At 59.7% G+C, this 93,296-nt stretch carries 80 protein-coding genes and 22 pseudogenes (1 of these 102 cut by a window edge); 61 read left to right on the plus strand and 41 right to left on the minus strand.

The window, feature by feature from the left end; translation table 11 throughout:
• The 3 genes in view from BJ6T_RS41915 to BJ6T_RS41925 are tightly spaced (at most 58 nt apart) and all read left to right on the plus strand, a layout consistent with a single transcriptional unit that may run on beyond the window.
• Window positions 1–1,149, plus strand: the 3' portion of a protein-coding gene (locus BJ6T_RS41915; RefSeq protein ID WP_011090895.1) for a tyrosine-type recombinase/integrase. It extends 93 nt beyond the left edge of the window; 1,149 of the gene's 1,242 nt are visible here — the last part of the coding sequence; the start codon falls outside the window, past its left edge; the stop codon is at window positions 1,147–1,149.
• The gene (locus tag BJ6T_RS41920) at window positions 1,146–2,489 is read left to right on the plus strand and encodes a PDDEXK nuclease domain-containing protein (RefSeq protein ID WP_014498593.1); all 1,344 of its coding nucleotides are present in this window, start codon (window positions 1,146–1,148) and stop codon (window positions 2,487–2,489) included. Before BJ6T_RS41915 ends, BJ6T_RS41920 begins: the two co-directional genes overlap by 4 nt.
• Window positions 2,490–2,547: 58 nt before the next feature.
• Entirely contained in the window at window positions 2,548–3,744 is a 1,197-nt protein-coding gene (locus BJ6T_RS41925) for a hypothetical protein (RefSeq protein WP_225163673.1), read from the plus strand.
• A 90-nt stretch (window positions 3,745–3,834) separates the two neighbouring features.
• Here the strand turns inward: BJ6T_RS41925 and BJ6T_RS41930 are convergent, their stop codons facing one another.
• The 3 genes from BJ6T_RS41930 to BJ6T_RS41940 form a co-directional block, all read right to left on the minus strand.
• Window positions 3,835–6,324 (minus strand): AAA family ATPase, encoded by a 2,490-nt coding sequence (locus BJ6T_RS41930; protein ID WP_011090898.1) that lies wholly within the window; start codon window positions 6,322–6,324, stop codon window positions 3,835–3,837.
• Window positions 6,321–6,545 (minus strand): hypothetical protein, encoded by a 225-nt coding sequence (locus BJ6T_RS41935; RefSeq protein ID WP_014498594.1) that lies wholly within the window; start codon window positions 6,543–6,545, stop codon window positions 6,321–6,323. The genes BJ6T_RS41930 and BJ6T_RS41935 overlap by 4 nt, the downstream gene beginning before the upstream one ends.
• An 89-nt stretch (window positions 6,546–6,634) precedes the next feature.
• Window positions 6,635–7,411, minus strand: coding sequence for a helix-turn-helix domain-containing protein (locus tag BJ6T_RS41940; protein WP_014498595.1), 777 nt, complete (start codon window positions 7,409–7,411; stop codon window positions 6,635–6,637).
• A gap of 186 nt (window positions 7,412–7,597) precedes the next feature.
• Here BJ6T_RS41940 and BJ6T_RS47875 point away from each other — a divergent pair, with 186 nt between their 5' ends.
• From BJ6T_RS47875 to BJ6T_RS41955, 3 genes are all read left to right on the plus strand, one after another.
• Window positions 7,598–8,152: a hypothetical protein gene (locus BJ6T_RS47875; RefSeq protein WP_014498596.1), complete on the plus strand. Its 555-nt coding sequence runs from the start codon at window positions 7,598–7,600 to the stop codon at window positions 8,150–8,152.
• A 118-nt stretch (window positions 8,153–8,270) separates the two neighbouring features.
• Window positions 8,271–10,058, plus strand: coding sequence for an ATP-binding protein (locus BJ6T_RS41950; RefSeq protein WP_014498597.1), 1,788 nt, complete (start codon window positions 8,271–8,273; stop codon window positions 10,056–10,058).
• A gap of 40 nt (window positions 10,059–10,098) precedes the next feature.
• On the plus strand, window positions 10,099–11,208 hold the full coding sequence (locus BJ6T_RS41955) for an IS630-like element ISBj5 family transposase (RefSeq protein WP_011085265.1): 1,110 nt from the start codon (window positions 10,099–10,101) through the stop codon (window positions 11,206–11,208).
• 10 nt (window positions 11,209–11,218) lie between these two features.
• Here the strand turns inward: BJ6T_RS41955 and BJ6T_RS44945 are convergent, their stop codons facing one another.
• The 3 genes from BJ6T_RS44945 to BJ6T_RS41970 all read right to left on the minus strand — a co-directional run bounded on the left by BJ6T_RS44945 (window position 11,219) and on the right by BJ6T_RS41970 (window position 14,448).
• Window positions 11,219–11,983: an IS5 family transposase gene (locus BJ6T_RS44945; protein WP_014498598.1), complete on the minus strand. Its 765-nt coding sequence runs from the start codon at window positions 11,981–11,983 to the stop codon at window positions 11,219–11,221.
• A 558-nt stretch (window positions 11,984–12,541) separates the two neighbouring features.
• Window positions 12,542–13,606, minus strand: coding sequence for an IS110 family RNA-guided transposase (locus tag BJ6T_RS41965; protein ID WP_011088795.1), 1,065 nt, complete (start codon window positions 13,604–13,606; stop codon window positions 12,542–12,544).
• A 257-nt stretch (window positions 13,607–13,863) separates the two neighbouring features.
• Complete coding sequence (locus BJ6T_RS41970; protein WP_009734588.1) at window positions 13,864–14,448, minus strand: DUF308 domain-containing protein; 585 nt, start codon at window positions 14,446–14,448, stop codon at window positions 13,864–13,866.
• 339 nt (window positions 14,449–14,787) lie between these two features.
• On the opposite strand from BJ6T_RS41970, the gene BJ6T_RS49835 reads away from it, so the two are divergent.
• From BJ6T_RS49835 to BJ6T_RS47880, 7 genes are all read left to right on the plus strand, one after another.
• Entirely contained in the window at window positions 14,788–15,063 is a 276-nt protein-coding gene (locus BJ6T_RS49835; RefSeq protein ID WP_240538011.1) for a TetR/AcrR family transcriptional regulator, read from the plus strand.
• Complete coding sequence (locus tag BJ6T_RS49840) at window positions 15,039–15,320, plus strand: TetR family transcriptional regulator C-terminal domain-containing protein (RefSeq protein WP_014498600.1); 282 nt, start codon at window positions 15,039–15,041, stop codon at window positions 15,318–15,320. The genes BJ6T_RS49835 and BJ6T_RS49840 overlap by 25 nt, the downstream gene beginning before the upstream one ends.
• A 159-nt stretch (window positions 15,321–15,479) precedes the next feature.
• Entirely contained in the window at window positions 15,480–16,127 is a 648-nt protein-coding gene (locus tag BJ6T_RS41980) for a L,D-transpeptidase (RefSeq protein ID WP_014498601.1), read from the plus strand.
• Between the two features lie 104 nt (window positions 16,128–16,231).
• Window positions 16,232–17,110 (plus strand): oxidoreductase, encoded by an 879-nt coding sequence (locus BJ6T_RS41985; protein WP_011090906.1) that lies wholly within the window; start codon window positions 16,232–16,234, stop codon window positions 17,108–17,110.
• Window positions 17,107–17,955, plus strand: coding sequence for an alpha/beta fold hydrolase (locus BJ6T_RS41990; RefSeq protein WP_011090907.1), 849 nt, complete (start codon window positions 17,107–17,109; stop codon window positions 17,953–17,955). Before BJ6T_RS41985 ends, BJ6T_RS41990 begins: the two co-directional genes overlap by 4 nt.
• 105 nt (window positions 17,956–18,060) lie before the next feature.
• On the plus strand, window positions 18,061–18,591 hold the full coding sequence (locus BJ6T_RS41995) for a VOC family protein (RefSeq protein ID WP_026192141.1): 531 nt from the start codon (window positions 18,061–18,063) through the stop codon (window positions 18,589–18,591).
• A 146-nt stretch (window positions 18,592–18,737) separates the two neighbouring features.
• Entirely contained in the window at window positions 18,738–19,163 is a 426-nt protein-coding gene (locus tag BJ6T_RS47880; RefSeq protein ID WP_223153792.1) for a hypothetical protein, read from the plus strand.
• A 463-nt stretch (window positions 19,164–19,626) separates the two neighbouring features.
• Here BJ6T_RS47880 and BJ6T_RS42005 read toward each other — a convergent pair whose 3' ends face one another.
• The 5 genes and pseudogenes from BJ6T_RS42005 to BJ6T_RS42020 all read right to left on the minus strand — a co-directional run bounded on the left by BJ6T_RS42005 (window position 19,627) and on the right by BJ6T_RS42020 (window position 23,456).
• Window positions 19,627–19,980, minus strand: a complete 354-nt coding sequence (locus BJ6T_RS42005) for a hypothetical protein (RefSeq protein ID WP_014498603.1) — start codon at window positions 19,978–19,980, stop codon at window positions 19,627–19,629.
• A gap of 73 nt (window positions 19,981–20,053) precedes the next feature.
• Window positions 20,054–20,948: pseudogene (locus BJ6T_RS42010) on the minus strand (IS5 family transposase); the annotation flags it as partial.
• A 665-nt stretch (window positions 20,949–21,613) separates the two neighbouring features.
• Complete coding sequence (locus BJ6T_RS44955; protein ID WP_014498605.1) at window positions 21,614–21,898, minus strand: helix-turn-helix domain-containing protein; 285 nt, start codon at window positions 21,896–21,898, stop codon at window positions 21,614–21,616.
• Between the two features lie 261 nt (window positions 21,899–22,159).
• Window positions 22,160–22,417: a Mu transposase domain-containing protein gene (locus BJ6T_RS49915; protein ID WP_464115855.1), complete on the minus strand. Its 258-nt coding sequence runs from the start codon at window positions 22,415–22,417 to the stop codon at window positions 22,160–22,162.
• A gap of 154 nt (window positions 22,418–22,571) precedes the next feature.
• Complete coding sequence (locus BJ6T_RS42020; RefSeq protein WP_014498607.1) at window positions 22,572–23,456, minus strand: serine/threonine-protein kinase; 885 nt, start codon at window positions 23,454–23,456, stop codon at window positions 22,572–22,574.
• Between the two features lie 466 nt (window positions 23,457–23,922).
• Here BJ6T_RS42020 and BJ6T_RS42025 point away from each other — a divergent pair, with 466 nt between their 5' ends.
• The 7 genes and pseudogenes from BJ6T_RS42025 to tnpC form a co-directional block, all read left to right on the plus strand.
• Window positions 23,923–24,588, plus strand: coding sequence for a DUF6088 family protein (locus BJ6T_RS42025; protein WP_014498608.1), 666 nt, complete (start codon window positions 23,923–23,925; stop codon window positions 24,586–24,588).
• Window positions 24,585–24,902: a nucleotidyl transferase AbiEii/AbiGii toxin family protein gene (locus tag BJ6T_RS49855; RefSeq protein ID WP_014498609.1), complete on the plus strand. Its 318-nt coding sequence runs from the start codon at window positions 24,585–24,587 to the stop codon at window positions 24,900–24,902. The genes BJ6T_RS42025 and BJ6T_RS49855 overlap by 4 nt, the downstream gene beginning before the upstream one ends.
• A 16-nt stretch (window positions 24,903–24,918) precedes the next feature.
• A complete protein-coding gene (locus BJ6T_RS42030; protein ID WP_425332940.1) occupies window positions 24,919–25,632 on the plus strand; it encodes a nucleotidyl transferase AbiEii/AbiGii toxin family protein in 714 nt (237 codons plus the stop codon).
• 70 nt (window positions 25,633–25,702) lie between these two features.
• Window positions 25,703–26,772: pseudogene (locus BJ6T_RS42035) on the plus strand (hypothetical protein).
• Complete coding sequence (locus tag BJ6T_RS42040; protein ID WP_307724540.1) at window positions 26,762–27,778, plus strand: tyrosine-type recombinase/integrase; 1,017 nt, start codon at window positions 26,762–26,764, stop codon at window positions 27,776–27,778. Before BJ6T_RS42035 ends, BJ6T_RS42040 begins: the two are co-directional and overlap by 11 nt.
• Window positions 27,753–28,205 (plus strand): annotated as a pseudogene (locus BJ6T_RS44960) (tyrosine-type recombinase/integrase); the annotation flags it as partial. The gene BJ6T_RS42040 and the pseudogene BJ6T_RS44960, both read left to right, overlap by 26 nt.
• Window positions 28,206–28,308: 103 nt before the next feature.
• Window positions 28,309–29,080, plus strand: a pseudogene (gene tnpC / locus BJ6T_RS42045) (IS66 family transposase); the annotation flags it as partial.
• A 166-nt stretch (window positions 29,081–29,246) separates the two neighbouring features.
• Here the strand turns inward: tnpC and ltrA are convergent.
• Window positions 29,247–30,575 carry a group II intron reverse transcriptase/maturase gene (ltrA, locus tag BJ6T_RS42050; RefSeq protein WP_014498615.1) on the minus strand — a complete coding sequence of 443 codons (1,329 nt, stop codon included), beginning with the start codon at window positions 30,573–30,575 and terminating at the stop codon, window positions 29,247–29,249.
• A complete protein-coding gene (locus BJ6T_RS42055; RefSeq protein WP_011090915.1) occupies window positions 30,511–31,347 on the minus strand; it encodes an outer membrane protein in 837 nt (278 codons plus the stop codon). The genes ltrA and BJ6T_RS42055 overlap by 65 nt, the downstream gene beginning before the upstream one ends.
• Before the next feature lie 443 nt (window positions 31,348–31,790).
• Here BJ6T_RS42055 and BJ6T_RS42060 point away from each other — a divergent pair, with 443 nt between their 5' ends.
• Together BJ6T_RS42060 and BJ6T_RS42065 are read left to right on the plus strand one after the other, a co-directional pair.
• The gene (locus BJ6T_RS42060; protein WP_011090916.1) at window positions 31,791–32,459 is read left to right on the plus strand and encodes a nucleotide-binding protein; all 669 of its coding nucleotides are present in this window, start codon (window positions 31,791–31,793) and stop codon (window positions 32,457–32,459) included.
• Complete coding sequence (locus tag BJ6T_RS42065; protein ID WP_011090917.1) at window positions 32,422–33,459, plus strand: hypothetical protein; 1,038 nt, start codon at window positions 32,422–32,424, stop codon at window positions 33,457–33,459. The genes BJ6T_RS42060 and BJ6T_RS42065 overlap by 38 nt, the downstream gene beginning before the upstream one ends.
• A 4-nt stretch (window positions 33,460–33,463) precedes the next feature.
• On the opposite strand, the gene istB (BJ6T_RS42070) is transcribed toward BJ6T_RS42065, so the two are convergent.
• The 4 genes and pseudogenes from istB (BJ6T_RS42070) to BJ6T_RS42085 all read right to left on the minus strand — a co-directional run bounded on the left by istB (BJ6T_RS42070) (window position 33,464) and on the right by BJ6T_RS42085 (window position 38,926).
• Window positions 33,464–34,327, minus strand: coding sequence for an IS21-like element helper ATPase IstB (gene istB / locus BJ6T_RS42070; RefSeq protein WP_011090918.1), 864 nt, complete (start codon window positions 34,325–34,327; stop codon window positions 33,464–33,466).
• A pseudogene (locus BJ6T_RS42075) lies at window positions 34,224–34,926 on the minus strand (Mu transposase domain-containing protein); the annotation flags it as partial. The gene istB (BJ6T_RS42070) and the pseudogene BJ6T_RS42075, both read right to left, overlap by 104 nt.
• Window positions 34,927–35,096: 170 nt before the next feature.
• Window positions 35,097–36,608 (minus strand): ISNCY-like element ISBj12 family transposase, encoded by a 1,512-nt coding sequence (locus tag BJ6T_RS42080; protein ID WP_011084703.1) that lies wholly within the window; start codon window positions 36,606–36,608, stop codon window positions 35,097–35,099.
• A gap of 1,188 nt (window positions 36,609–37,796) precedes the next feature.
• A protein-coding gene (locus tag BJ6T_RS42085; RefSeq protein ID WP_085967575.1) for an IS3-like element ISRj2 family transposase occupies window positions 37,797–38,926 on the minus strand; the annotation gives its coding sequence in 2 pieces (ribosomal slippage) (window positions 37,797–38,674 and window positions 38,674–38,926; 1,131 coding nt in all).
• Between the two features lie 163 nt (window positions 38,927–39,089).
• Here BJ6T_RS42085 and BJ6T_RS42095 point away from each other — a divergent pair.
• The 8 genes and pseudogenes from BJ6T_RS42095 to BJ6T_RS44975 all read left to right on the plus strand — a co-directional run bounded on the left by BJ6T_RS42095 (window position 39,090) and on the right by BJ6T_RS44975 (window position 44,652).
• Window positions 39,090–39,470 carry a bifunctional DNA primase/polymerase gene (locus BJ6T_RS42095; protein ID WP_014498618.1) on the plus strand — a complete coding sequence of 127 codons (381 nt, stop codon included), beginning with the start codon at window positions 39,090–39,092 and terminating at the stop codon, window positions 39,468–39,470.
• Between the two features lie 13 nt (window positions 39,471–39,483).
• Entirely contained in the window at window positions 39,484–39,819 is a 336-nt protein-coding gene (locus BJ6T_RS44970) for a hypothetical protein (RefSeq protein ID WP_161536874.1), read from the plus strand.
• A gap of 14 nt (window positions 39,820–39,833) precedes the next feature.
• Window positions 39,834–41,261 carry a phage/plasmid primase, P4 family gene (locus BJ6T_RS42100; protein ID WP_011090968.1) on the plus strand — a complete coding sequence of 476 codons (1,428 nt, stop codon included), beginning with the start codon at window positions 39,834–39,836 and terminating at the stop codon, window positions 41,259–41,261.
• A gap of 400 nt (window positions 41,262–41,661) precedes the next feature.
• Complete coding sequence (locus BJ6T_RS42105) at window positions 41,662–42,213, plus strand: hypothetical protein (RefSeq protein WP_014498619.1); 552 nt, start codon at window positions 41,662–41,664, stop codon at window positions 42,211–42,213.
• A 197-nt stretch (window positions 42,214–42,410) separates the two neighbouring features.
• On the plus strand, window positions 42,411–42,944 hold the full coding sequence (locus BJ6T_RS42110) for a hypothetical protein (protein WP_011090966.1): 534 nt from the start codon (window positions 42,411–42,413) through the stop codon (window positions 42,942–42,944).
• Window positions 42,945–42,952: 8 nt separating this feature from the next.
• The gene (locus tag BJ6T_RS47885; RefSeq protein WP_240537942.1) at window positions 42,953–43,588 is read left to right on the plus strand and encodes a hypothetical protein; all 636 of its coding nucleotides are present in this window, start codon (window positions 42,953–42,955) and stop codon (window positions 43,586–43,588) included.
• A gap of 108 nt (window positions 43,589–43,696) precedes the next feature.
• Window positions 43,697–44,187, plus strand: a pseudogene (locus BJ6T_RS49070) (HK97 family phage prohead protease).
• 99 nt (window positions 44,188–44,286) lie between these two features.
• Window positions 44,287–44,652 (plus strand): hypothetical protein, encoded by a 366-nt coding sequence (locus tag BJ6T_RS44975; protein WP_014498622.1) that lies wholly within the window; start codon window positions 44,287–44,289, stop codon window positions 44,650–44,652.
• Window positions 44,653–44,655: 3 nt separating this feature from the next.
• On the opposite strand, the gene BJ6T_RS44980 is transcribed toward BJ6T_RS44975, so the two are convergent.
• Complete coding sequence (locus tag BJ6T_RS44980; protein ID WP_309248086.1) at window positions 44,656–44,901, minus strand: DUF3892 domain-containing protein; 246 nt, start codon at window positions 44,899–44,901, stop codon at window positions 44,656–44,658.
• On the opposite strand from BJ6T_RS44980, the gene BJ6T_RS42130 reads away from it, so the two are divergent.
• Window positions 44,813–46,219 carry a hypothetical protein gene (locus BJ6T_RS42130; protein ID WP_011090961.1) on the plus strand — a complete coding sequence of 469 codons (1,407 nt, stop codon included), beginning with the start codon at window positions 44,813–44,815 and terminating at the stop codon, window positions 46,217–46,219. The two genes, BJ6T_RS44980 and BJ6T_RS42130, sit on opposite strands and share 89 nt — an antisense overlap.
• Before the next feature lie 16 nt (window positions 46,220–46,235).
• Window positions 46,236–46,439, plus strand: coding sequence for a cold-shock protein (locus BJ6T_RS42135; protein ID WP_011090960.1), 204 nt, complete (start codon window positions 46,236–46,238; stop codon window positions 46,437–46,439).
• Between the two features lie 385 nt (window positions 46,440–46,824).
• Here BJ6T_RS42135 and BJ6T_RS42140 read toward each other — a convergent pair whose 3' ends face one another.
• The 3 genes from BJ6T_RS42140 to BJ6T_RS42150 all read right to left on the minus strand — a co-directional run bounded on the left by BJ6T_RS42140 (window position 46,825) and on the right by BJ6T_RS42150 (window position 48,986).
• Window positions 46,825–47,052, minus strand: a complete 228-nt coding sequence (locus BJ6T_RS42140; RefSeq protein WP_223153796.1) for a hypothetical protein — start codon at window positions 47,050–47,052, stop codon at window positions 46,825–46,827.
• Window positions 47,053–47,606: 554 nt separating this feature from the next.
• Entirely contained in the window at window positions 47,607–47,831 is a 225-nt protein-coding gene (locus tag BJ6T_RS47890) for a hypothetical protein (RefSeq protein WP_154694125.1), read from the minus strand.
• Between the two features lie 870 nt (window positions 47,832–48,701).
• The gene (locus BJ6T_RS42150) at window positions 48,702–48,986 is read right to left on the minus strand and encodes a DUF3892 domain-containing protein (RefSeq protein ID WP_011090958.1); all 285 of its coding nucleotides are present in this window, start codon (window positions 48,984–48,986) and stop codon (window positions 48,702–48,704) included.
• Window positions 48,987–49,293: 307 nt separating this feature from the next.
• Between BJ6T_RS42150 and BJ6T_RS42155 the strand changes: the two genes are divergently transcribed.
• Together BJ6T_RS42155 and BJ6T_RS42160 are read left to right on the plus strand one after the other, a co-directional pair.
• Entirely contained in the window at window positions 49,294–49,572 is a 279-nt protein-coding gene (locus BJ6T_RS42155; RefSeq protein WP_014498626.1) for a hypothetical protein, read from the plus strand.
• Window positions 49,573–49,890: 318 nt separating this feature from the next.
• A complete protein-coding gene (locus BJ6T_RS42160) occupies window positions 49,891–50,133 on the plus strand; it encodes a hypothetical protein (protein ID WP_014498627.1) in 243 nt (80 codons plus the stop codon).
• Window positions 50,134–50,136: 3 nt separating this feature from the next.
• Here BJ6T_RS42160 and BJ6T_RS42165 read toward each other — a convergent pair whose 3' ends face one another.
• From BJ6T_RS42165 to BJ6T_RS42175, 3 genes are all read right to left on the minus strand, one after another.
• Window positions 50,137–50,376 (minus strand): hypothetical protein, encoded by a 240-nt coding sequence (locus tag BJ6T_RS42165; RefSeq protein WP_016846398.1) that lies wholly within the window; start codon window positions 50,374–50,376, stop codon window positions 50,137–50,139.
• A complete protein-coding gene (locus BJ6T_RS42170; RefSeq protein WP_223153795.1) occupies window positions 50,373–50,606 on the minus strand; it encodes a helix-turn-helix transcriptional regulator in 234 nt (77 codons plus the stop codon). The genes BJ6T_RS42165 and BJ6T_RS42170 overlap by 4 nt, the downstream gene beginning before the upstream one ends.
• Before the next feature lie 114 nt (window positions 50,607–50,720).
• Window positions 50,721–50,963, minus strand: a complete 243-nt coding sequence (locus BJ6T_RS42175; RefSeq protein WP_011090956.1) for a helix-turn-helix domain-containing protein — start codon at window positions 50,961–50,963, stop codon at window positions 50,721–50,723.
• Window positions 50,964–51,030: 67 nt separating this feature from the next.
• On the opposite strand from BJ6T_RS42175, the gene BJ6T_RS42180 reads away from it, so the two are divergent.
• The 3 genes and pseudogenes from BJ6T_RS42180 to BJ6T_RS42190 all read left to right on the plus strand — a co-directional run.
• Entirely contained in the window at window positions 51,031–51,288 is a 258-nt protein-coding gene (locus BJ6T_RS42180; RefSeq protein WP_014498629.1) for a hypothetical protein, read from the plus strand.
• Between the two features lie 647 nt (window positions 51,289–51,935).
• On the plus strand, window positions 51,936–56,261 hold the full coding sequence (locus BJ6T_RS42185) for a Ulp1 family isopeptidase (protein ID WP_011090955.1): 4,326 nt from the start codon (window positions 51,936–51,938) through the stop codon (window positions 56,259–56,261).
• 362 nt (window positions 56,262–56,623) lie between these two features.
• A pseudogene (locus BJ6T_RS42190) lies at window positions 56,624–56,945 on the plus strand (DDE-type integrase/transposase/recombinase); the annotation flags it as partial.
• A gap of 50 nt (window positions 56,946–56,995) precedes the next feature.
• Here BJ6T_RS42190 and BJ6T_RS42195 read toward each other — a convergent pair.
• On the minus strand, window positions 56,996–57,253 hold the full coding sequence (locus BJ6T_RS42195; protein ID WP_011084508.1) for a WGR domain-containing protein: 258 nt from the start codon (window positions 57,251–57,253) through the stop codon (window positions 56,996–56,998).
• Between the two features lie 288 nt (window positions 57,254–57,541).
• Here BJ6T_RS42195 and BJ6T_RS44995 point away from each other — a divergent pair.
• Window positions 57,542–58,301 (plus strand): IS5 family transposase gene (locus BJ6T_RS44995; protein WP_110115808.1). Its coding sequence is split into 2 segments (ribosomal slippage): window positions 57,542–57,882 and window positions 57,881–58,301, totalling 762 coding nucleotides; the frame shifts between segments, so codons are not numbered across the junction.
• A 356-nt stretch (window positions 58,302–58,657) separates the two neighbouring features.
• Complete coding sequence (locus BJ6T_RS42205) at window positions 58,658–58,879, plus strand: hypothetical protein (RefSeq protein ID WP_014497999.1); 222 nt, start codon at window positions 58,658–58,660, stop codon at window positions 58,877–58,879.
• Between the two features lie 524 nt (window positions 58,880–59,403).
• Here BJ6T_RS42205 and BJ6T_RS42210 read toward each other — a convergent pair.
• On the minus strand, window positions 59,404–59,748 hold the full coding sequence (locus tag BJ6T_RS42210) for a hypothetical protein (protein ID WP_011084509.1): 345 nt from the start codon (window positions 59,746–59,748) through the stop codon (window positions 59,404–59,406).
• Window positions 59,749–59,942: 194 nt separating this feature from the next.
• Here BJ6T_RS42210 and BJ6T_RS42215 point away from each other — a divergent pair, with 194 nt between their 5' ends.
• Together BJ6T_RS42215 and tnpB are read left to right on the plus strand one after the other, a co-directional pair.
• A complete protein-coding gene (locus tag BJ6T_RS42215) occupies window positions 59,943–60,302 on the plus strand; it encodes a transposase (RefSeq protein WP_276326033.1) in 360 nt (119 codons plus the stop codon).
• On the plus strand, window positions 60,299–60,655 hold the full coding sequence (gene tnpB / locus BJ6T_RS42220; protein ID WP_011090953.1) for an IS66 family insertion sequence element accessory protein TnpB: 357 nt from the start codon (window positions 60,299–60,301) through the stop codon (window positions 60,653–60,655). Before BJ6T_RS42215 ends, tnpB begins: the two co-directional genes overlap by 4 nt.
• A gap of 404 nt (window positions 60,656–61,059) precedes the next feature.
• On the opposite strand, the gene BJ6T_RS42230 is transcribed toward tnpB, so the two are convergent.
• Window positions 61,060–62,189, minus strand: a protein-coding gene (locus BJ6T_RS42230; RefSeq protein ID WP_085967575.1) for an IS3-like element ISRj2 family transposase whose coding sequence is annotated in 2 segments (ribosomal slippage) — window positions 61,060–61,937 and window positions 61,937–62,189 — 1,131 coding nt in all. Because the reading frame shifts where the segments join, the coding sequence is not laid out codon by codon here.
• A gap of 88 nt (window positions 62,190–62,277) precedes the next feature.
• Here BJ6T_RS42230 and BJ6T_RS45000 point away from each other — a divergent pair.
• Window positions 62,278–62,517: pseudogene (locus BJ6T_RS45000) on the plus strand (transposase domain-containing protein); the annotation flags it as partial.
• Window positions 62,518–62,646: 129 nt separating this feature from the next.
• On the opposite strand, the pseudogene BJ6T_RS46805 reads toward BJ6T_RS45000, so the two are convergent.
• Both BJ6T_RS46805 and BJ6T_RS45010 read right to left on the minus strand, forming a co-directional pair.
• A pseudogene (locus BJ6T_RS46805) lies at window positions 62,647–63,484 on the minus strand (helix-turn-helix domain-containing protein); the annotation flags it as partial.
• 6 nt (window positions 63,485–63,490) lie between these two features.
• Window positions 63,491–64,553 (minus strand): annotated as a pseudogene (locus tag BJ6T_RS45010) (IS630-like element ISRj1 family transposase).
• A gap of 420 nt (window positions 64,554–64,973) precedes the next feature.
• Here BJ6T_RS45010 and BJ6T_RS46810 point away from each other — a divergent pair.
• The 5 genes and pseudogenes from BJ6T_RS46810 to BJ6T_RS42285 form a co-directional block, all read left to right on the plus strand.
• Window positions 64,974–66,026 (plus strand): KamA family radical SAM protein, encoded by a 1,053-nt coding sequence (locus BJ6T_RS46810; protein ID WP_016848546.1) that lies wholly within the window; start codon window positions 64,974–64,976, stop codon window positions 66,024–66,026.
• Between the two features lie 7 nt (window positions 66,027–66,033).
• Window positions 66,034–67,656 (plus strand): gamma-glutamyltransferase family protein, encoded by a 1,623-nt coding sequence (locus BJ6T_RS42265; RefSeq protein ID WP_014498635.1) that lies wholly within the window; start codon window positions 66,034–66,036, stop codon window positions 67,654–67,656.
• A complete protein-coding gene (locus tag BJ6T_RS42270) occupies window positions 67,653–68,516 on the plus strand; it encodes a 7TM domain-containing protein (protein WP_014498636.1) in 864 nt (287 codons plus the stop codon). The genes BJ6T_RS42265 and BJ6T_RS42270 overlap by 4 nt, the downstream gene beginning before the upstream one ends.
• A complete protein-coding gene (locus BJ6T_RS42275) occupies window positions 68,507–69,553 on the plus strand; it encodes a D-alanine--D-alanine ligase family protein (RefSeq protein WP_011090946.1) in 1,047 nt (348 codons plus the stop codon). The genes BJ6T_RS42270 and BJ6T_RS42275 overlap by 10 nt, the downstream gene beginning before the upstream one ends.
• Window positions 69,554–70,104: 551 nt before the next feature.
• Window positions 70,105–70,356, plus strand: a pseudogene (locus BJ6T_RS42285) (transposase); the annotation flags it as partial.
• Here BJ6T_RS42285 and BJ6T_RS45015 read toward each other — a convergent pair.
• Both BJ6T_RS45015 and BJ6T_RS42295 read right to left on the minus strand, forming a co-directional pair.
• Window positions 70,344–70,893 (minus strand): annotated as a pseudogene (locus BJ6T_RS45015) (transposase); the annotation flags it as partial. The pseudogenes BJ6T_RS42285 and BJ6T_RS45015 overlap by 13 nt on opposite strands.
• 141 nt (window positions 70,894–71,034) lie before the next feature.
• Window positions 71,035–71,364, minus strand: a complete 330-nt coding sequence (locus BJ6T_RS42295) for a hypothetical protein (protein WP_014498640.1) — start codon at window positions 71,362–71,364, stop codon at window positions 71,035–71,037.
• A 332-nt stretch (window positions 71,365–71,696) separates the two neighbouring features.
• Here BJ6T_RS42295 and BJ6T_RS46815 point away from each other — a divergent pair, with 332 nt between their 5' ends.
• Entirely contained in the window at window positions 71,697–72,023 is a 327-nt protein-coding gene (locus tag BJ6T_RS46815; RefSeq protein ID WP_162130962.1) for a hypothetical protein, read from the plus strand.
• On the opposite strand, the pseudogene BJ6T_RS42300 reads toward BJ6T_RS46815, so the two are convergent.
• The 6 genes and pseudogenes from BJ6T_RS42300 to BJ6T_RS45025 form a co-directional block, all read right to left on the minus strand.
• A pseudogene (locus BJ6T_RS42300) lies at window positions 71,932–72,566 on the minus strand (transposase); the annotation flags it as partial. The gene BJ6T_RS46815 and the pseudogene BJ6T_RS42300 sit on opposite strands and share 92 nt — an antisense overlap.
• 147 nt (window positions 72,567–72,713) lie before the next feature.
• Window positions 72,714–72,959 (minus strand): annotated as a pseudogene (locus BJ6T_RS42305) (integrase core domain-containing protein); the annotation flags it as partial.
• Between the two features lie 104 nt (window positions 72,960–73,063).
• Window positions 73,064–73,825 (minus strand): IS21-like element ISFK1 family helper ATPase IstB, encoded by a 762-nt coding sequence (istB, locus tag BJ6T_RS42310; RefSeq protein WP_011090937.1) that lies wholly within the window; start codon window positions 73,823–73,825, stop codon window positions 73,064–73,066.
• Window positions 73,826–73,843: 18 nt separating this feature from the next.
• Complete coding sequence (istA, locus tag BJ6T_RS42315; protein ID WP_011090936.1) at window positions 73,844–75,385, minus strand: IS21-like element ISFK1 family transposase; 1,542 nt, start codon at window positions 75,383–75,385, stop codon at window positions 73,844–73,846.
• 156 nt (window positions 75,386–75,541) lie between these two features.
• A pseudogene (locus BJ6T_RS45020) lies at window positions 75,542–76,442 on the minus strand (IS3 family transposase); the annotation flags it as partial.
• Between the two features lie 84 nt (window positions 76,443–76,526).
• Window positions 76,527–77,272: pseudogene (locus BJ6T_RS45025) on the minus strand (helix-turn-helix domain-containing protein); the annotation flags it as partial.
• A 108-nt stretch (window positions 77,273–77,380) separates the two neighbouring features.
• Here BJ6T_RS45025 and BJ6T_RS45030 point away from each other — a divergent pair.
• From BJ6T_RS45030 to BJ6T_RS49520, 6 genes and pseudogenes are all read left to right on the plus strand, one after another.
• Window positions 77,381–77,593, plus strand: a complete 213-nt coding sequence (locus BJ6T_RS45030; protein ID WP_014498644.1) for an aldehyde dehydrogenase family protein — start codon at window positions 77,381–77,383, stop codon at window positions 77,591–77,593.
• 245 nt (window positions 77,594–77,838) lie between these two features.
• Window positions 77,839–78,972 carry an FAD-dependent oxidoreductase gene (locus BJ6T_RS42340; protein ID WP_011090930.1) on the plus strand — a complete coding sequence of 378 codons (1,134 nt, stop codon included), beginning with the start codon at window positions 77,839–77,841 and terminating at the stop codon, window positions 78,970–78,972.
• Between the two features lie 227 nt (window positions 78,973–79,199).
• A pseudogene (locus BJ6T_RS42345) lies at window positions 79,200–79,938 on the plus strand (IS6 family transposase).
• 57 nt (window positions 79,939–79,995) lie between these two features.
• Window positions 79,996–80,139 carry a hypothetical protein gene (locus BJ6T_RS49510; RefSeq protein ID WP_307724544.1) on the plus strand — a complete coding sequence of 48 codons (144 nt, stop codon included), beginning with the start codon at window positions 79,996–79,998 and terminating at the stop codon, window positions 80,137–80,139.
• 906 nt (window positions 80,140–81,045) lie between these two features.
• Complete coding sequence (locus BJ6T_RS49515; RefSeq protein ID WP_342714148.1) at window positions 81,046–81,204, plus strand: hypothetical protein; 159 nt, start codon at window positions 81,046–81,048, stop codon at window positions 81,202–81,204.
• Between the two features lie 32 nt (window positions 81,205–81,236).
• Entirely contained in the window at window positions 81,237–81,923 is a 687-nt protein-coding gene (locus BJ6T_RS49520) for a reverse transcriptase domain-containing protein (protein WP_026192139.1), read from the plus strand.
• 98 nt (window positions 81,924–82,021) lie between these two features.
• Here the strand turns inward: BJ6T_RS49520 and BJ6T_RS48030 are convergent.
• Both BJ6T_RS48030 and BJ6T_RS48035 read right to left on the minus strand, forming a co-directional pair.
• Window positions 82,022–82,270: pseudogene (locus tag BJ6T_RS48030) on the minus strand (IS701 family transposase); the annotation flags it as partial.
• A pseudogene (locus BJ6T_RS48035) lies at window positions 82,268–82,477 on the minus strand (transposase); the annotation flags it as partial. The pseudogenes BJ6T_RS48035 and BJ6T_RS48030, both read right to left, overlap by 3 nt.
• Window positions 82,478–82,649: 172 nt before the next feature.
• On the opposite strand from BJ6T_RS48035, the gene BJ6T_RS45055 reads away from it, so the two are divergent.
• From BJ6T_RS45055 to istA (BJ6T_RS42380), 5 genes and pseudogenes are all read left to right on the plus strand, one after another.
• On the plus strand, window positions 82,650–83,054 hold the full coding sequence (locus tag BJ6T_RS45055; protein WP_011090921.1) for a hypothetical protein: 405 nt from the start codon (window positions 82,650–82,652) through the stop codon (window positions 83,052–83,054).
• A 235-nt stretch (window positions 83,055–83,289) separates the two neighbouring features.
• Window positions 83,290–83,556: a hypothetical protein gene (locus BJ6T_RS47895; protein ID WP_014498652.1), complete on the plus strand. Its 267-nt coding sequence runs from the start codon at window positions 83,290–83,292 to the stop codon at window positions 83,554–83,556.
• Window positions 83,557–83,688: 132 nt separating this feature from the next.
• Window positions 83,689–83,928, plus strand: a complete 240-nt coding sequence (locus BJ6T_RS42365; protein ID WP_018269532.1) for a hypothetical protein — start codon at window positions 83,689–83,691, stop codon at window positions 83,926–83,928.
• 600 nt (window positions 83,929–84,528) lie between these two features.
• Window positions 84,529–85,068, plus strand: coding sequence for a GNAT family N-acetyltransferase (locus BJ6T_RS42375; RefSeq protein ID WP_014498653.1), 540 nt, complete (start codon window positions 84,529–84,531; stop codon window positions 85,066–85,068).
• Between the two features lie 297 nt (window positions 85,069–85,365).
• A pseudogene (gene istA / locus BJ6T_RS42380) lies at window positions 85,366–86,352 on the plus strand (IS21 family transposase); the annotation flags it as partial.
• A gap of 87 nt (window positions 86,353–86,439) precedes the next feature.
• Here the strand turns inward: istA (BJ6T_RS42380) and BJ6T_RS42385 are convergent.
• Window positions 86,440–87,951 (minus strand): ISNCY-like element ISBj12 family transposase, encoded by a 1,512-nt coding sequence (locus tag BJ6T_RS42385; protein WP_011084703.1) that lies wholly within the window; start codon window positions 87,949–87,951, stop codon window positions 86,440–86,442.
• Between the two features lie 140 nt (window positions 87,952–88,091).
• Here BJ6T_RS42385 and BJ6T_RS45060 point away from each other — a divergent pair.
• Window positions 88,092–88,500: pseudogene (locus BJ6T_RS45060) on the plus strand (IS21 family transposase); the annotation flags it as partial.
• Between the two features lie 1,754 nt (window positions 88,501–90,254).
• Here the strand turns inward: BJ6T_RS45060 and BJ6T_RS42395 are convergent.
• Window positions 90,255–90,536, minus strand: coding sequence for a DUF3892 domain-containing protein (locus BJ6T_RS42395; RefSeq protein WP_370057846.1), 282 nt, complete (start codon window positions 90,534–90,536; stop codon window positions 90,255–90,257).
• 767 nt (window positions 90,537–91,303) lie between these two features.
• On the opposite strand from BJ6T_RS42395, the pseudogene BJ6T_RS42405 reads away from it, so the two are divergent.
• Window positions 91,304–91,600: pseudogene (locus BJ6T_RS42405) on the plus strand (integrase core domain-containing protein); the annotation flags it as partial.
• Window positions 91,601–93,296 lie beyond the last annotated feature (1,696 nt).

Raw genomic sequence — 93,296 nt, forward strand, 5'->3', positions numbered from 1 at the left:
GGCACCGGCCGCCTCGTGCTTGTCCTCAAGCCCATGCCGAAGCGCGTCACCGCCGACTGGATGGCGCAGCAATGGCGCGATGGGAAGCGGACCAAGAAGAAGCTCGGGGCTTATCCCTCCATATCGCTCGCCCAGGCACGCGAAATATTCAAACGCGACTTCGCCGACGTCATCCAGAAGGGTCGCAGCATCAAGATCGCTACCGACACGCGCCCCGGCACCGTCGCTGATCTGTTCGAAGGCTATGTCGCCGCGCTCAAGGATGCGAGCAAGCCGTCCTGGAAGGAAACGGAAAAAGGCCTTAACAAGATCGCCGACACGCTCGGACGCAACCGCCTCGCTCGCGAGATCGAGGCCGAGGAAATCATCGAGCTGATCCGCCCGATCTACGAGCGCGGTGCCAAATCAATGGCCGACCATGTGCGCTCCTATCTCCATGCCGCCTTTAGCTGGGGCATGAAGTCTGACAACGACTATCGGCAGCAGTCTTCCAGACGCTTTCGACTCCCTTTCAATCCGGCAACCGGCATTCCTACCGAGCCTAAGATCCAGGGCACGCGCTGGCTTGACGAAGACGAGTTTGTGCAACTCTATCGCTGGCTGGAGAGCCCCGACACGCCGGTCCACCCCTCCTATCCCCGCGCGGTGCAACTCATCATGCTGACAGGGCAGCGCGTCGAGGAGATCGCGCGGTTTCATGTCAATCAATGGGACGCCAGTGAGCGAATCATCGACTGGTCGAAGACCAAGAACCTCCAGCCGCACGCTGTCCCAGTGCCATTGCTTGCCGCCGAGCTGATCGAAAAGATCAAGCCGAACGAGTATGGCTGGTTCTTCCCCTCCGCCAAGGACCCCTCGAAGCCTGTCAGCCACGGCACTCTTTATAGCTTTGTTTGGCGGCAGCGAGATCGCGGCGTGATTCCATATGCGACAAACCGCGATCTCCGGCGCACGTTCAAGACGCTCGCCGGCAAGGCAGGCGTGTCGAAGGAAATCCGCGATCGCCTCCAGAACCACGCGCTACAGGATGTCAGCTCCAAGCACTACGACCGCTGGCACTATATGATCGAGAAACGCGCTGGCATGGCGAAATGGGACAAATTCGTGCGCGCCATGCTGGCGAAGAAGCGACTGAAAGAGGCCGCATGAGCTCGCGGCCGCGAAAGCCCCCTCGCCGCAGCGATGCGCTCGGTTCCGCTGGCGAAGTGGACGCGCAAAGCTACACGGCGTTCGTCGGGGATCTGAAGCAGAAGATCGCGGCGGCACGCCACCGAGCCAGCTTGTCGATCAACCGCGAGCTAGTGACGCTCTACTGGACGATCGGGCGCGACATCCTGGAACGGCAGGAGCGCGAAGGTTGGGGTGCCCGGGTGGTCGACCGTCTGGCTGGCGATCTTCGCCTGGCTTTCCCGGAAATGACCGGTTTATCGCCCCGGAATCTGAAATACATGCGCTCGTTCGCCGAGGCCTGGCCCAACGGCGAATTTGTGCAACAGGTTGTTGCACTATTGCCATGGGGGCATAACGTCCGTTTGCTCGACGCCGTCAAAACGCAGGAAGAGCGCACCTGGTACGCGCGGCAGGCAATTGAACACGGCTGGAGTCGTAACGTTCTTGTCCATCAGATCGAAAGCAAGCTTTTTGCCCGGCAAGGAAGCGCCCTCACCAATTTCTCGCGAACCCTGCCCGCAGAGCAGTCCGAGCTTGCCCAACAAATCCTCAAAGACCCCTACACGTTCGACTTCCTCTCGCTTGGCCCAGACATGCTGGAGCGCGACCTCGAGCGTGGTTTGGTCGAGCATCTGCGTTCACTCATCCTCGAGCTCGGCAAGGGCTTCGCATTCGTCGGCAGCCAATATCACCTCGAAGTCGGCGGGCAGGATTACTACTTGGACCTTCTTTTCTATCATCTGCGTCTTCGCTGCTTCGTGGTGATCGAGCTGAAGATCGAAGACTTCAAACCCGAATTTGCGGGAAAGATGAACTTTTACCTCTCGGCCGTGGACGAGCAATTGCGCCATCCCGACGACAAACCGACCATCGGCATCATCTTGTGCAAAGGGCGCAACGAGGTGATCGTGGAATACGCGTTGCGAGACTCCAGCAAACCGATGGGGGTCGCCCAGTATCAGCTCTCGGCTGCGTTGCCGCCACAACTCGAGGATGCCCTCCCGACGGCCGCGGAGTTCGCGCGAGAATTTCCACTGATGTCCGTGGTCAAGCTACGCATCGAAATCGAGCGCGCGGTACGCGATCTCGCGGACAAGCGAGGCGTCGCTTTCGACCGGCCGACCGGCATCATGAAAATGCTCCGTGATCTGCATCGAAATGGATCGGTGCCAAGTAGCACAGAGCAGATGCTCGACGCCCTCCACACCATGAACGAAGCTACGCATGGCATGGATGTGGACCCGGAGACCGCTGAACGCGCCGTCGAAATCGGCACGATCTTCCTTGGGGAACTCCAGAAACTGAATACAGACGAGTAAGGTGCTTTTCGCGGCAAATCCGACACCGACAAAACCCCAGAAAGCACAGGACAATCTCGTGGAAGACAGCTGGCCGACGTGGCTCAAAATTATGGAGAACGGCGCCGTCGGAGAAGCGCGTACGCGTTCTTTTCTCATCGACCGGTTCTGGGTTCTCGAGCGGAGCGTAGATACCGACGGGGCCGATTTTCTCATACAGCGACGCACCACCACGCAGCGATTTACCGATAGAGTCCCGCCGCGCGTCGGAGTGATACAGGCAAAATATTTTCAGGATCGCCGCACAACGCACTACATTCCCAAAAGCTACGTGGTTGACGACAAAGGAATGCCGCTCGAAGGCTTCTTCGCGCTTCTTCACGTCGGCCGGGAGGACGACGGCGAGATGTACCTGCTGTCGGCCCGGCAAATCGTCAACACGCTATCCATCAGCAGCACCCATTCACCGGAAAGCTACGTCGTCGGCACGACTGCGCTCCAAGGCACTTTTAGAATTAATGCCCGTAAGCTCGCACTCGATCAGATCGAGCATAGCTTGAAGAGCCAGACCTACTACCAGTCGGCCGCCTTCCTGGACAAGCTCAACATTCCCTATCGGCGCTTCAGCGAAGACGACATCGACTTTCCTTGGACACTTCCGCTTCCGAACCCCGTCGGTGAAATCCCGAAGATGTTTGTTGAGCAAAAAGAGGAGCTCAGAAAGATCGTTTTCGACATGGAGGAGGTGTTGGGAGCCATCGACGCGGTCCTTACAGAAAAAGACCCGCGTCGAGCGCTCGAGCTGATGGACGCGCTGCGTTACCATGTCGATGGTTACGGCAAGATCACCTTCGGCGGCCGGGGAGACTTCAACTGGGGCGATTTTCCAGACGCCCTCGACACCCACGACCGCTGGCGCCAAGGCCTCCAGACAGACGGACTGCTAGAGCCTTACATCGCAATGGGCGATAAACTGCAAGTGGCTCTTGTATCCCATACAGCCGCTCATCCGCTAACCGATAAGGGCAGCTTCCTCCAGGCGATCATTGAATATGATCGGGATACGCTCAACGTCATTGAGCTGTCGGTCAAATCGGGCACGGCCGCCGAGAGGGAACCGGAAATCAAGACCCCCGGGCATGTCCGCATGGCAAGCTCGCTCGGCGAGTGGGTCCCACGCAAAATCAAACCGATGGACTACACGATCGAGAACGTCTGGTGGAATGTCATGCGCTACGTCATCGAAGAGCGCTATCCCGACCCACACTTCGACTAGCTTGCGGCAACTCCCTGCACGCGCAACGCCAGGGCCTTCGGCCCTGTTGTTGCTTGATCGCGAGATTGTCGCGTAGCCTCCGTGAGTCGCTTAACGGCGATCTAACCGGCGATAGTATCGCTTCTGTCCGTTACTCGGATCAACGTAGGTAAAGCAGTCCGCGAGACTATCAATGCTCTGCAACACCCCCAGCAAGGCGTAGGCGTTGAAAGGCGTCCCCGCGCCGGTCTCGTAGTGGCTGACGAAATTCCCAACGATCGATGGCACATGATGGTTTTGGAGATCGGCGATCTGCTGAGGCGTCAGCACACACCGATTGGCCGCATGATAAAGCTTCACGGCCTCGCCGATTGCGTCGATGTAGGTCGAAAGCGTCCGCTTGTCACCACGGGTGGCATAGTCCGGTGGAACAGGGATCTCCAACTTGGCGATAATCTGTCCCAGCTTGTATTCGAGATATTGCCGCAGGATCGGCGCACCAATATCGATCTGGCCAGCATTCAGGTGCTGCAACGCCTGCGCCTTGAGACGATCCGCCTCCTGGGCCGATACCATGAGCCGCCCCTTTGGAGGCATGCCTTGGAGCTTCTGGTGATGCCAATCCGCAGTGCCATTGAGCTTGTCGAAGTACTTCTCCAGGCTGGTGTCATGGCTCAGGAAAATGAACTGCAGCCCGTCCGGCACAGCGCCATAGCGTAGCAACGTCCGCACGGCGTCCATCAACGCGAACTGGTGACCAGCGTCAAAGCTCGATGTCACGTCGTCGAGCACCATGAAGCGCGGAACACCGCTGTGCTTGGTCGCGGCCGCGAAGAAAATCGCAGCCGCCACAGCGTTCCGATAGCTTTCCGAGAGTAGAGCCCGGGCACTGAGGTCCTGTAGGCCGAAGAAGTCCGCGAGCTTTAGATCAACGTTTTCGCTGTTCTGCGCGCGGCTCAGGGTCGGCTTCACATCGGGACCGCCTCGCACGAACCGGCCGAACAGATCCTGACAAGCGGTCTGAATCTCGCCAATCCGCTCGTTGGCCAGTTCGGCTTCGGCATCAGCAAAGCTTTGGCCGGCGCGCGTGATGAATGTCTTCCAGCGATTCAGAACCTTGAGCTTGTCCTGTTTCACCTTGAGCACCGGCTCGCCGCTCTCGTATTCCAGCACGGCATCGCGGAACTGCTTTGCGAAGCTGAGGATGCGGGTTACCTGCACCAATGAGGGAGGCAAGCGCGCCTGCAACGCGTCGGCCTCACCTCGCACCCGAGCAAGAGTTTCGCCACGCTGCGTTTCAAGAACCCCGAGGCGCGCCTTGATGATCTCCAGGTCGGAGGTCGCCAAATCCCCCTTCTTGGCGGCCAAATCGAACGCTACGTGCAAGCGATCACCCGTCGCGATCGCCATGGCCGGCGCCTCTTCAAGCTTGCGTAGCTTCGCGATCCCAGGCGCTGTGGCGACATCGTTGATGAGTTCGGCCCCGAGCTGAGCGGCTACATCGTATTTAGCGATCTTGCCTTCCAGCCGCGGCTTTAGAGCATCACTACCTTTCGCCTCGCAAACTGGGCATTGATTCGGGTCGTGCCAATCGGAGCCGGACACCACAGCCAGCGCATCGCGCAAAAGGGCGTGCAATGCTTCCGCGCCGACGCTGCGCACGGCCTCGTCTCTTCTTCCGGCCAACTCGAGCAGCCGATCAACGTCGGCCAATTCCTCTACCGTGACCTCAAGCCCCGCCAGCGACGTGGCGGAGGTCGTTAGCGTGTCCAGCGTCTTTCGCGCTTCGCCGCCTTCCTGTTTCTCGATCGCCAACTCTGCCGCTTCGAAATCGAGATCCATTACCGAGGCCTCGCCGATCAATGGCTTGAGCAAGGCGATGGCGGATAAGGCGGCGGTTACCGCCGCCTTCAGATCGGAGAGTTTATCGACGGCGGCGCTTCCCGCTCCGGCGACCTCGTCATGCGCCGCAATGACACGCCGCTCGATCGCACTCAACGCGCGCGCGCCTGTGGTCACCTCGGCATCAAGCGCGGAGAGGCCCAGATCACTGTTGACGTTCTGCGTTCGCTTGGCGCCGTCCAGAGCCTGACGTAGCCGGGAGTATCGGCTCAGTCCCACGAGCGATGCGAAAGAACGTCCCCGCTCCAAGGCGGAGATATCGATGAGCTTTGCGAACCGATTATAGTCGACGAGGACGAAATCCTCCTGCAGGCTCGCGAGGAACTGCTGCGGGTCGGCATGACCGCTCGGCGAAGTCACTAGGCGCGCACCGTTGGCAGCCCGCACCACCTTGATCGCCACATCTGGCGAGGCGTCATCGCTGGCGAATATCAGATCAACCGTCGCTTGCTGCCCGGGATGGAAGCGATTCACGATATAGCTGTCGCCCTGCTCGGCTTCCTGGAGCGCCTTCAGGCGCGGGACAATGCCGTGGATCGCGAAGCAAACGGCTTCGAATATGGAGCTTTTACCGACGCCGTTCGGCGCATGCACCGAGTTGACGGCGTCAGATTTGAACTTGAGGACGAGCGGGTCACCGTCATTATTGATCCCACGAAAACCCTCGATGGACAGGCTGCCCAGGAAATACCGCGTCATGCCTTGTCCTCGCCCAGAGGGATGGACATGCCATCAAGCGCATCCAGTACCGCCTTATGAAACTCGCCGATTGTTGCCCGGCTTGGCGCGGTGTCACCTCCCGAATCCAGCAGATGCAAATTGTCGAAGAGGATCTTCGCGCATTCGGGATCGATCTGTACAGCCTCGGCCCTAAACAAAGCGAGATTGTCCTCGAAAGTATTTTCCAGCTTAAACTTCATACGCTCCCCCGACTTCCGCCCAATGCACTTCTATTTGATTTCAGTGCGCGCGTGCAATTCTGCGACGATCAAGCGATTGCGTCTCATCATCAGGCTGTCTCTGTTTCGTTGTCGCTCTTGCGAAGCTTCCGCCATGCCGGAAGGATGAACGGCTGCCCATGATCGATCGGCACGCGCATGGTGGTCTCGCCATATTCACCCGGCGGCCCTAGTGCTACGACCTGACGGCTTTGATAGGAGAACGGCTCGTCCGGCGGTGCGACCGTGTAGCGCTCCGGCAATCGCCTCAGAACCGAGGTTCGATAAATCCAGATGTCGTTGCCCTTGAGAAGGACGATGAGCTGTCGCAGGCGCCGGCGAACCGCGATCTCCGTCGCGGGGGGAATGTCGACGAGAATATCTCGCTGCGACCAGGACAAGCCAACGAGGATATCGAAAAGCTCCTGCGCATAGGCTCCAGTTTCCTCATCGAGCGTTGTCTCGATAATGCAGGCCACGTCGTGCGAGCGGGCCGCCTCCGTATAGAGCGCGCCCTCGTCCGCTGTCGCACTGGCGATGTCATAGTCGTTGCGGGGGATGAGCCGGTCCTCATCTTCCATCAGCGCGGAAAGGACTTCCGGCGCACTTACGGTCGGCGTCATTTCCGAAAGCTCGGAGCCAAGGATAATGCGTTCACGATGAACTTGCAGCGCTTTTGCCAACCGTTCAGCCGTTGTCACTGCAATTGGCGCATTCTCATTCTCGATCATACGAAGCATGCGAATGCTGACACCGATTTCACTCGCCATTTCCTTTTGGGTCGACAGCCTTTCAAGCTGCTCCCTCAGGGCTTTCACCGCCTTCCCGTTCGGCACGACCTTCCTCATCTCAACCTCATCCCGTGTATTCGATGACTCAAAATTTACATGAGGGAGCCTGGCAGCGTGAGGCAGCCGACCGGAATCGGAGCGGCACACTGGCGGCAAACCAGCAAACTGGGCAATTCAACGTGCAGTACCCTTGACTAGGCATTTATGACCGGCCATTTATGACCGGTCAAGGAGACCTTTATCATGCTTCGTTACAATCCGGAGAAATTCGCCTCGCTCTCGGAGTCCGACATCGGTCAGCGGATTTGGTCGTTTCTTACGAAGCCCGCCACTATCGCTCGCTTGGAGACGGCCTCGGAGCTCGGAAAGCCTGCCGTCGAGGGCATCGAGGAGCAGCTTCTGGAGGAGTTTCGCGAAGATGTTCTGGTTGACCGCGTCAAGCAGATGGTCGGCCACATGGTCAGGCAGATATTGGAACAGCGCGATTGGGTTCTCGACCAAAGCGACGTGAAGGTTCAGTCGGTGCCCTTCAGCAAGGCGGCACGTTACAGGCGGCCCGATTGGATCACCTTCCATGCCTTCCGCAATACCAAAGACCCGCGCGACGTCGTCATCACCGACCGTCGGCAGAACGCGCCTCTGCCGAAAGACGCTCGCTGGACCTTCTACGCAACCTTTGCCAGCCCCTTGAAGGCGGCGGTTGCGTTCGGCGTCAATGACACCCCCAAACTTCGCCGACAAGTGCAGACCCACGGTTTTCACCGTGTCCACATCCCGCGAATGCTGCGACGCGCCTAATCCAGGAGAAATTGAAGGCATGATGCAGTTCAACGACAGGTGCGACAGAGCGGATACCCATCGCCGAACGCGAGCGGCCATCGCACGCTTTTATTGAGCCATAACGAGACCGCCAGATATGGAAACGTTCAACCTTGATCCCCGTCAACTTGCCCGGATCGAAGCCGTTCATCGCGGGTTCCTCTATCAGCACCTCTATGCCGCCGCGTGTCTGTTTGATGCTGCCCGGGCCGGTGTGACCCATGTCATCGTCGAGAATGATGAAGACGTCGAACTCGTCCAGCCTGACAGACGAATCTACCTACAAGTCAAAACTCGGGCATCTAACCTTATTCTAAGCGACATTGATGGCGCACTCTCAAGGTTCGCGGCTATTAGACAGGAGCACGAGGAAGGTCGACGGAGCGGTTCATGCCAGTTCGTCATAGTATCGAATAGTGCGCCTGGGCCGGAATTTGCCAAGCTTATCACAGGTAAAGAATGGCCGTCCGACACCAGGCTCCATTGGCCGCAATCACCGGCGGTAGACGAAGCCCTTCCCTTGCCGTGGAGGACCATCGCGGATGGTTTCGAGGCGTGCCGAGCGGCTGCCGAAACGCTTCCTTTTTCCGTATTGGCTCCAGAAACCCTCGTCTGGAAAATCGCTGGCCGGATGATGGCAGCAGCGGGTGGGATTGAGCCAAGCTCCAATCACACGTTCACGGTTGAGGAATTACCGGCACTCTTCGAGCAGCTTGTTGTCCAACTCCAAGATTTTCCTGCTCCGCCGCTTCGATATCGTCCGCAGGAACATGAACCAAATCTGGCAAATGGCCAACGCGTGCGGCTCGTCGTCGGCCTCTCCGGTGCAGGAAAGACGTCCTGGGTTTCTCAGACAGCTCTGCATACTTCTGACCGTCTGGCATATTACGATATTGCCGAGATATCCGGCCCTGCGCTGGCCAATGCCGTCGCACGCGAACTTGCAGCTCGCATCTTCGGATCGCGTGGCGGCAAGCTAGGCGAGATCTTGTTACCGGGCGCAAGCGGCACCGAAATCCTGTTTGCGATCGGTCGCCACCTAGCCGAGGACAAACTCACCGCGACTGTGGTGTTGGATAACGCGCATCGCATTGCAGCCGCGGATTTGGTTTCGCTGGTCGGGGCCTCCGATCAGCTGCAGTTTGTGCTTCTCGCCCAGCCCAGCGCAACGATCGCCCGAATCGAGGCAACGCTTGGCGTGAAGGCGGAGTTGCTTCTCGGCTGGTCCAATGAGACGGCCGCGGCCGAGGGAGCGTCGCTCGGATGCCGTGGGGATTTCTCAGACTATGAGCGCTTGTTGAAAATCACTGGCGGGCTGCCGCTCTACGTCCAGAATGCGCTGAAAATTGCGGCTGAAAGCTACGAGGGGGTGGTCACCCGAGTCTGCGCGGCGCTTGAGGACCGCACCCATATTGTCGAGACTGCGCAAGAACTTATTCTGTCAGATGTCTTCGACAGATTTAACGACCCTGAGCGCCGCGCTGTCGCGGCGCTCAGTCTCAGCGACGTCCCACTGACTCAATCCGAAGCCAGTGTCGTATTGAAGCGCGCCTTCGACCTCGAGCCGGAGATCGCGGCCACGGCATTCAGGCGATTGCGAACAAGCGGTACAATCCAGATTTTCGGTGTCGATCGTTTCAAGATTCACGATGCGATGAGACCGCTCGGCCGCACCTACCTGAGTGACGCCGGGGGTGAGCATCTGCAAAATGCACGCGAGGCCATTCGCGACCTCCTTATAAAGGCACTACCCAACGATCACGACCGTCAAAGAGTTTTTCTTCTCCTGAGGATGTTTGTCGCTCTTGGGAACGTGAAGCCTCTCGTTGAGATGGCCACCGACGAGATATTTCACGAACTAGTCATCTGGAACGGAAGTTCGTGACATTAGTTGATCGCTCGGATCTCTAGAGAGGAGAGCGCTCGTGGCGAATGCAGGTGTGAAAGGCCGGCCGATCGCGCCGTTGGTGCTGAGTTCGCAGGAGCGGGCGTACTTGGAGAGGCAAGTTCGTCGTCATCGTGTAGCCCGATCGCTATCTGAGCGATGCCGCGCGATCCTGCGGTGTGCAGATGGTCTGCCAAGCAAGTCTGTGGCTGCCGAACTTGGCATCCATGAACACACCGTCGGCAAGTGGCGCCGCCGATTCTTGAAGGATCGTTGTGATGGCCTGCTTGACGAAGCCCGCCCGGGCCGCCCTCGAACCATCGACGATGATCAGGTTGCCGAGGTAATCGAGCGGACATTGCGTACGACGCCGCCCGACGCAACGCACTGGTCGATCCGCTCGATGGCTGCGGATACTGGCTTTTCTCACACCACGATCCGCCGAATGTGGACGGCGTTCGGCTTGCAGCCGCACCGCAGCCAGACATTTAAACTATCGAGCGATCCGCTATTCGTCGATAAGGTGCGCGATATTGTCGGGCTTTATCTGTCGCCGCCTAACCGAGCCGTTGTCCTCAGTGTCGATGAGAAAAGCCAGATCCAGGCACTCGATCGCGAGCAGCCGGTCTTGCCGATGATGCCTGGGGTGCCGGAACGTCGCACGCATAGCTATGTGCGGCATGGTACGACCACGCTGTTTGCCGCGCTCGATGTCGCTTCCGGCTTCGTCATTGGCAAATGCTACAAGCGCCATCGGGCGCTCGAGTTCTTGAAGTTTCTCAAAGAGATCGACGCTCAAATCCCTGAGGGGCTCGCTGTCCATATCGTCATGGACAACTACGCTACCCACAAGACCCCCAAGATTAAAGCGTGGCTCGCTCGCCGGCCGCACTATCATGTCCACTTCACGCCGACTTCCGCGTCGTGGATCAATCAGATCGAGCGCTGGTTCGCTGAACTCACCAGAAAGCAGATCCGGCGAGGTGTTCACACCTCCGTCAGGCAGCTCGAAGCCGACATCCGTACCTTCATCGAATTGCACAACAACAACCCGAAGCCCTTCAAATGGACCAAGTCCGCAGACCAGATCTTGGCTTCCGTCAAACGCTTTTGCCACAAAGCCCAGCAGACTTTATGTGGCGAACTTTAGATTCATGTGACTAGGGCGCGGACTCATAACGAGCGGCGAGCCATAGCCGGATAGATGCAAGTTGGATGAAGGCAAGGTAGTTTCCAGCAAGCCTGTCGTAGCGCGTCGCCACCCGACGGCATTGTTTGATCCTGTTGAAGAACCGCTCGACGCGGTTGCGGGCGCGGTAGAGATACGGGCTGAAGCAGATCGGATCGGTCCGATTGCTTTTCGGCGGGATATTGGCCCATGCGCCCTTTTTCATGGCAAGCTCCCTGATCCAGTCAGCGTCGTAGCCGCGGTCGGCGAGCAGCATTGATCCGGATCTCAAACGAGAGAGCAGTTTACCGGCAAGTCGAACGTCGTGCGCCTCGCCAGGACTCAACGCAAGTTGTACCGGTAGACCATTGCTGTCGACCACCGCGTGGATTTTGCTCGTCAGACCGCCGCGTGACCTTCCCATCGATTGACGCCAGTTTCTTGTGATGCAGGCCCCATGTTGATGTACGCGAACAATGGAAGTGTCGATCATCTGCACGGCAGCATCATGGGCGCCGGCCAGTGCGCTCATGAGCTTGGCCCACACGCCGGCCCGTCGCCAGCGAACGAATCGATTGTAGCAAGTGGTGTACGGACCGAAGTTTTCTGGCAGGTCGCGCCATGGCGCTCCGGATCGCAAGACCCAGAAGATGCCGTTGAGGACACGACGGTCATTCACCCGCGGCACGCCGCGCGACTTATTCGGCAACATCGGCTTAATGACGGACCACTCATAGTCCGTGAGTTCGTAGCGCATGATTCGGCCCCTTCCGTTGTGTGGCTTGAATCATGGCTCGGCTGTCGGGCTCAACTGGTCGCTATGCACTCGAAAGCCGACCGATTATGCTCACCTTGAGTTTTGTCGTTCCTGACCCAATGTATGGTCCGGCCGTGCGTAGCAAGAGGTTCGTCGATCAGGTGGTGAGTGGTCTTGCATCAATGTATCCGGCCTTTGATTGGAGCATTCTCTCCGGGCCATCATGGATATCAGCGCGCGTGCGTTCTCATTAGCGGACAGGCCTCGATTGGGCCATTTGGGTCACCAGTGTTCGCATGCGCCGGGAAGACCGAACCTCCATCTCGTCTCATCCTCTCGCAGACCTTGGCTGGAACCTGTTGATGGGGTTACGTCATCGCTTGCTCCTCCTACCTCGCAGTTCCTGTGTTCGAGCCGGGGGCCGTTCCTTCGTCCCGGCCCGCAGGACGTGCGTCGCGTCGCGCGCACGGGCGGTCAAGGCCGGCCGTTGCGCTTTGCTTGCGGCTGGCTCCGGCGTTGCCAGGCCGCGCCTTGACCGCCCCGAGCACGGCGCGACGATCAAGCGGATTGGACGTCTGCATCGTTGGTCCTTGTCAGCTCGAAGGCGCGTCCTTTAGCCAGCACCGCCCAGGCGATGCGGGCAAGCTTGTTGGCGAGTGCGATCGCTAGCACGTTGTGGTGCAATCGCTTCTTGGCGGCTTCGATCCAGGATCTGAGTCCGTAACGTTCCCAGTTCTTGATCCTGACCAGCACCACCCATGCCGCCTGCACGAACAGAACGCGCAGGTAGCGATTGCCGCGCCTTGAGATTTTGCCGAGGATCGTGCGGTCTCCCGTCGAGATCTGCTTGGGCACCAGTCCGAGCCAGGCGCCGAAGTCACGGCCTTTGGAGAAGACGTCTCCAGTGCCGATCGCGGCTACCATGGCGCTCGAAATGATCGGCCCGATGCCAGGCACCGTCATCAGGCGCGAACATGCCTGATCTTGACGGGCCAGTGCTTCGATCTCGCCGGAGAGGCTATCGATGCGCTGATCCAGCCGGCGCCAGTCGCCTGCCAACTCCTCGATGACACGCAACATGCGTGGCGACAGGGCATCGGTGCGCGTGGCAAGGATGGTGGGCAGTTCTGTGCGCAGGAAGCCGATACCCTGGCGCACCGCGATCCCGCGTTCCAGCATGAAGGCGCGAATCTGGTTGATGATGCCGGTGCGTTGCGACACCAGCCGCTCGCGCACCCGATGCAGCGCCTGCAGATCCAGTTGCTCCGCGGTCTTGGTCGCCACGAACTTCATCGTCGGGCGTTGCACGGCTTCGGCAATCGCTTCGGCATCATTGAAGTCGTTCTTCGGTCCTTTGCTATAAGGGCGGACATATTTGGCCGGCATCAACCTGGCATCGTGACCTAGCGATGCGAGTTTGCGGCTCAAATGATGTGCGCCGACGCAGGCTTCCATGCCGATCAGGCAAGGCTGCATATTGGCGAGCCGCGCCTCCACCTGGCCACGCGACCACTTTTGCCGCAGCACGATGGCGCCGCGCGTATCGTGGCCCACGACGTGGAACGAGTTTTTGCCGATATCGATGCCGATCACGGCGATCGCAGTACTGGGTGTCTGGGACATGGCGTGCTCCTTGTCTTGGCGCCCCTGGCCAGCTTATCGCTGGCGGGGCAGGAGCACGGCCGGACCATCCCATTAGCAGATCTGAGGCGTTGCGCCGAGCCCCGCGAAGTAGCCAACGTGGTGATCTTTCTCGATAGGACGGCGCCAGCGCGATGGCTGGGCCGTCCTGACGGCTGATGCGGGGACCATCAATCGGCTAACCGGCGGTATCGAAGACAGCTGCCGGTCCTTCATGATGAAGGTCCGTCAAACGTGTGCTACGCAGTGGTTTGCACAGAAGAGCGACGCAAGCCGGTGCTCCATAGCCAAACGGCCGAAACCATAAAGTAGAAGGCACCGAACGCGGCGTAGCCGGCAACGTCACTAATCCCGACATTGGTAACAACCCCCGCCCGGTAGACGAAGAAGCACCCCGCCAGCGCCGACTGTGCGCCGCTGAGGATCATCGCCCATTGTGCGCCGGCCGATCCCCAGCGGCCCACGCCGGTCGCAAGCTGAAGAAGCCCCGCGACGACCGCCCATGCCCCGAAGATCAAAAGCACGGCATTCATGCTCCGCGTCAGCGCGATGGTGACCGCTATTGCAGTAATAATGCTAATGATGACATTGACCATCTGGCTCTTGCTCGAAGCAAGCCCACTGCTGCGTTGCGCGTCGAGATAGTTGGCGAGGGCATCCCACAAGGGATAGGCAACCAGCAGGATGGCCGCGAGATGGGAACGGTCTCTGGCGATCGTCAAGGCCGCAACCGCCCATAGAGCCGCGACGGCAGAGCGAATGAAATAGTAGCGCTTGAGCCAGGCATTGGCTTTCGGAGAAGGACGTGTAGTGCTGAGCGTCATGTGGTCTCTTCCTGGATGGCAGTTACCCGTCCGCCTGGTCATTATGTTTTCACGCCACGGCGTAGCAGAGGGGAAGCATCATGATTGTCGTTTCGCCTCCTTTGCGAGGCGGCGTCGGACAGGATGTAACCAACTACGAGGCGATGCCGGGAGCCGTTACTGAGGCCGAACGAAAATTTTGGACGGTCCTCACAGCCTGAGCAACGCAGGCCTGCATATAAATCGACTATTGCAATTAGGAACCGTTTGGTTTATATTGCCCGTATGATGACCATCAATACCAAACTTCCTGTGGGACGCCCCCGTGAATTCGATCTCGACGAGGCGGTGAGGCGAGCGATGCAAATCTTTTGGGATCGTGGGTTTCACGACGCATCGTTGCCTGATCTGCTTGCCGGAATGCAGCTTTCGAAGGGCAGCTTCTACAAGGCTTTCGGTGACAAGAAATCTGTCTTCCTGCGCGCCCTCGAGTTCTACACCGACGATGGCGTACGAAACGTCCAGGAGGTTCTGCGATCAGCCCCTCGCCGAAGGCGGCAATCCGCAACGCGTTGGTGCGGTATGCGGATTTGTCGTCTGGGAAAAAAGGGGTGCGCGGTTGTTTCGGTGTGTTGACGGCTGCCGAGATGTTGCCGGGAGATCCCGACATCGCAGAGGTGATCAAGCGTCTTTTCTCCAGGCTTCAAGCCCTGTTCGCTGCAACGATCGCGAAAGGACAGGCCGCCGGCGAAATCGCCAATAGGTCCGATCCTGAAGTCATCGCGCACTTTATCGTCTCACATGCACAAGGCATGCGGGTGCTTGGTAAAGTTGGATCACGCCGCGACGAGATGCTGAAAGATGCCGATCTCCTGATGGAGATGCTTTTTTAAAAGCAAAATTAGGAACCAATTGGTTCCTATTGCAGTTGTGCCGATGGCACGCTTGGCTTTCCTGGGAGCTTCAATGTTCGGATATCAGCAACAGAGTCACCGATTGGACTGCGGCGAAGGTTACGGTTCGATATGAGGAACTCAGATGCCAGGCGCTCTATGCGGTTCTCGGTATTCGGTGCAATGGCGATCGTTCTCTCGGGTTGTGCCAGTCGCAGCGGCCTCGTCGAGGCCGATATCATCAGCACGCCGAGTGAGTACGCGCAACTCGTCGACGGAGTTTACACCTTACCAGCCGTCGACATATCCGGCGTCGATCCGGCGATGTTGCGCCAGCGCGTGGACTATACGACGAATGAGCCTGTCGGGACGATTGTCATCGATACGGCTGCTCATCAGCTCTATCTTGTCGAGGGCGACGGAAAGGCCATGCGCTACGGCATTGGCGTTGGCAAGGATGGTCTCGCTTTCGCAGGCACCGCGACCATTAGGCGAAAGGCGGAATGGCCGCATTGGACTCCGACCAAGAACATGATGAATCGGGAGCCTGCGCGCTATGGCCATCTCGCCAGCGGAATGGCCGGCGGGCTTGGCAATCCCCTTGGACCACGCGCGCTGTACCTCTTTCAGGGCGAACGGGACACGATGTTCCGCATTCATGGGACGACCGAGCCGGAGACGATCGGTCGCGCCGTTTCGAGCGGATGCATTCGACTCATCAACCAAGACATCATCGATCTCTATAGCCGGGTCAAGATCGGCAGCCGCGTCGTCGTCATCCAGGGCGGCCGAGCGGTGAGTTCTTGAGCATGGCCTCTGATCGCAGAGAGTCGGTCGGCCTTGGCCGATATCACGGGTCGCAATAGCGGCGAACGATTTGCATCGTCTGATAACAACTCGGAGAAGAAAGCATGAAGACTTGGCTCATCACAGGCTGCTCAAGCGGCTTCGGCCAGCGGCTCGCGCTCGCGGCGGCGGAGCGCGGCGATCAGGTCGTCGCGACGGCCCGCAGTGTCAAGACGATCGAGGATATGGCCGAGCCTTTCGACGGCCGCATGATCACCGTGCCACTGGACGTGACCGATGCGGCGGCAGCCAAGGCCGCGGTCGCAAAAGCGGTCGAGACCTTCGGCGGGTTCGACGTGCTCGTCAACAATGCCGGATACGGACTGCATGGCGCGATTGAGGAGGGGACGTCTGACGAATACCGGCCGATGTTCGAGGTAAACCTCTTCGGTTTGATCGAAGCCACCAGAGCCGCCCTGCCCGTCATGCGGCGCTCGGGCGGAGCGATCGTCAATATGTCGTCCGTCGCCGGCATCTCGGGCGGCGGAGGCGGCGGTTACTACAACGCCGCCAAGTTCGCCGTGGAAGGGATTTCCGAAGCGCTCGCCAGCGAGTTGAAGCCGTTCGGCATCCGAGTGCTGATCGTGGAGCCTGGGCCGTTTCGCACCGATTTCCTCGGCCGTTCGATCACAGTCGCCGCCAACGAGATGCCGGAATATGCCGGGACCTCGCGCAGGCACTATCGCGAAACCAATAACGGCAATCAGGCGGGCGACCCCGACAAGGCGATCGCAGTGATCCTGCGCGCCGTCGACGACGACGACGCCCCGCTTCACCTGCCGCTCGGCCCGGTCGCGCATGCTGCCGCCGAGCGAAAGCTGGCTGCCTTCCGCAGCGATATCGACGCCTGGCACGACATCACGATCGCTACCGATTTCGACCCGCCCGGAACGCGGGTCGCGAGCTCCGATCGAACGTCAACATCGACGGGACAGCGACCATGATCGCGACTCTGAAGGGTTTTGCCCAACAGCTGGTGCCGGTGAACGGCATCAAGATCAACGCCGTCACGGGCGGCTCAGGCCCGTCGATTCTTCTGCTGCATGGCTGGCCGGAAACATGGTGGGAATGGCACCATGTGATGCCGCAACTGGCCGCGCATTTCAGCGTGGTCGCGATCGATCTGCGCGGCGCCGGCTTTTCCGACTGTCCGCTCGGCGGCTACGACAAGGCGACAATGGCGCGCGACGCGCACGAAGTGATGGCTGCCCTTGGCCATCAACGCTACGCAGTGTGCGGCCATGATATCGGCGGAATGGTGGCCTTGCCGCTGGCTGCTGTCTATCGAGAGGCCGTAACCCACCTGGCCGTTCTGGACGTTCCGCTTCCCGGCTGGAGCGGATGGGAGGCGACGATCGCAACGCTCTGGCACTTTGGTTTCCACATGAGCCGGGATCTCCCCGAGCGCCTGATCCATGGCCGTGAATACGACTATGTTTCGAGCTTCATGGCCGAGCGGTTCTACGATCACAGCAGCTTCGATCCGGCGGATGTCGAGATCTACGCCAAAGCAATGGCGCTCCCCGGCCGCACCCGCGGCGGCATGGAATGGTATCGCACCCTCGCCGCCGACCACGCAGCGGCGCTTGAGTACAAGAAGCAACCGCTCGAGATCCCGGTGCTGGCTCTCGGCGGGGATCATCGCTTTGGTCCGCATATGGTGCCGATGGTCGAGGAATTCGCCAGCAACGTAACGGGCGGCTCGATCGCCCGCTGTAGCCACTATGTCGCGGACGAGCGGCCGGATGCAGTCGCAGCCGCTCTGATCGAGTTCATCGGAGCCCATTGAAACTCGGCGCCCGTGTCGTTGTGGGCCGGAGAAATCGCGACACTGCGGCAACAGAGCCCCGCACTCATCACGATCGATCAATTCAATCAGAAAGGACAACCCGTCATGACCACACCTATCATCCGCGGCGTCAACCATATCGGCATCACGGTGCCCGACATAGAAGCCGCGAAATCGTTCCTGGTGCAAGCTTTCGGCGGCCAGGTGATCTATCAGTCCTTCGGGCCGCAGGATCCGCCGCGGCAAGGCCCCGAATTCGAGCGGGCCGTCGGAGCGTTCCCGGGAACGGTCGTGCGTGGACAGGCGATGGTCAAGATCGGCACCGGACCCGACATCGAGCTGTTCGAAATGCACGGCCCCCAACAAGCCCAGCCGATCCGAGCGAGCGACTTCGGCATCACGCATTTCGGTGTCTACACCGACGACATCGACGCCTCGGTCACGCGCTTCGAAAAGGCCGGAGGCACACGCCTCACCGCGCCGCGCGCGATTCCTTACGCAACCGAGAAAGGTCTTGGAAACAAGGTCTGTTACTGCCGAATGCCATGGGGCACCACGATGGAATTCATCACCACGCCAGATCGCATGCCTTACCACGACCAGACGGCCTTGCGGAGGTGGCAAGACGAGGATTGAGATGAGCGGGACGGCGCCGGCTCGCGCCGTCGACATGCAGGTTGCACGGCACCGGCTGGGCGCTCGGTCCTCCGCGCGTCTTTTCGAAACAGAGTCCAAGCCGCCGTCTCATCCTCGATATGTGCCCGAATCGGCGGGGCAGCGCGATGCCGGACGATTCACACGGTTCGCGTAAACCGGGCAAGGGCCGTCCGGCGGCCGACATACATATCGATCGCAATCATAAACAGCGGACGCGCGCTGAATGCGAAGGTTCTGTAGAAAGTCGTCTGATGGCAAATGCAACAATGGTCGTGACCTGCAGCGGCGGCACATACTTCGATCGCGACTATTATGTCGACGTGCATCTACCGTTGGCGCTCGCATGCTGGCAGAAGCATGGCCTCGAAAGCGCCGCCGCCTTCTTCCCTCGAGACGTCAATTCGGTAGATGTTTCCGTCGGGTTTTATCGGTTTCGCGATGAGGCTTCGCTTCACGCTGCGCTTGCATCCGCCGACACCGACGCAATTATGGACGATGTCCCCCGATTTACTGACGCCAACGTTACCCGAATGATCGGAGCCCCGCTCTGACGGGCGGATGTCGCGATGCATCCCGTTAACTCGTCAATTCCGACTGGCAGGATCATACGCCTTACCAGTGGACGAAATTCCTGACATTGACGCCGGTCGCGGCCAAGCGTCGACCCATCTCGGAAGTCCGACAATGTCCGCTTTCGCGCCGTTGTTGGGGGACAAGCGGACATAGGTGCGCCTACTCTCAGCGGCAGAGTTTATGAGTACGCACCCTAGTTTACAAATGATCGTTTTACGTTCTTGCGGCGCCCATGGTTGTCTTTGGGCACGAGAGGGCGATCGGCGGACAGTCGAAGCGGATCTCGTAGTGCGGTGGCCAGAAAGCGACATCGCAAATACATAGGAAGAATCCGGACATGAACAAAACCCAGATACATTCCTTCGTGCTTCCCGATGCAGCAAAAGCATTTTTGCAGAAGGAACTAGCTCCCATCAAATATCCTGCCACCGCCTACGGATCTTATCTTGCGCAGATCTCCGCAGTGCGGTCGAAGATCGCCGTTGCGTTGACCGATATCCTGCCGTTTCTCTCGGAGCAGGTTCCTCCGTCAGCTCGCCCCGCGGCTATCGAGATTACGAATCTGCCGGTCGATGCGAACATCGACCGCCCTCCGTCCAATGGCGCGAAGCTAAAGCATATCCCAAAGGCGTCGTACTTGTCTGAGAATCTACTCGTTCTCTTCGCCGGGCTGTTCGGCACTCCCTTCTCGATGTCGTTCGAAAGCGAGAGCCTAGTGAACAACGTCATTCCCTTGCCGTCCGCCAAGTCGGACTTTAGCGCCCTCAGCTCTTCGTCGGATCTGAGCTTCCACATCGAGAACGCGGCCTTGAGATTTCATGACAATGGCCGCGACTGTGCGCCAATGGCGCTGTTCTTCACTGGAGTTGTAAGGCGCGGCTGCCTTGCCCTTGCCGATGCACTCCACCTCCGGGGCGTGGAAAGAATAATGCTTCCAGCCACGCTGACGCTGCTGTTGCGAGCGGATCTGCGAAGCGCGGCTGAGCGGGAGGACGAAGGCGTTCTCGAGCACAGCTCGACCTTCGATCTTGCGGCCGATATCGCGGATGATCGTACGCCTCCGACGGGGATCTCGTCGTATGCGTACGGATGATCCGGCCCAGCCGGCTGTGCAGGATGCGCAACTGCCGCTGATGCCGCCTGAATTGCTTGGCATGGGCGTAGCGTCCCGCCATCATTGCCGCGGTCTTGGCGACGCGAAGATAGGACTGCCGCAGCTTGACCCCGTGCTTCCTCGCCATGCGGTTGAGCCCCTTGATGGCCGCGTGCAGCAGCTTAGCATCGGTCGGAAAGGTGATCGCCTTCGGCTGCACGGTGGTATCGACCGTGACACGCTTGAGGTCCTGGCTGCGTAACGCGCCGGCTTCGTGCGCCACCCGCAGGCTCTCGGCCAACAGCAGCTCCAGCTTGTCGCCGAGCCGCTTGCGCCAGTGGCTCAGGTCCGAGCGCTCGTGCGGAAATGAATGCTGGAAGAACTCTTCGCCGGTGAAGTACTGGAAATACGGGTCGTGGACCCAGCGCTCGCACACCCCTTCGTCGGACAGGCCGTAAATCTGCTTGAGCAGCAGCAGCCCAATCACGAAGCGGGTCGCGATGCCTGGCCGGCCGTTCTCGCTGTAGAGCGGGGCGATCTCCCCATCGATCCAGTCCCAGTCGACCCTGCCGGCGAGCTGAACCAGCTCGTGCTTCATATTGATGATCTGGTCCAGCCTGGCCCGGAACAGATCGCCCGATCCCGTCGCCTTCTGCTTCTTCGGCCGCATCACCCCCTCCGATGCGACCACGGAATCATGACTGGCGATTCGACGGAATCTTGAAAATGAAATTGGAAGGTTCCGATCCCTGAAGCATCAAAACCCTGCAATCGCAAAAAAGCCGGTCTGTCAGATTACGATTCCACATCAGTCGCTTGGTCGCTCTTAACGGACGACTGCCTACTTCATGTTCACGCCGATGATGCGGTTGCTTTCAGCGATTATCCTGCGGAAGGGCTGAACCGCCATTTTGCAAAGCATTCACGTTATCGTACCCCGTCGTCGTGACGGCCGCTAAGCACATCGCTGTCCTGGGCCTGGTCGCCGATCTCCGCAGAACCGCTTCCAGAATCCGGCGCGTCGCAGTAGGCTTGCGACCGGTCGTCTATCGATAGCGCGCTCCTCCAGAAAGTGATTGCGGATGCGTTCCCGTTGCTCATCCGTCAGCCAAATCATTCTTTTTAGCGTCCTCGTCGTCGAAGGTTTCGGTCGCGCGACTAAGCCGAGATTAGGAATATATCCGTAACGAAGATTAGCCAGTACGCTACTTACAAGCCACGAACTTCTATAAACGCTTGGTCCATTGCTAGCATGACTTTGTCGAAGGCCGAATGTCCCTTGAGGTCACTTCGCATGGAACGACGCCGCCCGACAGCCTCAGCTTGCCGCTTACACTATTTCTTCTTCCTGCGACGTGGACGCGCCGGCTTGCGACCTCCAGGCAGGGTCTTGGGAGTCGTCGCACTTTTAGACGGCCGAATAAACAACTCGGACAAATGAACGTCCAGCGTCTCGGCGATGCGTTCGAGAAGATCAATTGTCGGGTTCTTCGATTGCCGCTCAAGAGCCCCCATATACGAGCGGTCAACCCCCGCTTCGTAAGCCAATTTCTCTTGCGAAATACCTCGCTCTACGCGGATTCGACGCACATTCCAGGCCACAATCGCACGAGTTTTCATGCGTAAAACATGTCATGAAGCCGGGGCTTCAAACCACTGGCTATAGTCCCGCTATTAATTTCTTCGCGAAAGCCGCCTGCAGCGCACACTCGCCTAAGCTTCCTCCGACCACGGCTTCGTATTCGGCAAGAGTGCGTATATAGCGCGACAATCAGGATGAGAGTCTCACCCTGATCGCCGCCGCGCATGCGTAACAACGACGGCGGTGGGGACGCCGCCAGCTCCGCCGCGATCTCAGCCGGGCGGACCGCGCCATTGCGACTAACAACTCCATCGAGATGAGCGGAGTCGACGACCCGCAGCCGGCGCCCATCCGATTGCAGTGTGGACGGCAACCTGGTGCAATCCATGGCGGATCCGCACTTCCCCGGCCACGATCGTCACCGCCATGCGCTCGCCAATAAGGCGCCATGGCACGGAGTAGCTGTTCGCGTCGATCTCGACGGCGCAATCATTGCCGACGACGTGGGTCAGTTCACGCAAGGGTCCGAACGACGGCTGTCCGCCGAGCGGTTTCAACCGATGTATCTCATCACGCGCAAAGCGGATGATCGGGGCGCCTCGCCGGTCGCGCCCTGGATGCGAACGTTCGCAACATCACGCTCCCATCTGTCGAGATGCGCCTCGAATGCTTCCCAACTTGGGAAGGAATGACCGGCGATCGCGTTCTTCTTCACGTAGCCGACGCCATTCTCCGTCTCGCCCTTCGTGCGCGCCCGATACGTCTGCAAACAATCTCGGCGTCGACCGCCCGATGGCGCGCAGGCTCGATCAACCATCTGAGCGTGTCTCGCTCACCGGCCTCGAGGACGGCCAGCCGCTCACCTGCCGCATCAGATTCGTTCTCCACGGCTGAGAGCCCACGGCTGAGGCTCGAGGCATCGAGCTTCAGGAGACCGGCGAGCAACAGGCCGAGCGCACGCCAATCGTCGAGGAACGACATGATAATCGGTGCACCTGCGGATTTCGCAAAGACGACGAGCGGCGCTTTGTCCGCCTCCGACAATCGGACGCACCACTCAAAGCTGCCAAGCCGGAAGTCGGGCGCTGTGGCAGACGCCGTGAAGACCGAAGAACTGTCGAGACGGCCATAGACCAGTCCCTGGTTGTGGACGGCTTCAAGCGCCTTCGCCAGACGCTCGGCGTTGCGCCAGAGAACGATGCGCGAGCGCGGGACATCAAGATTGTTCAGCCAGTGATCGGGGCGCGCATGCTTGACCATGGTATCGAGTGGCGCGAGATCTCGCGGCATGGCCAGAAAGAAGGCATCCGACGCCTCGCCGTACCGCAGCAGTTCGACGATGACCTTGTCGGCGCCTGGATAGGCGAGCACACGCTGTGCCTGGCGCATTTCATGCTGCCAAATTTCACGAAGATCATCGTCGACCGCTGAGCCGGTCTTTTGCCAGTATTTGAGCACGACTGGCTGGTCGTCGCGCTTGTCGTGGGCCGAAATGATCGCCGATTTGAGCGGCTCACCACCGGGGGCCGAGAGGTATTGGTCCCCAAGGTCGAACTGATCCGTCAACGGCCGCAGTTTTTTCAATGTGCTCGGCATCAACTATGAGCTCAAATGGAGCATCTGCTTTGGCGCGGCGGGCGTTTGCACATGCAATGATTTTCAGTATTCGCAGCCAACTAACGATGGTATCGAAATTTGCGTCGGCAACGTCCCGAGCAGCGGGATAGCCTGATTCGGCGAGCTGAATTTAACAAGAATTGTCACCGGCATCCGCCGGTCGCAGCAGTATGTCTGAAATATCCCCTGCGAGCCCTTCCGCGTCCGCACCCGCTCTGGTAGCTACCCGCCTTGCCGGGGCCGCCGCAGGCAGCCACCCGGCACCGGTTCAGATTAAGCCAGAAATACCGCAAATTAACTTTTTATATCAACCACTTATAGCTATACTGCCTGATTCTTCGTCGCCTTGGATGAGCTTCTTTGGGGAACGGAACGTCCGAAAAATGCTGCATAGTTCGGACGGACAAATCTTGCCGACGACCGAAATTTGCATCATATTTCGGACATGCTTGATCAACCGACCACAGACCTCCGCCCGCGGCTCATTGCCCGCATCGACGCAACGCCGACAGAGGTATGGACACCCGGTGATTTCGCTGATCTCGGCAGTCGCGCGGCCGTCGACAAGACGTTGCAGCGTCTCGTTGCGGCTGGCGAGTTGCGCCGCATCGACCGCGGGCTCTACGACCGGCCGCGAAAGAGCAACCTCACAGGCAAGCCGATGGTCCCCGACTATCGCGCGGTCATCAGGGCTGTGGCGCGCCGCGACCAGGCCCGCGTCGTGGTCGACGGGATGACTGCCGCGAATGATCTCGGCCTCACCACGGCCGTGCCGGCGCGCATCGAGGTCCTGGTCGACGCTCGCCTGAAGCCGATCAAACTTGGAAAGCAGGTCATCAATTTCAAGTCGGCGGCACCTAGCCGTCTTTATTGGGCCGGACGTCCGGGCATGCGCGTCGTTCAGGCGCTCTATTGGATGCAGGATATGATGGCGGGGAAGGACGATCGACAAGCGGTAGAGAACGTCCTCAGCAAGCTGTTCGCAAACCCGCAGCATGGAAAGGAGATTCGCGACGATCTCCGTGCAGGTCTTTCAGCTATGCCGATCTGGATGCAGGACTTTCTCAGGCCCTTGCTCGAACCTGACGACGCGGCGGAGGATCACGCGTGAGTAGCGCAGCCTACAAGGAGGTCATCTCCGCCGCACCCGGCGAGAAGCTTGATCTTTTCCTGACGACGGCGAACCGGCTCGGTGCGCCGATCGGAAACGTCGAGAAGGATTTTTGGGTCTGCTGGACCCTCAATGCTCTCTATCACGAACGGCCCGCAGGAGGTCCGCGCCTTCTCTTCAAGGGCGGGACGTCGCTGTCGAAGGCATACGGGCTGATCGAAAGATTTTCCGAAGACATCGATATAACGGTGTTTCGCAACGATCTCGACGAGTCTGCTTCAGTCGAAGAACTCGAGATCGATCTTGTCGAATAAGAAACGCCGCGCTCGATTGGATGCGATCCGGGACGCTTGCCGCAGCTATATTAGCGGTCCGCTATACGCCTTCCTGACCGAACATCTCGCCGAAGCGACGAGTGGACGCGGACGCCTCGAGATCGACGCGTCGGATGCCGACGGGCAGACGCTTCTCGTCTGGTATCCCGAGGTTGAACCGCGCGACGAGGCCTATGTGCGGCCGGCAGTCCGGATCGAGTCCGGAGCGAAGTCGGCGCTTGACCCGAACCACCTGGCGAATATCCGTCCTTACATTGCCGACGACGTGGCAGGCCTCGAATTGACGGTGCCGAACGTCACGACGATCGACGCCGAGCGCACGTTCTGGGACAAAATCGTGATCGCTCACGGGCTGCGCCGCTGGTTCGAGCGCCGCGGTGAGCTGCGCCAGGAAGGCCAGCGCATTTCGCGGCACTTCTACGACCTGTATTGCCTCTTCGCCTCCGACATCGGCCGGTCGGCGGTCAAAGATGCCGAATTGGGGGCCGACTGCGTCCGTCATGCTCTCATGTTCTTCAACCGGCCTGATTACGATCTCGTCTCGGCCGTGACCGGATCGTTTGCGCTTGCGCCGACTGCGGCAATGATCGACGCGCTCGCGCGTGACTATACGAACATGACGCCAATGATCTTCGGCGAGGCTCCTCGGTTCGAGCAAATCCTCGCGTCGATGGAAAAGATCGAACGCGCGGTGAATAGGACGCGCTAGCAAACGAGCAGAATTCGACAACCGCCGATGATAGGATCATGGCATGGCTGACGCTCCAGAGAACATCCCAATGCGATTGCCCGATCCCGCCTCGATCGAGGCGGTTCTCGCACGTCTTCCGACCGGATCTGACGAAGCGGCGCTGGCGGCCGCGCTCACAGAGGCGTTTCCGGGATTTCCGTTTTCGACATCGGGCATTGACGAGCAGTATTGGCGCGACACGCGCTCGGTGGTCGCCGCCGACGGGACACGGATCGCAGAATACCGGCCGTGGATGGAAGCGGAGCTTGCCAAGGACAATGGCGACATTGGCGCGCTCTGGACGCGACTGCGCGAGAGCGACCTTCAGATCTCGGAATGGCACGGCAACAGTGTGTATGCCTTCGCGCCAACTGGACCGGGCGCGGCGGACTATGTGCAAATCCGTCTCGGTCTGGAAGTTGAATGGCGTGCCGGGCCGATCGTCAATCCGACATATCGCCCTTGGGGCAAGGGCGAATTACTCGATCCGTCATGGATCACGCACGAAGATATGTCCGACGACAAGGTAATCGCTGGTCCGCTCTATCGGATGCTTGGGCGCCCAGGCAGCAGCGTCGTCCATGTCCGGAGCTTCCTGACGCGGTGTGCCCGCCTCGAGCGCGAGAAGCGCGAGGCGCAGCGGCCAGAGATGGAACGCCGTGTGGTACGTGAAACGACACGCGAGGGCACGACCGAGACGCCGTTTCTTGAACTGGTGCCGGACTGGTTCGAGTTCGTGCCGCGGGAGACGCGCTTCTTCCAGGATTGGGAAGAATCAAGCGCTTCGGCCGAGCGGGTCTATGTGCACTGGGCGCTCGACATTTACGACTACGACGATAAAGGCACACGCGAGATCGGATTCGTGCCGCGCCCGCGGCATCTGCCGGAAGAGAGGCTGATCGCTGGCGACGCCTCGGTTCATATCCTGATGGATCGCGTCGAAGCCATCGACCGTGAGGTCGGCGTCCCATTTGGTTCTTCTTGATGACCCATGGTAATCGAGTTGCGCCAGAGGTTGGCCAAGCGATCGCCAAGGGCCTGCGTAGTCAGCGCGTGGTCTTACCCGATCGGGATGCGCGTGTGCTTCTCCGCTGGGCCGAACGGTCCTATGGATTCTAGGAAGACAGGGCCGCGGCGGAAGGCCTCAGTAAACCTAACGCCACACTATCGGAGCTCTGGAAAGAGCGTCGCGACCAATCTGCTTGAGGTAGTCAGGCCTCCTCTCACCTGTTGTCGCCGCTTCCAGAAGCCGGCACGCTGCGGGCTTTCGTTCGCTACGTCGAGCGATCTCAGCTGGGTGCGCCCGCCACCCGGACGATGGCGCTGGACTTCGTCCTGTCGTTCGGTGGCGCCGCCGACAGCCGCGCGGTCCGTCACGGCGTGCTCCGCCGATTCTACGAGTACCTGGTCGTCTACGACCCCCAGACCGAGGTCTTGGAGCGCAGAGCTTTCCCGTGGTCCAGGGCGATTCCGCCGCCGCGCATCCCTAAGTGAGGCTGAGCTGACGTCGCTTATCGACGCATGCAGCTTCATTTCGCCAGGGACCCCTCTCAGGGGCCGCACGATGGCGACGCTAATCGGATTGTTGGCCAGCACGGGGTTACGATCGGGCGAAGTGGTCAGGCTTGATCGCGGCGACGTCGATCTGACCAACGGGGGCATCCTCGTCCGTAAAACCAAGTTCCGTAAAGACCGCCTGATTCCTGTTCACCCAACGACCCAGGCAGCCAAACTTCGTCGATACGCCCGTGAGCGCGACACCGTGTTTCCCAGGCCCAAAGGCGAGGCGTTCTTCCTCAGCTCGCGAGGCTGCCGTCTGTCGGCAACCGGCTTGCAAAGCAACTTCGCTAAGGCCCGCAAGCTCGCGGGCCTTGACAATGGCAAGCCTCTGCGACCGCACGATCTCCGGCACCGGTTCGCGGTGACCAGGCTGAGGCTGTGGCACCACGAGCGCGCGGACGTCCAAGCGCTGCTGCCCTTACTCGCCACCTACCTCGGCCACGCCAACTATAGCGACACAGCCTACTACCTCACCGGCTCGTCGGATCCCCACCAAACGGGCCCACATCGAGGTGACGCATCATCTCACCAACGCCGAGGTGGAGGCTATCATCGCAGCCCCTGATCAGACGACGTCCCGCGGTCGGCGCGACCGGGCCTTTCTGCTCTTCTTGGCGAGAACCGGCGCTCGCGTGTCCGAAGCGACCGGCGTCAACGCGAACGACCTTCAGTTGGAGCGAGGACGCCCGCAGGTGCTGCTTCATGGCAAGGGACGCCGAGATCGCGTCGTTCCCATTCCTCAGGATTTGGTGCGATCGCTGACCAACCTATTGAGCGAACGCGGCCTCGCCCATCATGAACCGCGGCCAATCTTCGTCGGGGTCCACAACGAGCGCCTGACGCGTTTCGGCGCGACACACATCGTGCGGCGTGCCGCCTCCCAGGCCGGGTCCACGAGGCCAAGCTTGGAGGGCAAGCCGATATCGCCGCACATCTTCCGGCATTCCCTCGCCATGAAGCTTCTCCGGTCAGGCGTGGACCTCCTGACGATTCAGGCTTGGCTTGGCCATGCTCAGGTCGCCACGACCCACCGATACGCCGCTGCGGATGTCGAGATGATGCGCCGGGGACTTGAGAAGGCGGGCGTCTCAGGCGACGGAAGCGCTTCTGGCCCAGATCGCCGTCGCCAAATATGCCGATGGCCTGCCGCTCTACCGGCAGGAGGCTATCTACGCCCGCGACAAGGTCGAGCTCGACCGCCAGTTGATGGCGCAATGGATGGGCAAGCTCGGCTTCGAGCTCGAGATCATGGCCGACTACATCTTCAGCGAGGTCAAGAAGGCCGAACGGGTCTTTGCCGACGAAACCACTTTGCAGACGCTCGCTCCGGGCTCCGGATCGACAAAGACGGCCTATTTATGGGCCTATGCCAGGGATGATCGAACGTTTGGCCGCAACGGTCCCCCGATGGTGGCTTATCGCTTCGAAGACAGCCGCTCCGGTGAATGCGCGGTCCGCCATCTCAATGGTTATCGCGGAATCCTGCAGGTGGATGGCTACGCCGCCTATAACAAGCTCGCGCGATCCGATCGCGGCAATGATTGCATCACAGGCTGGCTGCTGGTCACACTGCAGACGCAAGTTCTACGAGCTGCATGTTGCAGGGAGCTCAGAAGTGGCAACGGCGACGGTCGAGCGGATGGCGAAGTTCTGGCAGGTCGAGAAAACGATGCGCGGTCAAAGCCCCGACACTCGCGTTGCCGCGCGCCAGCAAGCCTCCGCGGCGATCGTCGCAGATCTCTTCGATCTCTGGCAGCAGACCTTGCGTCGGATCTTCGGCAAATCAAAACTGGCTGAGGCGATCCGCTATGCCGTCTCGCGCCGTGCCATCTTCGAACGATTTCTGACCGATGGTCGCATCGAGCTCGGTAGAGTCGACGACTGACGCGGTGGCTACAGGTTCCGAGGAGTTGCCGTTGGCCGGCAGCTTTCGCTGAGTGCCGGTGGCTCATTTCGGACCATGGCTCCGTTTCCAGTCGCCGCTCGTCAAACCGGACGTGCGGATTTCCCGCATCCGGCTTTCTCTCAACCCATCAAGCCTTCGCTCTCGGCACGTCGGCACGCGCTCTTGGGAGGCGGTAGAGGCCAAGCGTTTCATGCAGGTATTCCTGCGAGTAACGGTTGAAGCCCCGGCCACGTGCCCCGGTGCGCTGGACCAACCAATGACGCAGACGACGGTCGACGTATTGCCGAATGAGGTTGTAAGTTTCCACCACTGGACCTTGGTCGAAGTAGCCGCACCAGCCGCGTAGGAAGCGGTTGATGACAGCGACTGTGTTCTCCGGTGAGTCCGGATACCACTGACGTGTCGTGCGGTCGTGGACCTGTCTGAGCAATCGTCGAACGGCTTTCTTGGAAGGTCTTGTGCCAAGAAAGGCTTGACCTCCCTTTCCATAGAAGCGTCCGATCGTATACCCGAGGAATGTTACGCTATCCTCTGGGACCCGAGCGAGTCGCGTCTTGGTATCGTTCACCTCCAACCCGAGCCTGTTCATTAGCGTCTGCATCCGCGCCATTGCCGTCTCGGACGAACCGGGGCGACAGCAGATCACGAAGTCATCCGCGTAATTCACGATATGCGCATCGAGTTGATCTTGGTGTCCGTGTTTGCGCCAAGCCAGCAGAAACCGACGAAAGTAGAGATTCGCCAACAACGGGCTCAAAGGTGAGCCTTGTGGAGTTCCTCTTTTCTTCGTCCGAGCCTCCGCCGTCCTTGTGATCCGCCGGCCGTCCTTCTCGATAACCGCGACTGTCAGCCAGCCTTTGATCATCGAAAGAAGCCGACCATCGGCGATCCTGCGTGTGAGGCATTTCATCAGTGGTGCATGCGGAATCGAGGTGAAGTAATCCCTCAGGTCCGCATCGACGATCTCTGATCGCCGATGATCTCTGATGTGCCAGAACACGCGGCGCACTGCCATCTTGGCGTCCACCTTCGGGCGGAAGCCATACTGGTTCTCCAGCAGGTCCGCTTCGAAGATGGCGCCGATCACCAGCATCGCCGCCGTCATGACCGTTCGGTCTTTTACGGTTGGAATGCTGAGCGGTCGGCGTCCGCCATTGCTCTTCGGTATCCATACCCTCAGAAGGGGCTGCGGTCGGTAGTCACCCGCCGTCAGCTCCTGTCTGACATTTTCCAGCCATCGTTCGCGTCCCTCGGTTTCGATCTGAGCAAATGTGATGCCATCCGCCCCCGGCGACCCCCGGTTTGCTCGGCAGCGCCTGTAGGCTTCCTCCAGCACATCCAGTCTGCAGATTTTGTCCCAAAGAGAGTAGAATCGATAATCTGGTTCAGCCTTAGCTTTCGCCTGCAGCGAGGTCTGAAGTTTCTGAACGGATATTCTCGGTGTTACTAGGTTCATCACCAATCGCCGTGTTCTCGACTACCGAAACCGGCAGCTTTACGTCTTGCCTGCCGAAATCGAAGTAGTCATACTCAACTTTGGCTGACCAGCCGGGCAGGAAGGCATACTCGATGCCCGCACCCAATGTGCCGCCAAATATGTTCTTGGTCGCTCGGCCATCGGCAGCACCGTTAGCAGCAAAGCCAGCCCCCAAGTTCGATGTAACGGCAAAGGACTGGTTGATGCCGATGCTGGAATCGGCCCAAGCTGCGCCGCCCTTGATGTAGACTAGGCCGCGGTCGCCCACCGTGACGCCGACCCGTCCGGTGATATCGGCAATCCATTTGGTGTCGTTCGTGCAGTTCAAGACCACAAAGCAGCCAGTGCGCCCCTTGATACCACTCCATAAAAAATCGCTTTCCACGCCGTAGACCATCACACCGGACTGGAAATTGTAACCGGCTTGTACGCCGCCGAGGAAGCCGTTCAGCTGCACCTGCGGCAATGGCACATTCAAATCGGCAGTGCCGCCGATGAGCTGGTTTACGGTCTGGTTGACGGGGGCGCCAATGAATGTATTGCCCACAGCGAGGTCGGTCTGGCTGGTACCCCAACCCGAGCCTACACTGCCGCCGATGTAACCTCCAGTCCAGCTGAAGAGAGGATAAACGGGAGCCGGCGCTTTGACGACAGGTGCCGCAGGCAAATCAGCAGCTAAACTTCCGCTCCCAAAAGCGATCGTCCCGAACGCAATGATGCTCGCGAGCGACAATTGCTTGTTGCACTTCATCCGAGAGTCCTCCTGCTGAGCACGGAAAAATATTGCGTAGCTTGTCCCCAAGTTGTGGTTAGCTCGATAGTTCGAGCTGGCAGGCAGATCACCTCTCCAATCTGGTAGGAGGCAGCATCTTGCTGCAACTGCGACAGCCGCTTCTTGCCGTGTCCATTCCAGAGAGGCGAGCAGGCTCTGCTTTCATGCTTGTACGACGGTGCTCAGCAATCCTTTCGCGAAGATCCGTGACACGGCCGAATAATGGGCTATTTTACAAAGCCACGTCGTGGTGATTCTCGCGGCCCTTGGCCGACGTATTGCGCGGTATATCGTTAATGGCTGGGCCTCGATTTGGCTGCGATTTCCACGTTCGCTCTTGATGCGACCCACCATCGGGAAGGGTAGGCTCGATGTCGACGACTCGTGCGTTTCATGTCGTTGTCGTCCGGGACGCGTAGAAGATGTATGTCCTTGCTCTGGTCACCCAAAAAGGCGGAAGCGGCAAGAGCACGCTGGCGGTCGGAATTGCAGTCGCAGCGTTGGGGAACGGGGAGCGCGTCGCAATTGTCGAGGCGGATCCACAAGGCACGATTTCAAAATGGAAAGAGCGGCGCCGCCATCCCGATCCCCGGGTCGTTCGGGTCGCTGATTCGGCCGAAATAGAACGGGCGCTCGTCAGCCTTGAAGCCGAGGGGATCTGGCTTACGGTTATCGATACCGCCGCCACGAACAATGCACTGGCCATGCGCGCCATCGCGAGGGCCGATCTTTGCCTGATCCCGGTGCGTCCGAGTCCCGCCGACATCGAAGCTGCGATACCGACGCTGATTGCTATTCGTAGGCTCAACCGCCGATTTGCTTTCGTCCTCGCTCAGACGCCACCGCGGGGCTGCCGCGTGAGTGAAGCCGCGACGTCGCTCAATTCGCTCGGGGTGCTCGCGCTTCCCTATGTCGGACAGCGCAATGACCATCAGGACGCGCTTGGGGCAGGATTAGGCGTGACGGAGTTTGCACAAGAGGGAAGAGCCTCGGAGGAAGTTCGTGAGCTGTGGCGCTGGATCTTGAAGAAGCTTGTCGAGGGGTCGTCAGATCATGAACCACACGCAAGAAACGAAAAAGCCGCGTACTAGGCAGACGCGCTGCGCGCGACGCTCGCTCGTGGAGCTTACCGCGGCGGCGAGCCGAGCCGTTGACGATGGCCTGTTTGTGCTGCCCCGCGGGATTGCTGCTTCCAATCTGCGATCGGAGCACTCAGGCCCGAATACGTCTGATCAAACAATTCTTGCAAGGCAAGCGACGGCTCCGAGTCCCGTTGCGGTGCTTGAATCTCGGAATGCGGCGGCGCCGCGCAAGGACGAACTCCTAGATTCCGACACTACCACCGAGATGATGGTGAAGGTTGCCGAAGACTCTCAAGACAGAGCTTCTGAAAACATCAAAGCCAGCCTGAATGCTGCCTTGGACCATGCAAACGGCCTCGTAGAGACGCGGGTGGGAGGCGAAGCGGCGTCGAAAACCGTCGTCGCTTCCGGACTTGAAAGCAATTTTTTGACCGTTCTCAAAGAAGCCGCAACGGGGTTTCGCGCGGATGCGGCCGAATTAATCATGCAGAAGGAACCAGCCGACAGCGCGGGACAGTCGCAACCGCGATATATGCGGCGGCTCACCGACGAGGCGGTCAGATTGCTCGACGATCTTCGGAGCGGCAAGCTGGAGAACCAGGCGAACTTCATCCTGAGCGAGTGCTTCAGGGAAGCCGCCAGCGCGTTCTCTATCATCAATCAGCAGCTCAAGCGCGACGGCTATCCCGCGAGCATTGATCCATCAATCTTCATTTGGCTTGCCAATATCACCGAACCGGAGACGCGTGACACCGGGACCAAGCGACTTGAGATCGTACCCAACCACCGAGGTCGTCCGAGCACGTACACGCGCCAGGTCGCTCAGTTCATCTGGCACCTTGTCGAGGGACAGGGCTGCGGGCGCCAGGCCGCATATCGGGCGGCGCTCACGAAGTTCTCCGTAACCGCGAGTTTCGTCGAGAACGCCTATGCGTTTTGGGAGCCGGTCTTCAAACGGGCGGGACCGCACGTGAGGATGCTGACCCGCATTTCAGATCCAGAAGTGTAAAGTGTCAATCGGCTTGCAAATTTGACCCTTCATCGGCGTCCAATTTTGACCCCTTTCCGCGGCGGGGTTTGCTGGTAGCGCTCGTCTCGTCGGAGCTGGCCGGGATAGCGGAGGCGAGACGAGCGCGGGTGGCGTGATCGTCGTCTCGGCTTTTGAACCGCCAGCTATCGTTGCCGGTCTCGACGATGTCGCAGTGATGGGTCAATCGGTCGAGCAACGCTGTGGTCATTTTGGCGTCGCCGAACACGCTGGGCCATTCGCCGAATGCGAGATTGGTGGTCACGATGACGGAGGCGCGCTCATAGAGCCGGCTGACGAGGTGGAAGAGAAGCTGGCCACCGGACTGGGCGAAGGGCAAATAGCCGAGTTCGTCCAGCACGATGAAGTCCATCCGGGTCAGATGCTCGGCAAGCCGTCCCTGCCGTCCATTGCGGGTCTCGGTCTCGAGGCGGTTGACGAGGTCGACCACGTTGAAGAAGCGGCCGCGGGCACCAGATCGGATGCAGCTTCTTGCGATGGCAATGGCCAGGTGGGTTTTGCCTGTGCCGGTGCCGCCGACCAGCACGACGTTGCGCTGTTGGGCGACGAAGCCGCCGCCAGCAAGATCATTGACGAGCGTCTGATTGATCGGCGTGCCGTCGAACTGGAAGTCGGCAATGTCCTTGGCAAGCGGCAGCTTGGCAATGGTGAGCTGGTATTTGATAGATCTGGCTTGCTTCTCGTTGATCTCGGCGGAGAGTAGATCGCCAACGATGCGCTGGGGTTCATGCTGACGTTTGACGGCAGTTGCCATGATCTCGTCGAAGGCAGCCTTCATGCCATAGAGCTTGAGCTCGCCCATGAGGTCGAAGATTTGAGTTCGTTCCATCAGTTGGTCCTCCGAAGGTTGTCGTAGCGGGCACAATCGGCGATTGGTGCATGACGGAGCGTCAGGGCGGCTGGCGTCATGATGTTGGCCGGCGGGGCTGGCTCACGTTGACGGGCCAGGATGTTGAGCACCACATCGGCGGAATGAACGCTGTGACTGAGCGCTTCGGCACAGGCCGCTTCCACCGCAGGCAGACCGTCAGTCAGCACCGCGTTGAGGATGTCGACCATCTGCCGATTGCCATCGTCGATGCTGGCAAGCTTGCGCCGGATCCGCTCGATCGCGGCCGGCAGCACCCAGTCCTTGAAGGGAGCGCCGTTGCGTAAGGCGCCGGGGTTGCGGGCGAGCACCGGCACATAATGCCAAGGGTCGTAGACGGTATCGCCGCGGCCAAAGGATCGCTGATGCTCGGCAACGATACGTCCATCCTGGCGGATCACGATGCGATCGGCATAGGCTTGAACCTCGACCGGTCGTCCGACTGCACTGGCTGCGACCGAGTACTTGTTGTTGTCGAAGCGCACCAGGCAGGTCTTCGAGACCGACGCCGTCACCGCATGGAAGCCGTCAAATCGCCCTGCATAGGGAACGAGCCTAGGGTGCCGCGCGGCGAACAGGATGGAAGTGCGTATTGCCTCACATATCGATGCTCCCGGGCGCGATCAGTTGCCTCATTTATTTTGCTCCTGGCCTGAGTTGAGGAGGAGGCCGGGTGCGGAGATGGCCGGGGTTTCGGAGCGCCCGGCCTCCTCCGCTGGCACCTCGCACGTCATTGGGGTGTTGTGACCTCATGCCCTGGCGGCATTTTTTCTGAAGCAAACAGCAGCGCATTCGCTTGCTCGCTGCGCCAGGATTTCAACCGACGTTGAAGGGTTCGAAGAAGCTTGTTCGGATAGTCTCCAGGATATTCCACCTGCAGGCGCGAGAGCAGTTCGCTGCCGGTCCGCCAAGGCTCGGCTTCAAACCATTTTCTCAAATCTGACGTTGCCCGGATAAGCGGATCGGGACGACGCCGGCCCCTTTTAGCCTTCACGATTGGCCGATCCGTCGGGCGCGTGGCGCCGTCCTTCCAGGCCGTTCGCAGGCTTGCCAGGAAGCGATCAATCGATTGTGATGCCGCAGCAGGATGGGCGGATGGTTGGATATCCGCGAGCGCCGCGAGGCGCTCCTGCACGTCGCGGATGTCGCGCAACAACGTGACCGGATCGAGAGCGGTATAGATTTCCTGGAGATGGTGGCGGACCGCATCAGGCGTGCGGGCGTCCGCTGACAGGCGCTGGTGGGGTGTTGCCGGCGCGCTGTATGTCTTACGTACACGAGCACCGTCGCGCTGCTTGGCTAACAGTTTGAACGAAGGTTGGAAGAAGTTTACGAACAGCCGCGCTGACCGATAGAGTTCCGCCAGTAGCTTGGCCGCCTCCAGGCCTTCGAACCTACGATAGCCGACCATCCTGCGCACGACGGCGCCGTTCTTTTGCTCGACGAACGCCTGGTCATTCTTCCGGTAGGGACGGCAACGCGTGAAGACAATGTTGGCCGCCTCGCAGTAGGCCTTCAACGTCTCATTCATGAACACGGTGTCATTGTCCGTGTCGAAGCCGAGCAGCGCAAAAGGCAATTGCTTGCGCAATTCCGTCAGCACCGTGCTCACCAGCGTCTGTTCGCGCACGATCAGAGGTGCGCACTCTGTCCAGCCGGTAGCAATGTCGGTGAGCACGAGGGTCTGGATGAAGCTGCCGCGCGCAGATGGACCGCTATGCGCTACAAGGTCGGCCTCGACGAATCCCGGCGCCGGATCATTCCAATCTGCCGAAGTCCGTATTGGAATACTGCGACGCAGGGAATGCCCCGCGTGCCGCCGGCGCTTGCGACCCAATTTTTCTCGAACCCGCACCAAGGCGCGGTCGATCGTCGCAGCGCTCATCGCCAAAAGTTTGGTGCGAATCTCAGGGGCAAGGTCGAGGTGCCCGTACCGTTCCATCGCCTCAATCAGCGCGGGCATTAATGCTTTCAGTCGCTTCCCGCAGATGCGGTCTGACGCCTCCCAAAGCAGCACGAGTGCGGTGTGTTCTGCTTCATTATATATCCGACGTCGCGCCCGTCGGCCCGGATGTACGCCTTCCTGGTTTCGAAGTAGACGCATCGCATGCTTCCGATGGAATCCGGTGATGTCGACGAACTCGTCCAATATCCGCGCCTTCTTCGCGCGATCCGACCGCCGATAGCGCACGCCTGCCGCCGCCGTCAGTTCCTTCCGCGTTGCCATGCTTAGCCACCCCATCTCCGCCCCTCGCTCGTTCCCGGTCCAGGGGAGCAATTTACGTGAGGCAACGGCTTAGGATCCGGTAACAATTAAGGCGAGGCAATGCGCCCCTTGACGACGTTGCGCTCGACGTTTGGTGGCAGTTTGCGAGGCATGGCCTACCTCTCCCAACCAACATCGGCGTCAACGCCGGTCGCGTGCTCTTCCCCGTGGTGAGGCAGAGCGTCGATCGCGCTCGAGTTCGCGAACGTCCCAAGCCAGTCGTCTCGTACCCGGAATGACCCGCGGCTTGGGCATGCTTCCCGCCGTCACGAGAAGGTCAAACGTGTTCGGGCTAACCGAGGCATATGCTGCGGAGGCCTCACGATCGATTAGGCGCGGCGGCAGAGTTGGCGGCAATGCAGCTTGACGTGCCACTACCGCTTCTCCCCATCCTCCATTTCGAGAGCGACTGCCCCAACTCGGAGATCGGCTGCTTTTAATGGCGGCATTCCGCCGCTTCGCGGCGCTGACGACAGAAAGAGCATTGCGGTCATCATGCCAATGATGTGCAAACAGGTGTGTAATATGAATGGCCCTCTGGGGCTATCTAGCTGATTTTATTGTATTATTTTCTTTAAATGGCGCTCCCTAGCGGAATGTAACCACAGGTAATGATGAGATTTCCTATTATATTTCAATATGTTAAAATCTTGCCGTTTCGACGTGTATCTACGCGGTGTATCTACTTTTTGGGTCGGTAGCCGACTCGGCTACCGAAACTAACGAGTCGATGAGGGGCGGTAGAGCGCAAACCCATAACTATACAACTTGTAACAAAACTTGATTTGACTTTTCGTATTGCGGTTGAGGTCCCGTTCTGCTATGTACCACTCATGGCGACGTTGCGCGATTCGAGGGCGCGCCCGTGACTGCCTGACGGACACCTTGTCCGTCATCGGCTCATAGCCGAGGTAATGCAGCCGCTCAGCGGCAACGCTAACCGAAAATTCCCACACCCATGACCACTTTAAATGCGTCTGCGGTTACCGCTGATCGCCTTGACGCGGCCCTCGACCTCAGAGCTGGCCCCGGTTGTTTGGACAGCGCCGCGCTGGATTTAAGTGGATTCCTGCCGGGTTATGCTGAACGCGGGGCTTTACGATTTTGTCGTTGCGTCGGGAGGGCGTAGCCCGACCAGAGCGACGACAAAATCGTCGGCGACGGTCATGCGGCCATCACCATAGCTTGCGTGCCGAAGTAAGCCTCGTCGGGCGTGCGCCCGTCAAGGCTCGAGTGAGGGCGTCCCTGATTGTAGAAGGCCAGATACTTGGCAATTGACGCTCGCGCCTCGGACACGCTGTCGTAGGCGCGGAGATAAACTTCTTCGTATTTGACCGTGCGCCAGAGCCGCTCGACAAACACGTTGTCGCGCCAGGCGCCCTTGCCGTCCATGCTGATGGCGATCTTCGCGTCCAGCAGCACATCGGTGAACTCGAGGCTGGTGAACTGGCTGCCCTGATCCGTGTTGAAAATCTCGGGTCTGCCGTGCTTCGCCAACGCCTCCTGGACCGCTTGGACGCAGAAGGCCGCCTCCATTGTGATCGAGACGCGATGGGCCAGGACCCGTCGGCTGAACACATCGACGACCGCCGCGAGATAGACGAAGCCACGCCGCATCGGAATGTAGGTGATGTCCATTGCCCACGCATGGTCGGGCCGCTCGATCTTCAATCCGCGCAACAGGTACGGGTAGATCTTGTGACCCGGAGCCGGCTTGCTCGTGTTCGGGCGACGATAGACCGCCTCGATCCCCATGCGCTTCATCAGCGTCGCGATGTGGCGGCGACCGGCGTATACGCCCTCCCGCCGCAGCAACGATCGCAGCATACGCGCTCCCGCGAAGGGATAATCGAGATGCAGCTCATCGAGCCGACGCATCAAGGCAAGGTCCTCGGCCGAAACTGGCCGAGGTTCATAGTAGACCGTGCTGCGAGCCAGCTTCAGGACCTTCGCCTGGCGCACGATAGAAAGATCATGACCGCGGTCGATCATCGCTTTGCGCTCAGCAGGCCCGCCTTGGTGAGCGCGCCGGACAAAAAATCGTTTTCCAACGCCAGCTCGCCGATCTTGGCATGTAACGCCTTCAAATCGACCGGCGTCTCGGCCGATGTCTTGTCATGCCCAAACACGCCGGCGGCGCCTTCCAGGAGCTGGTTTTTCCAGATCGTGATCTGGTTCGGATGAACATCAAACAGTTGCGCCAGCTCCGCCAGTGTCTTGTCTCCTTTGACCGCAGCCAAAGCAACCTTCGCCTTGAATGCCGGAGAATGCGTCCGGCGGCTCTTCTTCGTCATCTTCGCTCCTGATTCGCAGCAAGAATCCTCGCCGCTGTCAGGCAGAAAATCCACTCAAGCTACTGTCCGAATTTGCGAGGCCAGCTCTCCGGACGCTGAGACTGCCGACGCTATCCGCGCGATGGTGATGGAGTTGCCGGGGTCGGACAGAGCGCCGTATCGGATGGGCAAGGCACCGAAGACCCTGTTCGCATTCCGCGCCACCGAGCCTCGCGAGAAGCGCGCAACAGGCGCCTACCTGATCAACGGCGCCAAGTGTCAGGTCGAGGCGTTTGGTGAACGCACGCAATTCGTGGCGTTCGGAACGCATCCCGATACGGGCCGACCTTACGAATGGTTCAACGGTTCGCCGGCCGAAACACCGTTGGCCGAGCTTCCGGAAATCACACCAGAGGCGATCGACGAATTGTTGGCTCGGGCGGAGGCGTACTTCGCCGAGCGCGGGACGCTGATTAAGCCAGCCAGCAAAGCCAGTGACCGCGGCCCGGTGGTAGTCGATAGTGACCACCCGTGGGCTGACACATCAACGCCGCGCGTTGGCTAGCCTCGATGCATGGGTGCCGGAGCTTGGACTCGAAGATCTGCGCAAGTACCAGGGCGGCTTCCACGCTGTTGCATCCTTCCGCCCCTCGATCAACTCGAAGGTGAAGAAGCGAGGCCGCGCGCTGAATATCCAGCCCAGTGGTATTGTCGATTATTCGGCTGGAAACGCCGGCTACTCGCCGATCAACATGGTTTCAGTCAGCCTCAGCATGTCCGCGTCAGAGGCCGCCGAGTGGCTGCGTAAACGAGTTGGCGGCGGCGATGACACCAAGCCAGTCAGCGTTGCTCGTCTTCTTACTCAACCCGCCAGGCGTGCCGCAGCGCGTCGATCAACATCAACTTTGTCCTGAAGGGCGATTGCTGAATGCAAAATGCAATTAAAACCGACGCGTCCAATTCAACCGTTGAAGCCCGCGATGAGGAGCCTGTCGCAGCCAACGACAACAAACCCGCATCTAATCCCGGCACTTCGGTAACCGAGGATAGTGTTGCGTATATATTCGCGAGCACCTATCGAGACACGCTGCGCTTCTGCCACTCCACTGGCGCGTGGTTTGAATGGGATGGTTCGTACTGGCGCAGGAACGAAGTCGGCCTTGCGGCTCACCATGTTAGGGTGATGGCCCGCGATATGTCACAGGGCCTGTCTCCGAAGGCGCTCGCGACTATACGAAAGCGTTCATTCGCTTCAGGAGTCGAGGGGTTCGCTCGCAATGACCCAACCTTCGCCGTCACGATCGAGGCTTGGGACCGCGACCCGTTTCTGCTCGGAACGCCAGACGGCACCGTTGATCTGCGTACAGGGAAAATGCGCGCTGCCGACCCTGCAGATGGCATTACCAAACTAACGTCCACCGCGCCGTCTGCCCAGGCAGACTGTCCACTTTGGTTGCGATTTCTTCAAGACGCGACTGGCGGCGACGGTGAAATGATCCGCTTTCTGCAGCAGTGGTGCGGCTACTGCCTTACGGGCGACACGCGCGAACATGCACTTGTCTTTGTGCATGGCGACGGCGGTAATGGGAAATCGGTTTTTCTCAACACCACTAGCTATATTCTGCACGATTATGCGACTACGGCGTCAATGGACACGTTCGTTGCCAGCCGCAGTGACAGACACCCGACAGACTTGGCGATGTTGCGCGGTGCGCGTCTAGTCAGCGCCAGCGAGACAGAGGAGGGCAGGGCTTGGGCCGAGTCGCGAATAAAACAGATGACGGGCGGCGATGCGATTTCAGCGCGCTTTATGAGGCAGGACTTCTTTACGTTCCAGCCGCAATTCAAACTGTTTGTGGTTGGAAACCACCAGCCAGCACTGCATAGCGTCGACGCCGCAGCCCGGCGGCGATTCAACATCGTGCCGTTCACGCGAAAGCCGACGAAGCCGGATCGTGAACTTGAAGCAAAGCTTCGCGGTGAGGCGCCCGCCATTCTGCGGTGGATGGTTGATGGGTGCCGGGACTGGCAGCGCAATGGTTTGGTGCGACCTGCATCTATTGTTGAGGCGACCGAAACGTATTTTGCCGAGCAAGACACGTTCGGCCAGTGGCTGAAGGATGCTTGCCGAGTTGAGCCGGACAATCGTAGCATCTCAGACTTCGTCGCGGATCTGTTCAAATCGTGGACCGATTATGCTGAAGCATCTGGCGAGCGCCCCGGAAGCCAGAAGGGATTTGTCCAGTCGCTGACCAAGAGTGGCTTCAAGAAGGGGCAAAGGGTACGCGGCGGACAACTCTATATCGGACTGCAACTGCTTAGGCAGGCCGAGAAAGAACCTAGCGTGCGCGATTGAGCACGGATCGCGCACGGGAAAACGAAATGATTTCAATGGTCGGTGCTACGTGTGCGACATGTGCGCGATTTTTCCATTATAGGCGCTTCGCGCGCGCGTGTAGAGAGTCATACGTGAAAATCACGCACATCGCGCACACCGCGCACGGCGGCGGGGTCTAGCTGATCTCTCCCGCCGTTCACATAGGGACCCGCGCCCCCAGGAAAACATCTCCGAGTGCAAAATGAAAACCAAAACATGGGGCGGGGATATAGCAAATCCCTTGGATCCCGCGAGCCGCCCGAACCAGTGGCCGAGTTACGTATAACTTTTTTGATTGTTTGATTATTCGATCGGCACGCAGATGCCGACGCACAAGACCGCAGAAGCGGTCAGGTACGCTCGTCACGAGAGACAACCAATGCAACACGCAAACGACAACGACCAACCCATAGCAGCCGACCATGTTACCGAGGTCCGCCCGCGCCCTGGCGAGCTGAACCGCATTCTACACCGCCGCTTCCCCGGTATGGGGCCGGCCCATGGCTGGCAATTGGATGCGGCGGCGAGGGCGACGTTTAATGCGGATATGTCCAAGTGGTTTGGTTTGGACGGGCGATGGCATTCAACTGCCGAGCAATATCGCCAGAGCAAAGGCAAGCGCCGCACCAAACAGGCGGCCACCCCCAACAAGCCCGGCAAGCCCGCCAGGCCAGAGCTACTGGATTGGCAGCAGGACGTGGGCGCACCGTACTCCAGGTGGTCGCATGCAGTTGCGGAGGGCGCTGAATTTCTTGCGGGCCGCACCGCCCCGGCGACAAGCGGCATTCGGCTCATGCAATTCGGTGCCGTTGAGGACGCCATGATCCGGGCAATCGACGCCAAGCGATTCCTGACGCAGGTGGCCAATGATAATGAGCCCGACATTCGCAGGAACAGGCCGCGCCGGAGGAAAATCGCGCTGGCGGCTTAAAATCCAGTTTTCGCCATAGTTGGGAACGTATCACCTTGAAGACCACGATTTGTGGTCTGACGTGACGTGCACTCGGCGCGCTGGCCACCACCCGGCGTCGCCACTTTTTCCCGGCCCTGAGCCGCGAAGCCGCTGCATGCGGCGTTTTATTTAACCCTCCAATCGCAATTTCCAATCCTGAAAGGAGAGCGGCCCCAATGGCCACTTGGAATCACGTGCTCGACGCGATCGAGCGTCATCTTGATTTCCCGCGCTCGCGAAGCACCGGAATCGCCAGGCGTTTGCAGGAAGCCGGAATCTTGCCTTCCGGCGCACCGGGCGTTGCGCCTGAGCTAGACGAGGACAATGTTCTCGACCTCGTTGTTGCGCTCGCCTCTGACACCGAGTTGCACACCGCTGTTGACGCGGTCCGCGCCTACCACGCGATGACACCCGGTAGTGTCAACCTGGATGGGGCCCCGCAGTCGATTCCCAACGCGCCGATCGCTGTTGCGATTTTGGTCGAGGACGCACGCACTGGCGTCGCGGAGGCGCGAAAATCTCAGGTTGCCGTATCCTGCAATTGTAGAGCCGTCGCGATTCACAAACCTGATGGGTCGGTCAGTCGCTTCAGTCAGCCGGGCGCTCATTGCGCTCACTGGCAATCCAATGGCCATCACAAGTCAGTCACCATCAACGTCGCCGCTGTGGCCGGTATCATTGATGCATTGTTTGGAAAGGTTGTTGCCTAATGGCTCCGTTGAAGACGAAGACCACCGACGAATTCCGCGTCCCCAGCCTCGCGGAGGCCGACAGCTCGTACGCCGACCTGATCGCGAAACGCGTGGAATTGGAGCAGAGAGACTCTAAGCTCAACAGCGAGCGCTCGAAACTGCGCGGTAAGATCGAGGCGGGCAGGGCGGCTTTTGGGAAACATATCTCGCCCGGCGTGGCCGCGCTGCTTGGTGACGATCCTACTGACAGCATTGCCGATCTGTCGCGGCAGCTCCGCGAAGTCACCACGGAGATAGCAAACATCGAGTCAGCGCGGGAGGTCCTGCATAGGCGCACAGACGAAGCGCGGAACGTAGCCTCCAAGCTCGTGTGCTTCACCGTGATGCCAGAGTACCAGCGCCGTTTGGGTGCGGTATGTGAGGCCGCTCGCGCGTTGGAAGCAGCCAAGCCCGAGAAAAGCACGACGCGCTGCTGGACGATCTGGAGCGCGAGGATGTGCGCCTCGGTTATCTGCGGCCAGTGCGCGCGCACTTCTTGGGCGATCGGCGCGAAGGCCGCGCTTTTTACTTTTGAAGGAAGTGAAGGAGGCGGGCCACAATGTCTAAGGGATCCGAACGCACTTCCGATGTGGCCGACCGAAAGCCAGTTCGGCGCCGTGTAAAGATGCCTGGCGAAAGCCGACACTCCGAGTGCTCGGACTCACCAGCCGTGATTGCGCGCAAGTTGATGCAAGCGAAACGCGAGAAACGATTGCGGGTGACGCAACGCAATGGCTGAAACCATCTCAGGATTCGCGATTTCCTGGAATCGGCCGGCCATCATCGCGGGGCTCTTCGAGGAACGCTTCGCGCGCGGCGCATTCGACAAGCACATCGCGCAAAATCCAGACGTCGCCGCGCTTTGCAGTCATGATGTCAGCAGGCCTCTGGGGCGCATCAGCAACGGCACCCTCAAACTACGTTCGGATAACGTCGGACTCTACTACTCGTTAGAGCCGCATCCTGATGCGCCTTTAGGGCAGGAGGCCTTGGCACTGTCAACGAGGTGAGCGTGTCGTTTACTCCAGTTGTCGAGGAGTGGGACGACGGTGGCGACATTCCGAAGCGCCTCATCACCGAGGCCAAACTTTTCGAGATCAGCTTGGTCCTGTGGGGAGCCTACGGCAAGGACACCTCAGCTCAGATCAGTCGAGCATCCAGCAACAACCAGGCAGCACGACGGCGCGTTGAAGCGAAGATGCGGGCCCGCGGCATCCTTTAAGCGCAGGGGGAGGGGTGGGTCAGATCCCTCCCACTGCCGCCACTAGCTACCGGCGGCCCCCATTTCACGCGCATCTGCAATTCGGACCCCAGGGGCAAAATGCCACGACCAAGAAAGCCGGCCGCCAAGGCGCTGGTTGAAGGCCGGCACATCATCAATGCTGGCCGCTATAAACGCAACGATCCAACCGGTGCCGAAATCGGCGCTCCACCCACTTGGCTAAACGAGCAACAGGCCAATGCATGGCGTGAATTCGCCAGCGAGTTGCCATGGCTCAATGCATCTCACCGTTGTCTTGTCTCCATCGCATCAGTCTTGCGCGCTCGCCTGCAAAGCGGCGCGGAGATGGGTACAAAATCGCTCAGCCTACTGAGGCTGTGCCTAAGCAGTATGGGCGCGACACCGGCCGATGCGAGCAAGATCAGTTGGGCGCCGGCAGAGGAGGCGGACGATTTACTTGACTAAAACTCACGGACACTCCGGCAGAGCTAGTAGGTTATCGTTGTAGTAGCCGTCAGCGTGAGTTCGAACATATTTTCCGTTCGGGCCGCTAACGACGCCAACGTCCGCGCGCTTACCGCCGACCAACGTAAAGAATGTATTGGTCCCGTTCTCGATCGATCGAATGACCTCCGATCTCGGCCACACCAACCACACGCCTCCGAATGCGACATACTGGCAATTGCTGGCGTCGAAGGGGGATGCTGGCGCCACGGGCTCAACCGGTGCTGCGGGGGCCAACGCCCCCACGTATGGCGGCACTTCGACCACGTCGCTCGCTATCGGCACCGGATCCAAAGCGTTCACCACGCAGGCCGGCCTCGCCTATCAGAATGGCGCTCGCGTGCGGGCTAGCTCGGCGGCGAACACGGCGAATTGGATGGAAGGCCTCGTCACCTACAGCGGCACGACGCTGACCATGACGTCCGACAAGACCGGCGGCAGCGGCACGCTCGCGGACTGGAACTTCAACGTGGTGGGCCAGCCTGGGGCTGGTGATCTGTCGAGCGCCAACAATCTGTCGGACGTGGCGAGTGCTCAAACGTCACGTGGCAATCTCGGGGTTCTGTCTCCGCCGCAAGGTCGCCTGACCCTGGTGAGCGCAACGCCCGTGATGACGACGACGCAGAGCGCCAAAACGACGCTGTACTATGCGCTCTACAACGGCAATCAGGTGCCAATCTATGACGGCACCAAACTCACGATGACGACATTTGCCGAGTTGTCGATCGCGACGACCGACATCACCAAGAACCCCGCGGCGATCGGCGCCAGCAAGGTCAATGACTGGTTTGTCTGGAACGACAGCGGTACGCTGCGGCTGCCTCACGGTCCCGACTGGACAAGCGACACGGTGCGCTCGGCTGGAACGGCGTTGGGCCAGGTCAATGGTATCTGGCTCAACAATCAAGCCATCACCAATGGGCCGGCAGCGTGGCGCGGAGGCACCACGCGCAGCAATGCATCGTCGCAACTTGATTGGATTCTTGGCGGTTCGGGGTCTGGCGGTGTGGCTGGGTACCTCGGCGTGTGGAATGCCTATAACCGCGTGACGGCATCCGCAGCGGCGATCGATAGCGGCCTCGCATACACCTATTCCAGCGCGACCGTGAGGCAGGCGAGAGCGTCCGCAGGCAATCAGGTGTCGGCTGTATTCGGGCTGGCCGAAGATGCGACGCAGATTTCGTATGCATCACGCATTGGTCTGGTCACGAACTCAGCAGCCGCGGTTTCCGGTATTGGCGTGGATGCGACCAACGTTTTCATTGGTCAGGGGGTTCTTGCAGGCGGACGAATACTACTCAGGTCGGTGGAGCAGCCGCGTACGCGGCTCCGCCACTATTGGGTTTGCACGTGTTCTCAGCCAACGAACAGGGCGATGGCACCAACGCCAACAACATCAACGTGGCAGGTCAGAACGCGCTTAGCGTCCTGGCGAGGATGTAAGATCGGTGCCACCCGTATGGCCTGCGGACGCGCGTCGCGACAAGCCATTCTTTTGTCGGAGTCGCGCACTACTTTTCATTTTTGAAAAATGGAGAAGTAAGGTGGCAATTGGGACAGTGAAGTGGTTCAACCCAACAAAGGGGTATGGGTTCATTCAACCGGATTCCGGCGGCAATGACGTCTTTGTCCACATCTCCGCGGTTGAGAAGGCTGGTTTTACTTCGCTCGCAGAGGGCGCAAAAGTCAGCTTCGACATCGTGAAAAATCGCGGAAAGGAGTCGGCGGAAAATCTACGAATCGAGTGATGCACCACCCATTGTGTTGCTCAACAGAAAGGCCGCAGTGGTACGCCGCTGCGGGCGGCCGAGGAGATCGATCGGAATCGGCCGATGGATAAGGCGCTATTGTTCGCGTGGGCGTGCGCTCTAATCCTCTTGGTACTGTTCGTCGCGCTGTACCTTCCTTGGTAGTAAGTTGCCGATGGCGACTCGCCACGGCGCTGCCTGCGATCCGAGACTGATTGCCAAGTCACCGCCCACAATCCTGGTAGTTGCTCTAGGGCATTCGTCCGGAGGATACGTTGCCCGGTCAGCTTCTCCCTCCCTTGAGGCTGACCGGGCGAAGTTAGTGGCGCGCGCGATAGGGACAGCGCTTTATCGGTCCACCCCAAAGCACCGAGTCACGTGGCCGCTAACGTTCCCGCTGTTTAGGTCGCGCGGCTGCCACCGTGAGCCCGGTGTGATCCTTGAGGCTATCGATTACCTTGAGCGCGGCTTCGAGTTCATCTCGAAGACGCTTCGTAATCCGCAGAATGCCGCTCGCGAGCTCCTCGCGGCTGATTTCTGCACCGTGAGCAACTTTTTCTTCGAGGTCGCGTATAGCTTCGTCGATCTTGTGCAGCGAGAATGTGCTAGGCATCATCCGGCTCCGTCCTGATTAAGGGGCCGGCATCCGCCGACCCGCAGCGTAAAAATGCGTCCGCTACACGGTTTAGTAAAGCGGGTGGTGTTGCGGGAAAATCTGTCCCCATCTCGCGTCTGAGCGCCTCGAATTCGGATAAGGTCGAAAGAGGGCAATCCGCCACCGCGTCCATTTTTGAGCAGATAACTTCAACCCGGGATCGCCAATCGGCCAGCTGTTCTTCAGTTCGCTGTGGCGCGTACGTGTCTTCTGCCGGTGTATGGCTTGGCCTACGGACGTAGTCCGTGAATGCTTGGATTGCCGCTACCACTTCGGTCCTAGGCACGGCGGTTACTCCTATGAGCGGAGCCAGCTCGAACATTTGCAGGCCGAGCACTTTGATATGGCATGCACGCGGGGGCGCGACAACCCACTGGTACTGGTAGGTGCTTCCAGTCCTTCTCAGCGATACTCCTTGGTGGCACCAGGGGGGAATTTTGGGCCCCTCGGGAGCAAAGGTGGCCAGCCCTGCCAATCCAAGGGGCGAAGGCTGGCCACCATCGCTTGCGACGTCACCACACAGGGTAGCTACAGGCCAATGGATGCACATATTCGAGCAGCAAATCACGTCCCTGCGGTCCCAAGCGCTTGCGGTGTTTGCAGCCAATCAGGCCAGCGCGGCCGATCAGTCTTTGAGCCAAGCAGATCGCCAAATCGCGACGTCTAATGCCGAGGAGGCTCGACAGCTTGAAACCCAACCTCGGGCCGAAGGAGGCGCGGAAGATCGCTGCACGCATACGCGCTCTTCTAGGAGAGCCGCGTGTGTGCCAACCGGTTCGGGTGGCATGCCTGTGAGACTTTCGCCAGCGCGCCCGCGCTGCTTGCGGTGTGCGGGTTAGTCATAAAAGGCACTGGGTGCGCTCGCGATAGCTGACGAAAGGGTGACGGACTGTCTTGCTTCAATCACGACCGACAGGCTGCCAGGACTCCAAGTCAGTCTCCGAAAGAGAGACCCCAGCACGGGCAGCATGCTGGGGCGAGACGTTGGGCTGACGCGAGCCAGAAATCGAGCCACGACTCGATCATTATGACCGTGTAAATGTAGAGCAGCATCACGCACCGGTCAAAATCGCACTGCATGACAGTAATCGGCGGTAGGATCTTCGTTCGCGCTTTGAGGTGCAATCCGAGCAAACGCGAGAAAACGGCAGTTGCTAATCGCGCATAAGCAAATCTCACGTCCTGAAAAACGACCAAGTTGCTATCGCAACCAAAGGCTGTCCACCGGAAAGAGACGGCTTCGCTCTCCGCAAATGTCCGGTGGTTGGCTAGGTGCGAGAGGTTTTACATCAAGCGACGTAAGGAGATTTGGGAGCAGGTGCAGGCAGAAATGGCCGTTGGAGAAAGTGCGAGAATTTCTCGCACTTTATCGAAGCCGAAACGGGCCGAGGGAATAAACAATTCGCATCTGCAGCAGGCCATCTCCACTGGTGCCGGTGCGGCGAGTCTCCGCGCCGTAGCCGATTGGAACGAGCGCAAATCGTTTGACGAGCGCCGCCGCGCTGGCGGCCCTGAAGCTCCGTGTCGGGATGCGCAGGGCGGCCGGAAGGAAAAAGCGTTAGCTCGCGGAAGGGGGTCTTAGCCGTGGAGGCCGTCGCTAGTGGGGATCACGGGCACTCAGCCAGTGAAAGAAGATTGTCTGGCTGAACGCCGTCCGCCGTTGTCTTGATGTATTTGTGCCCGTTGTGTTCGGCCACGACCACGCCAGCCATGAGTCCGTCTTCTTCGACATAGAACTCCCATTCGCCGCTTTCAATGTCTCTGATCGTCTGAACGACAGACTGCTTCCATTGACTTCCGTTTGAATATTCACCTCCGACACTTTCAATCCTCTCGTGGGGATTCATCCTGTCGGTCTTATTGATGCAGCGAACGCGTGCGAGTTTAACCACAGGGCTCTCTCCTTCGTGCTGCAAAGGCTGGGTGACCAGTTTAGCGTTCAGTGGCGGCCCAGGCAGCCCAACCAATCCTGGTAGGGGCCCGGGAGGCTTTTCGCCGATACAACGCGAGGGCCCCCCGCGGGTTGATGCCCCCCCTCGGGGGCGGGGCGGTCAGTTTTGCAGCTCAAGGCGGTAAGGCTGACCACGGAAGTTAGTGGCGCGCGCGATAGGGACAGCGCTTCTTCGGTATGGAGGCGCCGAGTCACGTGGCCGCTAACTTCACCGCGGCGCGGGTGTGGCAGGGACAGCGTCGTTTCGCATGTTTCGCGACGCCGAGTCGCCCCCGCGCCCCCCCCAGGACTGTTGGGCTCAAAAGGCCGATGAGCGCCGCGAGGAACGATTCTACTGGATATGCGCGCGCATTACGCTAATTGATTTGGCCACATTTCCCCACTTAGGATTTGTGGCCGTCATCTGCATTTTTCTGATTCAGATAGTCGCACTTGCCGCCCTGGCCAGAAAATATGCTGATGAGAACATCGCGATAGCGATCGACAAAATCATCGCATCGATTTGCGACAGGTTCGGGTGGAAGTAGGGCGGCGAGATCCTATCCGTAAAAGCCAATCAAAAAACGGATAGCAAAAAACGCCCCTGCGACTACGGCTGCCGTGATGGCTATCGCGAAACCAACCCTAAAGCTTTCGCTCATCAGTTCCCCCTAGGCCGCAGGCACATCCCCCTCCGAAATTGCGTCTGCGGCCTCCGCTGCGACGGTCCGCAATCATGCCGGTCACTGCGGTAGGTGTGCGACTACAAATTCTTGTAGTTGACCAGTTCGTGTTCTCTGGGCTCGAATTGCTGTCGAGCGGACCCTACGCCAGTCGCGAGCCCAATCGCCGGATGGATTGTAGCCATGACGAATGAACCGGATGATCTCATCGGACGTATTGCTGAGATCGAACTAATTGCTGAGATCGAACTAAATGAATCGGCGGCGATCTGTGTTGAGCAGATGGACGACGAAATCACGCTCGTCATTGCAAGCATTGTCGGCGTTCACTTCCAAGTGACAGTGGAGCAGGCGCTTGAGTTGTCGCGGGCCTTAGCTGTAGCTGCGGAGAATGCGGAAAAATTCCGTAAGTCAGCCAAGACGTAGCGGCTACTTCTTAATCGAGTGCTCTTGCATAAACCGCGCGGCCCTAACGCGCGCTCGCTCCATCATGTCTTCCTTCGCTTTCGCAGTGGCAAGCTCTGATTCAAGCCGCTCGAAGATCGGGAGATAGACTTCACCGCCTTGTGGCGACTGATCCATTAGGATCGCAAGACAATCCAAGCAACGCTCCAGTGTATCGACCGTGATTGGTTCGTCACTGCGGATCGCGAACCGTTTGGTCATCATTCGCCTACGCTGTCCGCGTCAATAGGGAGCTTGCTCCGCTCCCACTCCAATAACTCGGATAGAAGCCAGAACCTGGTGCGGCCACCGAGGCGCGTCGACGGTTGCGGAAAGGCCGCATCGCGCATGCGCCGGAATAGCCAAGTGTTCGATACGCTGCCGTAGCGCTCGCGAACTTGCTTGGCGTTGAGATACTGATCTGTCGCGAGGGCGTTGAGATCAACGGTCGACACGGGCGCCACCGAATCGTTGCTGCCGCCGCACGCTGGAATGGGAGTGTGGCTTTACAATAGGGCAGCACCCACATCCCTATGGACGCGCCGAAGCGCCCCGATAGGTGTGGGCAGCTAGGCCTTCGGTTTCGCCAGCCTCACACCAGGGCCGCCATCGATCGATTGACCATCTGCCAGGAAGATGGCGCCGGCAGATTCGAGGGCGGCGCGGATGGCGGCTATCGAATGACCCGGTGCCGTCGCGTCGGTCTCAACCCTCGTCACGGTGTTTCTGTGCACACCCGATTTCTCCGCAAGGTCTCGAACGGTCCAGTTCAACAAACCGCGCGCCGCCCTAATTTGTGCACTTGTCACCATGGTTAATTCCTGTATAGTGCATTTGTCACCATAGAGGTGATAGATGCACAATAAAGGAACCCGCCCAATGCTGCAAGCCGCCTCATTTCCGTCCGCTGAACGACCCACCACCCTTTCGCAGTTTCTCTACACCCATCGCCGATTGACCGACCTGGCCCGTGGGCCGCTTCCCAGCGAGATCGTTGAGGAGATGACCCACACCGCATGCGGAATTGCGGAGAGGATCCTTGAGGCGCCCGCCGCAGACTGGCGGGATCTGAGCAAGAAAGCCCTGCTGCTGCTCGACGAATTGCCCTACGAGCAGGAGTGGCTCGATCGTATGTGAATGCGGATCGAAATTTGACCCCTCAATCAGTCTATCTCGTGGGCTAACGTCTTGATTTTTCAAGTGCCGGAAAAGTGACCCCGGCGCCGATCGGCGTCGGACCCCCGCGCCGATTCACAGAAGCATGCGAAAACCATCGAGGCTCGCGGCGAAGACGTTGTCCAGCCGCATCAAGAAGCCGGATATACGTCAGTAGTTGTGGCCGTCGATCCTGATCAAGTCGGTCGTTGCAATCGGGCGGGGTCCATATGGGGTCCGGACGCCGATCGGCGTCCCAAGTGCTTGATGGGTCAATGTTCAGCGTCGATTCACAAAGATGTTGGCTGGAGATAGTCCTCGCCGCGAAAGCTGGCCGTACGCCTCACCGATGAGGAGCAGTATTTTGTCTCTGAATCTTCGGTCTATCGGCTGTTGACGGCGAAGCGCGCAGGCACATGCGCCATGCTGTCTTGGCGCGGCAATTGTCGTCATCAGGTTCTCGACAGCTTCCCCATTTAAGTTTAACAAACATACAGGGCTGATCCCCTTGGAAGAACATCCGCTGCCGATGCTCACGGTGCGTGCCTGCCGGCGCTGTAAAGGGCGGTTTGTTGCTGATTGCCCGGCATGTCAGATCGATAGCCCAGGTTCATATTTGAAGAGGACGGATGGATTTCCCCTTGACCAAGTCGGTGCATGAACAATCGGGCAGCACGGGTCCGCAAGAGAGCTCACCCGCGGCTCCGTCTGCAGCCGCGGCGACCTTTGAGCGGCAATTGAGAGAGATCAGCAGTTCAGGTGTGGGTGGTGGAGCAATGCCGGCCGCCGCTGCGCTGCAGCCGGCTCAATCAACGGAGGTTTTGATAGGGAGGCAGTGCAATCAGATCCTTTACTCCGAGGATGCTCGCCTTATCTCGGGGCTTGAGAAGGCCCTTACGAAGGGCGGGGCCGCCAAAGGCACCACCAATAACTATTTACGTGTTCTTCGCGGCTTTGGCCATTGGCTCTCCGCAAATAACAAAAAGGGCATCTCTGCTCGGCTCGACGACAAAAAATCGCTGTCTCAAGATGCGCGCGAGTTCAGCGGAGAGGGTGAGCCCTGGAAACTTCTTACAGCAATAGGTCATCTCCGAAATTCGCAGTCGACCGGCGAAGTCGTGCCGATCACACGCCACGTTGAGGTAAATCCTTATCAGCAGGACGCGGAACTCATCAAAGAGTACCAAAACGAAGTAGCGTCAGAGATGGGCAAGAGGGATGCAACCGCTCTTCGCAATTTCAGCGACTACCTGCGTGACAACAACAAGAAGGGTATTGTTGGTCGGCTTCGCGGCGAGTTGTTAAATGAAGATGTTAAGAGCTATAAGAAAGTCTCCGCTTTTCGTTCGAAAATCGGTGTCGCGCTGGATCGTCTCCGAAAATCGTCGGCCGGCGCTAAGGCGATGGATCTCGAGCGCAATATTGATCCCGAAGACGCGGCCCTGAAGGAGTCGAGGCAGGTCGGCGACGCCGCTGCGCAGCACAGTTCGTCGCAGAAAGCTGGCAGTTGGCCAGAGGAATTGCTTCCTGCGGAAGGCCATGATCAGAATTTGCTTTTGGGGCCGATGGACGAACCCGGCGCGTCGTCCTCGGCGCCGCAGCCGACTCAGTCAACTGGGATTTTGAGAGGGAGGAGGAGACGGCCTCTTTATCCCGAGGATGCTGCCCTTATTTCGGGGCTTGAGAAGGCCCTCATCAAGGGCGGGGCCGCCGAAGGCACCGCCAAGGACCATGTACGTACTCTTCTCAGCTTTGGCCAGAGGCTCTACGCAAATAACAAAGATCCCATTGCTGCTCGGCTCGACGACGAAAAGTCACTGACCGCTGATGCGCGCGAGTTGTTCGAAAAGCGTCCCGCGACACTCCATAGGGCAATAGACCATCTCAGGACCTCGCGGTCGACGGGCGGAATCGTGCCGATCGCAGGCCGCACTGAGTTGCATCCTTATCCCCAGGACGCGGCACTCATCAAAGAGTACAAAAACGAAGTAGCGACAGATGCCGGCAAGAGGGATGCAACTGCTCTTCGCAATTTCAGCGACTACCTGCGTGACAACAACAGGCCGGGCATTGCTGCTGGGCTCGGCACGTCGTTTGATGGAGATGTCGAGAGCTATAGGAAGGTCGCCGGTGCTGATTCCAGGATTGGTGCCGCACTGGCTCGTCTCCGAAAATCGCAGGCCGGCGCTGAGGCGATGGAGCACGAGCGCCATATTGATCCCGAAGAGGCGGCCCTGAGGGAGTCGAGGCGGGTCGGCGACGCCGCTGCGCAGCACATTGCGTCGCAGAAGGGTGGCAGTTGGCCAGAGGAATTGCTTCCTGCGGAAGGCCATGATCAGGATTTGCTTTTGGGGCTGATGGATGAACCCGGCCCGTCGTCCTCGGCGCCGCAGTCGGCTCAGTCAACTTGGATTGTGATAGGGAAGAGGAAGCAGCCTCTTTATTCCGTGGATGCTCCCCTTATTTCGGGGCTTGAGAGGGCCCTCATCAAGGGCGGGTTCAGCAAATCCGCTGCCGAGCAGCACGGAGGTTCCCTTCGTAGCTTTAGCCGTTGGCTTTTCGCAAAAGAAAAACCGAGCATTCGTGATCGGCTCGACAATAAGTCGCTGACCGATGGCGGTGAGGTGCTCGAGTTCACCGGAGAGGGTAATCCAAAGAGACTCGTTCAGGCAATCGACTATCTCCGGACCTTGCGGTCGACGGGCGAAGTGCCGATCTCACGACGCGCTAAGCTGAATCCTCACCCCCAGAACGTGGCCTTTATCAATCCCGAAGACACGGTACTGATGGAGCCGAGGCGCGTCGACGCCGCCGCTGCGCAGCACAGCGCGTCGCAGGAAACTGGCCGTCGGCCAGAGGAGCTTCCCGCGGAAGGCCGCGATCAGGATTTGCTTTTGGGGCTGATGGACGAACCCCGCTCGTCGTCATCTCTCGAGCCAGCCGCGCGCCATGACCAGGCACCGGATCCCGGAGAGCCCGACCGCCAGCAGTCCCCGGACGAGCCGATGGCTGCGCTTGCCAGGAGCAACCGCCTGCCAAGCGAGGAGGTCCTCATCAACGATGAGCATGACACAGCTGAGTTGAGGCCAGCGAAGAGGCAGAGGACCCTAAACAATCCGCAAGGCGTTGCCGGCGAGCGGCAGCTGAGCGAGATCGCCAATTCAGGCGGCCAGCCGACACCGGCGCCTACCCATCAACAGGGTACGTCGTCATGGGAGACGCAGCCGATGCTGCTGCGGAGCGGCTACGAAGATGTCACGGCGCCGCATGCGGTCGCGATGTACGTCGGGGGCGCCGCTGCGCAGCACAGCGCGCGGCAGCGAGCTGTCAGTCGGCCATTGGTCCTCCCGGAAGGTTACGATCAGGATCTGCGCTTAATGGTGGAAGACGGCCCATCGTGGCCCGAGGTTCCTCCTGAGCAGGCGCAGGACATAGTCCAAGCTGGGCAGGAACCTGCCCGGCCGACCGTGGAAGCAGCGCCAACGCACTCTGCCAGGGCTCGCTCAAATACCTACGGCGGTATTGAGGTGTCGTTTAATCCGAATTCGCCCGCATCATTTGAGTTGCGTGACAATGCTTGGAGCCCGGCGCCTGGCTTTCCGCCGCCGTTTGCCGGGCCGGTACCGGGGCATCACCAGGGCGCTCAACAGCTCGGCTCGCCGCAGGGGCTTTCTCCGGTGTCCGCCCACTCGGACGATGACGCTTTGGCGTGGTTGAGCGAGGAGCTTGCGCGGCAGATGCAAGAACCGGCATCACCATCAACTGCCAGGGCTCAGGATCTCTATCGTGGATTTGAGGCACTCCTTGATCCGGATGTGGCCGAGTTGGATGACAGTGCTCACTTTGCGCCAGCGCCTTCTGCCAGGGCTTGCTCAGACACCTACGGCGGTCTTGAGGTATCGTTTAATCCGAATTCGCCCACATCATTTGAGTTGCGCGACAATGCTTGGAGCCGGGCGCCTGGCTTTCCGCCGCCGTTTGCCGGGCCGGTACCGGGGCATCACCAGGGCGCTCGACAGCTCGGCTCGCCGCAGGGGCTTTCTCCGGTGTCCGCCCACTCGGACGATGACGCTTTGGCGTGGTTGAGCGAGGAGCTTGCGCGGCAGATGCAAGAACCGGCATCACCATCAACTGCCAGGGCTCAGGATCTCTATCGTGGGTTTGGGGCACTGCTTGATCCGGATGCGGCCGAGTTGGATGACAGTGCTCACTTTGCGCCAGCGCCTTCTGCCAGGGCTCGTTCAGACACCTACGACGGTCTTCCATTGGTTGATCTGACCGCGCCCGCACCGTCCCCATTGCGCGACGATATCGTGCGGCGGTTTCCGATCACCTCCTCCGATGCTCAGATCGGGGCGTTGAATCCGATAGCCTTGTCCCATAACCGCGGGCTGGTGCTCGAGGACACGGAATGGCTGGGCGACGAGCATATCCTCAGGGATTACCAGCTTCAGGAGCTGGATTTGCAGAGGAGCGATTCGGATCTCGCCGCCCGGACGCGGTTCGTAGATCCCCTCGAAGCGCTGCGGCTGCGCCTGGGCGCGGAGAGCGACGTGCTACGCGTATTCCATCGCATCGTCCATGATCGGCGTGATAACGATACAGCCGACTTCCTGTTGCTGCCAGTGAACGATGCCAGTGCTACGGACCGCGGCAGGCATTGGTCGCTGCTGTTCGTTGATCGCAGCAACCGGCAACGGCCTGTCGCCTATCACTACGATTCCTACGGGAGATACAACGAGACGCATGCAAGACAACTCGCAGAAAGGCTGAACCTCGCCCTGCAGCCCGCCGGCATGGCCCAGCAGCAGAACACTTGTGATTGCGGCGTCTTTGTCGTGGACGGCACGCGGGAGCTGGTTAGGCAATTGGCGCAAGGACGGGAGCCAGACCAGCTGAACCTCAGCAACGTCGTTGCCAATCGGCAGGCACTGCAAGCGCGACTCAGGGGTTGATGTCGCCGTGGGCGGACCCTCGCGGCGCTTCTCTTTGAGCTTGAATGACGGCTGGAAGAAGTTCACCAGCAGGCGCGCCGCGGCGTAGAGACGTGCCATCACGCGGGCCGTCTCGCCCCCGTCGAAGCGCCCGTATCCGACGAGCCGCCGGACCACCGACAGCGCGATGCGGTTGTCGGCAAGGGCGAGCGCGCGACGCTGCGCTTCGGAAAGACCGGTCAGCTGACCGGCGCCTCGAGGAGACCGAGCTTTCGCGCGGCCAGGTATCGGCCTTCGCCCGCGATGATCGTGCCATCGCTGTCGACGAGCAGCGGGTACCGTCAAGTTAACGAATTGGAGCGGCCGAGGGGTAGACGACCGGCATGCCGACCGCCCGGGACCCTCTTTATCGCCGCCATCGCTTCCCATCGGAAGTGATCAGCTATGCCGTTTGGTTGTATTTCCGGTTTCCCAGCGGCTCATGAAGAAGCTCTTGAAATCCGCCGGCACGCCGCCGCGCGTGATGATCACGGACAAGCGTTCGCACGGCGCTGCGAGGGCGAAGATGGGCTTTTTCGTCGAACATCGCCAGCACAGAGCTCTCAACAATCGGGCTGAGAATTCTCATCAGCCGACGCGGCAACGCGGCGGATCATGAAGCGTTTCAAATCGTCCCGTCAGGCTCAACGGTTTCTGTCACTTCACGTTCCAGGCATCGTAAGTGGATCCGTAATCCCCGGGAAATTGACGAAACCTCAGACTCTCTCCTCAGCAGAGGTGTATCCGCGCCTGCGCTTGGCGCGCTCCAGCCGTCCGAATGCTTCGCCCGCTTCAGCGCTGGCATCGAAAGTCTGCACCATCGTCTGGCCGGTCGTGCCGATCCGGCCCCAGTCGCGGATCAGCGAGACCCCGCCGAACAAGGTCGGTTGGATCGAAAGCAAGTAAAACCGCCGCATGTTGCGGGTGGTGTCGATGCGGCGAAGGTGAAGCGGCCCTAGCTTAAGGTTCGGCATGCATGGATTCTCGCTTCCTGTGGAAGCGAGGTCCAATGCTTTCTATGAATCGATCAGGGCCAAACGATTCATTCTCTCGCTACATCAATTGCACCAGGCGGGTGTCTTCGGACTGTGGCGATGATGTGGAGGCTCCACGGCCCGATTTGAACCCCACCGTCTCGCGGCAAAACCGAGACCGCAGTCTGAACTGATCGAGAAGCTCACTGAATCGCGCCGGAGCTAGGGTCTGTACCTAAATAGCGCCACGTGATTCTCTTGCCTACGTGTTGATTCGGGGGCGAGAGAATGCGCGCTGGTTTGTTTTGGCTGAACGACAGGCAATGGGCGCGTATCGAACCGCATCTGCCGAGGGGACTGACGGGGCCGGATCGGGACGACGACCGACGCATCGTCAGCGGCATCATTCACATGCTGCAATCGGGTGCACGATGGCGTGATTGTCCACGTGAATACGGCCCTTACACGACGATCTACAATCGCTTCAATCGCTGGGCCAAGCGAGGACGATGGTGCGCAATCTTCGAAGCGCTGGCCAAGCCTGGCGAAGACGGCGTCGTACTGTCGCTCGACTCGACCTCGATTAAAGCTCACCGGTGTGCCTCCGGCGGAAAAGGGGGAGCACAATCAAGCAATCGGCCGCTCGCGCGGAGGCCGCACGACAAAAATCCATGCGCTGAGCGATCCGCTCTGCCGGCCGGTCGTCCTGCATCTGACTCCAGGCCAAGATGCCGATATCGCTGCGGCTCCCGATGTCCTGGCGCTCGCGCCACCCATGAGCGTGCTCCTCGCCGACAAAGGGTATGATGGCGACAAGCTTCGCGGCGCAATCATTCGTCGTGGCGCCAAGCCCGTAATCCCCAATAAATCTAACCGTGTCGTCATCCATCGCTTCAACAAACGCGCCTACAAAGGACGAAATGTCATCGAACGCTGCTTTTGCAGGCTCAAGGACTTCCGGCGCATCGCCACGCGATATGACAAGCTCGCCCGTAATTTTTTGGCCGCTGTTCATCTCGCCGCTCTCGTCGCATATTGGCTCAATTGAGTCTGGACCCTAGGTCCAAGCATTGTCGATCCAGCAGCCTCAGCAAGGTTTGAAAGCTGACTAGGTGACATCGGTGCAGCCGTTGAGCGATCGACGGAGCAATTGCGGACGAACGGGAAATCGAAGTCCGGACACGGGTGAATTATGGAATGACACCCGGGCACTTCTTTGCCGGTGCTGCTGCAGAGAATCAAGCGCGCGATGTGGTCGGACATCGCCGACCTGCGTCTGGCAGCCCGACCAACCTTATGGGGTGTTGAAGAAGCGCGCGGCCTCTTAAAGGCCGCATTCTCTGTGGTAGGGCAGTATCTGAAAGCGCGTATGGCCGCGCAACCTGAGGCGAGAGGAGGATTCCGATGTTCGAGGCTAAAGACTATCGCGTGTGCTGCCATCACTTTGTCACCCCGACCGACCGCGCCGTCTACCCGGCGCAAGAGCCCTTACTAACCTACTCTGAGGCCCTCCGGCAGGTGCAGACCGAGCAGGCCAAGGGCTACATGGTGGCCTGGGTCATCGATCGCACCGGAGCAGGCGCCACCAATGAGATTGGTGGTTCGAACGCATCGGTTCGACGTTGATCGTAAGCGCAGCTCTGGCCCTTGGATTGGCGCTTGACGTCTGTTTTGATTACGGTGTGAGCCGGCACGGCTTCCACTTTTCCGACAACGTTGACGCTGGCCTCAAGCGCCTGCCTGTCGTCGAACCACTTTTTAGAGCTTGATCACATGATCGCAGCCGCGCCGAAGATCGAAGAGGCTGCAATGCCGTTTCCACGCCGAGTCACAAGCAGAAGAAACTCAACCAGGACTCGCGCTGGTCAGCGTCATCAGAAACTGTGCACGCTCGACAGGACGATCGAGCCAGTGCGTCGAGGTCTATTCCTGCATAGGAGGACGCGGCGAGGCGGCGGGAAAGTTGGAAGGTTGGGATCCAGCAAGGTCCCGATTCGCGCGCTGTACCTCGGCGGTCCCAAACACGAGGACGCAGAGAGGTCTGTTTTGGGCGCGGGATTTTGGCTGGGACACGAGCCCGTCAGAGCGTTGCCGCCGCCGCTCTGAAATGGTCGGGAAACCTTCCGATCGTGCGAGACTCTTATCTAACCTCACTTGTGATCCGCTCCCCTCGAGACTTTTGGAAGATATCCCAACTGCCGTTCCAGAGCAGCTAAGGTTCGACGGGCCGAATCCAATCTCGCAGTCGCCTCGACCAGGTCGGCCCATGTTTTATCCGACCGTGCAACCGCCGTGGAGCCGGTCTCAAACAGGTTGTTGTTGAGATGCGGGGCCGCTTCGCCTCGCAGGGCACGCTCCAAATCGAGCAGGGTGCTCGTCAGCGCTCGATGCGCGCACGCGTCCTCTCGTTCCAGGTTTTCCGCCACGTCGAGCGCCGCACGATAGTGTCGTATCGCTGCAACGACTCTGCTCTCGAGGTCGGGCTCATCGCTCATCTGCTTTTCTCTCCACGAATCTTTGAGCAATTTGTGTCGGTCTGAACGAGCAAAAATTGTAAGCGGAGCTTTTCTCCCATTTGATTGACTGGTTTCGCTTCGGCTTTCGCTCTGCGATCCTTGGCTTGTCAGAGAGCCGAGAGGAGACTGAAGGCGATGGAACAATCGGGGGAGGAGCCGAAGCTGATGGCTTTGTGGGGAAGCTTACGCGCCGGACGCGTTCTGGATGCCGGTTATGGTCTGCGGAGATCAAGGGGCGCGCTGTTTTCGAGAGCATGAAGCCCGACGCCCGGGTATGTGATGTCGCACGGCGTTATGGTGTGAAGGCCCAGCAGTTGACGACGTGGCGCAGATTGGCGCGTGCTGGCCGGCTCGCATTGGTCACGGACGACGCGGCGGATTTCGTGTCGATCGAGCTGAGCGATCCAGTGGCGTCAGGCAAGAGCGAGGGGCCCGTCGAGATTACGATTGGCAAGGTTTCGGTCCGCCTGGATGCGGACGTGTCGGCGGTGCGGATCGCGGAGATCGTGACTGCGATCGAGCGCGGCGCATGATCATTCCGGCGCAGGGACTGCGGATTGTGCTTGCTGTGCGTCCTGTTGACTTCCGGTGCGGGCACGACGCGCTGGCCGGTCTTGTGCAAAACACGCTTGGGCTCGATCCGCATTCGGGCCTGATCGTGGTTTTTCGTTCGAAGCGCGCCGACCGGCTGAAGATTTTGCTATGGGACGGCACGGGCCTCGTTTTGGTCTACAAGCGCCTTGGCCGCGATGGTCGTTTCGAGTGGCCGCAGATCAGCGACGGCGTCATGCATCTGACGCGCGTGCAGTTCGAAGCGCTGTTTGAAGGGCTGAACTGGAAGCGAGTGGGCGAACGGATTGTCGCGACGCCAGCTGCGGCGAACTGACTCAGACCCGACAACCTGTTTCGCGCGGGGCTTTGGGATGATAGCTTGCGGATGTGCCGCCGTCCCCCATTGATCCCGCCCGTCTTGCAGCGCTGCCCGCCGATTTGCGCGCGCTCTTCCGCGCGCAGGAAGCGATGATTGAAGCCGAGCGTCGTCGCGCAGACGATGAATGCTCGGCGCGCCTTCATGTCGAGAGTGAACTGGCTGCGTCCAAAGAGAGCGTCGAACGCCTCGAACTGCTCGTGAAGGAGTACGAGAGAGCTGGCCCCCGGTTGTTTGGACAGCGCCCCGCTGGATTTAAGTGGATTCCTGCCGGGTTATGCTGAACGCGGGGCTTTACGATTTTGTCGTTGCGTCGGGAGGGCGTAGCCCGACCAGAGCGACGACAAAATCGTCGGCGACGGTCATGCGGCCATCACCATAGCTTGCGTGCCGAAGTAAGCCTCGTCGGGCGTGCGCCCGTCAAGGCTCGAGTGAGGGCGTCCCTGATTGTAGAAGGCCAGATACTTGGCAATTGACGCTCGCGCCTCGGACACGCTGTCGTAGGCGCGGAGATAAACTTCTTCGTATTTGACCGTGCGCCAGAGCCGCTCGACAAACACGTTGTCGCGCCAGGCGCCCTTGCCGTCCATGCTGATGGCGATCTTCGCGTCCAGCAGCACATCGGTGAACTCGAGGCTGGTGAACTGGCTGCCCTGATCCGTGTTGAAAATCTCGGGCCTGCCGTGCTTCGCCAACGCCTCCTGGACCGCTTGGACGCAGAAGGCCGCCTCCATTGTGATCGAGACGCGATGGGCCAGGACCCGTCGGCTGAACACATCGACGACCGCCGCGAGATAGACGAAGCCACGCCGCATCGGAATGTAGGTGATGTCCATTGCCCACGCATGGTCGGGCCGCTCGATCTTCAATCCGCGCAACAGGTACGGGTAGATCTTGTGACCCGGAGCCGGCTTGCTCGTGTTCGGGCGACGATAGACCGCCTCGATCCCCATGCGCTTCATCAGCGTCGCGATGTGGCGGCGACCGGCGTATACCCCCTCCCGCCGCAGCAACGATCGCAGCATACGCGCTCCCGCGAAGGGATAATCGAGATGCAGCTCATCGAGCCGACGCATCAAGGCAAGGTCCTCGGCCGAAACTGGCCGAGGTTCATAGTAGACCGTGCTGCGAGCCAGCTTCAGGACCTTCGCCTGGCGCACGATAGAAAGATCATGACCGCGGTCGATCATCGCTTTGCGCTCAGCAGGCCCGCCTTGGTGAGCGCGCCGGACAAAAAATCGTTTTCCAACGCCAGCTCGCCGATCTTGGCATGTAACGCCTTCAAATCGACCGGCGTCTCGGCCGATGTCTTGTCATGCCCAAACACGCCGGCGGCGCCTTCCAGGAGCTGGTTTTTCCAGATCGTGATCTGGTTCGGATGAACATCAAACAGTTGCGCCAGCTCCGCCAGTGTCTTGTCTCCTTTGACCGCAGCCAAAGCAACCTTCGCCTTGAATGCCGGAGAATGCGTCCGGCGGCTCTTCTTCGTCATCTTCGCTCCTGATTCGCAGCAAGAATCCTCGCCGCTGTCAGGCAGAAAATCCACTCAAGCTACTGTCCGAATTTGCGGGGCCAGCTCTCTCGACGATGGTTGCGTTGAGTTGGACACCAATCCCGTCGAAAATCAAATCAGGCCGCTGACTCTGACGCGTAAAAATAGTTTATTTGCTGGTCACGACGAAGGTGGTCGTTCATGGGCGCGCATAGCTTCGCTCATCGCCACCTGCAAAATCAACAGCGTGGAGCCCTACGTCTGGATGAAAGCGACGCTCAAAGCGATCGCAACCGGTCACCCGCAGTCCCGGATCGACGAGCTGGTCGTTCGGCCGCACCTCGTAATTCTCCGTCGTTGCCGCCTCCATACCCCCCGCCAACGATTTGCAAACACGTTGATCAACAGACTGCAATCCCCACGCCAAACCTTTGCGAATGGGACGCGAACGTCGCTTACGGTTCTTCAGCGTCTGATGCCAGCGCTCGATCTTTCCCTGGGTCTGAGGATGGTACGGAGCGCCGCGCACGTGCTGCATGCCCTTCTGGTCGAGCCACTCGGCCAGATCATCCGCCACGTAACTCGAACCATTGTCGCTGAGAAGCCTTGGCCGGTGCGCGACGGCGCCGTCGTCTTGTCCTTGATCTCGTTCGCGGCCTTGATCACCACATAGACCGGGCTGGTGATGAGGTCATGCGCCTTCAGCAGCCGATAGACCGACGCCTCGGATACAAAGTACTTTCGTTCGTCGGTGAACCGCACGGCCAGCTCGCGTGGCGACAGCTCAGGTAACTCCAGCGCCAGGTCGATGATCTAGCCCCGCACATCGTCCGGGATGCGGTTCCAGACCCGGTCTGGTCGAGACCGATGATCGGCCAGAGCGGCGATGCCGCCCTCGCGGTAACGATCATGCTAGCGATAGAATGTGGCGCGCGGGATCCCGAGCTTGTCCAGCGTGCGCTTGGCCGGAGGTGCGATTGCTCGACCAAATGGATGAATCTCGGCCTTCTCTGAGGCGGGATACCTCATGCCTCGTCCTCCCCATCTCCGTTCATACTTTTTTTGAGCAGACGGTTCTCCAGCGTCAGATCGGCGACGGCCTCCTTCAAGGCGCCGGCCTCCCGGCGGAGGTCCTTCACCTCGCCGGAGGTCGCAGCTCGTGCCGTGTCGCCGGCCAGGCGGCGCTTGCCGGCCTCGAGAAACTCCTTGGACCAGCCGTAATAGATCGAGGCGGCAATGCCTTCTCGGCGACAAAGCTCGGAGATGTTCTCCTCGCCGCGCAATCCTTCTAGTACCCGGAATCAGAGCTGAGTGATACGGCGGCCTTTGAAACGGCGTTGACGGACCTTTTTCTTGGTCCAGACGAAGGGCTCGGCTCTGTCGTTGTATGCGTTGACGTAGGCATCGATGTGTTCCTGAAGCTGCTTGAGGCTCGTGAAGGAGGTGCCGCTGAGCGACTGCCCCTGCAAGGGAAAACCATACTTCGACCTGATTGAGCCATGACGCACTTGTCGGCGTGAAATGAAATTGCACGTTGGGGTGGGCCTTGAGCCAGTCCTCGTTCTTTTTATGGGTGTTGAGGTTGTCGAGGATGACGTGAAGCTTGCGGTTCGGAAAAGCCGCGGTGACGCTGTTCATGAAATCGAGAAACTCGACGCGGCGCCGGCGTTTTGAATGGGTCGCGATGATCTTTCCGGTGGCGACTTCGAGCGCCGCAAACAATGTTGTGGTGCCATGCCGCTTGTAATCGTGGCTTTGGCCGGTCAAGGCGCGGCCATTGGGCAACTTCAGATAACCCTGCGCTCGCTCCAAAGCCTGGATCGAGGGCTTCTCGTCCACGCACAGCACAATGGCCTTCGCCGGCGGCGCGACATAGAGGCCGACAACATCGGCGGCTTTGGCCGTAAAGTTCGGGTCGTTGCTCTCGCACCAGGACTTGCGAGCCACCAGGTCAATCTTGTGGCTGCGCAGGAACCGCCAGACATATTGGACATCGACATCGCCCAGCGCCTCGGCCAGCAGGGGGCCGGTCCAGCGCGCAAACCCTTGCGGTGGCGGCTTATCCAGCAGCTTCAGAATCCGCTTGTCGGTCGTCTTCGTATAGATCGGCTGCTTGCCAGGCCGCGGCTTGTCTTGCAGCCCTTCAAGGCCATGGTCGGCATAGCGATGCCGCCAAAGGCTGACAATCCGCGGCTGGACCCCAACTTCCTTGGCGATCGACCGGGTGCTGCGCCCATCCGCCGCCAACAGAACTATCCGCGCCCGCTTCAAATCGCGCTGCAACGTCACCGGTGAGCGACAGCACGCCTCAAGCACCTTGCGATCTTTCCTCGAAAGGTGGACTTCTCTTGCTTCGGGTATCATCCCGACCTTGAATCACGACTCACGTTCCAAGAAAAGTGGGTACTAGTATTCACTCGCGTCCGGCTGGTGACACAATGTCGGCAACCCGACTCTGCGTCTCGTGCTGCGCAGAAGAGACGCATCATCCTATTGTCATTGAAGCTTAACTACACAGAGTCTCTGGTGGCACATCAATTGCTAGTCCAGACTTTGCCCGGGGATCAGTTCCGGTCCACGCGCTGGGGAGAATCAGCTATGACGAACAAGATGCTAGGCCGATCTGCGCAAGCTCGCGTCGCCACCGGAAGACGTCCGGTGGTCGAGATACCGTCCTCATCACAAGATCAACAAGGAGTTGTTCATGCTGACAACCCCGGAGGCGCGGGTTTGCGCACCTCATCACGGCCTATCGCGCACGGCCTGCGGCCGCACACCGCGGTCATGAATTTCATCGAGGGCGCGCGCGCCATTACCGAGAGTGAGCTGCAAGCCAACAACATCACGCAGTATCACGCCACAAATTTTTATCGCGATCAGATCACCAACAGTGGCTACTACGACCAGCTTAAATACATTGTAGAGCCCACAATTGCTGAGTTCAAGAGTCCCGGAAGTCTTGACACCAGCGGCGAGCATGACAATACCGTCGTGCCCGGGCTTCAGCACAAATACGCGCAGACCGGTCTGCTGCTGGTAACGGACCGTTGCGCGTCCTATTGCCGTTACTGCTTTCGCAAACGCATCGTCGGCAAGGACTCCGATGAGATCGCGCCCGATTTCGCCCGGGTCGCGCAGTATATCGCCGGCCATCCTGAGATGACGAACGTGCTGCTATCTGGAGGCGACCCGTTCGTGCTCAGCACCGCTAAGCTCGGCAAGATTCTTGATCATCTGCTACCGATCCCGCACTTGGAGTCAATTCGATTCGGCACAAAAATAGTCGCCTTCGCACCCAGGCGGTTTGAGGATCCCGCACTCCCGGCGTTGTTCCGGCGGATCAGTGAAGCGGGAAAGACCGCAGTGATCGTCGCGCATTTCGACCACATCGGCGAGATCTCGGTCGATGCGGAGCGCAACATTCGCGCGCTACGCGCACAGGGCGTGCAGTTTCTGAATCAGTCCGTGCTTCTGGCGAAAGTCAACGACGATCCCGAAATCTTGGCGGCGACCTTTGCAAAGTGTCACCAAATGGGCGTCCGCCCTTATTATCTTTTTCAAGGCAGGCCGGTGAAAGGCGCATCGCACTTTCAGGTCTCGCTGCGGCGCGGTATAGAGATCGCGCGCGGCATCAACCGACGTCTCAGCGGTATCCAGAAGACGTTCAAATACATCATGTCCCATTACACGGGGAAGATCGAGGTTCTCGACCTTGGTGCCGATGGCCGCGTGTATATGCGATATCATCAAAACAAGATTCCCGAAGAACTCGGAAAGGTCTTTTCCCGGCGGCACGTCGAGGGCGCCTGCTGGTTGGACGATTTGCCCGAAGGCTGAGATCGAAATGCGCGCGATGCTGATGCCCAACTTGGAGCGCGTGGAGCTCGACGGCCCTGCCGCTTCCGTAGGGCAGCGCCACGAGGCTGTGGTGACGGCTTTCCCGAACGCTACCGAAGCCGGGGTGGAAATCCTGCGCGCCGGCGGAAACGCGATCGACGCCGCTGTGGCCGCCGCCTGGGCGCTTTGCGTGTGCGAACCCAGTGCATCGGGTCTGGGCGGGCAGACCGTGTTGCTCGTCCGTTTTGCGGATGATCGAATTCGGATCATCGACGGACATTCCCGTGCGCCCGCAGCCGCTTCGCTCGACACGATCAAAGCGGGCCAGCAGCGGCGCGGGTATCGCTCCTGCACGATTCCATCGACTCCCGCGACGCTGGACTGGGCGCACAGGAAATACGGCGTGCTCAGCCGCGAAACTGTGATGGCGCCAGCGATCCGCATTGCGGAAGAAGGCTATCCGATCACGCCATTGCAGCACCGACAAGCCCGATGGGTGGCCGATGATCTGCGAGCATCGCCGGCCGGTGAGCTGTTTCTCCAAGACGGTCTGCCACCGGAAATCGGCCACATGTTTCGACAACCGGAGCTCGCGGGCACGCTTCGCCGGTTGGCCGATTTCGGCACCGAGGACTTCTATCACGGCGGAATTGCCCGGCAGATCGCAGCCGATATGCGAGCGGCCGGCGGTCTCATCACCGAAGAAGATCTAGCAAGCTGCGGTCCGCCCGCACAGGTGGAGCCGGTTTCGACGTCCTATCGCGGCCATCGGATTCTCAGCATCCCGCCGCCTAGCGGCGGACTGCAACTCTTGTTTGCACTTAACATCATCGCGCAGATATCAGCGACAAACTCGGAGTCATCCGACGATAGCTGGCACGAAGCGATCGCGCTCGCGTCATCCGCCGTCTTTCGCGAGCGGGAGCTCCGCCCGTTGCTGCCCGATGATCTCATTCCGCAATCGCGTCAAGGGCGGTTGAGCGAAGATTACGCGCGGCAAGTCGCAGATAGCATCCTGGCGCCGCAAAGTACCAAAGAGCTCGCGACCGACAGTGCCGAAGAACCGGGCGATACGACCCATCTTTCGGTCTGCGATCGAGATGGCATCATTGTAGTGCTGACACAGTCTATCCAATCGGTGTTCGGCGCCAAGGTGGCACACCGGGATCTGGGTTTCCTCTACAACAATTATCTGTGCACGTGTCCCCGCCTTTCTCACCCCTATGAGCTCGGACCAGGTTGTCGACCGCGCTCGAACATGGCCCCAACGCTGGTGTTACAGGGCGCCACCGGCCGCCCGCTCCTGGCACTGGGCGCCGCCGGCAGTCGACGGATCATTTCGGCAATTCTCCATGTCCTAAGTGGAGTCATCGACTTGGGCTTGGATATCACGGACGCTGTGGCGGCGCCTCGCGTACATGGACTGGTCGGTCGCAAAGTCTGGATCGAGCGGCCGGCAGCCAGCAATGCCCTGTTGGCAAGATTGCGCGCCCGTAACCGCATCCCAATCGTCAAATCACGACTCAATTTTGCGATGGGTTCGGTCAACGCGCTCCAACTCATGACTGACGGAAGCGCGAAAGGCGCTGCCGATCCCCGGCGTGATGGCCTGGTGGAGGTGCTCTCTTGAGTGAAACGTGCAGAAATAAGAATGCCTCGGCGGACGCCGCGCCAAAGACCGATTGGTTGCTCGTGGGCCTCTTTGTCCTGCCGCTCGGCGTAGCGCTCGCCAAACTGCCGATGCTATCGACTTCGTCCATCAGTGCGAGTTTTGTTTCGCTCACAGAGTTACCGGCCCAGTTCCACAAGTCAGCCGAGAGCGTGGTGTTCGTCTCCTTGGGAGCTGTCTTCGTCGTACTCTTTCGCCTCACTCTTGGCGTCAGGGTGCTGGGGCTTCTTCGGCCGATCTTGTTGGCGATGGCTTTCGATACCGTCAGCATCCCGATCAGCCTTGCCTTCCTGCTGTTCGTACTCCTCGTCGTTGTCGCCTTGCGGCCGCTGCTCAAGACAGACCACAGTTACGCGCGAGTGGCTGTGCTGTTGAGCTTGGCGGCAGCGCTGCTGTTTGCGCCTTTGACCGCGGGGGAATGGTGGCATATCGCCTGGCTTCGTGAGATTGCGTTCTTTCCGGTTATCGCCTTGTGTTTGACCTGCGAAAGCTTCGCAAAAGTGCTCGACCAAAATGGAGTCCGTGAAGCGATCTGGCGCGCCTTCACGACGGTGTTGGCCGCCCTCATCATCGTGGCTCTATCGAGTTTGCCAGGCACGTTGGAACTCTTCCTGCGATTCCCGGAACTGCTGTTGGTGCAGGCCGGGTGCATTTTGCTAATCAACAAGTATCTCGATTTCCGCTTGTTGGAAGGAGTGAACCCGCTCGTCGCCTGGCCTTGGGGCGCGGGCACTCCAGGCGAGCCGTCCCTCTCGATCTGCCAAATCCAGGCGAATGAACGTGAAAGCCGGCAACATACAGGGAGCAGCTCATGCGGGTAGCCGTCGTGTGGAACGATGATCATAGGGGCGTGATCAACCACTTCGGTCAACCTTGCCCGGAGAAATACGGCCGCAAGACGGTCGAAAGCGTGGTGGCGGCACTGCAAGAGGGTAACCACGACACGCTGCTGTGCGAAGGTGATAAAGGACTGCTCGCGACGCTTGAGCGGTTCATGCCACCCGATTCGCAAGCCCGCCCTTCAGGGATCGTTTTCAACATGGCGTACGGAATTCAGGGCGAGTGCCGCTACACGCACGTTCCGGCCATGCTCGAGATGGCTGGCGTTCCGTACACCGGCTCCAGCCCGCTCGGGCACGCACTGGCGCTCGACAAGGCCATTACCAAACAGCTCATCCGCGATTGCGGCGTGCCGACGCCGAACTTTCGTGTGATGCGTAGGGGCACCGAGAGTACCGGCGATCTGTGCTTCCCGTTGGTAGTAAAGCCGCGTCATGAATCCACGAGCTTCGGATTGCAGCTCGTATATGAGCCCGCCCAGTTGAGACAGGCCGTAGAAGTGATCGTCACGCAATATGCGCAGGATGCACTCGTAGAAGAATACATCGAAGGGCGGGAGATCTGCGTTGCCCTGCTGGGAAACGGAGAGCTTGAGGCGTTGCCTCTGGTGGAGCAGGACTTCGGCGAGCGCGAGACGCGTCTTATCACTTGGGAAGACAAGATGCACATGGCGGTCGTGGAGCCCCAGAAGATTTGCCCGGCGCAGGTCGGGAGCAATCTCGCGACAATACTGCGGGATATTTCGGTTGCGACCTTCCGCGCCTGCCGCTGCCGGGATTACGCCCGCGTCGACATCCGGATCGACCGCTCCGGGCACCCCTTTGTCCTGGAGATCAACTCGATGGCCGCACTCGGTATCGGCGCGTCTTATGTCCTGGCCGCGAAAGCCGCCGGGTACACCTTCTCGAGTTTGGTCAACGGTATCCTCGACGTCGCCCACGCGCGGTATTTCGGAACTGGCATTTCCCAGGCCGAACAACCGTCAAATCGCGAGCGGATTTATTATGCCGCTGGGTAGTGTGTTGAGAGCTGTCACTTTTTGTCGATCGTATGGTTCGGCGGAGCAACAATAGCGATGTTTGCACAGGCAAATGGAGGGCGGTTTTCCTGCCGGACTCGAAACTGATGATGCAGACGATCGCTGAAGCTGTGCGCTCGGGTTGTTGGTGCCGGCACTTCCGGAGGGATGGGCGGAAACGGCTTGCGTGCGCGAAAGGACCTGGCGGGAAATGCGGCGACATATGCAGACCGCGATAACGACCGGTACCGACTGCCTCGTTATCTTAGCTTTACAGTTGGTGCGCCGGGAGACTGGCAAGGTGCATGGCTCGGATGTTTCAGGAGTCGTCATCTTTCGCAAGACGCTGCGACGAGATCAGCTCCTCAAATTCTTCGCTAGCCGCCCGTGAAGAATTCGGAAGCGATTGATACGTCGCGATGATTTAACCTGAGCAAGTATTCGATTTTGCAAGAAAGCCGGGGGAGGGTCGGTTTCTTGCGTTTTGGGATACCGGATTTTGGTGGATCGTGATTCCTTTGACGGCAAGATTCGCTGTTGGAGAACGGGCCGTGAGTCAGCCGCGCGACGATCGCCAGGACGACCTATTTCGGGCTTCTCTGGATGCGATCATCAACCTTCGTCATCCGCTGGTGCGGCTTGCGGCGGAGATTGATTGGGATTTTCTGGCGAAGCGCTTCAGCTCGGTGTGTCGCACCGGGCCGGGCCAGCCGCCGCTGCCAACGAGGCTCGTGGCCGGGCTGTTCATCCTCAAACATATGCACAATCTGTCTGACGAAGCGCTGTGCGGGCGGTGCTTGGAATGGATGCCGTCGGCCCAGATGTAGATGTAGCGCTTCGCCGACAGATCGCGCTTCTGCCACGCGGCGTGCTCGTCAATCCGACGTCCTGCAGCCGGCCGATCGCGGATGCCGACAACCCGCCAGCATCGTTGCCGAGCAGCGCCGGCAGCGCCTCGGAGAAGTCGCCGGTCGAGATCCCTTTCAGGTAAAGGATCGGCAGCAGTGTCTCGATCGACTTGGAGTGGCGCATGTTGGCCGCAGCATCGACGGAGAGAACCGGCGCCCAGGTAGCGGCCGCCTCGCGAGCGCGTACACGCGGCCGGCGGACGGCGACCGGACCGATGCCGGCCATCACCTCGCGCTCCGGCAGGTGACCGTGGCGCGCGATGCGCTGGTGGCCGTCCGCGGTCTTCAAATCGGCATGCTGGCCGAGAAAGTCTGCGACTTTGGCCTCGACCGCCTTGGCGAGAAGGCACGTGCCCCGTTGCGCAAGACTTCTGTGAGTTGATCGTCAACGATTCCTGGCTGAATCGGCTGGATGACGTTATCGTTGGACACGGCATATCGCTCCTTCGGTGGAGAAGTGGAGGCGTCAAGCCCCCCACGGGGTGCCGCCTTTGCGATTCCGCCGTCACCAACTTTCAGCGATAGCTCTCTTGCGCTTCCCGCGCACCGGCCGGTTCAATTCCAGAGGTGGCGCTACCTCACACCGATCTCATCCACCGCGTCCGTCAGCGTCCTCAGAAACGATTGGTGCCAATCATTTTCATCAGACAGCAGCCAAGCCGGTAGGCTGGCTACGTAGCGGCTCAGGGCGATTACGCCCGCAAGCGTAGTAGGCTTGGAGTGGATGAGCACGTCTGCATACTCCTCGAGAGCCAACCCTCTTTCCTCGCTGATCGCGTCGGCGGCATCAAACTCGGGACCTGCGACAAGTTTCGAGGATACCGATGCCGCGGCGGCGTGCTGCGCGGAAAGCTCGCGGTGACGCTCAATCACATCAAAAATCGTATCTAATTCAGTCGCCATGGCGCATTTGCCCCAGGCCACATCAGATCGGCACCAACCAATCTTGGTAGGTGCTTCCAGTCGTTCTCAGCGATACTGTCTGGTAGCGCCCTTGGAATTGAGCCTCTCGGGGAGGTGGTCGGTCTCGCTAATCCAAGGGCGAAGGCTGGCCACCGAAGTTTGCAGCGCGTGGTGGGGACAGCGCTTCCGGAGCCGTGAGCGCCGAGTCACCGCCGCCAACTTCACTGGCAGCGTGGGCGCGGCAGGAACAGCGGCGGGTTTTCACTCTCCACGGCGTCGAGTCATGTCCGCGTGCCTCCAAGTCCGCGTGTGCGCCGCAGAGTGGAGCAACCATGATGCCCACATTTATTGCCTCGTACGATCTAAAAGAGGCTAGGCCAGACCCGCACGAACACTTTCTTACAAATGCGATCGAGTACGGCTGGTTTCCCTGGATTCTGGACCATGACGACACTCTATTTACTCTTCCGAACACCACCTTGGAGGGTTCGTTTGTCGACCAAACGCAAGCGGTCGCAGCACTCAACGCAGCAAGGATAGAGACGGAAAAAGAGCTTGGGATCACGGTCATGATGGAAAAATGGATCGTTTCCCTCGGATGCGTTTTCGTTCTGCGAGGATCGCCTCGGCCCTGCCGAAGTAGGCATCGGCTGCTGTGAGGTTGTCGATGCTCTCATGATAACGGACGTGATTGTAGTGTTCGACGAAGGCCCGTACCTGACGTTCGAGATCACCGGGCAGGTAGTAGTTGTCGAGCAGGATGCGGTTCTTCAGCGTCTGATGCCAGCGCTCGATCTTTCCGCTCGATCTTTCCCTGGGTCATGGTACGGAGCGCCGCGCACATGCTGCATGCCCTTCTGGTCGAGCCACTTGGCCAGATCGTCCGCCACGTAACTCGAACCATTGTCGCTGAGAAGCCTTGGCCGGTGCGCGACGGCGATGTGGTCAAGGCCGGATACAGCGAGTGCCTGGTCGAGGGTGGCTGTGACGTCGGAAGCGCACATGGTGGGACCAAGCCTCCAGGCCACGATGTAGCGCGAGAAGTCGTCAAGCACGGTCGAGAGATAGTACCACCCCCATCCGGTGATCTTGAGGTAGGTGAAGTCGGTCTGCCAGAGCTGACTGACGGCCGTCGTCTTGTCCTTGAACTCGTTCGCGGCCTTGATCACCACATAGGCCGGGCTGGTGATGAGGTCATGCGCCAGAGCTGGCCCCGGTTGTTTGGACAGCGCCCCGCTGGATTTAAGTGGATTCCTGCCGGGTTATGCTGAACGCGAGGCTTTACGGTTTTGTCGTTGCGTCGGGAGGGCGTAGCCCGACCAGAGCGACGACAAAACCGTCGGCGACGGTCATGCGGCCATCACCATAGCTTGCGTGCCGAAGTAAGCCTCGTCGGGCGTGCGCCCGTCAAGGCTCGAGTGAGGGCGTCCCTGATTGTAGAAGGCCAGATACTTGGCAATTGACGCTAGCGCCTCGGACACGCTGTCGTAGGCGCGGAGATAAACTTCTTCGTATTTGACCGTGCGCCAGAGCCGCTCGACAAACACGTTGTCGCGCCAGGCGCCCTTGCCGTCCATGCTGATGGCGATCTTCGCGTCCAGCTGCGGATTTCACGGATCGTGAGCATCGATTTCGCGCGATCGTGAGCACTGAATTCAGACGATCGTGAGCAGCCCGCTACGGCCGATGGGAGATAGAGTCAGTGTTCTGGTTGGCCGTCAAGGGTGATGGTTTTGGCGCTGCGTTTTCGCATGCTTTCTCCGGTGAGCTGGAGGCGGTGGGCGTTGTGGACGAGGCGATCGAGAATGGCGTCGGCGACCGTGGGGTCCCCAATGGCTCCATGCCAGGTGTCCACGGGGAGCTGACTTGTGACGATGGTGGATGCGCGGCCATGTCGGTCCTCGAGGATTTCGAGCAGATCGCGGCGTTCCGCGGCGGTGAGCACCGATAGTCCCCAATCATCCAAAATCAGAAGCTGAGCGCGGCCGAGGCTTTTGAGGAGCCGGGCGTAACGTCCGTCTCCGCGCGCGAGCGCGAGCGCCTCGAACAGCCTTGGAACGCGATGATAGAGGACTGATCGGTTGTCGCGGCAGGCCTTGTGGCCGAGCGCGCAGGCTAACCAACTTTTGCCCAGGCCGGTTGCCCCGGTGACGAGCAAATTCTCGTGGCGATCGATCCAGCGACCTTCGACGAGTTTGGCGAAAACGGCGCGGTCGATGCCCCGCGGGGTGCGCAGATCGACGTCCTCGACGCAAGCAGTCTGGCGCAGTGCGGCGATCTTGAGGCGCGTGGTGAGCCGCCTGGTGTCGCGTTCGGCGGCTTCGCGGTCGACCAACAGGCCGATGCGATCTTCGAACGGCAGGGCTTCGAGATCGGGCGATCGGCGCTGCTCCTCGAAGGCCTTGGCCATTCCGGTCAGGCCAAGCTCGATCAGCCGTTCGTGGGTTGGGTGGTTAAGCATGCCGGGTCTCTCCTTGCTTCAGTGGAAGTAGTCGCGTCCGCGGATGTTGCCGTGGCGCAGGGGCTGGTGCTCGAAAGATTCGTCGAAGAACGTGCGATCGAGGCCGTTCTGGAGGATCGATCTAATCGAGGCGACGGAGCGCGCCTTGATGAGGATGCCCCTCCGGCAGGCTGCGTCGAGGCGTTCGGCGCCGTAGCTTTTGACGAGCGCCAGAATGCCAAGGCAGGTTCGAAAGCCTTGTTCTGGATGGGGCCGGGCGTCGATCACGGCCTGGAAAAACGCTGCTGTCGAAGGACCGATCCGCTCGCCGGCGGCGATCACCGCGGCGGGGGTCCATTCGCCGTAGCGGCGATGGGCGCTGGGCATGTGGTCGGCGATGGTGGTGTGTCCGCGTCGGTTGGGCGCGCGGGCATGGCTGGCGATCCGCTGGCCCTTGTGGAAGATCTCGACCGTCCGATCGTCGATACGGGCATCGACCAGCTCGCCAATCAGACGATACGGCGCGGAGTACCAATGGCCGTCGACCTCGACATGATAATCGGGAGCGAGGCGGCAGCGCTTCCAGCGTGCGAAGGCATAAGGCTGATCTGGCAGCGGGGTTAGCTTGGGTTTGTCGAGTTCGGCAAACAGTTCGGCGCGGCTTGAGCCGAAGCCACGCATTTGACGAGCATTGAGTTCGTCGACGAGTGTCTTGATGGCGGCGTTGAGCTCGGCCCGGGAAAAGAAGCGCTGATTGCGCAGCCGGGCCAGAATCCAGCGCTGGGCGATTTGCACCGCGACCTCGACCTTCGCCTTGTCTTTTGGGCGCCGCGGCCGTGCGGCGAGAATGGCCGTGCCGTAATGGCTCGCCATCTCGGCATAAGTGCGATTGAGGCCGGGATCGTAGCGGTCGGGGTTGCTGACGGCGGCTTTGAGGTTGTCGCAGACCACGAACGTCGGCGCACCGCTCAAAAACGTGAACAAGTTGACGTGGGCCCGGATCCAGTCGGCCAAGCTCTCGCTGGGGCAGGCCTCGGCGTAGGTGTAGTTCGAAGCGCCCATCGCCGCGACGAACAGCTTCATCGGCTGCACTTCCCCGGTCAGGGGATCGACGATGTCGATGGTGTCGCCGGCGAAATCCACGAACACCTTCTCGCCGCCCAGATGAATCTGCCGCATCGAAGGTCGGACCCGCCCCTTCCAGGCCTCGTAGGTAGTGCAGAACCACGTGTACCCGAAACCGTCGGGATTAACGGCGCGATACTCCTCCCAGAGCAGGCGACGGGTTACGTTGCGCCGGCGGAGCTCCTTATCGATGTAGCTCCAGTCGGGCACCGGCCGCTGCGGGCTCTGAGACGCTGGTCGTGGGGCTGGGAAAAGCAAAAGCTCCAGGTCTTCATCGGTCATTCCCTCCGGAAGCGGCCAGCTCAACCCAGCAGAGCGGGCGCGGCTCAGGTAGCTGTGCACAACGCCGTTGCTGACGCCCACGCTCCGCGCGATGGCCCGCTCTGGCAGGCCTTGAAAATGTTCTAACCGAAGGACTTCCTTGATCCGGCGCATCGACAATCTCTGGGTAGGCATTGGGCTTCCTCGTTAACCACGAGGTCATCCCTAAGCCGGTTGAGTTGTCGGCCGAAGCGCTGCAAGGCTCCGAAAGCCTTGCTCACGATCCCGCGAAATCGTTGCTCACGATCGTCTGAAATCTCTGCTCACGATCCCCTGAAATCCGCGCTCACGATCCCGCGAAACGCGCACGTCCAGCAGCACATCGGTGAACTCGAGGCTGGTGAACTGGCTGCCCTGATCCGTGTTGAAAATCTCGGGCCTGCCGTGCTTCGCCAGCGCCTCCTGGACCGCTTCGACGCAGAAGGCCGCCTCCATTGTGATCGAGACGCGATGGGCCAGGACCCGTCGGCTGAACACATCGACGACCGCCGCGAGATAGACGAAGCCACCCGCATCGGAATGTAGGTGATGTCCATTGCCCACGCATGGTCGGGCCGCTCGATCTTCAATCCGCGCAACAGGTACGGGTAGATCTTGTGACCCGGAGCCGGCTTGCTCGTGTTCGGGCGACGATAGACCGCCTCGATCCGCATGCGCTTCATCAGCGTCGCGATGTGGCGGCGACCGGCGTATACGCCCTCCCGCCGCAGCAACGATCGCAGCATACGCGCTCCCGCGAAGGGATAATCGAGATGCAGCTCATCGAGCCGACGCATCAAGGCAAGGTCCTCGGCCGAAACTGGCCGAGGTTCATAGTAGACCGTGCTGCGAGCCAGCTTCAGGACCTTCGCCTGGCGCACGATAGAAAGATCATGACCGCGGTCGATCATCGCTTTGCGCTCAGCAGGCCCGCCTTGGTGAGCGCGCCGGACAAAAAATCGTTTTCCAACGCCAGCTCGCCGATCTTGGCATGTAACGCCTTCAAATCGACCGGCGTCTCGGCCGATGTCTTGTCATGCCCAAACACGCCGGCGGCGCCTTCCAGGAGCTGGTTTTTCCAGATCGTGATCTGGTTCGGATGAACATCAAACAGTTGCGCCAGCTCCGCCAGTGTCTTGTCGCCTTTGACCGCAGCCAAAGCAACCTTCGCCTTGAATGCCGGAGAATGCGTCCGGCGGCTCTTCTTCGTCATCTTCGCTCCTGATTCGCAGCAAGAATCCTCGCCGCTGTCAGGCAGAAAATCCACTCAAGCTACTGTCCGAATTTGCGGGGCCAGCTCTGCCTTCAGCAGCCGGTAGACCGAGGCCTCGGATACAAAGTACTTTCGTTCGTCGGTGAACCGCACGGCCAGCTCGCGTGGCGACAGCTCAGGCAACTCCAACGCCAGGTCGATGATCTGACCCCGCACATCGTCGGGGATGCGATTCCAGACCCGGTCTGGTCGAGACCGGTGATCGGCCAGCGCTTCAACGCCTCCCTCGCGGTAGCGATCATACCAGCGATAGAATGTGGCGCGCGGGATACCGAGCTTGTCCAGCGTGCGCTTGGCGGGAAGATGCGATTGCTCGACCTGCTGGATGATCTCGGCCTTCTCAGAGGCGGGATACCTCATGCCTCGTCCTCCCCCTCTCTCACCCGACAGGTGAATGCGGAGCATTCACCTATAGAGCCCGTTCATGCTATTTTTGAGCAGACGGTTCTCCAGGGTCAGATCGGCTACGGCCTCCTTCAGGGCAACAGTCTCCCGGCGGAGATCCTTCACCTCGCCGGAGGTCGCAGCTCGTGCCGTGTCGCCCGCCAGGCGGCGCTTGCCGGCCTCGAGGAACTCCTTGGACCAGCCGTAATACATCGAGGCGGCAATGCCCTCGCGGCGACAGAGCTCGGAGATATTTTCCTCGCCGCGCAATCCTTCCAGCACAATGCGGATCTTCTCCTCCGACGAATAATGCCGGCGGGTTTGTCGCAGAATGTCTTTTAGAACTTGTTCTGCGGCACTTTGCCCGGTACGGATTTCTGCTTCATCTTCGCTCCTGGTGGCTACGATGAACCAGAAATCCTCCCTCCGCAAAATCCTTCAATTTGTCTCACAGGTCCTGACGGCGAACACCCTTCGACGATGAGGCGCGCGCCGTGAAGTTGGCCAACGACACCGAATTTGGGCCGATTTCCTACGTCTACACCGAGGACCTGAAGCGTGGTTTGCGCCTTTCCGGGCAAATGCAGAGCGGCATGGTCGCGCTGAACAGAGGACTTGCGTCCGATCGGGCGGCGCCCTTCGGTGGCAGCAAGGCAAGCGGCCTCGGTCGTGAAGGCTCGAACCGAAGGCATCAAGGAATACCTTGAAACCAAAGTACATTGCGGTCTCGCTCTAGCGCGCGATGGGTAGTCGTGTGCCGATCTTTGGACGAGCGGATCGAGCCCGACGACGTCATTGAAATGGATGTAAGCGGGATCGGTGTTGCGCTTGGTGGTGCTCGGCGAGAGCAGGATTGGTAGGTTACAGAATACAATGCTTTTCATAGAACGCGGCGGCCCCCGGGGGGTGATCGCCAAGAAATAAAAAGATACCAACAAGTGGAGGAGGAGAAATGGGCGCGGTGAAGAAGGTTTTCATCGTAGGTGGCGGGATTGGCGGCTTGACGGTCGCCCATGCGCTTCAGCGGATAGGCGTATCTACCAGAGTCATTGAGATGGGAGATAAGCGTGACCGGATCGGCACCGGTATCACGCTGCTGGGGAATGCCTTGCGGGCACTTGCCGAATTGGGATTGGTGGATGCCTGCCTCGAAGGCGGCCTTGGTTGGGATACCGTGTCGGTACGCGATGGCGCGGGAACGATTCTGAGCGAACAGTCCTCACCAAGAATTTGGGACGCTGATCGTCCAGCCGCACTGGGACTCATGCGGCCACGTCTGGGACAGATTCTGGAAGACTTTGCGACGAAGAGCGGCGCGAAAATCGATTTCAACACAACGATCACCCGTATTGATCAGGACGATCGAGGGGTGACGGTTCAGCTATCGAACGGCGAGACAGATCGCGCCGATCTGCTGATCGCTGCGGATGGAGTCTATTCCAAGATCCGCCAGAGCATCTTCGGCGACGAGTTCAAGCCGCACTACGCCGGCCAAGGGGTATGGCGTTATACGGTTTCTCGCACCGAGGCGATGAATGGCTTCGTCCTGTACCGCCTTCCGACGGGCCGCGTAGTTGGCGCGCTGCCGCTATCGAAGGAATTGTGCTATCTATTCTTCCTGGAAAGCACGGACGAAAAGCTTCGTATTCCGCAAGATCGGGTGTGCGACTATCTCCGTAACCTGCTCGCCCCCTTTACGGCGCCCGAACTGGTCGCGGCTGCCAAGGTGATCGGCGAAGACAAGCACATAAGCTACCGCCCATTTGATGTCTTGATGATGCCAGCCCCCTGGCACCGTGGCCGTGTCGTGCTGCTCGGCGATGCTGCCCATTCGTTGATGCCGCAAATGACATCCGGCGGCGGAATGGCGATCGAGGATGCGCTGGTTCTGGCCCAGGAACTGAATCGCAACGACGATCTGGAGACTGCGCTCAAGACCTATTGCCGACGCCGCGAAGAAAGAGTCGGGCGCGTATACGACATTGCATACGCCATTTGCCGGGAAGAGCGCAAACCGGAGCATGGCCGCGACTATTCGATGGGCCTTCTTCGTGAAGGCTACGCGTTTCTGGCTGCGCCCGTCTGATTAGAAGCAGGCGAAGTCACATGGGAATTTGACGGACGTCGCTACCGCGGTGGATCGGCCACATCCGTGGACTGAAGGTAAACTCTGTAGCATTTTGGCCGACAACAAGCATGTCACGACAGGGGAAATGCATGACAAGACAAGCAGGTTCGTTGCAGGGATGGATTTTGACCTCCGCCCATGGATGACGGTGTTCGGAGTGGTCCTGCTATCGCCAGTCCTGCCACTTGCGCATTCGGGTTTTGTGCGAAATCCTTCATCATGAACGGTGGTTGTATTTCCGGTTTCCCTTAAGCTTGCGCTTGGTCAAGGAAATGCTGGCGGCGCGTGGCATTGGCATGACCTATGAAACCGTGCGCCAGGGGGGACGGAAATTCGGCAAGCTGTTCTCCGATCGGATCCGTCGAGCGCGCTCCCACCCGCGGTGACAAATGGCATCTGGACGAGGTCGTTATCTCGATCGCGGGCGAACAACATTGGCTCTGGCGCGCTGTCGACCAGAATGGCTTCGTTCTCGACGTCTTGATCCAGCGCCGAAGAGAGACTCGCGCGCTGCCCAGCGGCTCATGAAGAAGCTCTTGAAATCCGCCGGCACGCCGCCGCGCGTGATGATCACGGATAAGCTGCGTTCGTACGGCGCTGCGAGGGCGAAGATGGGCTTTCACGTCGAACATCGCCAGCACAAAGCTCTCAACAATCGGGCCGAGAATTCTCATCAGCCGACGCGGCGACGCGAGCGGATCATGAAGCGTTTAAAATCGTCCCCATCAGGCTCAACGGTTTCTGTCAGTTCACGATCAGGTCGCGAACCTTTTCCACATCCCCTATCCCGGAGCCGTCACGGCCGACTTCCGTCGAGCTTCGCGCGAACGAGCCTTTGCGACTTGGCGCGAGATCTCCAGGACAAGCGCTATCGCCGACTCTCGACCTCTGAGACTCGCCTCCTTCAGCTCGGCGATCGATTAGTTGACGATGCCTGCGATGGACCTCGGCTTCATCGGGCTTGGCCACATGGGTGCGCCAATGGCGCGGAACCTGCTAAAGGCTAGCCATCATCTCATCGTCTACAATCGCACGCGCAGCGATATTGAAGCCCTATCACTACTTTGGTGCGCCGGGAGACCGGCAAGGAATAGATGGTGGAAGTCCATTGCGATGAAGGTGTAGCGAACCACATCGGCCCCGAGCCGTGCGCAGGCGTCCGCGAGGGTGTCGGCGAAGCGTCGGTAGGGGAGCATGCAGGCCAGCCATTGAGCCGCGAAACAGTGTTATCTCGGGAGCCGACGCTGTCCAAAGAGCGGAAGGCAATATGGGCGAGTGCGCAAACGCGAGCACCCGTCCAACCCGGCGTGGTCGTAGACCCTGGCATGCATGGAAGCTCCTTGTACGGGAACCGGGATATCTCCGGGTCGGCCATCTTCCTTCTCGGAGGAGATGGTCCGCAGCGGGAAGGCGAGGAGCTGTAGCCGCTGATGCACGACACGGAGAAGTCTGACTCTGGCATAGTAGCTGAGAAGCCAACGAACAAAGCCGGATTACTGGCGGCGGAGTGGGCGGAGCCAAGGCCGGGGACCAAGGGAAACGCGGAACAGCAGCGCATGCACCGGACACAGGGCCGGGCTCGCATGACCCAGTCGCTGGACCGCGTACGGACAGCCGCAAGGCTGAGGAAGAAGGACCGGTTCACCGCGCTCTTTCACCACATCAATGTCGATACACTGCGGGCGGCGTTCTTTGCGCTCAGGCGTAAGGCTGCTCCCGGAGTGGATGGCATGACGTGGCAGGACTACGAGGAAGATCTCGAGCCCCGGCTCGCCGATCTGCACAAACGGGTCCAACGAGGAGCGTATCGCCCGCAACCGTCTCGCCGGACGTACATACCAAAGGCAGACGGCAAGCAGCGCCCGTTAGCGATCGCGGCTCTCGAAGACAAAATCGTCCAGGGCGCCAACCGTCATCGTGCTCAACGCCATCTACGAAGGAGACTTCTGTGGCTTTTCCTACGGGTTTCGGCCCGGCAGAGGACCACATGATGCGTTGGACGCGCTCTGCACAGCGATCGAGACGCGGAACGTGAACTGGATCATTGACGCCGACATCCAAAACTTCTTTGGCGCAGTCAGTCAACCTTGGCTGGTTCGCTTCTTGGAACATAGGATCGGCGACAAGCGCATCATCCGCCTCATTCAGAAATGGCTGAAGGCGGGGGTGTTCTCGAAGACAGCGTCGTAGCCGCTGATGACAGGGGAACGGGTCAAGGTTCGGTGATTTCACCGCTTCTCGGCAACATCTACCTGCACTACGCTCTCGACCTGTGGGCCAAACGCCGGCGACAGCGCGAGGTCTCCGGCGGCATGATCATCGTGCGTTACGCGGACGATGTAGTAGTCGGCTTTGAGCGCGAGGATGACGCACGTCGTTTCCTTGACGCGATGCGCGCGAGACTGGAGGAGTTCGAGCTGACGCTCCATCCGGCCAAGACCCGCCTGATTGAGTTTGGTCGCCATGCGGCGGCTCAACGCAAGCAGCGCGGACTCGGAAAGCCGGAAACCTTTGCGTTCATGGGGTTCACGTTTATCTGCGGCAAATCACGCCAAGGGCGCTTCCAGCTTCAACGGAAGACCCGTAGCGACCGCTTGCGAACCAAACTCCGCGAAATCAAGGAGGAGCTAAGGCGCCGAATGCACTGGCCGATCCCTGCACAAGGGAAATGGCTGAGGCAGGTCTTGACCGGCCACTTTGCGTACTTTGCTGTCCCGACGAATGGCCGAGCGCTCAATGCGTTTCGGTTCTATCTGACCGATCTCTGGAGGCGGACGCTTCGGCGGCGCAGTCAGCGGACCTGTCTGACCTGGGATCGCATAACGCAGATCACCGATGACTGGCTCCCCAAGGCTCGCATCCTTCATCCATGGCCGAAGCTGCGCTTCGCCGTCAAACACCCGAGGTAGGAGCCCGGTGCCTTAATTGGGCTCGCCGGGATCTGCGCGGGGGGCGCCCAGTGATGGGTGTCCCTACCGCGAACAGAATGCGTTTGCGCCACTGCTTTTCAAGGATTTGCTTTCGGCAATATGGGCATTGCTGAGGCGGCGGCCGAAGGATGAGATCGACGATGGCATGGCGTGCGGCGGGCATGGTTGGTTGAGGCGGAGGCCCGTTGATTCTTTTTTTTCCGCCCCGCGTATGCGAGGCGACGATGTTGCAGGAAGGCGTAGGCAATCATTGTCATAAGGGCGTGGCGATGAAGACCTTGCCATGATCGCCCTTCGAAGTGATCAAGTCCAAGCTCCTCCTTCATATCGACAAGGCTGTGCACGACCCGCGTCGGATCGCGCCGATCCGGGAACACCCGGGCCAGATTGTCGGCCAAGCCGAGACGCCGCTCGGCCATCGCCAGAAGCATCACGCCCCCGTTCGAGGTTAGGCGCCCACCATCGAAGGCAGCTGTGACTTTCTTGGCGTGAATGGCTGGAAACGAGAAGGGCGGAATCGTATCGTCGGTCATGGCGGGCGTGGCGTTCGCGGTTGGAGGTGATGGGGTTGGCTTCACAACCGAATCCTACGCCGTATGAGCGCTTTACACCACGCTCGCCAGCCTCTCGGGCGCCTCTTACGAATAAGACAGGTTAGTCGGTCCGACCCGTCATGTTTTTGGGGTTTCGGACAAGGTTCTGACGATGACGCTTTCATCCGTTTTGATGGCGGATCGCGAGGCCCGTCCTGATTGGTATGCAGTTGGCATTGCCATGATCGTCGTGGATCGGCTGGTTCACAACTTTCTGGTCCGAACCGGGATTTTGGAGCAACTTGGCATGGTTCATCCGTACGGTCCCCGTTGCTATGCAGACGGCGGCTGCGCCGAGGTCTTGCGGCGCGTCTCGGCACAGATCGACGCGCGCCAGTTTGATCGTAATTTTCCGGCGGATTTTCCGCGCTTTGTTCAGCACGCTCTTTGGCGTTACTGCGCTGCTGACGGTTTGAACGTCTGCAACGGCAACAATATTGATGATCGCAAGTCATGCGATCTTTCGTCGTGTATTGTTTACAGTAATTGTGCCAAAAAAGCGCGGAAATTACAGTAATTATCTTCTATTTAAGCGCAATTTTTCTGCAGCTAAATTATTGCAATCATTGCGCTTTTGGATGATATGCTTTATTATACTTACGACGAGATTGTTTGAACGCTCTTCTCGTCTTCAGCAAAGGAGTCGTCCAATGACAAGACCGCCATTGCCGGGAGCATCCCGCAGGACCAGCGACAACGCCGTTTCAGAAAGGGGCCCAAATCGGGCCCCTTCGGCTTTTCAGGAGGGCAAAATGGCCAAGCCCAATCTCACGAACCAAAAGACACTCTCCGCCTCGGCAATCATCGTTTACGGGATCGACGCGACCGGCAAGCCGAAGGCCGGCCGGTTTCCGGAGCGCCAGGCGGCGGCGGCCAAAAAGGCCGCGCGCTCACTCAAGCTCGCTGTTTGCAACGTCGATCGACCAGCTCTTGTCGAAATCGTTGCGAAAATTCCGGTCGGACGCGTTCACGACCAAGGCAGTCGCTTCTGCCCTACATCAAACGCAGCTTGTACGTGAGCGTCACGACAGGATCACCGGTTCCCGGGCTTGACTTGCGCGGAATGCTCTGGATAGCGCGGTCGGGATGATTGACGCCGCCGGGGCGCGGTGATGGGGTGATCCCGGTTCGGAGCGGGCAACGGGATCAGAATGAACAGCGAGTCGCAGCTGCGCGAGAAGCTTCGGAAGATCGAGGCGTTGTTCGTGGGGGCCGGAACTGCTGGTGAGCGCCATGCGGCGGAAGCCGCGCTGCAGCGGGTGCGGGCCCGGGTCGAGGAACTCGCTCGCCACGATCCACCAATCGAACAGCAATTCTCACTTCCCGACCAGTGGTCTCGGCACCTTTTTCTGGCGCTTTGCCGCCGATATGGGCTGCGGCCGTTTCGTTAGCTTTGAGCGTCTTCAGCAGCCAGCGTTCGACATCATGACCGGACAGCAAGTACGGCAAGACGGCTTCGCTCGATTCCAAGCAGTCCCTGAGGCCGGCAAAGAATATCTTGGCAGCGGCATCCAACGGCGACAGCGCGCTGTTGTGTCGTCTACAAAGGCAGTTCGCGGTGAGATTCTTTGGAGCCAGCGCCTTTGTTTCGCCTGCTTCGAGCCAAGGCAGTCCAGAGGCCGTGAAATTACCGTCCCCGCGAAGTATTTCGATCACAGCCTCGCTGATCAGATGCTCGCCGGAGATTGGCGCTTCGCAATTTCCCAGCTCCTGCATGTAACAGCGTTCAAGTGTCGTACTGGGCGAGCCGGATCGAAGGTCAAGCCCTGAAGCCGGCTTGTGCCATCGAACACCATCAAAACAGCAGGAAGCCGATTGTCGCCCCGATCGACAACGACAAGGTGCCACCTTCATTTCCTCAAGTCTGCGCTTGGCTTCACCCATCGGAGTGACCCCCAGCGGCAGTCTAGCCCGTCTTATTCGTAAAGGACCGGCTCATGCGTCGGCTTTGTCAGCTTTCTGTCAGCTCGTCCAAATAGTAGCTCGTTGTGATGAGAACCAATTACAACAACTGGCCCTCCGACGGGCAAAGTGTGGACCAGCAGCGCGATGCGCTGGCCGGCACTTCTGGCGCAGATGGTGCTGCTTTTACGGCCGCTTTAGCTGCTGGACCAGCGTCTTCCGCTTTTGACAAGAGGACAGGTGTGTCAGTCCGCCTACACAGAGTAAGTAGCAATATTGGCAACGCCCAAAGTGTTTCTTTGTTTACTGATGCCAATGAACGCAATAAGGTGGGAGCGATGACCGTGGCGCCGGGGCGCAACAGTTTGCGAATTCTCAGCATAGAAAATCTCGGCCGGTCGAGGTACAAAGGGGTCGGGACGGCTATGATTGAAGTCGCCGATCATACTAGGCAGTCCGCGGGCCTTTCCAAGCTATCCCTTCTCTCTCAAGATGAAGGAGCTTCAGCATTTTTCTACAAGAAGGGATTCCGGTTTGCGGACGAGGGCAAGAATGCGGAAATGCGGACTGTCATTTCCAATCCACGATACGTCTCAGATGAAATTCTTATGGGCGAGATGGAGCGCTAGCCCGTCTTATTCGTAAGAGTGCGCCTGAGGGCTGGCGAGCGTGGTGTAAAGCGCTGATGCGGCGTAGGATTCGGTTGCGAAGCCACCCCCACCTTAAACCACGCCCGCCATGACCGATGATACGATTCTGCCATCCTCGTTTCCAGCCGTTCACGCCAAGAAAGTCACAGCTGCCTTCGATGGTGTCATTCGGCTTGCAATATTGACCCCCTAAGCCGGGGGATCGGCGTCCAAAATTGCCCCCCTACAGGTTGGTCTGTTGCGCTGCCTGCTTCGTAACAAAGCAGGTGGTGGAGGATGCTGGTCGTGGAGACGATTGCGCGGATTCGGCGCGAGCACTTCATCAAGGGCAAGACGATCAAGGAGATCGCCCGTGACCTGAAGGTGTCACGGAACACGGTTCGGAAGGTGCTGAGGTCGGGAGAGACCTCCTTCGAGTATGAGCGGCAAGTGCAGCCGCGGCCAAAGCTCGGACGATGGGCAGTCGAACTTGACGGGCTGCTTGCGGCGAACGCGGCTAAATCGGCTCGTGAGCAGCTGACATTGATCCGGATCTTCGAAGAGCTGCGCGGTCGCGGCTATGACGGCGGCTACGATGCGGTGCGACGTTACGCCAGGCGGTGGAGCAAGGAACGCGGGCAATCGACCGCGGCGGCCTATGTCCCGCTGAGTTTTGCGCCAGGCGAAGCCTACCAGTTCGACTGGAGCCATGAGGTGGTGCTGTTGAGCGGAACCACCGTGGTCGTGAAGGTTGCTCACGTCCGGCTCTGCCACAGCCGTATGCTATTTGCCCGGGCGTATCCGCGAGAGACGCAGGAGATGGTGTTCGACGCCCACGACCGAGCGTTCGCGCTGTTCAAGGGCACCTGCACCCGCGGCATCTACGACAACATGAAGACCGCCGTGGAGACGATCTTCGTCGGTAAAGGGCGTCTTTACAATCGCCGGTTTTTGCAGATGTGCAGCCACTATCTGGTCGATCCAGTCGCCTGCACGCCGGCGTCTGGCTGGGAGAAGGGGCAGGTTGAGAACCAGGTCGGGCTGGTCAGGGAACGCTTCTTCACGCCGCGTCTGCGGTTCAAAAACCTCGACGAGTTAAACGCCTGGCTGCTCGACAAATGCATCACCTACGCCAAGGCTCATCGCCATCCGGAACTGGTCGATCAGACGATCTGGGACGTGTTCGAAGTCGAACGCCCTAGTATAGCGCGACGATCTGGGTCGGAAGACGTATTGCCTCACATATCGATGCTCCCGGGCGCGATCAGTTGCCTCATTTATTTTGCTCCTGGCCTGAGTTGAGGAGGAGGCCGGGTGCGGAGATGGCCGGGGTTTCGGAGCGCCCGGCCTCCTCCGCTGGCACCTCGCACGTCATTGGGGTGTTGTGACCTCATGCCCTGGCGGCATTTTTTCTGAAGCAAACAGCAGCGCATTCGCTTGCTCGCTGCGCCAGGATTTCAACCGACGTTGAAGGGTTCGAAGAAGCTTGTTCGGATAGTCTCCAGGATATTCCACCTGCAGGCGCGAGAGCAGTTCGCTGCCGGTCCGCCAAGGCTCGGCTTCAAACCATTTTCTCAAATCTGACGTTGCCCGGATAAGCGGATCGGGACGACGCCGGCCCCTTTTAGCCTTCACGATTGGCCGATCCGTCGGGCGCGTGGCGCCGTCCTTCCAGGCCGTTCGCAGGCTTGCCAGGAAGCGATCAATCGATTGTGATGCCGCAGCAGGATGGGCGGATGGTTGGATATCCGCGAGCGCCGCGAGGCGCTCCTGCACGTCGCGGATGTCGCGCAACAACGTGACCGGATCGAGAGCGGTATAGATTTCCTGGAGATGGTGGCGGACCGCATCAGGCGTGCGGGCGTCCGCTGACAGGCGCTGGTGGGGTGTTGCCGGCGCGCTGTATGTCTTACGTACACGAGCACCGTCGCGCTGCTTGGCTAACAGTTTGAACGAAGGTTGGAAGAAGTTTACGAACAGCCGCGCTGACCGATAGAGTTCCGCCAGTAGCTTGGCCGCCTCCAGGCCTTCGAACCTACGATAGCCGACCATCCTGCGCACGACGGCGCCGTTCTTTTGCTCGACGAACGCCTGGTCATTCTTCCGGTAGGGACGGCAACGCGTGAAGACAATGTTGGCCGCCTCGCAGTAGGCCTTCAACGTCTCATTCATGAACACGGTGTCATTGTCCGTGTCGAAGCCGAGCAGCGCAAAAGGCAATTGCTTGCGCAATTCCGTCAGCACCGTGCTCACCAGCGTCTGTTCGCGCACGATCAGAGGTGCGCACTCTGTCCAGCCGGTAGCAATGTCGGTGAGCACGAGGGTCTGGATGAAGCTGCCGCGCGCAGATGGACCGCTATGCGCTACAAGGTCGGCCTCGACGAATCCCGGCGCCGGATCATTCCAATCTGCCGAAGTCCGTATTGGAATACTGCGACGCAGGGAATGCCCCGCGTGCCGCCGGCGCTTGCGACCCAATTTTTCTCGAACCCGCACCAAGGCGCGGTCGATCGTCGCAGCGCTCATCGCCAAAAGTTTGGTGCGAATCTCAGGGGCAAGGTCGAGGTGCCCGTACCGTTCCATCGCCTCAATCAGCGCGGGCATTAATGCTTTCAGTCGCTTCCCGCAGATGCGGTCTGACGCCTCCCAAAGCAGCACGAGTGCGGTGTGTTCTGCTTCATTATATATCCGACGTCGCGCCCGTCGGCCCGGATGTACGCCTTCCTGGTTTCGAAGTAGACGCATCGCATGCTTCCGATGGAATCCGGTGATGTCGACGAACTCGTCCAATATCCGCGCCTTCTTCGCGCGATCCGACCGCCGATAGCGCACGCCTGCCGCCGCCGTCAGTTCCTTCCGCGTTGCCATGCTTAGCCACCCCATCTCCGCCCCTCGCTCGTTCCCGGTCCAGGGGAGCAATTTACGTGAGGCAACGGCTTAGGATCCGGTAACAATTAAGGCGAGGCAATGCGGAATCGAGGGCGATTGTCGCCCGCCATCGGTGAAGTCGGACAGACCCAGGCGCGCAGAAGAAGACGCCGAGGGGCCGGCGCCGGTCCGATCCGCTCGCGCAGTATTGGGAGGCCGAGATCGTTCCGATCCTGAAGGCTGCGCCCGGCATCCGCGTGATCGGCGTGCTGGACGAGTTGCGCCGACGGCATCATGACCTGAACCCGAACATCCGCCGCACGCTGGAGCGGCGCATCAACGCCTGGCGGGCGCTCAACGGCGGGCTTGCAGAACGCGCTGTGGGCGCTTGGCGGCGTGCCGCGGGAGCATCGCAGCGACAGCCTGTCGGCAGCGTTCCGCAATCTGGCCGCCGACGCACGGGAGGATCTGACGCAGCGCTACGCCGGGCTGATGGGCCACTATGGCATGGCGCCAACGCGCAACAATGCGGGCATCGCACATGAGAACGGCTCGATCGAGAGCGGGGAACGCGTCTTCACGCACCAGAGCATAGCTCAACGGCTTTGGGACCAATATAGATGGGCCTCCCGCACGCGCCGTCGCCCCTACACTCTCAAACAACACTAAGAACCTTCTAGGCCGAACGAATCCGTTGGTCGGGCGGGCGGGCGGGCGAGTCTATTTGGTCGAAGAGACGTGGGAGCCGGGAGTGTCTGAAATCGTGACGCCAATCGGCCGTAAGCGGGCAATAGATTGGCTGAGCGCCAATCCGACCCGCCGTCGTGATGCGGCTGCCACTGATCGTAAGCGGGCCGAACGCCTTTTTAATGCGGCCTGATCGATCTGCAAAAGACCGAGGCTGAAATACTGGCAGGCTGAGCGGCGTTAAGTCGCTCAGTCTGGCCTATCAATTTAGGTAGGCCACGCACGGCGGCTTTCTCGCTAAACTGCACTTCAGCTCCCAGCGGATTAAGGTTCATGGGAAAGCAGGGTGTGGGTTAGCCTTTATGATCCGAGGGGCTAACTTCACGGGGCAGTGCGGATGCCGCAGGGATAGCGCCTCTATCTAAGCCCCCCAGCCGATAAAGGCGCCGAGTCGCATCCGCGCGGCTCTTGAGCCGACGAGGAAATCATGGCACCAAAGGCTAAGCCTTTAAGGCATTTGCGCGCGCGGGACATTGCTGAAGCGGTCCATTTCGCGACGCGAGTATCCTATAAAAGGTGGCCGACGGGCGTGTGGTTTGAGCTAAGAGATCGGATGGTCAGAACAGCCGACGGGCAATTCTATCTTATCGAAGATCACCCCATTAAGCTTGACGGCCATGAAGTCGCACGGCCTTACAGTCTAGCGAGCGTCTTTGCGTGGCTGCATGATTGCCCACAACAGATTGAGCTTTGAACGGCCCAAGCGGGCCGCTTTTCGTTTGTAAATTTTCCGCGCGGATCTTTGTCAGCTTTTGGAAAGCTAGCCCGAATACTCAGCCATTGAGCTTAGCGGCGCGTGGCAGGGACAGTGCGTGCCCCGGTGTACGCGAGGGGGCTAGAGCGCCGAGTCACGTCACCGCTAATCTCAATTGCAGCGCGGGCGCGGTAGGGACAACGCCCGATTCTTATCCTGACCTGGCGCCGAGCCGTGCCCGCGTTGCTTCCGGTCGCTGAGACTGATCGCCCAAGCGTCTGGCGGCAACCAGTCCTGGTAGTTGCGCCACGGGCTTTCCCGGACGATACTTTCCGCCGTCAGCTTCAGTCGCTTGACGCTGGCCATGTTGAAGTTGGCGGGGCGTGGTAGGGACAGCGCCTCTAATTCCAGCTCGGGCGCGGAGTCACGTTGCCGCTAACTTCTACCATAGGTCCAAATGGACGGTGATCATCAGCGTGACAGACCTTCGCCCGCAGAGCTGAGACGTTCGGAGCGGATACTACGCGCCGATCAGATCGCACCTCGGGGCCTCACTAAGGCCAACGCAGCCGCCTATTGCGGGTGCTCCAAGGACGCGTTCAACACGTGGATTAAGAAGGGCTTGGTACCGGAGGCTATCCCCGGCACTCAGCGTTGGGATCGCAAGGCGATTGATTGGTATCTGGACCGGGCGTCCGGTCTGCCTACCGGGGAGACCGCATCGAGCGATCCGCTCCCAGCCTGGCTGACCTCAGAACGGAAGGCTGGCAGATAGGAGCGTACACGTCCAACCTTTTCAAGTGACTCTCGGGAGGCGCTCTATCAAAATTATACTACTGATCAGCCGGATCGCCAATGAACTTTATCCTTGCGACAATTAGGGGCACTCAGGGAGTGAAAGCAAATTGTCCGGTTGAATGCCGTCGGCCTTCGTCTTGATGTACTTGTGCCCGTTGTGGACGGCCACAATCACATCGGCCGTGCGCTTTTCCTCGACATAGAACTCCCATACACCGTTTTCGATTTCTTTGATCGTGTGATCGACGGATTGCTTCCACCTAGACCCGTCCGGGTTTACTCCGCCAACGTTTTTGATTCGCTCGTGAGGGTTCTGCCTGTCAGTCTTGTTGATGCATTGAATTCGTATGCGGCTGGTCACTCGGGTCTCTCCCATCTGCAAGAAAAAAGAGCCTCAGTGTGGACCTCGGCCGTGGGTTAGTGTGCCGACCAATCCCAGTAGGTTGCCTTGCATCCTTCTCGGCGCCGAGTCGCGCCCCCATTGCCAGGCGACCGTGACTGTGATGCGGCAACCAGTTCTGGTAGTTGTGCCACGGCTTTTTGCGGTGGATGTATCCTACCGACAGCCTTCTTCCCTCCCGAAGCTGGCGGTGGAGTTAGCGGCGCGCGTGGTAGGGACAGCGCTTCTTCTTCTCTCAGATTGAGCGCCGAGCCACGTGGCCGCTAACTCCCAACCATGGGGCCAAAGGATGCATATATTCGAGCGGCACATCACGGCCCTACGGTCGCAAGCGCTTGAGGTGCTTACAGCCAATCAGGCCCGGGCGGCCGATCAGTCTTTGAGCCTGGCAGATCGCCAAGTCGCGACATTTGATGCCGAGGAGGCTCGGGCAGTGTTAGGCATCCTCGACAGCGTGAAGCCCAATCTTAGGCCGAACGACGCGCGGCGGATCGCTGCACGCATACGCGCGCTTCTAGAGTGGGAGGGTTGAGTGCCGCACGACTCTCTCGGGGACAAAGGCGGTCAGCCCCGGTCTTCGGCGACGGTCTGGTCAACAAGGCCTACTTAAACTCGTGAACATCAGCGGCGAAGGAGTTCGACTAGGCAGCTCTCCGGCAATTCATGTCCTGTAGGGTAGCCAAAGTCATTTCGATGAAACGTCAGCTTTCTTGACCAGCACTTTAACGTACGTATCCATCAAGTACACCGAGCGCCTGGCTGAGGCTGGCGTCGAGCCGTCTGTCAGCAGCGTCGGAGATTCCTATGACAACGCTCTTGCCGAAACCATCAACGGTCTCTACAAGGCCGAGGTGATCCATCGGCGCGGGCCATGGCGCAGCTTCGAGGCCGTCGAGTTCGCCACTCTCGAATGGGTCGACTGGTTCAACAACCGGCGGCTCCTGGAGCCCATCGGAAACATCCCGCCGGCCGAAGCCGAGCAACGCTACTACGCCATGCTGGAACAACCAGCCAAGGCGGCATAACTTAAACCAAATGGCCTCCGGCAAACCCGGGGCCGTTGACTATGATTGCCGGAAAGAGCTTCAGCGAGCCTGCGAACAAACCCCTTCGCCTTTTCCTTGGGTATCGTCGTGACGACGGACATGCGCCCGTGCGACTCTTGCTTGCGGGTGCTCAACTTGGGCGCCGCTCGAGCAGGATAGCGCCGATGAGACGCAACCTTCGCTTGCAGCATCGAGTGCAGGCCGCTTAAACTCTAGCCCCTGAGGAGCCCGACGCTCCTTTCGCCAGCCGCCTAATCAGCCTCAAATCATTTGACAACGGACAACGGTTGCCCCGCTTGTGCGGTGCCATCAACCGGTCGGCCCTCTGCTGAGATGTTTCGTTGTCGTGCAGAACTTCGAGACTACAGACGCGAGCGATCGCCACGACGCGGCGCGAGATTCGCTGATGGTTCATGGATTTTGCTTTTAGCTCTGATGCCGGTAGCGGACTGGCTGCCGGGGTTCAGAAACCGTAATCGTGACCGGCCAATGTGCTTTTGGGGTGCCCTTGGACACGGGCGCACCGTCCCCGCCGAACGGGGCTGTTAGCACGCTGGCCCATTGATGGCCACTGATGCTGTCTTCGGTTTCTGAGACCCAAGCCTATGGTCGCACACAACCTAGACGGTTGCAATGTTAATATTCTACTCTAGGCGCGACGAAACCGCGCGCTTCCGTTGCAAGGCTCGACGCTGAAAGAACTTGGCCTTCCATTTGTAGATGCTGGCGTCGCTGACGCCGCCGATCTTGTTGACCTGCGACGAACGCCTTGTTCCCCACGCAGACCAAGGGCACGCCCGCTGCAGAACCTGGCACGGCAGCGCTCGACAGGGCCGGCCTCAGAAGCGCGGTCGGAAAGTGGATAAGTGTTCGGTGTGAGATTCCGCCCTGCTGATGCCACGCGCTTTGGTGTTGCGGGGCGGGCGTGGCGGGAAAGGTCGGCGCCGATCTCATGTGGTCAGCGATTAGCTGGCTGGTGGGGGTATGGGTCGTGGCCATATGTCCACTCGATTCTAAATTGGTGGTTTCCCTTTGAACGAGAACCTGAGCGACGTGCCCTGCCGCGGCGTCGACGGCGACGCGGTCGCCTCTTCCTCAGTGGCGTAGGGGCCGGAGTACTCAAAATTGAGCGCAACCTTCCACCGGCCTTTATGGCGCGACACGAAGTATTGAACGCCAGCCATAAAGCTTGCTCCGGCCTCGCCCCTGTGATCGACAGATGGCCTTACTCTGCAAATCTGCCGCGGTCGCCTCAACTACCGAATTTGGTGGGCTCGGAAGGAGCAGCGCCTTGTAGTGATAGGGCTGGACTGTTGCTGTGACCGGGGAGACCAACTGCCGGGCCTTGGTCGCTTCCCTTATTCACGAGCGATCGCGGCTGCAATCGGCGAGATCGAGTGTCGAGAGCGAGATGTCGCCTAGCTGCTAGCCAGTCTTTTCTCTCTCGTTAGAGTCAAAGGCTGGATTGATGACGGATTGGGAGACGATCCACTTTTCCATTATGACCGTGATCCCAAGCTCTTGTTCCGTCTCAGCCCTCGGGAAAACATGCGTTCGATCGTCAAACTCGTCAGGGTCCCTCACGGTAGCAGCACGATTTGAGCCGAACCGCGTTGCCGCGCCCTTTCTATTGCCCCCCTGCACGCCCTGGGGAACGTCATTGGGATCTCCGTTC

It is taken from the genome of Bradyrhizobium japonicum USDA 6 (assembly GCF_000284375.1).
Lineage (GTDB): Bacteria > Pseudomonadota > Alphaproteobacteria > Rhizobiales > Xanthobacteraceae > Bradyrhizobium > Bradyrhizobium japonicum.

Excerpts from the sequence above, each read along its gene's own strand:
- istB (WP_011090937.1), bottom strand. The coding sequence starts at position 73,825 with ATGCTTAACCACCCAACCCACGAACGGCTGATCGAGCTTGGCCTGACC.
- BJ6T_RS42055 (WP_011090915.1), bottom strand. The coding sequence starts at position 31,347 with ATGAAGTGCAACAAGCAATTGTCGCTCGCGAGCATCATTGCGTTCGGG.
- istA (WP_011090936.1), bottom strand. The coding sequence starts at position 75,385 with ATGCCTACCCAGAGATTGTCGATGCGCCGGATCAAGGAAGTCCTTCGG.
- BJ6T_RS42375 (WP_014498653.1), top strand. The coding sequence starts at position 84,529 with ATGAGAACCAATTACAACAACTGGCCCTCCGACGGGCAAAGTGTGGAC.
- BJ6T_RS42140 (WP_223153796.1), bottom strand. The coding sequence starts at position 47,052 with ATGCCTAGCACATTCTCGCTGCACAAGATCGACGAAGCTATACGCGAC.
- BJ6T_RS44945 (WP_014498598.1), bottom strand. The coding sequence starts at position 11,983 with ATGCGCTACGAACTCACGGACTATGAGTGGTCCGTCATTAAGCCGATG.
- BJ6T_RS42365 (WP_018269532.1), top strand. The coding sequence starts at position 83,689 with ATGAACAGCGAGTCGCAGCTGCGCGAGAAGCTTCGGAAGATCGAGGCG.
- BJ6T_RS42180 (WP_014498629.1), top strand. The coding sequence starts at position 51,031 with ATGCTGCAAGCCGCCTCATTTCCGTCCGCTGAACGACCCACCACCCTT.
- BJ6T_RS42165 (WP_016846398.1), bottom strand. The coding sequence starts at position 50,376 with ATGATGACCAAACGGTTCGCGATCCGCAGTGACGAACCAATCACGGTC.
- BJ6T_RS41935 (WP_014498594.1), bottom strand. The coding sequence starts at position 6,545 with ATGAAGTTTAAGCTGGAAAATACTTTCGAGGACAATCTCGCTTTGTTT.
- BJ6T_RS41985 (WP_011090906.1), top strand. The coding sequence starts at position 16,232 with ATGAAGACTTGGCTCATCACAGGCTGCTCAAGCGGCTTCGGCCAGCGG.
- BJ6T_RS41940 (WP_014498595.1), bottom strand. The coding sequence starts at position 7,411 with ATGAGGAAGGTCGTGCCGAACGGGAAGGCGGTGAAAGCCCTGAGGGAG.
- BJ6T_RS42195 (WP_011084508.1), bottom strand. The coding sequence starts at position 57,253 with ATGCCGAACCTTAAGCTAGGGCCGCTTCACCTTCGCCGCATCGACACC.
- BJ6T_RS42295 (WP_014498640.1), bottom strand. The coding sequence starts at position 71,364 with ATGGCGACTGAATTAGATACGATTTTTGATGTGATTGAGCGTCACCGC.
- BJ6T_RS41930 (WP_011090898.1), bottom strand. The coding sequence starts at position 6,324 with ATGACGCGGTATTTCCTGGGCAGCCTGTCCATCGAGGGTTTTCGTGGG.
- BJ6T_RS42040 (WP_307724540.1), top strand. The coding sequence starts at position 26,762 with ATGGATTCTAGGAAGACAGGGCCGCGGCGGAAGGCCTCAGTAAACCTA.
- BJ6T_RS44975 (WP_014498622.1), top strand. The coding sequence starts at position 44,287 with ATGCCACGACCAAGAAAGCCGGCCGCCAAGGCGCTGGTTGAAGGCCGG.
- BJ6T_RS41920 (WP_014498593.1), top strand. The coding sequence starts at position 1,146 with ATGAGCTCGCGGCCGCGAAAGCCCCCTCGCCGCAGCGATGCGCTCGGT.
- BJ6T_RS42060 (WP_011090916.1), top strand. The coding sequence starts at position 31,791 with ATGTATGTCCTTGCTCTGGTCACCCAAAAAGGCGGAAGCGGCAAGAGC.
- BJ6T_RS42100 (WP_011090968.1), top strand. The coding sequence starts at position 39,834 with ATGCAAAATGCAATTAAAACCGACGCGTCCAATTCAACCGTTGAAGCC.
- BJ6T_RS49835 (WP_240538011.1), top strand. The coding sequence starts at position 14,788 with ATGCAAATCTTTTGGGATCGTGGGTTTCACGACGCATCGTTGCCTGAT.
- BJ6T_RS42340 (WP_011090930.1), top strand. The coding sequence starts at position 77,839 with ATGGGCGCGGTGAAGAAGGTTTTCATCGTAGGTGGCGGGATTGGCGGC.
- istB (WP_011090918.1), bottom strand. The coding sequence starts at position 34,327 with ATGGAACGAACTCAAATCTTCGACCTCATGGGCGAGCTCAAGCTCTAT.
- BJ6T_RS47875 (WP_014498596.1), top strand. The coding sequence starts at position 7,598 with ATGCTTCGTTACAATCCGGAGAAATTCGCCTCGCTCTCGGAGTCCGAC.
- BJ6T_RS47895 (WP_014498652.1), top strand. The coding sequence starts at position 83,290 with ATGGCCAAGCCCAATCTCACGAACCAAAAGACACTCTCCGCCTCGGCA.
- BJ6T_RS44955 (WP_014498605.1), bottom strand. The coding sequence starts at position 21,898 with ATGAAAACTCGTGCGATTGTGGCCTGGAATGTGCGTCGAATCCGCGTA.
- BJ6T_RS42025 (WP_014498608.1), top strand. The coding sequence starts at position 23,923 with ATGCTTGATCAACCGACCACAGACCTCCGCCCGCGGCTCATTGCCCGC.
- BJ6T_RS47890 (WP_154694125.1), bottom strand. The coding sequence starts at position 47,831 with ATGCGTGCAGCGATCTTCCGCGCCTCCTTCGGCCCGAGGTTGGGTTTC.
- BJ6T_RS41980 (WP_014498601.1), top strand. The coding sequence starts at position 15,480 with ATGCGGTTCTCGGTATTCGGTGCAATGGCGATCGTTCTCTCGGGTTGT.
- BJ6T_RS49510 (WP_307724544.1), top strand. The coding sequence starts at position 79,996 with ATGGCGCGGAACCTGCTAAAGGCTAGCCATCATCTCATCGTCTACAAT.
- BJ6T_RS42155 (WP_014498626.1), top strand. The coding sequence starts at position 49,294 with ATGTTTCGCGACGCCGAGTCGCCCCCGCGCCCCCCCCAGGACTGTTGG.
- BJ6T_RS42185 (WP_011090955.1), top strand. The coding sequence starts at position 51,936 with ATGGATTTCCCCTTGACCAAGTCGGTGCATGAACAATCGGGCAGCACG.
- BJ6T_RS42005 (WP_014498603.1), bottom strand. The coding sequence starts at position 19,980 with ATGTGGAAGCTCAGATCCGACGAAGAGCTGAGGGCGCTAAAGTCCGAC.
- BJ6T_RS42210 (WP_011084509.1), bottom strand. The coding sequence starts at position 59,748 with ATGAGCGATGAGCCCGACCTCGAGAGCAGAGTCGTTGCAGCGATACGA.
- BJ6T_RS42275 (WP_011090946.1), top strand. The coding sequence starts at position 68,507 with ATGCGGGTAGCCGTCGTGTGGAACGATGATCATAGGGGCGTGATCAAC.
- BJ6T_RS46815 (WP_162130962.1), top strand. The coding sequence starts at position 71,697 with ATGATGCCCACATTTATTGCCTCGTACGATCTAAAAGAGGCTAGGCCA.
- BJ6T_RS42130 (WP_011090961.1), top strand. The coding sequence starts at position 44,813 with ATGACCTCCGATCTCGGCCACACCAACCACACGCCTCCGAATGCGACA.
- BJ6T_RS42065 (WP_011090917.1), top strand. The coding sequence starts at position 32,422 with ATGAACCACACGCAAGAAACGAAAAAGCCGCGTACTAGGCAGACGCGC.
- BJ6T_RS45055 (WP_011090921.1), top strand. The coding sequence starts at position 82,650 with ATGACGCTTTCATCCGTTTTGATGGCGGATCGCGAGGCCCGTCCTGAT.
- BJ6T_RS42205 (WP_014497999.1), top strand. The coding sequence starts at position 58,658 with ATGTTCGAGGCTAAAGACTATCGCGTGTGCTGCCATCACTTTGTCACC.
- BJ6T_RS42095 (WP_014498618.1), top strand. The coding sequence starts at position 39,090 with ATGGGCAAGGCACCGAAGACCCTGTTCGCATTCCGCGCCACCGAGCCT.
- BJ6T_RS41970 (WP_009734588.1), bottom strand. The coding sequence starts at position 14,448 with ATGACGCTCAGCACTACACGTCCTTCTCCGAAAGCCAATGCCTGGCTC.
- BJ6T_RS42160 (WP_014498627.1), top strand. The coding sequence starts at position 49,891 with ATGACGAATGAACCGGATGATCTCATCGGACGTATTGCTGAGATCGAA.
- BJ6T_RS41990 (WP_011090907.1), top strand. The coding sequence starts at position 17,107 with ATGATCGCGACTCTGAAGGGTTTTGCCCAACAGCTGGTGCCGGTGAAC.
- BJ6T_RS41965 (WP_011088795.1), bottom strand. The coding sequence starts at position 13,606 with ATGTCCCAGACACCCAGTACTGCGATCGCCGTGATCGGCATCGATATC.
- BJ6T_RS42080 (WP_011084703.1), bottom strand. The coding sequence starts at position 36,608 with ATGGGGTGGCTAAGCATGGCAACGCGGAAGGAACTGACGGCGGCGGCA.
- BJ6T_RS42020 (WP_014498607.1), bottom strand. The coding sequence starts at position 23,456 with ATGCCGAGCACATTGAAAAAACTGCGGCCGTTGACGGATCAGTTCGAC.
- BJ6T_RS41950 (WP_014498597.1), top strand. The coding sequence starts at position 8,271 with ATGGAAACGTTCAACCTTGATCCCCGTCAACTTGCCCGGATCGAAGCC.
- tnpB (WP_011090953.1), top strand. The coding sequence starts at position 60,299 with ATGATCATTCCGGCGCAGGGACTGCGGATTGTGCTTGCTGTGCGTCCT.
- BJ6T_RS41995 (WP_026192141.1), top strand. The coding sequence starts at position 18,061 with ATGACCACACCTATCATCCGCGGCGTCAACCATATCGGCATCACGGTG.
- BJ6T_RS42175 (WP_011090956.1), bottom strand. The coding sequence starts at position 50,963 with ATGGTGACAAGTGCACAAATTAGGGCGGCGCGCGGTTTGTTGAACTGG.
- BJ6T_RS46810 (WP_016848546.1), top strand. The coding sequence starts at position 64,974 with ATGAATTTCATCGAGGGCGCGCGCGCCATTACCGAGAGTGAGCTGCAA.
- ltrA (WP_014498615.1), bottom strand. The coding sequence starts at position 30,575 with ATGAACCTAGTAACACCGAGAATATCCGTTCAGAAACTTCAGACCTCG.
- BJ6T_RS42265 (WP_014498635.1), top strand. The coding sequence starts at position 66,034 with ATGCGCGCGATGCTGATGCCCAACTTGGAGCGCGTGGAGCTCGACGGC.
- BJ6T_RS42105 (WP_014498619.1), top strand. The coding sequence starts at position 41,662 with ATGCAACACGCAAACGACAACGACCAACCCATAGCAGCCGACCATGTT.
- BJ6T_RS42110 (WP_011090966.1), top strand. The coding sequence starts at position 42,411 with ATGGCCACTTGGAATCACGTGCTCGACGCGATCGAGCGTCATCTTGAT.
- BJ6T_RS42385 (WP_011084703.1), bottom strand. The coding sequence starts at position 87,951 with ATGGGGTGGCTAAGCATGGCAACGCGGAAGGAACTGACGGCGGCGGCA.
- BJ6T_RS47880 (WP_223153792.1), top strand. The coding sequence starts at position 18,738 with ATGCCGGACGATTCACACGGTTCGCGTAAACCGGGCAAGGGCCGTCCG.